The 104,544-nt window shown below is 62.7% G+C and carries 90 protein-coding genes and 2 tRNA genes (1 of these 92 cut by a window edge); 32 read left to right on the forward strand and 60 right to left on the reverse strand.

The window, feature by feature from the left end; translation table 11 throughout:
* Window positions 1-126 carry the 5' end (the start) of a sulfate ABC transporter substrate-binding protein gene (locus tag DOM56_RS13595; RefSeq protein ID WP_110709628.1) on the reverse strand. The gene continues 945 nt to the left of window position 1, outside the view, so 126 of the gene's 1,071 nt are visible here — the first part of the coding sequence; it begins with the start codon at window positions 124-126; its stop codon lies off the left edge, out of view.
* A gap of 118 nt (window positions 127-244) precedes the next feature.
* On the reverse strand, window positions 245-1,195 hold the full coding sequence (locus DOM56_RS13600; protein ID WP_232822296.1) for a CysB family HTH-type transcriptional regulator: 951 nt from the start codon (window positions 1,193-1,195) through the stop codon (window positions 245-247).
* A 179-nt stretch (window positions 1,196-1,374) separates the two neighbouring features.
* On the opposite strand from DOM56_RS13600, the gene DOM56_RS13605 reads away from it, so the two are divergent.
* On the forward strand, window positions 1,375-2,325 hold the full coding sequence (locus DOM56_RS13605; RefSeq protein ID WP_110709631.1) for an ABC transporter substrate-binding protein: 951 nt from the start codon (window positions 1,375-1,377) through the stop codon (window positions 2,323-2,325).
* 62 nt (window positions 2,326-2,387) lie between these two features.
* Here the strand turns inward: DOM56_RS13605 and DOM56_RS13610 are convergent, their stop codons facing one another.
* A complete protein-coding gene (locus tag DOM56_RS13610; protein ID WP_110709633.1) occupies window positions 2,388-3,209 on the reverse strand; it encodes an alpha/beta hydrolase fold domain-containing protein in 822 nt (273 codons plus the stop codon).
* Between the two features lie 154 nt (window positions 3,210-3,363).
* Here DOM56_RS13610 and mtgA point away from each other — a divergent pair, with 154 nt between their 5' ends.
* Window positions 3,364-4,071 carry a monofunctional biosynthetic peptidoglycan transglycosylase gene (mtgA, locus tag DOM56_RS13615; RefSeq protein WP_110709636.1) on the forward strand — a complete coding sequence of 236 codons (708 nt, stop codon included), beginning with the start codon at window positions 3,364-3,366 and terminating at the stop codon, window positions 4,069-4,071.
* A gap of 15 nt (window positions 4,072-4,086) precedes the next feature.
* On the opposite strand, the gene DOM56_RS13620 is transcribed toward mtgA, so the two are convergent.
* Window positions 4,087-4,782, reverse strand: a complete 696-nt coding sequence (locus DOM56_RS13620) for a GntR family transcriptional regulator (RefSeq protein WP_110709638.1) — start codon at window positions 4,780-4,782, stop codon at window positions 4,087-4,089.
* Window positions 4,783-5,064: 282 nt separating this feature from the next.
* On the opposite strand from DOM56_RS13620, the gene DOM56_RS13625 reads away from it, so the two are divergent.
* The 4 genes from DOM56_RS13625 to DOM56_RS13640 all read left to right on the forward strand — a co-directional run bounded on the left by DOM56_RS13625 (window position 5,065) and on the right by DOM56_RS13640 (window position 12,245).
* Window positions 5,065-6,336, forward strand: coding sequence for an aminotransferase class V-fold PLP-dependent enzyme (locus tag DOM56_RS13625; RefSeq protein ID WP_110709641.1), 1,272 nt, complete (start codon window positions 5,065-5,067; stop codon window positions 6,334-6,336).
* Between the two features lie 12 nt (window positions 6,337-6,348).
* Window positions 6,349-9,396 carry an FAD-binding and (Fe-S)-binding domain-containing protein gene (locus tag DOM56_RS13630; protein ID WP_110709644.1) on the forward strand — a complete coding sequence of 1,016 codons (3,048 nt, stop codon included), beginning with the start codon at window positions 6,349-6,351 and terminating at the stop codon, window positions 9,394-9,396.
* A gap of 264 nt (window positions 9,397-9,660) precedes the next feature.
* Entirely contained in the window at window positions 9,661-11,220 is a 1,560-nt protein-coding gene (locus DOM56_RS13635) for a sodium/solute symporter (RefSeq protein WP_110709646.1), read from the forward strand.
* A gap of 95 nt (window positions 11,221-11,315) precedes the next feature.
* The gene (locus tag DOM56_RS13640) at window positions 11,316-12,245 is read left to right on the forward strand and encodes a Gfo/Idh/MocA family oxidoreductase (protein WP_110709648.1); all 930 of its coding nucleotides are present in this window, start codon (window positions 11,316-11,318) and stop codon (window positions 12,243-12,245) included.
* Window positions 12,246-12,479: 234 nt separating this feature from the next.
* On the opposite strand, the gene DOM56_RS13645 is transcribed toward DOM56_RS13640, so the two are convergent.
* The 4 genes from DOM56_RS13645 to DOM56_RS13660 form a co-directional block, all read right to left on the reverse strand.
* Complete coding sequence (locus DOM56_RS13645) at window positions 12,480-13,781, reverse strand: TRAP transporter large permease subunit (RefSeq protein ID WP_110709651.1); 1,302 nt, start codon at window positions 13,779-13,781, stop codon at window positions 12,480-12,482.
* A gap of 55 nt (window positions 13,782-13,836) precedes the next feature.
* Entirely contained in the window at window positions 13,837-14,400 is a 564-nt protein-coding gene (locus tag DOM56_RS13650) for a TRAP transporter small permease (RefSeq protein WP_110603127.1), read from the reverse strand.
* Window positions 14,401-14,479: 79 nt separating this feature from the next.
* Window positions 14,480-15,478, reverse strand: a complete 999-nt coding sequence (locus tag DOM56_RS13655) for a TRAP transporter substrate-binding protein (protein WP_110709653.1) — start codon at window positions 15,476-15,478, stop codon at window positions 14,480-14,482.
* A gap of 119 nt (window positions 15,479-15,597) precedes the next feature.
* Window positions 15,598-16,566: a LysR family transcriptional regulator gene (locus DOM56_RS13660; protein ID WP_110603131.1), complete on the reverse strand. Its 969-nt coding sequence runs from the start codon at window positions 16,564-16,566 to the stop codon at window positions 15,598-15,600.
* A 304-nt stretch (window positions 16,567-16,870) separates the two neighbouring features.
* Here DOM56_RS13660 and DOM56_RS13665 point away from each other — a divergent pair, with 304 nt between their 5' ends.
* Genes DOM56_RS13665 through DOM56_RS13675 form a run of 3 tightly spaced genes read left to right on the forward strand, consistent with a single transcriptional unit; the run spans window position 16,871 to window position 19,295 of the window.
* Window positions 16,871-17,623, forward strand: coding sequence for a 5-oxoprolinase subunit PxpA (locus DOM56_RS13665; RefSeq protein WP_110709655.1), 753 nt, complete (start codon window positions 16,871-16,873; stop codon window positions 17,621-17,623).
* Between the two features lie 53 nt (window positions 17,624-17,676).
* Window positions 17,677-18,351: an allophanate hydrolase subunit 1 gene (locus DOM56_RS13670; RefSeq protein WP_232822297.1), complete on the forward strand. Its 675-nt coding sequence runs from the start codon at window positions 17,677-17,679 to the stop codon at window positions 18,349-18,351.
* Complete coding sequence (locus DOM56_RS13675) at window positions 18,351-19,295, forward strand: biotin-dependent carboxyltransferase family protein (RefSeq protein ID WP_232822298.1); 945 nt, start codon at window positions 18,351-18,353, stop codon at window positions 19,293-19,295. Before DOM56_RS13670 ends, DOM56_RS13675 begins: the two co-directional genes overlap by 1 nt.
* Before the next feature lie 70 nt (window positions 19,296-19,365).
* Here DOM56_RS13675 and DOM56_RS13680 read toward each other — a convergent pair whose 3' ends face one another.
* The gene (locus DOM56_RS13680) at window positions 19,366-19,818 is read right to left on the reverse strand and encodes a DUF4174 domain-containing protein (RefSeq protein WP_110709659.1); all 453 of its coding nucleotides are present in this window, start codon (window positions 19,816-19,818) and stop codon (window positions 19,366-19,368) included.
* A 183-nt stretch (window positions 19,819-20,001) separates the two neighbouring features.
* On the opposite strand from DOM56_RS13680, the gene DOM56_RS13685 reads away from it, so the two are divergent.
* The 3 genes from DOM56_RS13685 to DOM56_RS13695 all read left to right on the forward strand — a co-directional run bounded on the left by DOM56_RS13685 (window position 20,002) and on the right by DOM56_RS13695 (window position 22,804).
* Complete coding sequence (locus DOM56_RS13685) at window positions 20,002-20,919, forward strand: MurR/RpiR family transcriptional regulator (protein WP_110709661.1); 918 nt, start codon at window positions 20,002-20,004, stop codon at window positions 20,917-20,919.
* A gap of 46 nt (window positions 20,920-20,965) precedes the next feature.
* Entirely contained in the window at window positions 20,966-22,261 is a 1,296-nt protein-coding gene (locus tag DOM56_RS13690) for an aminotransferase class I/II-fold pyridoxal phosphate-dependent enzyme (RefSeq protein WP_110709663.1), read from the forward strand.
* A 159-nt stretch (window positions 22,262-22,420) separates the two neighbouring features.
* Window positions 22,421-22,804: a DUF4168 domain-containing protein gene (locus DOM56_RS13695; protein ID WP_110603142.1), complete on the forward strand. Its 384-nt coding sequence runs from the start codon at window positions 22,421-22,423 to the stop codon at window positions 22,802-22,804.
* A gap of 94 nt (window positions 22,805-22,898) precedes the next feature.
* Here the strand turns inward: DOM56_RS13695 and DOM56_RS13700 are convergent, their stop codons facing one another.
* The 3 genes from DOM56_RS13700 to DOM56_RS13710 form a co-directional block, all read right to left on the reverse strand.
* Window positions 22,899-23,432, reverse strand: a complete 534-nt coding sequence (locus DOM56_RS13700) for a PRC-barrel domain containing protein (protein ID WP_110603144.1) — start codon at window positions 23,430-23,432, stop codon at window positions 22,899-22,901.
* A gap of 121 nt (window positions 23,433-23,553) precedes the next feature.
* The gene (locus tag DOM56_RS13705) at window positions 23,554-24,429 is read right to left on the reverse strand and encodes an AEC family transporter (protein WP_110603146.1); all 876 of its coding nucleotides are present in this window, start codon (window positions 24,427-24,429) and stop codon (window positions 23,554-23,556) included.
* 109 nt (window positions 24,430-24,538) lie between these two features.
* Window positions 24,539-25,558 (reverse strand): zinc-dependent alcohol dehydrogenase family protein, encoded by a 1,020-nt coding sequence (locus DOM56_RS13710; protein ID WP_110603148.1) that lies wholly within the window; start codon window positions 25,556-25,558, stop codon window positions 24,539-24,541.
* 147 nt (window positions 25,559-25,705) lie between these two features.
* Between DOM56_RS13710 and DOM56_RS13715 the strand changes: the two genes are divergently transcribed.
* Together DOM56_RS13715 and DOM56_RS13720 are read left to right on the forward strand one after the other, a co-directional pair.
* Entirely contained in the window at window positions 25,706-26,617 is a 912-nt protein-coding gene (locus DOM56_RS13715; RefSeq protein ID WP_110709665.1) for a LysR family transcriptional regulator, read from the forward strand.
* 213 nt (window positions 26,618-26,830) lie between these two features.
* Complete coding sequence (locus tag DOM56_RS13720; protein ID WP_110709667.1) at window positions 26,831-28,507, forward strand: multidrug ABC transporter permease/ATP-binding protein; 1,677 nt, start codon at window positions 26,831-26,833, stop codon at window positions 28,505-28,507.
* A 25-nt stretch (window positions 28,508-28,532) separates the two neighbouring features.
* On the opposite strand, the gene DOM56_RS13725 is transcribed toward DOM56_RS13720, so the two are convergent.
* The 5 genes from DOM56_RS13725 to DOM56_RS13745 all read right to left on the reverse strand — a co-directional run bounded on the left by DOM56_RS13725 (window position 28,533) and on the right by DOM56_RS13745 (window position 35,533).
* Window positions 28,533-29,453 (reverse strand): TIGR03915 family putative DNA repair protein, encoded by a 921-nt coding sequence (locus DOM56_RS13725; RefSeq protein WP_110709669.1) that lies wholly within the window; start codon window positions 29,451-29,453, stop codon window positions 28,533-28,535.
* Window positions 29,454-29,479: 26 nt separating this feature from the next.
* Window positions 29,480-30,739 carry a putative DNA modification/repair radical SAM protein gene (locus tag DOM56_RS13730; RefSeq protein ID WP_110709672.1) on the reverse strand — a complete coding sequence of 420 codons (1,260 nt, stop codon included), beginning with the start codon at window positions 30,737-30,739 and terminating at the stop codon, window positions 29,480-29,482.
* A 119-nt stretch (window positions 30,740-30,858) separates the two neighbouring features.
* Window positions 30,859-32,871 carry a RecQ family ATP-dependent DNA helicase gene (locus DOM56_RS13735; RefSeq protein WP_110709674.1) on the reverse strand — a complete coding sequence of 671 codons (2,013 nt, stop codon included), beginning with the start codon at window positions 32,869-32,871 and terminating at the stop codon, window positions 30,859-30,861.
* On the reverse strand, window positions 32,868-34,619 hold the full coding sequence (locus DOM56_RS13740) for an MFS transporter (RefSeq protein ID WP_110709677.1): 1,752 nt from the start codon (window positions 34,617-34,619) through the stop codon (window positions 32,868-32,870). The genes DOM56_RS13735 and DOM56_RS13740 overlap by 4 nt, the downstream gene beginning before the upstream one ends.
* A gap of 146 nt (window positions 34,620-34,765) precedes the next feature.
* Window positions 34,766-35,533: an ATP-binding cassette domain-containing protein gene (locus DOM56_RS13745; protein ID WP_110709679.1), complete on the reverse strand. Its 768-nt coding sequence runs from the start codon at window positions 35,531-35,533 to the stop codon at window positions 34,766-34,768.
* A gap of 251 nt (window positions 35,534-35,784) precedes the next feature.
* Here DOM56_RS13745 and DOM56_RS13750 point away from each other — a divergent pair, with 251 nt between their 5' ends.
* Together DOM56_RS13750 and DOM56_RS13755 are read left to right on the forward strand one after the other, a co-directional pair.
* Window positions 35,785-37,023 (forward strand): hypothetical protein, encoded by a 1,239-nt coding sequence (locus DOM56_RS13750; RefSeq protein ID WP_232822299.1) that lies wholly within the window; start codon window positions 35,785-35,787, stop codon window positions 37,021-37,023.
* Window positions 37,020-37,487 (forward strand): GNAT family N-acetyltransferase, encoded by a 468-nt coding sequence (locus DOM56_RS13755; protein ID WP_110709682.1) that lies wholly within the window; start codon window positions 37,020-37,022, stop codon window positions 37,485-37,487. The genes DOM56_RS13750 and DOM56_RS13755 overlap by 4 nt, the downstream gene beginning before the upstream one ends.
* Window positions 37,488-37,505: 18 nt before the next feature.
* Here the strand turns inward: DOM56_RS13755 and DOM56_RS13760 are convergent, their stop codons facing one another.
* The 8 genes from DOM56_RS13760 to DOM56_RS13795 all read right to left on the reverse strand — a co-directional run bounded on the left by DOM56_RS13760 (window position 37,506) and on the right by DOM56_RS13795 (window position 48,808).
* Window positions 37,506-38,018: an RNA polymerase sigma factor gene (locus DOM56_RS13760; RefSeq protein ID WP_110709685.1), complete on the reverse strand. Its 513-nt coding sequence runs from the start codon at window positions 38,016-38,018 to the stop codon at window positions 37,506-37,508.
* 164 nt (window positions 38,019-38,182) lie between these two features.
* Window positions 38,183-40,720: a GNAT family N-acetyltransferase gene (locus DOM56_RS13765; RefSeq protein ID WP_110709687.1), complete on the reverse strand. Its 2,538-nt coding sequence runs from the start codon at window positions 40,718-40,720 to the stop codon at window positions 38,183-38,185.
* A gap of 52 nt (window positions 40,721-40,772) precedes the next feature.
* Window positions 40,773-42,095: a lysine N(6)-hydroxylase/L-ornithine N(5)-oxygenase family protein gene (locus DOM56_RS13770; RefSeq protein WP_110709690.1), complete on the reverse strand. Its 1,323-nt coding sequence runs from the start codon at window positions 42,093-42,095 to the stop codon at window positions 40,773-40,775.
* Window positions 42,089-43,657 (reverse strand): aspartate aminotransferase family protein, encoded by a 1,569-nt coding sequence (locus DOM56_RS13775; protein WP_198655782.1) that lies wholly within the window; start codon window positions 43,655-43,657, stop codon window positions 42,089-42,091. Before DOM56_RS13775 ends, DOM56_RS13770 begins: the two co-directional genes overlap by 7 nt.
* 427 nt (window positions 43,658-44,084) lie before the next feature.
* Window positions 44,085-46,235 carry a TonB-dependent siderophore receptor gene (locus DOM56_RS13780; RefSeq protein ID WP_110709693.1) on the reverse strand — a complete coding sequence of 717 codons (2,151 nt, stop codon included), beginning with the start codon at window positions 46,233-46,235 and terminating at the stop codon, window positions 44,085-44,087.
* A gap of 250 nt (window positions 46,236-46,485) precedes the next feature.
* The gene (gene lpxO, locus DOM56_RS13785; RefSeq protein ID WP_110603178.1) at window positions 46,486-47,382 is read right to left on the reverse strand and encodes a lipid A hydroxylase LpxO; all 897 of its coding nucleotides are present in this window, start codon (window positions 47,380-47,382) and stop codon (window positions 46,486-46,488) included.
* Between the two features lie 67 nt (window positions 47,383-47,449).
* Window positions 47,450-48,196, reverse strand: coding sequence for a 4'-phosphopantetheinyl transferase superfamily protein (locus tag DOM56_RS13790; protein WP_110709695.1), 747 nt, complete (start codon window positions 48,194-48,196; stop codon window positions 47,450-47,452).
* Between the two features lie 3 nt (window positions 48,197-48,199).
* Window positions 48,200-48,808 (reverse strand): hypothetical protein, encoded by a 609-nt coding sequence (locus DOM56_RS13795; protein WP_232822300.1) that lies wholly within the window; start codon window positions 48,806-48,808, stop codon window positions 48,200-48,202.
* Between the two features lie 84 nt (window positions 48,809-48,892).
* On the opposite strand from DOM56_RS13795, the gene DOM56_RS13800 reads away from it, so the two are divergent.
* Window positions 48,893-48,969, forward strand: a tRNA-Ile gene (locus DOM56_RS13800).
* 13 nt (window positions 48,970-48,982) lie between these two features.
* On the opposite strand, the gene DOM56_RS13805 is transcribed toward DOM56_RS13800, so the two are convergent.
* The 11 genes from DOM56_RS13805 to DOM56_RS19955 all read right to left on the reverse strand — a co-directional run bounded on the left by DOM56_RS13805 (window position 48,983) and on the right by DOM56_RS19955 (window position 59,218).
* On the reverse strand, window positions 48,983-50,032 hold the full coding sequence (locus DOM56_RS13805) for a tyrosine-type recombinase/integrase (protein WP_232822301.1): 1,050 nt from the start codon (window positions 50,030-50,032) through the stop codon (window positions 48,983-48,985).
* Window positions 50,032-51,327 (reverse strand): hypothetical protein, encoded by a 1,296-nt coding sequence (locus DOM56_RS13810; protein ID WP_110709698.1) that lies wholly within the window; start codon window positions 51,325-51,327, stop codon window positions 50,032-50,034. The genes DOM56_RS13805 and DOM56_RS13810 overlap by 1 nt, the downstream gene beginning before the upstream one ends.
* Window positions 51,328-51,687: 360 nt before the next feature.
* Window positions 51,688-52,431: a TraX family protein gene (locus tag DOM56_RS13815; RefSeq protein WP_110709700.1), complete on the reverse strand. Its 744-nt coding sequence runs from the start codon at window positions 52,429-52,431 to the stop codon at window positions 51,688-51,690.
* On the reverse strand, window positions 52,428-53,714 hold the full coding sequence (locus DOM56_RS13820; RefSeq protein ID WP_110709701.1) for a secretin N-terminal domain-containing protein: 1,287 nt from the start codon (window positions 53,712-53,714) through the stop codon (window positions 52,428-52,430). Before DOM56_RS13820 ends, DOM56_RS13815 begins: the two co-directional genes overlap by 4 nt.
* Complete coding sequence (locus tag DOM56_RS13825) at window positions 53,695-54,777, reverse strand: zonular occludens toxin domain-containing protein (protein ID WP_110709702.1); 1,083 nt, start codon at window positions 54,775-54,777, stop codon at window positions 53,695-53,697. Before DOM56_RS13825 ends, DOM56_RS13820 begins: the two co-directional genes overlap by 20 nt.
* Window positions 54,777-55,127, reverse strand: coding sequence for a DUF5455 family protein (locus DOM56_RS13830; RefSeq protein ID WP_110709703.1), 351 nt, complete (start codon window positions 55,125-55,127; stop codon window positions 54,777-54,779). Before DOM56_RS13830 ends, DOM56_RS13825 begins: the two co-directional genes overlap by 1 nt.
* A 2-nt stretch (window positions 55,128-55,129) precedes the next feature.
* Window positions 55,130-56,479: a hypothetical protein gene (locus tag DOM56_RS13835; RefSeq protein WP_157958239.1), complete on the reverse strand. Its 1,350-nt coding sequence runs from the start codon at window positions 56,477-56,479 to the stop codon at window positions 55,130-55,132.
* A 95-nt stretch (window positions 56,480-56,574) separates the two neighbouring features.
* On the reverse strand, window positions 56,575-56,844 hold the full coding sequence (locus tag DOM56_RS13840) for a major coat protein (protein ID WP_110598147.1): 270 nt from the start codon (window positions 56,842-56,844) through the stop codon (window positions 56,575-56,577).
* Between the two features lie 237 nt (window positions 56,845-57,081).
* Window positions 57,082-57,429 carry a hypothetical protein gene (locus tag DOM56_RS13845; protein WP_232822302.1) on the reverse strand — a complete coding sequence of 116 codons (348 nt, stop codon included), beginning with the start codon at window positions 57,427-57,429 and terminating at the stop codon, window positions 57,082-57,084.
* Between the two features lie 369 nt (window positions 57,430-57,798).
* Window positions 57,799-58,005, reverse strand: a complete 207-nt coding sequence (locus tag DOM56_RS13855; RefSeq protein WP_110709706.1) for a hypothetical protein — start codon at window positions 58,003-58,005, stop codon at window positions 57,799-57,801.
* Between the two features lie 937 nt (window positions 58,006-58,942).
* Window positions 58,943-59,218: a DNA-binding protein gene (locus DOM56_RS19955; RefSeq protein ID WP_232822303.1), complete on the reverse strand. Its 276-nt coding sequence runs from the start codon at window positions 59,216-59,218 to the stop codon at window positions 58,943-58,945.
* 505 nt (window positions 59,219-59,723) lie between these two features.
* On the opposite strand from DOM56_RS19955, the gene DOM56_RS19725 reads away from it, so the two are divergent.
* Both DOM56_RS19725 and DOM56_RS19730 read left to right on the forward strand, forming a co-directional pair.
* On the forward strand, window positions 59,724-60,605 hold the full coding sequence (locus DOM56_RS19725; protein WP_157958240.1) for a hypothetical protein: 882 nt from the start codon (window positions 59,724-59,726) through the stop codon (window positions 60,603-60,605).
* Entirely contained in the window at window positions 60,605-61,273 is a 669-nt protein-coding gene (locus DOM56_RS19730; RefSeq protein ID WP_157958241.1) for a hypothetical protein, read from the forward strand. Before DOM56_RS19725 ends, DOM56_RS19730 begins: the two co-directional genes overlap by 1 nt.
* 828 nt (window positions 61,274-62,101) lie before the next feature.
* On the opposite strand, the gene DOM56_RS13865 is transcribed toward DOM56_RS19730, so the two are convergent.
* From DOM56_RS13865 to DOM56_RS13875, 3 genes are all read right to left on the reverse strand, one after another.
* On the reverse strand, window positions 62,102-62,533 hold the full coding sequence (locus DOM56_RS13865; RefSeq protein WP_110603204.1) for a nuclear transport factor 2 family protein: 432 nt from the start codon (window positions 62,531-62,533) through the stop codon (window positions 62,102-62,104).
* A gap of 101 nt (window positions 62,534-62,634) precedes the next feature.
* On the reverse strand, window positions 62,635-63,219 hold the full coding sequence (locus DOM56_RS13870) for a class I SAM-dependent methyltransferase (protein ID WP_110709707.1): 585 nt from the start codon (window positions 63,217-63,219) through the stop codon (window positions 62,635-62,637).
* The gene (locus tag DOM56_RS13875) at window positions 63,216-64,145 is read right to left on the reverse strand and encodes an alpha/beta hydrolase (protein WP_110709708.1); all 930 of its coding nucleotides are present in this window, start codon (window positions 64,143-64,145) and stop codon (window positions 63,216-63,218) included. Before DOM56_RS13875 ends, DOM56_RS13870 begins: the two co-directional genes overlap by 4 nt.
* 103 nt (window positions 64,146-64,248) lie before the next feature.
* Between DOM56_RS13875 and DOM56_RS13880 the strand changes: the two genes are divergently transcribed.
* Window positions 64,249-65,184 (forward strand): LysR family transcriptional regulator, encoded by a 936-nt coding sequence (locus DOM56_RS13880; RefSeq protein ID WP_110709709.1) that lies wholly within the window; start codon window positions 64,249-64,251, stop codon window positions 65,182-65,184.
* Between the two features lie 87 nt (window positions 65,185-65,271).
* On the opposite strand, the gene DOM56_RS13885 is transcribed toward DOM56_RS13880, so the two are convergent.
* Window positions 65,272-65,817: a TetR/AcrR family transcriptional regulator gene (locus DOM56_RS13885; RefSeq protein ID WP_198655783.1), complete on the reverse strand. Its 546-nt coding sequence runs from the start codon at window positions 65,815-65,817 to the stop codon at window positions 65,272-65,274.
* Window positions 65,818-65,956: 139 nt separating this feature from the next.
* Here DOM56_RS13885 and bdcA point away from each other — a divergent pair, with 139 nt between their 5' ends.
* The 3 genes from bdcA to DOM56_RS13900 all read left to right on the forward strand — a co-directional run bounded on the left by bdcA (window position 65,957) and on the right by DOM56_RS13900 (window position 69,635).
* Window positions 65,957-66,667: an SDR family oxidoreductase gene (bdcA, locus tag DOM56_RS13890; protein ID WP_110709711.1), complete on the forward strand. Its 711-nt coding sequence runs from the start codon at window positions 65,957-65,959 to the stop codon at window positions 66,665-66,667.
* A gap of 319 nt (window positions 66,668-66,986) precedes the next feature.
* On the forward strand, window positions 66,987-67,838 hold the full coding sequence (locus tag DOM56_RS13895) for an NAD(P)-dependent oxidoreductase (RefSeq protein ID WP_110709712.1): 852 nt from the start codon (window positions 66,987-66,989) through the stop codon (window positions 67,836-67,838).
* 1,158 nt (window positions 67,839-68,996) lie between these two features.
* Window positions 68,997-69,635 carry a hypothetical protein gene (locus DOM56_RS13900; RefSeq protein ID WP_110709713.1) on the forward strand — a complete coding sequence of 213 codons (639 nt, stop codon included), beginning with the start codon at window positions 68,997-68,999 and terminating at the stop codon, window positions 69,633-69,635.
* 555 nt (window positions 69,636-70,190) lie between these two features.
* Here DOM56_RS13900 and DOM56_RS13905 read toward each other — a convergent pair.
* Window positions 70,191-71,255, reverse strand: a complete 1,065-nt coding sequence (locus DOM56_RS13905; RefSeq protein ID WP_110709714.1) for a nitronate monooxygenase — start codon at window positions 71,253-71,255, stop codon at window positions 70,191-70,193.
* A gap of 21 nt (window positions 71,256-71,276) precedes the next feature.
* Window positions 71,277-72,548 (reverse strand): NO-inducible flavohemoprotein, encoded by a 1,272-nt coding sequence (hmpA, locus tag DOM56_RS13910; protein ID WP_110709715.1) that lies wholly within the window; start codon window positions 72,546-72,548, stop codon window positions 71,277-71,279.
* Window positions 72,549-72,637: 89 nt separating this feature from the next.
* Between hmpA and DOM56_RS13915 the strand changes: the two genes are divergently transcribed.
* Window positions 72,638-73,072 (forward strand): Rrf2 family transcriptional regulator, encoded by a 435-nt coding sequence (locus DOM56_RS13915; protein WP_110709716.1) that lies wholly within the window; start codon window positions 72,638-72,640, stop codon window positions 73,070-73,072.
* Window positions 73,073-73,173: 101 nt separating this feature from the next.
* Here the strand turns inward: DOM56_RS13915 and DOM56_RS13920 are convergent, their stop codons facing one another.
* Window positions 73,174-74,310, reverse strand: coding sequence for an MFS transporter (locus DOM56_RS13920; protein WP_110709717.1), 1,137 nt, complete (start codon window positions 74,308-74,310; stop codon window positions 73,174-73,176).
* A complete protein-coding gene (locus DOM56_RS13925) occupies window positions 74,303-75,055 on the reverse strand; it encodes a DeoR/GlpR family DNA-binding transcription regulator (protein WP_198655785.1) in 753 nt (250 codons plus the stop codon). Before DOM56_RS13925 ends, DOM56_RS13920 begins: the two co-directional genes overlap by 8 nt.
* A gap of 14 nt (window positions 75,056-75,069) precedes the next feature.
* Here DOM56_RS13925 and DOM56_RS19850 point away from each other — a divergent pair, with 14 nt between their 5' ends.
* The 3 genes from DOM56_RS19850 (at window position 75,070) to DOM56_RS13935 (ending at window position 78,972) form a co-directional block, all read left to right on the forward strand.
* Complete coding sequence (locus DOM56_RS19850) at window positions 75,070-75,252, forward strand: hypothetical protein (RefSeq protein ID WP_198655786.1); 183 nt, start codon at window positions 75,070-75,072, stop codon at window positions 75,250-75,252.
* Between the two features lie 118 nt (window positions 75,253-75,370).
* Window positions 75,371-77,059 (forward strand): methyl-accepting chemotaxis protein, encoded by a 1,689-nt coding sequence (locus tag DOM56_RS13930; protein WP_110709719.1) that lies wholly within the window; start codon window positions 75,371-75,373, stop codon window positions 77,057-77,059.
* Between the two features lie 122 nt (window positions 77,060-77,181).
* Complete coding sequence (locus DOM56_RS13935; protein ID WP_110709720.1) at window positions 77,182-78,972, forward strand: EAL domain-containing protein; 1,791 nt, start codon at window positions 77,182-77,184, stop codon at window positions 78,970-78,972.
* A 218-nt stretch (window positions 78,973-79,190) separates the two neighbouring features.
* Here the strand turns inward: DOM56_RS13935 and DOM56_RS13940 are convergent, their stop codons facing one another.
* From DOM56_RS13940 to DOM56_RS13955, 5 genes are all read right to left on the reverse strand, one after another.
* Window positions 79,191-79,913, reverse strand: a complete 723-nt coding sequence (locus DOM56_RS13940; protein WP_110709721.1) for a PA1136 family autoinducer-binding transcriptional regulator — start codon at window positions 79,911-79,913, stop codon at window positions 79,191-79,193.
* Window positions 79,913-80,761: a glyoxalase III HchA gene (gene hchA, locus DOM56_RS13945; RefSeq protein ID WP_110709722.1), complete on the reverse strand. Its 849-nt coding sequence runs from the start codon at window positions 80,759-80,761 to the stop codon at window positions 79,913-79,915. Before hchA ends, DOM56_RS13940 begins: the two co-directional genes overlap by 1 nt.
* A 1,193-nt stretch (window positions 80,762-81,954) precedes the next feature.
* Window positions 81,955-82,920 carry a DUF2971 domain-containing protein gene (locus DOM56_RS13950; protein WP_110709723.1) on the reverse strand — a complete coding sequence of 322 codons (966 nt, stop codon included), beginning with the start codon at window positions 82,918-82,920 and terminating at the stop codon, window positions 81,955-81,957.
* On the reverse strand, window positions 82,907-83,440 hold the full coding sequence (locus DOM56_RS19735) for a hypothetical protein (RefSeq protein WP_157958242.1): 534 nt from the start codon (window positions 83,438-83,440) through the stop codon (window positions 82,907-82,909). Before DOM56_RS19735 ends, DOM56_RS13950 begins: the two co-directional genes overlap by 14 nt.
* 136 nt (window positions 83,441-83,576) lie before the next feature.
* A complete protein-coding gene (locus DOM56_RS13955) occupies window positions 83,577-85,352 on the reverse strand; it encodes an ATP-binding protein (protein ID WP_110709724.1) in 1,776 nt (591 codons plus the stop codon).
* A gap of 786 nt (window positions 85,353-86,138) precedes the next feature.
* Here DOM56_RS13955 and DOM56_RS13965 point away from each other — a divergent pair.
* Window positions 86,139-86,774, forward strand: a complete 636-nt coding sequence (locus DOM56_RS13965) for a LysE family transporter (RefSeq protein ID WP_110709726.1) — start codon at window positions 86,139-86,141, stop codon at window positions 86,772-86,774.
* A 24-nt stretch (window positions 86,775-86,798) separates the two neighbouring features.
* On the forward strand, window positions 86,799-87,602 hold the full coding sequence (locus DOM56_RS13970; protein WP_110709727.1) for an aspartate/glutamate racemase family protein: 804 nt from the start codon (window positions 86,799-86,801) through the stop codon (window positions 87,600-87,602).
* Window positions 87,603-87,694: 92 nt separating this feature from the next.
* On the opposite strand, the gene DOM56_RS13975 is transcribed toward DOM56_RS13970, so the two are convergent.
* Window positions 87,695-87,771: transfer RNA gene (locus DOM56_RS13975), tRNA-Arg, on the reverse strand.
* A 226-nt stretch (window positions 87,772-87,997) separates the two neighbouring features.
* Here DOM56_RS13975 and DOM56_RS13980 point away from each other — a divergent pair.
* Complete coding sequence (locus DOM56_RS13980) at window positions 87,998-88,780, forward strand: methyltransferase domain-containing protein (protein WP_232822305.1); 783 nt, start codon at window positions 87,998-88,000, stop codon at window positions 88,778-88,780.
* Entirely contained in the window at window positions 88,780-89,787 is a 1,008-nt protein-coding gene (locus DOM56_RS13985; RefSeq protein WP_110709729.1) for a methyltransferase, read from the forward strand. Before DOM56_RS13980 ends, DOM56_RS13985 begins: the two co-directional genes overlap by 1 nt.
* On the opposite strand, the gene DOM56_RS13990 is transcribed toward DOM56_RS13985, so the two are convergent.
* The 6 genes from DOM56_RS13990 to DOM56_RS14015 all read right to left on the reverse strand — a co-directional run bounded on the left by DOM56_RS13990 (window position 89,771) and on the right by DOM56_RS14015 (window position 94,957).
* A complete protein-coding gene (locus DOM56_RS13990) occupies window positions 89,771-91,036 on the reverse strand; it encodes an HDOD domain-containing protein (RefSeq protein ID WP_110709730.1) in 1,266 nt (421 codons plus the stop codon). The two genes, DOM56_RS13985 and DOM56_RS13990, sit on opposite strands and share 17 nt — an antisense overlap.
* 96 nt (window positions 91,037-91,132) lie before the next feature.
* Complete coding sequence (greB, locus tag DOM56_RS13995; RefSeq protein WP_110709760.1) at window positions 91,133-91,675, reverse strand: transcription elongation factor GreB; 543 nt, start codon at window positions 91,673-91,675, stop codon at window positions 91,133-91,135.
* Between the two features lie 73 nt (window positions 91,676-91,748).
* On the reverse strand, window positions 91,749-92,396 hold the full coding sequence (locus DOM56_RS14000; protein ID WP_110709731.1) for a glycosyltransferase: 648 nt from the start codon (window positions 92,394-92,396) through the stop codon (window positions 91,749-91,751).
* Window positions 92,397-92,442: 46 nt separating this feature from the next.
* Window positions 92,443-93,048, reverse strand: a complete 606-nt coding sequence (locus DOM56_RS14005) for an SAM-dependent methyltransferase (RefSeq protein WP_198655787.1) — start codon at window positions 93,046-93,048, stop codon at window positions 92,443-92,445.
* Window positions 93,045-93,836 (reverse strand): PIG-L family deacetylase, encoded by a 792-nt coding sequence (locus DOM56_RS14010; protein ID WP_110709732.1) that lies wholly within the window; start codon window positions 93,834-93,836, stop codon window positions 93,045-93,047. Before DOM56_RS14010 ends, DOM56_RS14005 begins: the two co-directional genes overlap by 4 nt.
* Entirely contained in the window at window positions 93,833-94,957 is a 1,125-nt protein-coding gene (locus tag DOM56_RS14015; RefSeq protein WP_198655788.1) for an acyl-CoA dehydrogenase family protein, read from the reverse strand. Before DOM56_RS14015 ends, DOM56_RS14010 begins: the two co-directional genes overlap by 4 nt.
* A gap of 174 nt (window positions 94,958-95,131) precedes the next feature.
* Here DOM56_RS14015 and DOM56_RS14020 point away from each other — a divergent pair, with 174 nt between their 5' ends.
* On the forward strand, window positions 95,132-95,833 hold the full coding sequence (locus DOM56_RS14020) for a hypothetical protein (RefSeq protein ID WP_232822306.1): 702 nt from the start codon (window positions 95,132-95,134) through the stop codon (window positions 95,831-95,833).
* 39 nt (window positions 95,834-95,872) lie between these two features.
* Here the strand turns inward: DOM56_RS14020 and DOM56_RS14025 are convergent, their stop codons facing one another.
* The 4 genes from DOM56_RS14025 to DOM56_RS14040 form a co-directional block, all read right to left on the reverse strand.
* Window positions 95,873-97,060 carry an HlyD family type I secretion periplasmic adaptor subunit gene (locus DOM56_RS14025; protein WP_110709734.1) on the reverse strand — a complete coding sequence of 396 codons (1,188 nt, stop codon included), beginning with the start codon at window positions 97,058-97,060 and terminating at the stop codon, window positions 95,873-95,875.
* Window positions 97,061-99,220 carry a type I secretion system permease/ATPase gene (locus tag DOM56_RS14030; RefSeq protein WP_110709735.1) on the reverse strand — a complete coding sequence of 720 codons (2,160 nt, stop codon included), beginning with the start codon at window positions 99,218-99,220 and terminating at the stop codon, window positions 97,061-97,063.
* Window positions 99,217-100,623 (reverse strand): TolC family protein, encoded by a 1,407-nt coding sequence (locus DOM56_RS14035; protein ID WP_110709736.1) that lies wholly within the window; start codon window positions 100,621-100,623, stop codon window positions 99,217-99,219. Before DOM56_RS14035 ends, DOM56_RS14030 begins: the two co-directional genes overlap by 4 nt.
* A gap of 158 nt (window positions 100,624-100,781) precedes the next feature.
* Window positions 100,782-104,544 (reverse strand): type I secretion C-terminal target domain-containing protein (locus tag DOM56_RS14040; protein WP_157958243.1); only part of this gene is annotated, 3,763 nt, incomplete at its 5' end.

A 104,544-nucleotide genomic window follows, 5' to 3' on the forward strand; every position in this document is an offset into this window, starting at 1 on the left:
CAGCTCTCGCGTCGGATCGTAGGAGGCGTTGAGCAGCTCGATCTCTTCCGCCTGGGCGAAGGTCGTCGCGGCCAGCGCGGAAAGTCCCAGCGCGCCGGCAAAGGTCCACGAAGTCAGTTGGTTCATTGGTCTCGTTCCCTGGAGTCGATCGGTAGGCGGTGTGGAGCGATGACTCTAGGTGAGGGACTGTTCGTTGAAAAAGTAATAAAAAACGAATTGGTTATCGCATTTTCAACTTAGTGGGTCAGCGCGCCGCGAGCGCCTGCTGCACGGTCTCCTCGTTCAACGCGGCGCTGCACAGCCGAAGAAATTCATAGGCGAAGGCGTGGAGAAAGTGGCCACGTCTGAGGGCGAGATAAGCGGTATTGCGAGGGAACAACGACTCACCCGACAGCAGCGTCAATCCCCGGTCGCGATCGGGGTGATAGGCCAGTGACGCGATGATTCCGATCCCCAGGCCGAGCTCCACGTAGGTCTTGATCACGTCGGCATCCAGCGCAGTCAAGACGACATCGGCCGCCAGCGCGGCCTTCTCGAACGCCTGATCGATGCTGGCGCGGCCGGTGAAACCTTCGTGGTAGGTCACGATGGGATAGTCGGCTACGGCCTCCAGGGTCAGGGGGGCGATCCTGGTGAGCGGATGGTCCTCGGGCACGACGATGCTGTGGTGCCAGTGATGGAACGGGAAACGTACGAACGATGCGCCATCTTCGTTGACGGCTTCGGTGGCGATGCCGATATCCACCGTCCCCGCTCTCAACAGGGAGACGATCTCCCCGGGGCTGCACTGGTGGAGCTCCAGATGGACCTTGGGAAAGCTCTCCTTGAATCGAGCGATGACCGGCGGCAGGGAGTAGCGCGCCTGGGTGTGCGTCGTGGCGATCGCCAGCCGGCCCTGGTCCCGGTTCGCCAACTGGTGCGCCGAGCGCTTGAGGTTTTCGGCGTCGAGCAGGATGCGCTCGATCGTCTCCAGCAGCGTGCCGCCGGCGGTCGTCAGTCCGAGTAGCCGCTTGCCGCGACGCTCGAACAGCTCGACGCCGAGCTCGTCCTCGAGGTCGCGAATATGTTTGCTGGCACCGGATTGGGAGGTGAAGAGCGCGTTCGACGCCTCGGTCAGGTTGAAGCGTTGGCGCACGGTCTCGCGGACGATGCGTAGCTGCTGGAAGTTCATGGCGGTACCGTTGAAGATCGTCATCGTGGAATATAAATCAGGTTTTTTATTCCCTTTAATACATATTGCTCATATCCATATCGACCATTCGCCGCCGCTATTGCCGCCCCACGTATAATTTGTGTCGCTTGATGTCAATCTCTGGCCCGCGGGAGGGGCACAGTAGAAGAGTTCATTCGATAACAACTCAAGGGAGAGGACTCATGACCAGAGCAACACGCTCGAGGGCGAAGCGTCGTCTGGTGGCCGCGGTGCTGCCGTTGGCACTGCTGACGGCAGGATCGGCGCAGGCCGATCTCGACCAGGTGCGTCTAGGTGTCTCGCCGTGGCCCGGAGTCACGGTCAAGACCGAGATTGCCGCTCAACTGCTCGACGCCATGGGCTACCGTACCGAACAGAAGGAGCTGGCGGTGGGGGTCATCCTCAACGGACTGGCCAACGGCCAGTTGGATGCCTATCTGGGCAACTGGTATCCGGTGCAGCAGGAGATGACCGAACCGCTGCTCGACTCGGGGCGTCTGGCCCACGCCGCGGCCAACATCAGCAACGCCAACTCGGGGCTGGTGGTGCCGTCCTACGTCCATGAGGCGGGGGTCGACAGCGTGGCCGATCTCGATCGCTTCAAGGATCGATTCGACGGCAAGATCCAGGGCATCGAAGCGGGTACCGGCATCAACGACGCCATCCTGGAGGCGATCGCCGAGGACAAGGCCGGGCTCGGCGACTGGCAGCTGCAGGAGAGCTCCACCGCGGCGATGCTGGCCTTTGCCGGGCAGAAGATCGCCGATCACGAGTGGGTGACGTTCGTCGGCTGGGAGCCGCACTGGATGAACGTCAACTACGACCTCTACTACCTGAAGGATGCCGACGACAGTGGCGTCGCCGATATCGTCAGCACGGTATGGACCCTGGTGCCGGGCGATCTCGAGCAGCAGGATGCCAATCTCTACCGCTTCTTCTCCCAGTACCAGGTCGATATCGCCGACCAGAACGATTGGGTCTACCAGTACAGTCACGAAGAGCGCCCCGCCGACGAGGTGGCCAGCGAGTGGATTCGTGCCCACTACGATACCGTGAGTCAGTGGCTGGACGGCGTGACGACCAAGGATGGGGACCCCGCCATCGACGCCGTCAAGGCGCAGCTGGATAGCTGACCGCGGGGGCATTCGAGAACCGGCCGTTCGCTGAAGGCATCGAAGACAGCCAGATGGAATGGCTACGCGTCCTCGAGCCGTCGCGCGATCGCCTGGCAGAAGTCCTGCCAGGCGATCTGCATTGGCGCCAACTCCGCGTGGCCATGCAGCGCCGAGTGGACCATGCCGGGCGCGCGGCGATAGCCCACCGAGGCGCCGGCGTGGCGCCACGCCTCGACCGCCGCCTCCAGCGGGCGAGTGAGCGGGTCGCGCTCGACTGCCAGTGCCTCGATCGCTGGCGTGGGCGGGTGCCCGCCGGGGATCGCCGGCACGTCCGGCGCCGCCATCCGCCACAGCGACAGCACGTCGGCTCGCGACAGCAGCGGGGCATCCTTGCCCAGCGTTTCCGCGGTGGGCGTTCCCACCACCGGATAGATCAGGCCGAGCAAGCCTTGCCATTCACCATCATGGGCGACATCGATCGCCAGCCGGCCACCCGCGCTGTCGCCAATGACGGCGACAGGGGCGGAGGTCTCGACGACGGCCCGGCAATCCGCCAGCGCCTCCGCGTAGCTCGCTTCCGGTAGCAACCGGTAGTCGACGCTGACGACCTCGCGCTGCAGGCGCTCGGCCAGATCGGCGGTGATGCCGTGATGACTGTCGACCGAGCCCAGGTACCAGCCGCCGCCGTGGAGGTAGACGACAACGCCGGAGTGGCAGCGAGCCGGCTGAAAGCGGCGGACCTTGACGGCGGCGAGACGCTCGTCGCTAACCCGCATCCCAGCCGGGTCGGCGGGGCGCCTGCGGGCGTGCAGGGCTTCATACTCCCGACGTTTCGTCGTCACCGGCGCCTCGGGATCGGCCTCGCCGAGGCTGAACTGGTGGATGAAATCCTCGATCCGCATCGGGTATCCTCTCTCGGTGGCTGCGGCCAACACGGTAGTCGGCCCACTGGCGTCACGCCAGCGCCTGCGTTGCGTCGAGACGATCGCGACCAACCCCTGCCAGCAAGCCCTTGTTATACTGGGTGTCCACTTCCTCGAACACGAGCTCCCGTTCATGCCGTCAGGTTGGCCGCGCACGCTTCTTCGCTATCTGGTGATCGCCATCGCGGCCTTCGTGGGTTTGTCGGTGCTGTTCGTGCTGGTGTTTCGCTTCGTGCCGGTATTCGGCTCGATGGTGATGGTGGAGCGCAAGGTGAGTTCATGGTTCCACGGTGACAACCTGGCCATCGAACAGCAGTGGGAGCCGTGGTCGCGACTCTCGGACAACGCCAAGCTGGCGGTGATGGCGGGGGAGGATCAGCGCTTCCCCGATCACTGGGGCTTCGATACCGACCAGATTCGCCGCGCGCTCACCTCGTGGTCGGATGGCGGCGATCTGCGCGGCGCCAGCACGCTGAGCCAGCAGACCGCCCGCAACCTGTTCCTGTGGACGGGCCGCAGTTGGGTCCGCAAGGGCTTGGAAGCCTGGTTCACGCTGCTGCTGGAGGCGCTGTGGCCCAAGCAGCGCATCCTCGAGGTCTACCTCAACATTGCCGAGTGGGATACCGGGGTGTTCGGGCTGGAAGCCGCGGCGCAGCACTATTTCGGCACCTCCGCCGCCAATCTCAGCGTGCCGCAGGCGAGTCGGCTCGCCGCGATTCTGCCCAACCCGCGCGGCTGGAGCGCGTCTCGGCCCTCCGCGTACGTCCAGCAGCGGGCGGCCTGGATCCAGCGCCAGATGCGCAATCTCGGCGGCACCGCCTTCCTGCAGCGGCTCGACTGACGCCCCCCGGCCGGCTCAGCCGTCGGCCCAGTCGGCCAGCACCGCGTCGCGCTTCTCCAGCAGGTGGCGCTCCATCAAGGCGCCCAAGGCGGGCCCGTCACGCGCTTCCAGCGCACGCATCATGTCGCGGTGCTCTTCCACCGCCTTGCGCCACTTGGCTTCGGAGCGATTGGAAGAGAGCCGCAGCGGATGGAGGCGCCGGTTGAGCGACAGGTAGGTCTGGCGCAGGGCGTCGTTGCGGGCGGCCCGGTTGATCAGGTCGTGAATGCGCTGGTTGGCATGGTAGTAGGCGGGCAGGTCATGGCGCTGCCAGTGGCCCAGCATCGCCTCATGGGCCTCGCGCACGTCCGCCAGCTCTTCCGCGGTGATCCTGAGCGATGCCAGTTCGCCGGAGAAACGCTCCAGCGCGCTCATCAGCTCGAAGGTGTCGTGAATCTCCTGGCGGGTCATGCGGGTCACGAAAGTGCCGTAGTTGGGCGAGATCGTCACCAGTTTCTCGGCGGCCAGCACGCGCAGCGCCTCGCGTAGCGGGGTGCGCGACACCGCCAGCCGCTCGGCCAGTTCGCGCTCGTTGATCCGCTCGCCGGGTTCCAGGCCGCCTTCGGTGATCAGGTCGTGTAGCCGCTCCACGATCTTGTCGTGCAGCGCGGCGCGCTCGATGCGCAGTGGTCGGGTGGCGAGGCCGAGCGCGGTATCGTCGGATGTCTGCATGCATTGAACCCTGTCGGTTTCCCTTCTTTCTATCGCAAGCGTTCGATCATGGCTACTGCGCAGGCGGTTGAACGAACCCTTCTGCGTCCCCGCGGACGGCCGCCACGCCCGCTTTTCACGCACCTGATCGTGGCCTGCGACTTATGTCGTGGTTTGTCGGCGCACGATTATTCGGCATATTGCGTAATGAATGCAAAAAACAATGTGAAGTGATCTTCTGCTTCACACCCCTAAGCTTCACCCCCAGGCCCCATCCCTGGCTTCACCTCTGGAGATGCCGTCATGCTCGAGCTGGACCAACACCCCTCCGGTCGCCATTTTCTGCAGATTCCGGGACCGTCGCCCGTGCCGGATCGCATCCTGCGGGCGATGAGCCTGCCGACCATCGATCATCGAGGTCCGGAGTTCGGCGAACTGGGCCTGAAGGTACTGGGAGGCATTCGCAAGATATTCCAGACCCAGCACCCGGTGATCATCTACCCGGCATCAGGAACGGGGGCGTGGGAAGCGGCACTCTCCAATACCCTCAGTCCCGGCGATTCGGTGCTGATGTTCGAGACCGGGCATTTCGCCACGCTGTGGAAGCAGATGGCTCTGCGACTCGGGCTCCAGCCGGAGTTCCTCTCCCTGACGGAATCGCAGAGCTGGCGTCATGGCGTACAGCCGAAGCTGATCGAGGCGCGCCTGCAGCAAGACCGCGAGCATCGGATCAAGGCGGTGTGCGTGGTGCACAACGAGACCTCCACCGGGGTGACCAGCGATATCGCCGCGGTGCGCCGGGCCATCGATGCCGCCGACCATCCGGCGCTGCTGCTGGTCGATACCATCTCGGGCCTGGCGAGCGCCGACTACCGTCACGACGAGTGGGGCGTCGACGTCAGCGTCTCCGGCTCCCAGAAGGGGTTGATGCTGCCACCCGGAGTCAGTTTCAACGCGCTGTCGCCCAAGGCGATCGAAGCCAGTCAGCGCTCGACCCTGCCCCGGGGATTCTGGGCCTGGGACGAGATTCTCACCGCCAACGCCAACGGCTACTGGCCTTACACGCCGAACACCAATCTGCTCTACGGCCTCGCCGAGGCGTTGGACATGCTGCTGGGGGAGGGGCTGGAGCAGGTCTTCGCCCGTCACGAGCGCTGGGGAGAGGGCGTCCGGCGCGCGGTCAACGCCTGGGGACTGGAGATCCAGTGCCAGGAGCCAGCGCTCTATTCGCCGGTGCTGACGGGCGTGGTGACGCCGGAGGGTATCGATGCCGACGAGGTTCGTCGGACCATCTACGACCGGTTCGATCTGTCGCTGGGGACGGGACTCGGCAAGGCCAAGGGGCGCATGTTCCGCATCGGCCATCTCGGCGACTGCAACGACCTGACCCTGATCGCCACCCTCGGTGGCTGCGAGGCCGGGCTCAAGCTCTGTGGGGTCGAACTGTTCGGCAGCGGCATGCAGGCCGCGCTCGACTTCTTCGCCGACAACCCGGCGCCCGGCACGCCGGCGGCCCGTAAGCTGGCGGCTGATGCGCCGACGGGGCAGCCACAGGCGGATGCCGTCCGCGCCTGACAGGAGATCGCCATGAGCGTGATGCCGAAGAGCCCGGTGGCGCGGCAGCCAAGACGTGCCGCCATGAGCGAATTCGAAGAGCGGCTGCGGCGCGAGCTGAAGGGCGAGGTGGCGTTCGACGCCGGATCGCGGGGTCGCTACGCCACCGACGCCTCGATCTATCAGATCATGCCGCTGGGCGTGGTGGTGCCGAGGGATCCGCAGGACCTGTCGCTGGCACTGGAGGTCGCGCGCGATTTCGGGGCGCCGGTGCTGCCGCGCGGCGGCGGCACCAGCCAGTGCGGGCAGACCGTCAACGAGGCGCTGGTGATCGACACCAGTCGCTGGTTGACCGGCATCGGCGAGCTGGATGTCGAGGCGCGCACCGTCTCGGTGGAGCCGGGCGTGGTGCTCGATCATCTCAACGCCTGGCTCAAGCCCCACGGACTCTGGTTTCCGGTGGACGTCTCCACCTCGGCGCAGTGCACGCTGGGCGGCATGGCCGGCAACAACTCCTGCGGCTCACGCTCGATCCGCTACGGCAACATGGTTCACAACGTGCTGGGGCTCGAAGCGACGCTGGCGGATGGCCGCGAGGCGGTTTTCGGCCGGTTCGACGAGATCGCACCCGGCTCGGCCCTGGCGGGGCTGGCCGACTCGGTGGCGGCGATCATGCAGCGAGAGGCGGCGGCGATCCGCGAACACTATCCACAGGTGTTGCGGCGGGTGGGGGGCTACAACCTGGACCTGCTCGACTGCCGCAATCCGATCCCCTACGACGCCGAAGGCCGGGCCAATTTCGCCCACCTGCTGATCGGTTCGGAGGGGACGCTGGCGTTCACGCGCCGGCTGACCCTGAAGCTGTCGCCGCTGCCGGTGCACAAGGTACTCGGCGTGGTCAATTTCCCGACCTTCTACCAGGCGATGGACATGACCCAGCACATCGTCGAGCTGGGTCCCGCGGCGGTGGAACTGGTCGATCGCACCATGATCGAACTGGCGCTGGAGAATCCGGCGTTTCGGCCGACGGTGGAGAAGTCGCTGATCGGGCGTCCGGACGCGCTGTTGCTGGTGGAGTTCGCTGGCGAGAGTCTCGACTCGCAGCTGCGCCAGCTGAAAGCGCTGGAGACGCTGATGGGCGACCTGGGGCTGCCGGGCAGCGTCGTCGGGCTGGAGTCGGGAGCCGAGCAGGCGGCGCTGTGGAACGTGCGCAAGGCCGGGCTCAATATCATGATGAGCATGAAGGGCGACGGCAAGCCGGTCTCGTTCATCGAGGACTGCGCCGTGCCGCTCGAGCACCTGGCCGAATATACCGAGCAGTTGACCGACGTCTTCCATCGCCACGGTACCGAGGGCACTTGGTACGCCCACGCCAGTGTCGGCACGCTTCACGTGCGGCCGATTCTCGACATGCGCCGCGGCGGCGCCGCCAAGATGCGTGCGATTGCGGAGGAGGCCTCCGAACTGGTTCGGCGCTACAAGGGGGCCTACTCGGGAGAACACGGCGACGGCATCTGCCGCGGCGAATGGGTGGCGTGGCAGTTCGGCGCGGAGCTCGATGCCGCCTTCGGCGAGATCAAGCGGCTGTTCGATCCGGACAACCGTTTCAACCCCAACAAGATCGTCGACACGCCGCGGATGGACGACGCCCGGCTGTTCCGCTTCCCCGCCGATCACCAGATCCTTGCGGTGGCCACCGAACTCGACTGGTCGGCCTGGAACGTGACCCGTGATCCGCTGAGCGGCGAGCTGGGCGAACCCGGCAGCGGCGGCGATCCGGCGCACGGCCTCGCCAAGGCGGTGGAGATGTGCAACAACAATGGCCACTGTCGCAAGTTCGATGCGGGTACCATGTGCCCCAGCTATCGGATCAGTCGCGATGAACGCCACCTGACCCGCGGCCGCGCCAATACGCTGCGGCTGGTACTGTCGGGCAAGATCGGCGATCGCGGCCTGGCCAGCGACGAAGTCGCCGAGACCCTGGACCTGTGTGTCTCCTGCAAGGGGTGCAAGCGCGACTGCCCGACCGGCGTCGACATGGCCAAGTTCAAGATCGAGGCCCGCGCGGCACGAGCCAAGGAGCGTGGCCTGGGGTGGCGCGACCGGCTGATCTCCGAGCTGCCGCGCTACGCGCCCTGGATGCGCCATGTCGGTCGTGTCGCCGCGCGTGTCGAGGACGTCTCCTGGCTGGGGGGACGTGCCAAGCGCTGGCTCGGGTTCGCCGAGGCGAGATCGCTGCCGATCTTTGCCGGTGACTATCTCCGAACGACACGGCGAGCGGCGAGGGATGATGCGCCCCGCCCTGGGTCGTCTCCGGTCGCAGAAGTGGTGCTGTTCGTCGATACCTTCAACAACTATTTCGAGGGTGACAACGCGGCGGCGGCACGCCGCGTGCTGGAAGCCGCGGGCTATCGGGTCCATTTCAACGTCCTCGAAAGTGAACGGCCGCTGTGCTGCGGCAGGACCTACCTGGCGGCGGGCCGAGTGGATCGCGCCAGGCAGGAAGCGCGGCGCACGCTGGAGGCGTTGATGCCCTACGTCGAGCGGGGCGTGAAGATCGTCGGGCTCGAGCCCTCGTGCCTGCTCACGCTACGCGACGAGTTTCTGCACTTTGGTTTTGGTGAGGAGGGTTTGGGTGATGAGGCCACACGGCTGGCGGATGCCGCCATGCTGTTCGAAGAGTTTCTGGTAGCGGAGAAGCAGGCGGGACGGCTGAAGCTGGAGCTCGCGCCGCTGGCGGTCGGCCGGGCCAAGGTCCACGGTCACTGTCATCAGAAGGCCTTCGACGCCTTCACCCCGGTGATGACGGTGCTGGGCTGGATCCCGGAACTCGAGGTCGAGGCGATCGTCTCTTCGTGCTGCGGCATGGCGGGCAGTTTCGGCTACGAGGCGGAACACCTCGATGCCTCACGTCAGATGGCGGAGCTCTCGTTGCTGCCGGCGGTGCGCGAAGCGGGAGACGACACCTGGATCGTGGCCGACGGCACCAGCTGCCGGCACCAGATTCTCGACGGCGCCGGGCGCGAGGCGCTGCACGTTGCCCGGGTGTTGGCGGCGGCATTGCCGATGCCTGCCGATTAGACATTGGTCGCGTTTCGCTGCCGGGCGCGCCTGGCCTGGCAGGCTCTGCCATGGGCGATATCAAGGCGCCCGTCGGGTTCCGGCGGGCGCCTCGTGCGTCTTTACAGGGTGCAACTCGCTGTCACGAAATGGAATTCTGCCGAGTCGCTGGCTACTCTGAAGCCTTGGCGGGCCGCTCGTGCCCGCCAACGGCGCGGAGCGCCCACGCTCGCCGCCGCCGTTATCGCTTATGACAATAGCCAATGACAAAAAGCGAACGCTCTCATGGAAGATCTTCAATTCTGGGATTTCGCGGTCATCGTCGCCTACTTCGTGATCGTCACCTTCATCGGCTACAAGACGGCTCGGGGCAAGACGACGCCGGAAGAGTTGTTTCTGGCCGGGAGAAGCCTCGGCCCCCTGGCAATCGGCTTTTCGCTGTTCGCCTCCAATATCTCCTCGGACACGCTGATCGGCCTGCCCGGGGCTGCCTACCAGCACGGCATCTCCGCCGCCAACTACGAATGGATGGCGGGCGTGGTGCTGATGTTCACTGCCATCTTCGTGCTGCCGGTACTGATGCGGGCCCGTGTCACCACCATGCCGGAACTGATGGAGCGGCGCTTCGATTCCAGGCTGCGCAAGTATCTCTCGGTCATCACGCTGTTTCTGTCGATCATTCTCGATACCGCCGGCACCCTCTATGCCGGCGGCCTGATCGTGACCACCTTCATCCCCGGCACCAACCTGTGGGAGGTGTGCGCGCTACTGGCGCTGTTTACCAGTATCTACACCGCCTTTGGCGGGCTGCGCGCGGTGGTCTATACCGACGTGATGCAGGCCTGCGTGCTGATCGGCGGGTCGGCGGCGATGACCTGGATCATCTTCGGCCACTTCGACTACAGCTGGTCGACGGTCAAGGAGGCGGTGAGTCCGGAGAAACTGTCGCTGATTCGGCCGCTGGACGACCCCAGCGTGCCATGGCTCGGCCTGATCACCGGGGTGCCGATCGTCGGCTTCTACTACTGGAGCATGAACCAGTATGTCGTGCAGCGCTTGCTGGGCGCGCGGGACATTCAGGCGGCGGGGCGGGCTTCGATCTTCGCCGCGGCGCTGAAACTGTTGCCGATCTTCATCATGACCATCCCCGGGGCCATGGTGATCCCGCTGTTGCCGGGGCTGGAACATCCCGACCAGGTCTATCCGAAGATGGTCCAGGAGTTCACGCCGACCGGCCTTACCGGGCTGATCCTGGCCGGCCTGATCGCGGCGCTGATGTCGACGCTTTCCTCGACGCTCAACTCCTCGGCGACCCTGTTGACACTGGATTTCATCAAGCCGGCCAGGCCCAACCTCAGCGATGCCCAACTGGCCAGATGGGGGCGCATCTGTACCTTTATCCTGGCCGCCATCGCTGCCCTCTGGGGGCCGATGATCCAGTACTTTTCGGGGCTGTGGGCGTATCTGCAGCAGGTGTTCGCTTTCGTCGCGTCGCCGCTGGTGGCGACCTTCCTGATGGGGTTGTGGATCAAGTCGCTGGGGTCGTCGGCGGCACTGCGGGGGCTGGCCAGTGGTCACGCGCTCAGTGCGGTGCTGTTCGTGCTGGTGGAGACCGGCGTGCTGCCGATTCACTTCACCATCATCGGTGGCATTCTGTTCGCGGCCACGGCGCTGTTCACCTGGTTCTGGATGAGACGACTCGGTGCCAGCGATCGGCCAGGCCGCGACGATGCGCATATCGCGGTCATCGCCAAAGAGGGATTGGAGCGGGTACCTCGCGATGTCATGATCGGCATCGCCATCGTCTCGGCGCTCACCGCCATCATCGTCTATCTGCTGCGCTGAGGGCGCCGCCGGGGCCGCTTCTCTTTCCAGGGTCGCTCGGCATGCCAATGCCGAGCGGCTTTTGATTTCCAGGCTGTTATTCACAAGGACCTGTCATGGACATCCTTCGCCTCGCGATCGTGGGCTACGGCAAGATCGCCCGCGACCAGCACCATCCGGCCATCGCCAATGACCCCCGCCATCGACTGGCGGCCGTTGCCAGTCGCAACGCCTCCGTGCCCGAGGTGGCGAATTTCGAAAGCCTCGAGGCGCTGCTGGATCAGGGCCCCGAGATCGACGCGGTCTCGCTGTGCACGCCGGCCGGGGTTCGTACCCAGCAGGCGCGGTTGGCGATGGCCCACGGCAAGCACGTGATGCTGGAGAAACCGCCCGGCGCCACGCTGGCAGAGATCGAGACGCTGCGTGAGGAGGCCGAGCGCTACGGCGTCACGCTGTTCGCTTCCTGGCACTCCCGGCATGCCCACGGGGTGGCGGGAGCGAAGCGCTGGCTGGTGGAGCGCCAGATTCGCGGTGTCGAGATCGAATGGAAGGAGGACGTGCGCGTCTGGCATCCGGGCCAGGCCTGGATCTGGCAGCCGGGCGGCATGGGCGTGTTCGATCCAGGCATCAACGCCCTGTCGATCGCCACCGAGATCCTGCCGCGTCCGTTCCACCTGGTCGACGCCCAGTTGCAGGTGCCCGGCAACTGCCAGACGCCGATCGCGGCGTCGCTGGATTTCATCGACGGCGACGACGTGCCGATCCACGCCGAGTTCGACTTCCGCCAGCAGGGCACCCCGCCGATCTGGGAGATTCATGTCGAGACCGACGCCGGGCGGCTGACGCTGGAAGCGGGCGGCAGGCGGCTGCTGATCGACGGCGAACTGCAGGAGGAAGGTCCCGATGCGGAGTACGCCGGACTCTATGCGCGTTTCGCCGAACTGATTGCCGAGGGCCGCTCCGACGTCGACGTCAGCCCGTTCCGGCATGTCGCCGACTCGCTGATGCTGGGATACCGCCACACGGTAGAGGATTTCGTCGAATAGGCTACGAGCGACGAGCTACGAGCGACGGGCGACGGGCGACGGGCGACGGGCGACGGGCTACGGGCGACGAGCGACGGGCTTCGGGCTACGAGCGACGAGCTTCGGGCTACGAGCGACGAGCTTCGGGCTAAGAAAAGGGCCAGCGACTGATGTCGCTGGCCCTTTTCTTCTCTATGAGCACATGCTGATTTTCGCGGCTCGCGGCTCGCGGCTCGCGGCTCGCGGCTCGCGGCGTCAGCGGTTCATCGCCTGCGGCAGGTAGAGCACGATCTCCGGGAAGGTCCGCATCAGCACGATGGCAAACAGCATCAGCAGGAAGAACGGCAGGGTCGCTTTGGCGATGGTGAAGATGTTCTTGCCGGTGAGCCCCTGAATCACGAACAGGTTGAAGCCGACCGGTGGGGTGATCTGCGAGATTTCCACCACGATCACCAGATAGATGCCGAACCAGATCGGGTCGATGCCGGCGGCGTTGATCAACGGCATGATGATCGAGGTCACCAGCAGGATCAGCGAGATGCCGTCGAGGAAGCAGCCCAGCACCAGCAGGAACAGTGTCAGCATCACCAGCAGCACGTTGGGCGACAGTCCCATCGCGGCGATGGCGCTGGCCAACTGCGTGGGCAACTGGGTGAAGCTCATGGCCGACGACAAGAACGAGGCACCGGCGATGATGAACGCGATCATGCAGGAGGTGCGCAGTCCGGCGAACATCGACTCCAGGAAGATCGACTTGTCGAAGTGGCCGTTGAAGCGCGCGATGATCATCGACAGTACCACGCCCACCGCGGCCGCCTCGGTGGGGGAGGCGACGCCACCGTAGATGCTGCCGAGGATGCCGCCGATCAATACCAGCAGCGGGATCAGCCGCCAGCTGTTCCTGACCTTGTCGAGAAACGGCATCGGCGCTTCGGCGTGCCCCGCGCCGCCGCGCCTGCCGACGGTCAGCGACCAGATGACCAGGTAGACCATGAACAGTGCCAGCAGCAGCAGACCGGGCCCGACTCCCGCCATGAACAGGCGTGAGATCGACTGCTCGGTGACCACGCCATAGACGATCATCATGATCGACGGCGGGATCAGCAGGCCCAGGGTGGAGGCGCTGGCCAGGGTGCCGATCGCCAGTGTCTCGCTGTAGCCGCGACGCTCGAGCTCGGGCAGCGTCATCTTGCCGACGGTGGCACAGGTCGCGGCGGAGGAGCCGCAGACTGCCGCGAACAGCCCGCTGCCGATGATATTGGAGTGCAGCAGCCGGCCCGGGAGGCGGTTGAGCCAGGGTGACAGCGCGCGGAACATGTTGTCGGCCAGCCCGGATCGGAACAGGATCTCGCCCATCCATACGAACATCGGCAGGGCGGTCAGGTCCCAGCCGTAGCTGGCGCCCCAGAAGTCGGAGGCGAGGATGGGGCCGACCTCGAAGCTCGAGAAGCCGGTCAGCGCGATCCAGCCGGTGCCGAGCAGGGCGAAGGCGATCCATACGCCGCCGCCGAGCAGGATCGCGAGGGTAAAGAGCGTTGCAAGACTGAGCGTGAGCACGAGTCGATACCTCGGTTCGGATTCTTGTTGGAGGCGTCATCAGCCGGCGACGGCGTCACTCGCCGCCGAAGTCGTCGTTGTCGCCTGGGGCCACGTAGCGCGAGGGCGCGGTCACGGCTTGCTGCAGCGTCGTCAGCAGCGCTTCCAGCAGGGCCAGGCAGAGCAGCGCCAGGCCGACGACGAGGACGGTCTGGGGGATCCACAGCGGAATCGCCATCAGCCCCGCGGAGACGTCGCCGTAGTCGAGGCTCTCCCGGATCAGGCCGATCACTTCCCAGCTGAGCAGGGCGCTGAGTGCCAGCGCGATCGCCAGGCACGCCACTTCGCACCAGACCCGGGTCGCTGCCGGCAGACGGGCAATGACCAGCGTGACGCGGATATGGGCGTGATGGGTGAAGGTGTAGGCGAGGCTCAGGAAGGTGGCGCCGACCAGCAGGTAGGAGGCGATCTCCGAGACGCCGCTGATCTCGTAGCCGAGGCGGCTGGCACCGACCAGCACCAGCACGGCGTCGAGACAGCGCAGCAGTACCTGTAGCGTGACCATGGCGCAGATCGCCAGCATGCAGGCCGCGGCGCCCCAGGCGCCAAGCCGGTATAGCGGATTCAGTCTGAAGGTCATGACGGAGACTCACCGGGTGTGAGTGGAAACAGCCCAAGCAATCGGGAGGCCCGCGCCAAGGCGGGCCTCGTGATGGACATTACTGGCTCTGCTTGGCCTGGCGTTCACGGTAGCGATCGACCAGTTGCTGGGCCTGATCGCCGGCGCGAGCCTGCCAGTCTTCGAACAGCTTCTGGCCGGCGGCCTTCAACTGCTGCTGGAGCGTCTCGTTGGGCTCGCTCACGGTGACGCCATGGGACTCGAGGGTCTTGGCGCTCTCGGCGCTGTCTTGCTTGCTCATCTGCCAGCCGCGCTGCTCGGCCTTGGCGGCGGCGTCGAGAACGGCCTTCTGGGCGGCGGCGTCGAGACGATCGAAGGCGCGCTTGTTGACGAAGACGATGTTCTTCGGCAGCCACAGGTTGGCATCGCTGTAGTTCGACACGTAATCCCACGCCGACATGGACTTGCCGGTGGAGACCGAGGTGATCATGGCGTCGACGCGGCCGGTGCTGAAGGCGGTGGGAATATCCGCTTCCTCGGTCTGGGTCGGGATGCCGCCCAGATTCTCGACGAAGCGCTGGGTGTTGATGTTCGGCGCGCGGACCCGCAGGCCCTCGAACTGGGAGGCATCGGTCAGCTCGAAATCGGTGTAGATGCCCTGGGCCGGCCACGGCACCGCGTACAGCGGCATCAGCCCCTCCTTGGCGAAGAGCTCGGTGATGATCGGCTTGGAGGCCTGCCACAGGTCGTAGGCATCGGCGTAGCTGCCGGCCAGGCCGGGCAACGTATCGACTTCGTAGATCGGCGATTCGTTGGAGAGCGTGGAGAGGAATATCTCGCCGGCCTGGACCGTGCCGCGGCGCACGGAAGGCTTGATCTCGGCGTGGCTGATCAGCGAGCCGCCGCTGTGCACGTTGATCGTCAGTTCGCCATCCGTCGCGTCGGCGACATCCTCGGCGAACTGCTTGGTGTTCTGGGTATGGAAGCTGGCGTCGCCGTAGGGGGTGGCAAGATTCCACTGGTCGGCAAGGGCCGGTGTCGCGACGGCGAGCGATCCCGCCACGGCGATCGTCAACAGTTGGACATGGGGTATGCGCATCGTTGGATTCCGTTTGTTATTGAAAGGTCTTCCTGCACGCCGCTTGTTATTGAAAGGGGTCGTGCCCGGGACATGGGACCTCTGCATTCTTCAAGTCGGCCGGCGATGGCGTCAAATCGTTAATTCTTATCCAAACTATCGGGCCAGACTTTCACCTCCTCCCACTGCCCGTCGCCGACGTGATCCGGGGAATGCTCCGCGGCGTAGCGGGCGGCGCACTCCTGGGCGAGACGGGTGACACCCCGGCAGAAGCTGGGATAGCTGCTGGTGCGCCAGATCGCGTCGTAGAACATCGCCGGCAGCGGCGTGGGCAGCGCCAGACGCAACAGCTCGCCGCGCTCGCAAGCGTCCGACACCGTGGAGACCGGGAGCGATCCGATGCCGACGCCGTCGATGCTCATGCGGACGATGGTCATCAGCGTGGTGGCGCAGTGGATCTTGGGCTCGTCGATGCCGAGTTCGGCCAGATAGGCCACGAGCTCGCCATAGGGGCGTGCCAGCTTGCTGAACGAGACGAACGGCAGGCGGGACAGCGCCGACACGCCGCCCTGGCGCAGGCGCTCGGCATGCTGTGGTGCCACGAACAGGCCCATCTCGTAGGTGGCCAGTGGCAGTTGGGTCACCGATAGCCCGGGGGCGACACCGTCCATGGCGAAGATCATGTCGAGATCGTTGTCTGCCAGGCGCTGCTGCAGCACCGGCGAGATATCCACGGTGAGTTCGATGGTGAGCTGCGGATGGCGTTCGGCCAGTTGGGTCAGGAAGGTGCTGAACCAGCTGTGGGCGATGGTCTCGATGACCCCGAGCCGCAGCGTGCCGGAAAAGTCCTCCTGATTCTGGAACAGTTGCAGCGCCTCCTCGCGGCTGTCCAGCAGGCGTTCTGCGTGGGCGTAGAACTCCCGACCGCGCAGCGTCGGCTGCACCGGTCGGGCGCTGCGATCGAGCAGCGACTCTCCGACTGCCGCCTCCAGCCGGGTGATGCGGTCGGAGATCGACGGCTGGGTCAGGTGCAGGCGCGCTGCCACCTTGCGAAACGAGCCCAGCCTGACGATCCAGACGAAGGCTTCGAGCTCCTTGAAGTCGAACATGAGGGGTCTCGTACTCGAAAGCGGGATGGTCGATTCTTCGGCGCGGCGCCGTGAACGTCAACTCTCCCCCCGCGTATGGGCCGGCATCGCGTGATGGGGATGAAAGATTGCGCCGATACTGCGCATCGCGAAAAACGATTGGACCCTGCGGCTGGCGTTTTCCTAAAGTGCAGAGATGCCACTTCGGGGTGCCCATCGCCCACGGCTCTCTTTTGAAAGTCCTGCCCGGCAGGCTTTTCTGAAGCGGGTCGTGGCGATGGATCCCGAGGCTGGACTTCCTACAACAACGATACGAGGTAATGCGATGCGCGCGCCCCTGCTCAACTGCGACATGGGTGAAAGTTTCGGCAACTGGGCGTTAGGGCTCGATGAACAGGCGATGCCGTTCGTCGATTGTGCCAATATCGCCTGCGGTTTTCATGCCTCCGACCCCGACGTCATGCGCAAGACCGTGGCGCTGGCCGTGGCCCACGGGGCGAAAATCGGTGCGCATCCAGGCTATCCCGATCTGATGGGGTTCGGTCGCCGCTCGATGGCCTGTTCGCCACAGGAGGTCGAGAACCTGATGCTCTACCAGATCGGTGCCCTGGAGGCGTTCTGTCGCGCCGAGGGTACCCGTATCCAGTACGTCAAGCCGCACGGCGCGCTCTACAATGACATGGCCGGCGACTTCGATCTGCTGCGGGCGGCAATGCAGGCGGTGGTTCGTTACGATCGGGACCTGCCGCTGCTGGTGATGTCCACCGCCAACCCCGGACCGGTGCGCGAACTGGCCGCGGAGATGGGCGTGACGCTGTGGTTCGAAACCTTCGCCGACCGCGCCTACGACGCCAGGGGGCACCTGGTCTCGCGGCGTCTCCCGGGGGCGGTGCACCACGATCGCGACGCCATCGTCGAGCAGGCCGTGGCCCTGGCCAAGGGCGAGCCGCTGATCGCTGATGACGGCAGCGAGCTGCGACTGCCCGCCGATACGCTGTGTGTCCACGGCGACAATGCCGAGTCCGTGGCGGCGGTGAAAGCCATTCGAGAAGCCTTCCAGCGGTTGGCGGACGCATGAGTCGGTCACCTTCCCCCGTCCTCTCGCTCTCTTTCGGTATGGAAACGGTCGGCATGGACGCTCTGATCGTCAGGCTGTTCGATGCCATCGACGAGGCGCACATGCCCTGGATCCTGGCCGCCGACAATGCCCTGCGGGAACGCTTCGGCGAGGTGCTGATCGACCTGGTTCCGTCCTATACCACGCTACTAGTGCACTACGATGTGACCCGACTCTCCCTGGGCGAGGCCAGGCAGTGGGTCGGAGAGGCCCTGCAAGGGCTGGAGCCGGCCTCCACCGCAGCCGGGCGAGAGCATCGCATTCCGGTGTGGTACGACGACAGTGTCGGTCCCGAACTCACCCGGATCGCCGAGCGCCTCGGCGTCGATGTCGATGAGGTCGTGCGTCGTCACACCGGTCGTGATTATTGCGCCTTCGCCCTCGGATTCTCCCCCGGCTACGCCTTCATGGGCATGATCGAGGAGAGCCTGGCCACCCCGCGACTGAAGACGCCGAGGCAGAAGGTGGCGGCGGGCAGCGTGGGGATCGCCGAACGCCAGACCGCCATCTATTCGATGCGTTCGCCGGGTGGCTGGAACATCCTGGGCCGCACCGCCGTCGAGCTGTTCGATCGCGACCGGGATGAGATCAGCCTGTTCCGCCCGGGCGATCGGGTGCGATTCGAATCGATCAGCCGCGAGGCTTTCATCGAACAGGGCGGCGACACCACGCCGCTGGAGGAGCGCTGATGGCAATGCCGGAAATTTCCCGGGCGACGAGTGCCGCTCTCGTCGTCGAGGCCACCGGGCCGCTGGCGCTGGTAGAGGACGCCGGCCGCTTCGGCGCCCGCCATCTCGGGGTGACCCAGGGCGGGGCGCTGGACTGGATCTCGCTGGGCTGGGCCAACTGGTTGCTCGGCAACGCGCCGGATGCCGCCGGCATCGAGATCGCCATGGGCGGGTTGAAGCTGCAGGCCGCGAGCCGGATGTCGGTGGCCATCGCGGGTGCCGATCTCGGCGCCACGCGGGATGGCGAGGCGCTGCCCGCCAACGGCAGCTTCGTTCTCGAACCGGGGCAGGTGCTGGCGTTCGACCAGCCCAGGGCGGGGCTGCGCGCCTACCTGGCGTTGCCGGGTGGAATCGATGCCGAACCTTTCATGGGGAGCCTCTCGACCGTCGCCCGCGAGCAACTGGGCGGCCTCGACGGCCGGGGGAGTGCACTTCGGGTCGGCGATCGGTTGATCGCGGCCTCGGACTCTGCCGAAACCCGCGAGATGCCGTTCGCGCCGGTCATGCCGCAGGGGGAGGCCACGCTCGAGCTGGTCACCGGCGCACAGATCGCGCACTTCGATGGTGCCAGCCTGTTCGCGGCTTTCAATCAGGCCTGGCAGGTGGACAGCCGAGCCGACCGCATGGGCGTTCGCCTGACAGGGCCGGCGTTACGCTGTCAGTTGGGGGGCATGATTTCGGAGGGCATCCCGCTGGGCGCGGTCCAGGTCCCGCCGGATGGCCAGCCGATCATCCTGCTCAACGATCGCCAGACCATTGGCGGCTACCCGCGTCTAGGGGCGCTGTCCCCCATTGCCTGTGCGCGTCTCGGGCAGTGCGCGCCAGGCACCTCGATACGGCTCTCTCCGGTCTCTCCCCAGCAGGCGCGGCGAGCCTACCTGCATCAACTCGCGCTATGGCGCTGATCGCGGGCGGGGTCGCTGGCGGACGCTGGCTGGTACGCAAGCGCGTCAGTCGGCGCGCCGTGTTGGCCCCTCAGTCGTCGCCCGACTGGCGCATCGGCATCCTGTCGATGGTGGCGTAGATCTCCTGGAGGTCGACCTCTCCCTGGAGCTGCACTTTCTTGCCGCCATCCTTGCCAACCAGGATCGTCGTCACGCCCTGTGTGGGGCTGACGCCCACGGCATCCAGCAGCGCCCGGGTCTCGTAAGCGCTCATCGGGCGACCATGGCGGGTGCCGCTATCTCCCTCGACCGTATAGAGCACCATGTCCCGATCGTCGAACTGCTCCTGGGTGCGGTCGAGCTGCTGGCGCAGATGCCGGTAAGCGGGTTGTCCCGCATCCGGCGTCACCAGGATGAGCGGGCGGAAGTTCCACTTGTCGGTAATCAGCGGGTTGGCCGGATCGTTGCCGTTCGCCTGAGCCGAAGCCCCCGTCGCGAACGAGACTCCGGCCATCAGTACTCCGGTCATCAACCAGTTTTTCATGGGGGCTCCTCCGAGTGTCGTTTACGAGTTCAGTGGCATTGTGACTTCACAGGATGCTGGGGGTTCAAGCGGGCCGGACTTTCAATAAGCCTATCTTAAGAAAAAATATTTCTAATAAAGCAAAAATATTTGCGGGCAGTGGGATGTCAGGATAATCTCTCAAAACGAAAAAGAGGATGAGCCATGGCCGATTGCGATGGTTTCGCTACGCCGCCAACATCGATAGCCGCCTTGCAGGCACTCTCGATCGCCGCGCGTCGAGGAGAGCCCCAGGCGCCGAAGCTGACGCCGGGAGCGCTCAAGTTGCTCGAGCAGCTGCTTGCCGCCCCGGAGCTGGCGGCCACGCTCAGCATCTCGGCACTGGCGCAGCAGCATGGCGTCAATGCTTCCAGTCTGACCCGGCTTTCGCACGCGTTGGATCTACCGGGGTTCAAGGCCTTTCAGGCCCTGTTTCGCGCCGATGCGACCACCGGCGCCTTCTACTCCACCCGTGCGGAACGCCTGCTCGATCTCGGCCAGATTCCGAAGGACGGCGACCATCCCGTCCAGCGCCAGACACTGTGGCAGGAGGAGATGGGCAACCTCTCCCGAACGGCCAAGGAGCTCGATGAGGCGATGCTGGGGCGCGCCGTCAGGGCGCTGATCGATGCCCGCCGGGTCCACGTCGTCGGCCAGCGCGCCTGCTTCGCGGGGGCACACTACCTGGCCTACTACCTGGCCTACCTGCGCAGCGACGTCCGGCTGGTCGACTCTCTCGGTGGTGTCAACCTCGAGATGGGGCGCGAGTTGGGGGAGGGCGATCTGGTGGTGGGTATCAGCTATCGCCCGGAGACCCGGGTCAGTGTCGATTACTGCCGCCAGGCGCTGGACCAGGGGGCGCGATTGCTCGCGCTGACCAATCAGGCGACCGCGCGTTTGGCCACGATGACCGACATGACGCTACTGGCAGCCGCCGAAGGTCCGTTCTTCTTCAATCCCATGAGCAGCCTGTTCGTGACCATCGAGATGCTGCTCTCGCACATGGCCCATGAGATGGGGGGCGACGCCGTGGCGTCGATCCGCCGACGTGAAGCCTTGATCGCCCGTTGGCAGATCGAGTGACCCTCCCATTCCCGATGGCCCCACCCAACCCAGGAGATCCGTTGTCATGACCGCCCGCCCGGGGCTTGCCTCCGCCCTGTTGAATCAGGCCTATGCCGATGACGCCGGCGCCACGCCGGCATCCGATACTCTGTTGATCAACGAGCAGTCGCGATGGCTGGAGTCTCGCGGCGAGCGCGTCATCAAGTTCGGCTTTGGCCAGTCGCCGTTTCCGGTCTACGGGCCAGCGGTGGAGGCGCTGGCTCGACACGCGGATCAGAAGGCGTATCTTCCCGTTCAGGGACTGCCGACGCTGCGGGATAGCGTCGCCAGTTTTCACAGCGAGCTCGATGGCACGCCCTGGCAGTCATCGCGAGTTCTCGTGGGGCCGGGCAGTAAACTGTTACTGTTCGCCTTGATCAAGGCGTTACCCGAGGCGGAAATCCTGATCCCGGCGCCAGCCTGGGTCTCCTATGCGCCGCAGGCGCGTCTGGCCGGACAGACGGCGACCAAGCTGGCGGCCAGCTTCGACACGCGCTGGCAGATCACGCCGGAGCAGCTCGAGGCGCATTGCCGAGAGGGCGGGAGCCGCACGCGACTGCTGATTCTCAATGCCCCCGGCAACCCGACCGGGTTGTCGCCCGATAGCGAGACGCAGCGCGCGCTGGCCGAGGTGGCCCGACGCCATGGCGTCATCGTGCTGGCGGACGAGATCTACGGCCCGCTCGACCATCACGGATCGCACCGCGCCTTCGCCCGCGACTACCCCGAGGGCACGGTGACCACCAGCGGGCTCTCGAAGTGGTGCGGTGCTGGCGGCTGGCGACTGGGTGTCATGCACGTACCCGACGCGCTGGGCGGCGAGCTGTTCGCGCGCCTGCTCGGCATCGCCTCGGAGACGTGGTCGAGCGTCGCCAGCCCCATTCAGGAGGCAGCCTGCGTCGCGTATCGGATGAGTCCCGAACTGACGAACTACCTCGAGCGTCAGCGGGCCTGGCTGGGCCTGATAGGCCACTGGTGCGCTGGCCGACTGCAGGCGGCCGGCGTACGCACGCTGCTCCCGGATGGCGGCTTCTACCTGTTTCCCGATTTCGACGCTCACCGGGCGGCGCTGGCCGGAATCGGCATCACCACCAGCGCCGAGCTGACCGCCCGACTGCTGAAGGAGACCGGCGTGGCCCTGCTACCGGGGAGCGCATTCGGCTGCGACCCCTCTCAGCTCACGGTGCGCCTGGCCTATGTCGACTTCGATGGCGAGGCGCTGCTGGAGCACTGCCCGCAACGCTACGACGATCCCATGGGACTGCCCGCCCTGGACAAGGTCCGGGGCGGTATCCAGGCCATCGAGGAATGGTTACCATGATCGGCGGTGAGTGGCGGTGGGATGCTCGTCGGCAGTGAAGCGTGCCGATGTTTCCTGGCGATACATTAAATTGCCGGCAGAAACATTTCCGGGGGAACTCTCCCCCCGAAGCGGCATCCCACTATGGCACACGCTTAAAATCGATATCTGGAGGTATTCATGCAAAGGATCACTGCATTTCTCGCGGCGGCAATGATGACGACCGGTCTCGCCAGCGCGCCTGTGATGGCTCAGGAGTCCGCCGACAGCGGTGCCCAGGCGCAGGCTCCTGCGCAAAACTTCTCCGATGACCAGCTCCAGCAGTTCGCTGATGCATCGCAGGACATCGCGATGATCTCTCAGGATTACACCGAGCAGCTGCAGAACGCCTCAGACGAGGGAGAGCAGCAGAAGATTCGTCAGCAAGCCAACGACGAGATGGTTCAGGCGGTCCAGGATAGCGGCATGAGCGTCGAGCAGTTCAACTCGATCGGCCAGGCCATCCAGCAGGACCCGCAACTGATGCAGCGTGTGAAGGGGATGGTGCAGCAGCCCCAGCAGTAAGCACCGAGTGGTCGATCCCAGGGATCGCCGCCCCAACGAAAAACCGCCGACCCAGGGTCGGCGGTTTTTTTGCGACTGTGGATCCGAGTCGGGATCAGTTGTTGTCGATCGCGTTGCTGGCGTCGTTCAGCAGGTTCGACGTGGCGGCCTTGGTGTCTTTCCAGGCGCTGGAGGCGCCTTGCTTGGTGTTTTCCCATGCCTCAGCCGCCTGGGACTTGGCATTCTGCCACCAATCGTTGGTGTACTCGGGCTGCTGTTTCAGCGCATTCTCGTCCATGTCGAGAACGACACGATATTCGATGTTGTCGAGATTCTCGTCGTGATCGGTTTCGACGGTGAAGTTACCTTTCTCGACCACGAAATTCTTGTCGCCCATATCCAGCACGCCGCCGGCTTCGACGACCAGCGCCTGAACACTCATGTCGTCGCCCAGCAGGATGTCCTCGACATCGCCGATGTCGTCGTTCGGCTTGCTGGACAGAAAGACATCGGCGTCCATCAGCTCGTCGGCAGAGTAGAGACCCTGCGCGCCCTGCGTTTCCTGGGCCGTCGCGGCCTGGGTCATCATCATGCTGCCGGCTGCCAGTGTGGCCACGCCGAGTGTCTGCTTCCATGACAGAGTTTGCATCTACGTCTCCTTGCCTTGCGGCTTCGTTGGCATGCAACTACCTGTAATCCATTAACTTTTGAAGATTACACTTTGTAATGTAGCTGTTCGTTGCGCATTTGCAAGCGAGTGGCCGACGCCGCTACAGCATGAAGGCCAGTTCCAGCGGCAGGTAGACGAAGGCCAGTAGCGTCGAGCAGAACACCAGGCTGGCGACATACTCGGGTTCACGGCGTGAACGTTGGGCAAACAGGTAGTTGTAGACAGCGACCGGCATGCTCATCTGCAGCGCCACGGCGCTGGCGGCGATCGGTGGCAGGCCGAGCCAGGCGGCGATGGCGAAGGAGAGCGCCAGCGCAATGGGCACACGGCAGAGCGTGAACAGGAAGCCGGAGGAGAGGCTGCGGGCCTGGATGCTGGCCAACGAGACGCCGAGCGTGATCAGCATCAACGGGATCGTCAATCCGGAGAGCAGGTGCACGGTGTTGCCGAGCCATGCCGGCAGAGACATGCCGGTCAGCATCAGCGTCAGAGAGATCGCGATGCTGTAGAGCGTGGGGTTGCGCAGCAGCGTCTTCCAGGGGTTGCCACGGGTCGCCATCATCATGCCGACGGTGAACTGGATCAGCGCATTGGCGACCCAGGCCGTCATGGCGAACGTGAAGCCCTCCTTGCCGAAGGCGTAGAGCGCGACGGGCAGGCCCATGTTGCCGGCGTTCGGGTACATCATCGGCGAGATGATGACCTGCCAGGGTTTGCGCAACAGCCTGGCGACCCCCAGACTCGCCAGCGCCATGCCGGCGAGCACCAGGAAGGTGGTCGCGAGCGTACGCCAGAAGGTATCCGGATCGACCTCGGCATTGGCCAGGGAGGCCAGGACCAGCGCTGGCGTGCCGATGTTGAAGACCAGCTTGGTGACGAACTCGGTGGGATAGCCGTAGCCCAACCGGATCCAGCCGAACCCGATGCTCGCGCCAACCAGGACGGGGGCCATGACGGCGAACAGTTGAGCGAGCATCGAAGGTCCTTGAGCGTGATTGCGACGAAAGTGGAAGCGGTATTGTCGTCAATCCGTCACGGGGCTGGCAATGCACGATTGCCAGCCGGTCGCGTGCCTGGCCGGGCGATCACTCCATCTCGACCACGATCCGGCCATGGTGATTGGCACAGGTTTCCAGGTAGCGATGCGCTTCGGCGATCTCCGCGAGCGGGAAACGGTGGTCGATCTGCGGCTTGAGCTCACCCGTGCGGGTCATGCGGTCGACATCGGCGATGGCTCGCTCCAGCGCTTCGCGATTCTGGGGAATCCCCAATTCGGGCTTGCCGCTGAAATTGGAGAGGCAGTGCACGTGGAACTGGATGTTCTTGCGGAACGCCGCCTGGGCCGGGAATGTGGTCTGGTTGCCGCCCAGCATGCCGTAGAGGAGCAGCCGGCCGCGAGGTGCCAGGACATCGCCCAGCAGGTTCATCTGGGGGCCGCCCAGCGCATCCAGCACGATGTCGACGCCGTGGTGATCGGTCAGCTTGTCGATCCGGGTGGCGAGATCCTGCGTCTCCGTATGCACCACCGCCGAGGCGCCGAGGGATTTCAGGTAATCGACAGCCGCCTCGTGGGGGGTGGCGGCGATCACCCGGGCGCCCAGCGCCCGCGCGACCTGCACCGCGTAAGGCCCGCCGATATGGCAGGCGCCAGTGATCAGTACCGTCTCGCCGGGCTCGAGATTGGCGACCTCGCGAAATCCCAGCCAGGCGACCAGCGACGGCACGTAATGGACGCTGGCCTCGCTCGGCGACAAGCAGTCGGGGTAGGCGATGAGCGCCTCCGCCGGTAGCAGCGCGCGCTCGGCGTGTGCCGTATACTGGTTGGGGTCGAATGCGGGGATCGAGGCGACACGATCGCCTGGCGAGAAAGCGCTGACGCCTGGGCCGACGGCGATGACCTTGCCGGCCATCTCGGTGCCCGAGCCGGCCGGCAGATGGGCCAGTGTCGGTGCCATGTTGCGCCGCCACATGACATCCTGCCAATTGATGCCGAGCGCTTCCGTCTCGATCAGGACCTCCCCGTTGGCGGGGTGCGGATCGTCGCGTTCAATGATTTCCAGAACGTCGGCGTCGCCGAAGCGTTGAAACTGTATTGCACGTGACATTGTGCACCTCAATGTATCCAGGGCTTGTCCTCGACTCTATCGACGATGGAGGACAAACACTATGCTCAAGGATCGATAGTGGCTATAACGCCTATCGATACGGCATCCGCGACGAGGGTCGATGCCGCCCGCCGAGGGGAGACATGAATGAATCGTAGTGACCTGCGTGGGGTGGACTTCAAGCTGCTGGTGGTATTCGAGACCCTGATGCAGGAGCGCAGTGTTTCACGCGCTGCCGAGCGGCTGTTTCTGGGCCAGCCTGCCACCAGCGCCGCGCTCTCCCGGCTGCGGGACGTTTTCGGTGATCCGCTGCTGGTGCGCACCGGGCGCCAGATGGTGCCGACCGCCCGCGCGGAGCAGATCTACGAACAGCTGCAGCCGGCTCTCGACGCAATCTCCAACGTCCTCAGCAGCACCAGCGAATTCGATCCGGCGACCAGCGAAGCGGTGTTTCGGGTCGGGTTCAGCGATGACATCGAGTTCGCCCTGCTTCCGGCGCTGCTCAAACGGCTGCGGACCGAGGCGCCGGGGATCGTGCTGGTGGTGAGGCGTGCCGACTTCCACCTGATGCCGCAACTGCTCAATACCGGCGAGGTGACGGTGGCTGCCGGCTATGCGCGAGATCTGCCGGCCAACGCCAAGCAGAAGATCCTGCGCCACAGCCGCGCCAGGGTACTGCGGGCGGACAGTCGCCCCGGTGCGTTGACCCTCGACGCCTATTGCGAGCGGCCCCACGCCCTGGTTTCGTTCGATGGCGATCTCAACGGCTATGTCGATGACCTGCTCGCCGAGCAAGGGCGCAAGCGTCGCATCGTGCTGGCGGTGCCGCAGTTCAACAGTCTGGCCTCGCTACTGCGGGATACCGACATGGTTGCCACCGTGCCCGACTACGCCGCCGAGGTACTGGCGGCACAGGGCGGGCTGCGTGTGGACGAGCTGCCGCTGGAGCGCCCGCCATCGCCGTTGAGCATGGTGTGGCAGAGCGTCTACGACAACGATCCCGCGGAACGCTGGTTGCGCTCACGCATTCAGATGATGTTCTCCGACGAAGAGGCGTGAGCACCGCCCGCGCCCGGGGCGGGGCCGACATGGCTTGACTTCGTTAGTGAAGATCAGAATCATTCGCGCCTGCGGTCAGCCGATCATCTCGGCGCCGAATGCCACGCTCGATGCCCTGGCCGGCGCACCGACCACGCCTCTCGCCGACCCACGGCGATCGGGACGTCGTGCCAGGCAGTCCACTCGAGCCCCATTGCCGGCCAGGGAGCCCGAATGGAACTACTGCGCGTCGTCTTTCGTCACTATCGCTGGCCGTTCATCGGCGTCATGCTGCTCAGTCTGCTGAGCGCGGCGCTGGGGATCGGCGTCATCGCCTTCATCAACCACTACCTGATCGTCACCGAACCGGGGGGCGGTGACATCAGCGCGGTCACGGCCCTGCTGCCGTTCATCGGGCTGGTGGCACTGCTACTGGCGGTGACGCTGGGGTCGCAGCTGGCGTTGACGACGCTGGGGCACCACTTCGTCTATCGCCTGCGCGGTCGCCTGATCAAGCGCATTCTCGATACCGATATCGAACGGCTCGAGCAGCTCGGCAGCGCCCATCTGCTGTCGTGCCTCTCCAGCGACATCCGCAACGTGACCATCGCCTTCGTTCGCCTGCCGGAGCTCGTCCAGGGGATCGTCATCACGCTGGCCTCCGTCGGCTATCTGTTCTGGCTCTCGCCGCCGCTGCTGCTGGTCACCGCCATCTGGATCGCCGTGACCATGCTGGTGGGATGGTGGCTGGTATCGAAGGTCTATCACCATATTCGGATCACCCGCGCCACCGACAGCCGGCTCTATCAGGACTACGAGACGATCATCCATGGCCGCAAGGAGCTGGCGCTCAATCGCGATCGCGCGCGTCATCTGCTGGAGGAGGTCTACGGCGCCGACGCCCGGACCTATCGCGATCACATCATCCGCGCCGATACCTATCACCTGAGCGCCGGCAACTGGACCAACATCATGATGCTGGGTGCCATCGGCGTGGTGTTCTTCCTCGCCAATGGCCTGGGCTGGTCCAACACGGCCGTCGCCGCGACGTTCTCGCTGACGCTGCTGTTCCTGCGCTCGCCGCTGATCCAGGCCGTCGGTGCCACGCCGACGCTGATCACCGCGCAGGTATCGTTCGACAAGCTGCGCGAACTGGCGCTGGCGGAGTACCGCGAGGCGTTCGACCTGGTGGAGACGCACAGCGAGTGGCAGGTGCTCGAGATGCGCGACATCCGCTATCGCTACCCGGCCAGGGCGGGGCGGGACGGCTTTGCCGTCGGGCCGATCAACCTGCGCCTGGAACGGGGCGAACAGGTCTATCTGATCGGTGGCAACGGCAGCGGCAAGTCGACGCTGGCCAAGCTGCTGACCGGACTCTATCGACCTCACTCCGGAGAGATCCGTATCGACGACGAGATCATCGGCGAATCGGACTGGCACCGTTACCGCCAGCGTTTCTCGGCGGTCTACACCGACTTCCACCAGTTCGACCGGCTGATGGGGCCGCGTGGCGGCAGTGCCGATCCCGCGCTACTGGAGAACTGGCTGCAGACCCTGCAACTGGCGAAGAAGCTGCAGCTCGACGACGGCAAGGTGCTCGACACCGAACTCTCCCAGGGGCAGCGCAAGCGCCTGGCGCTGCTGATGGCGCTGGTCGAACAGCGACAGATCCTGCTGCTCGACGAGTGGGCCGCGGATCAGGATCCGCAGTTCCGGCGCGCCTTCTATCGTGAACTGATGCCGCGCTTCCGTGAACTGGGCATCACCGTCTTCGCCATCAGCCACGATGATTACTATTTCGCCCACGCCGACCGGCTGCTGGAGATGCGCGAGGGTCATCTGCGCGAATTGACGGGCGACGAGCGCGAACTGGCCAGCCGGGATGCGGTGGCGCGGATCGGTACATCCTGACAGCCCGGACGGCGTCACTCGTCGTCTAGTCGTCGTCGCCCGAGGGTGAGCGGGGAAGGGTGGGCCTGCCGCCCGGGAGCGCCTTGCCCTTGCGCCGGCCCACGCTGCTCTCCTGGGCCAGGCGCTGCCCGCCATGGCGGGCCTTGGCCTCCATCACCGGAATCAGATCGCCCTCGCTGAGGTGACGCCAGAACCGCTGCGGCATGTGCTGGGTCATGACCCTGTGGTTGAGGCGCGCGGGGTTGAAGGTGCTGACGAAGTAGGTCCGCCACAGGGCGTGCTCCTCGTCGGCGTTGGCGCGTTCGGCGGCCGTTCTGGCTTCGTCGGTCCACTCCCTCGGGCAGGGCGTGCGATAGTCCAGCGCCGAGCCGTCCCAGCCTACGCCGCCACGGGGAGTGGCGATGATCCAGCGTGAACCGCCCATGCGGTCGGCGAAGTGCTCCGCGCCCAGGTCGAGCACGTCATGGGCGGGCTCGAACCAGGCGAGATAGCGCTCACCTCGTCCATCGTCGCAGCGGTGGAAGCGCAGGAAGGCATGCATGTGATGCGCTTCCCGCTTGACCGCGTGCCAGCGCTGATGCAGCACGCGGCCATCGACGTCGGCGGGATGCATGGCCGCGGCGTCGCCCCGGGCCCATCGCCACAACACCCGGTAGAGCAGTGGCCAGCGCGGTTGGTCGTGGCCCTCCGCACGATAGCGCGCAGCGTTGCGCAGCAGCGTCAACTGATCGCGACCGATCCGGATCGGCGCCGGCGGCGGGCCTGGCGGCATGGACGGCGGCTCCTGCCAGGAGAACAGGTCGTCATGACTGGCGTTGCCATCGTGCCAGGTCACGCTGGCCGGTGGCACGCCGAGGTGAAGCAGCCGACGCGCCTGGGTGCGCCACTCGTCGAAGTCGTTGGCCCAGGCAGCGGACGAGGTCGGGCTCATCGAGGCGTTGGCCATGGCGGGATCTCCTGCGGAACGCGGCCCTACCACAACGCCATCTGCGCCGGCTGGGGCTGGGTCAGGCTCTGGCGCAGGCGAGCGCTGTCACCCTGGGCATCGGTGGGGCGGTAGTCCTGGGTCACCACGAAGGGCCGCAGGGTCTCCAGGCGACACCGCAGCGCCACCAGGTCCTGATAGCGGATGCGCCGCAGTCGCCGCAGATCAACCAGTCGTTGCACGCTGCGCAGTCCGATGCCCGGAATGCGGGCGATCATCGCCGGCTCGGCGCGGTTGAGGTCGACCGGGAAGTCGTCGCGGTGGGCCAGCGCCCAGGCCAGCTTGGGATCGATCTCCAGGTCCAGGTTGCCCGGTGCATTCAGCAACTCCTCGGCCTGGAAGCCGTAGCCGCGAATCAGGAAGTCGGCCTGGTAGAGCCGATGCTCGCGCAGTAGCGGCGGTGCGGCCTGGGGTAGCCCGGCGGGGCGCTCCGGGATCGGGCTGAACGCCGAGTAGTAGACCCGCTTGAGGCGGAAGTCGCGATAGAGATGCTGGGCGGACTGGAGGATGGTGCGGTCATCGGTGGCATCGGCACCGACGATCATCTGCGTGCTCTGGCCGCCGGGTGCGTAGATTGGCGCCATGCGCTTGGGGTTGGCGCTGCGCGGCAGGCGTTTCGCGTCCCGCTGAGCGTCGTCGTTGGCGGCATCGATACGCTGGCGCATGTGCCCCATGGCCGAGTGGATGGTGCCGAGCTCCTTTTCCGGGGCCAGGGTCTTGAGGCTGGTCAGGGTCGGCAGTTCGATGTTCGCGCTCAACCGGTCGGCGTAGCGGCCGGCTTCCTCCAGCAGCCTGGGGTCCGCTTCGGGGATCGCCTTGAGATGGATATAGCCGCGAAACTGATGGGTCTCGCGTAGCAGCTTCGCCACCTGGATCAGCTGCTCCATGGTGTAGTCGCTGGAGCGGATGATCCCGGAGCTCAGGAATAGCCCGCTGATGGTGTTGCGACGGTAGAACGACAGCGTCAGGCGGACGACCTCCTCCGGCGTGAATCGCGCTCGCGGCACATTGCTCGAGCGTCGGTTGACGCAGTACTGACAGTCGAACAGGCAGAAGTTGGTCAGCAACACCTTGAGCAGCGAGACACAGCGCCCATCCGGGGTGAAGCTGTGGCAGATCCCCATGCCGTTCGACGAACCGAGCCCCGCCTTGCCGCGCGATGAGCGCTTGGGCGCGCCGCTGCTGGCGCAGGAGGCATCGTACTTGGCGGCATCGGCGAGGATGGAGAGCTTGTCGATCAGTTCCATGCGGCAATCCTGTGACCCATCTCGAATACTGTCTGGATATACAGTATTCGAGATTGTCGAGATCGACAAGGTGGATTGCCGAATCAGAGGCGGGCGTCGACGCTGGAGAGGCTAAGCGCTCAGCCTGGTTGGGCGATCCGTTTCTCGATCCACGCCCTGACATCGGGGTAGGGGCGCTGCTCGTGGACGCCGAAGCCGTTCAACTGCCGCGCCTTGAGTGGCGTGAACACCGGCATCGACAGCCCGCACAGGAAGTGGGCGATGCGCTGCGCGCCGGGCGATGTCCCGAGCTGCTCGCGGTGGCGTTCGATGAATGGCCCGGCCTGGCGGGTGAAGTCGGCATCGGTCAGCTCGGGCAGTGCCGGTGCCTCCGGCAGACGCGCGACATGGCCGTGGCAGACCGAGCAGTGGCCGCAGCCTTGGTCGGCCTGGGGCTGCTCGAACCGGGTGTCGCCGAAGTAAGCGGCGAGTCGCCGGGTCAGGCAGGTCTCCGATTCGAACAGCTCCAGCATGGCCTGGAGGCGGTCGATCTCCGCCTGCTCCCGGGCTTGGCTCTCCGCCAGCAGTCGATCGGCGAGCGCGTCGATATCGAATTCGGGTTGGCGGACCTCGTAGACATCGGTCATGCGTTTGCCTTCCAGCACCACCCAGCCCTTGTCCTGGAAGTACTCCAGGGCGGCGATGACCCTCGAGCGCGAGGCATCGATTCCCGCGGCGGCACCGGCCTGATGGAGTCGCTCGAAATCCACCGTGCCCCAGGTCCTGGCGACGGCGATGTTGTCGACGAGCAGGCGAACGAAGTCGGCGCGCTCGCCTTCGAAGCGCGCGATCAGGGCGGCGGTGTCGTCGAGATAGCGCAGTCGATACTCGGCCAGGTAGGCGAAGCGGGGCGCGATGACGCCATGCATCTCGAGCCGGACCAGCAGCGTCTTCAACGGCAGCAGCCGGACGTTGCTGTCGCGGGAGAGCGTGTTGAGCAGCACCGGCCATTGGCGCGCCGGCTGCCGGCCGGCGTCGGCGATCTCGCCGAGCACGTGGCGGATACCCTCGCGCTCCGGGGTGTCGCCGTAGACGAAGTTCTCGAGCACCCGAAGGCCGTCCCGACCGGCCAGCATCAGGCAGCGCGACGGTTTGCCGTCGCGTCCGGCGCGGCCGATCTCCTGGCTGTAGTTCTCGATCGACTTGGGCAGGTCGTAGTGGATGACGTTGCGGATATCGCCCTTGTCGATTCCCATGCCGAAGGCGATGGTAGCGACGATGCAGGGAATCTCGCCCTCCATGAAGCCCTGCTGGATCCGGTCCCGGGTCTCGCTGTCGAGGCCGGCGTGATAGGCGCGCGCCGCAAAGCCCTGGTTCGCCAGCGCCTTCGCCACCGACTCGGCGGTCTGCTGCAGCGTGACGTAGATGATGGTGGGCGATTGCTGTTGTGATGCGCGTTGCGGCGCCAGCCATTCGACCAGCGCGGGGAGGCGGCTGTCGGTCTCGACCGGCTGGACCAGCAGCTCCAGGTTGTCGCGATAGAAGCCGGTGGTGACCACATCGTCTTCGGCGATGGCGAACTTGGCGCGCATGTCGTCGATCACCGCGGGGGTGGCGGTGGCGGTCAGCAGCAGCGCCTGGGGGATGCCGAACTCGCGCTGGTAATCCGGCAGCTTCAGATAGTCGGGCCGGAAATTATGGCCCCACTCGGAGATGCAGTGTGCTTCGTCGATGACCAGCAGCGAAATCGCCACCTGACGCAGGAAGTGACGAAAGCGCTCGTTCTTGAGCCGCTCCACCGACACCATCAGGATCTTGAGCTCGCCGCGCCGGGCGCGCTCCATGATCTCGCGGGCGGTGTCGCGATCCTGGGTCGAATCGAGGCTTGCGGCCGCCACGCCATGGCGCTGGAGAAAGGCCAACTGGTCCTGCATCAACGCCAGCAGCGGCGAGACCACCAGCGTGAGATGCGGCAGATGCAGCGCCGGCAACTGATAGCAGAGCGACTTGCCGGCGCCGGTGGCGAAGATCGCCGCGGTGGAGCGACCGGCGATGACGCGCTCGACGACGGCCTCCTGGCCGCCGCGAAACTCCGCGAAGCCGAACACGTCGAGCAGGGTTTCGCGGGCGCTCTGGATGTTCGCCTGGGTCATGTTCTCTCCTGGGGCCACGGCGCGGTCACCGCCAGCGATTGGGCGTCGGCCGACTCCTCGGCGGGCGGTTCGGTCTGGTGGGGCGTCAACGACGGTTGGGCGTGTCGCGACGAGCGATAGCTGACGCCGTGGCGCAGGCGCGGCGCCTCCGGACCGCTGTGCAGCGCGGTGACCCGGTCGATGATGGCGCGGTCGGCCAGGGTCAGTCGATCCAGCATGCGCAGGTGCTGCAGCCAGTTGGGCACCAGGAAGACCTCCTGCCACAGGTCGCGATCGACGACATCCCGATAGAGCGACCAGCGCTTGGCGCCGTTGCGCAGCCGTAGCCGGCGCAGCGGACGGACGGCGCGGGCGAATTCCCGCAGATGGTCACCATCGATGCGGTACTCGACGGTCACCATCACCGAGCCCCGCGCCGGGTTGAACTCGAAATCGGGCTGATCGGTGTGGGCCTCCGGCGCCTCGACCAGATCGCCGGCGTCCAGGTTCGGCAGCTTGGAGGGAAGCAGCAGCAGCGCCGAGACGATCAGCAATCCGCCGGCCAGCATCAGCGCCATCTGCACGCCCAGCCCCTCGGCCAGTTGTCCCCACAGTAGCGAACCCAGGGTCAGCCCGGCGTAGAGCGCGGTCTGGTACAGCGCCAGCGCCCGCGCCTTGACCCAGTCCGGGACCAGGATCTGTACCGAGGAGTTGTAGGAAGCCACTGCCGCGATCCAGCAGCTGCCGCCGACGATGAGTGCCGGGAACAGCACCCACAGCGTATCGAGCCCGCCCAGCGCCAGCATTACCAGCCCCAGCAGCATGGCGGAAAAACTGATCAGCCGGCTGCTGCCAAGACGCTGGCGGGCCCGGTTGACCAGGGTGCTGCCGGCGATGGCGCCGACCCCGAGGCCGCCGAGCATGTAGCCGTAGAGCGAGGCGCTGCCGCTGGGATGCTGATGGGCCAGTAGCGGCAGCAGCGCCCATAGTGCGCTGGCGGAGATGCCGAAGATGAACGAGCGCATCATCACCAGCCGGGTGACACTGGAGTACTGCACGAAATGCAGCGCCGCCTTGACCCCTTCCCACAGCCGCTCCGGCGGCAGCGACTTGGGCAGTACGGCACGCTTCCAGCGCCACAGCGCCGCGATCAACCCGCAGAAGCAGAGCACGTTGAGCAGGAAGATCCACGACGGTCCCACTGCCGCCAGCAGCAGGCCGCCGATGGCCGGGCCGATGGCACGGGCGGCGTTGTAGTTGACGCTGTTGAGCAGCACGGCGCTCGAGACCAGGTTGCGCGGCACCTGCTCGTTGACCGCGGCCTGCCAGGCCGGCGTGGTAATCGCGCCACCGATCGAGACGCACAGAATCGAGACGATCAGTAAGGTCGGTGAAAGCAGATTCAGAAACGCGATCAGGGTAACGAACACGCCGCCCAGGACCTCGATGCCCAGCCCGAACAGCATCACCTTGCGGCGATCGTAGTTGTCGGCGATCACGCCGGTGACGATCGACATCAGTACCAGCGGCAGCGCCGCCGCGACCTGGATCATCGCCACCGCCACCGCACCGCCGTCGTTCGAGGTCACTACCCAAGCCGCCGCCACCGACTGCGCCCACAAGCCGAGGTTGGCGAACAGGTTGGCGATCCAGATCATCCGGAAGGCGGGGACGCCCAGCGGGGCGAAGGTGCTGACATCCGCCGGGCGTGGCGGCGTCTGCTCGGGTTCGAGGGTCAGGTCGCTCTGGCGGGAAACGGGTTGCAGCATGACAAGCTCGCAGACAGGAGGCGAATCGGAAGGCAAAGCCTGGAGATTAGCATCCTTGGTCCGCCTGCGAGGGTCCAGTGCTATCGCTAACCGGCAAGCCCCATGTCAGGAACGATGGGTATCATGGTGACAGCGACGATGGCCGTCTACTGCAGTACCGCGATGGGACAGGCGTCGGCGGGGTGGTTCATGACCCGCATGGGGATGCCGTAGATGGCTTCCAGGTTGGTATCGTTCATCATGCTGGCGGGCGCGCCTTCGGCAAGCAGCTTGCCGCTGTGCAGCGCGACCAGGTGATCGCAGTAGCGCGCGGCCATGTTGACGTCGTGGAGCACGATGATCACGCCGAGACCCAACTCGCGACAGAGCTTGCGCACCAGCGCCAGCACTTCGACCTGATGGGCGATGTCGAGCGCGGCAAGCGGCTCGTCGAGCAATAGGTAGCGGCTACCCTGGGCCAGCAGCATCGCCAGCCAGACCCGTTGCCGCTCGCCGCCGGAAAGGGTATCGACCAGGCGGTCGGCGAAGGCTTCGGTGTGGGTCAGGGCGATGGCACGCTCGATCTGCTGATGGTCGTGGCCGTTGAGGCGGCCCAGCAGGCCGTGCCAGGGGTAGCGGCCGAAACCGATCAGTTCGCGGCAGGTGAGGTTCTCCGCGCTGGGCAGATGTTGCGGCAGGTAGGCGACGTGGCGGGCGAACTCGCGAGGCTTCCAGTGCGACAGCGGCCGGCCATCGAGCCGGATGTTGCCCTGGCTCACCGACTGTTGTTGCGCGAGCAGCTTCAGCAGTGTCGACTTGCCGGAACCGTTGTGCCCGATCAGGCCATAGACCTGGCCTTCACCGAAGGTGAAATCGATGGGAGAGAGCAGCGCCTTGCCCGCAATCTCGAAGCTCGCCGACTGGACTTCGAACATGGCCGGGGCAACCTCGCGGTGAGTGGTGGGTCACGTGACGGAATGCAATCCTAATTCAAATACGAACGGTTATCAAAGACAGTTGTCGCCGTTTATCGTCTGGCGGCTTCCCCTGGCTGCCGACTAGCCGTCCCCGAGGAGTGTGAATCCACGAAGAGAAGCGTGAATTCATGAAGAGAAGCGTGAATTTATGAAGAGGGGCGTGGACCCATGAAAAGATGCGTGAATCCGCGAATAAGGAGCGTGAGCCCGTGAAATTGTGGTTGTCGATCTTGCTGTTCGCGCTCGTCGGCGCGGGCGTGCTGTCCGCCGTTGCCTCCCACGAACCGTTCGAACCGCGGATGGTGAAACTGGAGACGCAGCGGGCCCTGCCGTCGCTGGCCGACGGGCTGGTCGGGGAGTCGCCGGAGATCAATGCGCTCTTCCTGAGCTACGCCGACGAGCCGGCACTGTGGACCAGCGCCTGGCTCGCGATCCAGAACCACGGCGATCTGGCGCGATCGGCGCTGCTCGAGTACGGCCTCGATCCGGCATTCCAGCGGGTGCTGGTGCGCTACGGTGCGGATGCGGTCCTGCCGGTGATCTATTACCGCGATCACGATATCGCCACGCTGCGGGCGCAGCACTGGGTGGGCACCAACTACCGTGCGGCGAGCGAGCGGTTGGCACGTTGGTGGAGCGATGACGCGCGTGATACCGGCGCGGGCGTCTCTTCCGACCAGGGCCATAACGAGAGCCAGGCCGAGGCCGCGATCCCAGGGGAGAGCGACAAGGCCGACACATCGCTGACGCCGGCCCGCCGCGGGCAGGTCGCCATCGCCATTCTCGATGCCAAGGGCCACGATTTTTTGCAGCAGTTTGTGGTCGATCCTGACGGCGAGGTGCAGTGGCTGCAGAGTGAGCGCCTGGTGAGCGACCTCGGTGATCTCTTCACCAGCGGGCTGCGCGACCTGGAGAGCCAGTGGCGACGCGGCGACGCGATCGGGGTGGCCGATATCGGCTGGGCGGGTGTCGACCTGCTGGTGATGGCTAGCGCGGTCAAGGTGCTGCGGGCCGGACGTGCGGTTCGGGTGGGTGCGGCCGCCGAAGGGCAGGGCGCGCGGGCCGCCGGACGTGGCGTGCTGGCCGGCGGCGGACGCTTCGTCAATCTTTCGCGGGCCGCCAAGGTCGCGGCGATCACCGGCACGGCCTATGTGGTCGTGCGGCATCCCAGTCTGGTCAGCGCGCTGGGTGCCAACGTCTCGCGGTGGCTGGGCTGGCCGGTATGGCTGGGGCAGTTCCTGCTCTGGTTGGTGGCGCTGTTGCCGCTGCTGATCGTCGTCCGGTTCGTCTATCGCTGGTTGCTGGCGCCGCTGCTGTGGCTACTGGTGCCGTTGCTGAGAGCGACCTCGAGAACGCCGCGATGGCTGCTGAAAAGGCAGCGCTCGCCTGGCGATGGCACACTGCAGACTCGACCGGAAAACGATGCGAGAACGGATCCCACGTTATGAAACACGAAGCCTGCGATGACAACGAAGCGTATCGCCTGGTCCTCGAACCGCCCGATATCGAGACCTATATGCGGCTTCGCCGCGAGGCCGGCATGAACCCGCGCAGTGCCGCCGGTGCCGAACGCGGCCTGCCCGGCAGCCTGTTTGCCGTGCAGGTCGTCCATCAGGGGGAAGAGGGGAACGAGACGGTGGGCATGGGCCGCGTCGTCGGCGACGGCGGTTGCTTCTACCAGGTGGTGGATATCGCCGTGCAGCCGGCACACCAGGGGCGTGGCCTGGGCAAGCGGATCATGGCCGAGATCCGCGCCTATATTCTGCGCGAGGCGCCGGAAAACGCCTTCGTCAGCCTGCTGGCAGACGGCGAGGCCCACCGGCTCTACGCCCAGTTCGGTTTCGAGCCGACGCATGCCATCGGCATGGCGTGGTATCCCGACCGAGCCGGCCATCGGTCGGCCGAAGGCTGACTGGCCGATCACCGGGCCTCAGTGGCGTGGCTCGCCGTCCAGCATCTCCAGCTCGTCCTGGCAGCGGGTCACCGCCTGGGCGATATAGCGTCCCGCCATACGCTCCGAGACGCCGAGGCGCTGGCCGATCTCGCGCTGGGTCAACCCTTCCAGGCGATGCCAGATCAGTGCCTGGCGCAGCTGATCGGGGAGCGCGCCCAACGTTCGCGTGAGCTGATGGACACACTGCCGCTGGCATACGTCCGTCTCCGGGCAGACGCGCGGACAGACCAGTACCGGCTCCAGCGCATCGATGGCGATCAGTTCGGGGTGCTGGCGGCGCCGATGATCGATCAGCAGGTTGCGAGCGATACGGAAGAGGTAGGCGCGCGGATTGTCGAGCACCCGGCGCACCGGAGCGTCGAGCAGACGCAGGTAGGCGTCATGACAAAGATCGGCGGCCTGGTCCCGTGAACCCAGTTGACGATCGAGAAAACCGAGCAGCTCGTGGTGATGCCGACGGTAGAGGGATTCGAACATTGCTTCGCGCATGATGGCGGCCCCGAGGGCAGAACGACAAAAGTGCCGCGATCATGGCAAAAATGAGAATCATTAGCAATAAGTAGTGGTAGCCATAAGCCTTAGCCGGGCCCCATGGGGTGCCCGGCCGCGATTTGGTTTTTCGGTGGGTTCATGGCCTATGACGTGAATTGGTCCTAGGTCGATGCCAGCCGCCTCTTGCGCTCGTCAGGGTTCTCTTGCGGGCCGTCGGTTGTGGGCCGATAGGCGGCGATGGGATTGACCAGCGTGCCGGCGAACTGCAGGTTCTTCGACGGATCGGCCAGATCGATCATCTGGCGGTTGTTGCGCAGCTGTAGACGATTGAGGCACGACAGCGTGAACTCGGGCGCGAACAGGTCGAAGCGCGCGAACTTGTCGGCGAATTGCGGATGACGGCGCTGGTAATCGATCACGCACGCCGCCACCAACTGCCAGAAATCGTCCTCATGAAGCTGGTTCGAGGCCACCAAGATCTCGGCGAGGAAACGGAAGAAGCAGTCGAACAGGTCGGTGAAGATCGACAGGATCTTCAGGTGCTCCGGCACCTCCACCGCAATGCGGCGGGCCGCCTCCGGCAGCGACTGGCCGTTGTCGAAGATGCCGGTCTCCTCGCCGATGTCCTTGAGGATCGCGCCGACCGGCAGGTGATCCTCGAGCTGCAGGATCAGGTTTTCGCCGTGGGGCATGAACACCAGGTCATGGGCATAGAAACAGTGCAGCAGCGGTGTCATGTAGGCCGCCAGATAGCGCCCGATCCAGGCTTGGGCGCCGACGCCGGAGGCGTCGATCAGAGCCGGCAGCAGCGCATCGCCATCGGCGTCCCGGTGCAGCAGCGCAGCCATGGTCGTCAGCCGCCGATGGGGCGCGATGCGGGTATAGGGGCTCTCCCGCCACAGGCACGCTAGCATCTTCTGATACGGACTTTGCTTGTCGGTAGCGGCCTCGAAACCGGCGTGGTGATAGCCCAGCGTGGCGACTTCACGCAGTACGCCGAACCCCTGCGCCTGCAGTTCCGGGTCGCTTGCGACCAGGTTCTCGACCCAGGCATTGATGGCCGGCGTGCCGCGCATGTAGTGGGGCGACAGCCCGCGCATGAAGCCCATGTTGAGGATCGACAGCGCGAGCTTGACGTAGCGTCGCCGGGGCCGCGAGACGTTGAACCAGGTCCGGATCGACTGCTGGGCGCGGTAATCGTCGTCCGCCTCGCCGAGCAGCACCAGGCGCTGCTCGGCCACTTCGCCGGCGAAGGTGATCGCCAGCTTGTGGCGCCATTGCCATGGGTGGACCGGCATCAGCAAGTAGTCATCGGGATCGAGCCCGAGCGCCCGCAGCCGGTTGGCGAAACGCTCGCGAACGGCGGCATCCAGCTCCTCGGCGAACAGGGTCTCGGCATCGAGGCCTTCGATGGCGCTGTACTCCGTGCAGTGGCGCGCGGCGGCCAGCCACAGCGGGCGAATCGCGGCGCCGGCTTCCGGTGCGTAGCGGTGATAGTCCTCGATATCGAAGCCGATCCGGCCGCTGTTGGCGACGAAACAGGGGTGACCTTCGCTCATCGCTGTCTCGAGGGTCTGGAAGTCGGCCAGTGCGAGTTCGGCGGCCGGCGGCACGTCACGGCCGAACTTGTAGGCCATGCCGGCCAGGGTACTGGCGATCTCCTCCAGATAGGTGGGCAGATTGTCGGAATCGATGCCCAGGCGCGCGCGGCACTCGAGCAGGAACTGCGCCACGTCCAGCGGTTGGGAGGCGTCGTCGCGCGTCTTGGCCAGCGTTCCCTTGTCGATCCACCAGTGATCCAGTGCCATCCGCCGGGCACGGAATCGATAGCAGATATCGTCGCTATCGGTGGCGAGGGCGTAATCGGCCCAGCCGTTGGCGTCGATCTCGGTTTCCGCGACCGGCTGCAGCAGTCGCTCGTGGGCGAACTCGCTGATCGCCTTGCACAGCAGGTCGCGGTTGGCGCGCCGCCAGCGATCGGGCCGCAGGTGGGCGCTGGCTTCGCCCGTGGCAGTGTCGCGGCGCCGCGAGGCGTGCAGCGACTCGAACCGCTCGCGGGTGCAGAAGCCCAGGCGGGCGGTCTTCTCCGCCAGCCGGATCTCGCCCGCGTAGACGAATCCCGCCCGGCGGTTGAGCGGGTGGATCCTGTCATTGGTGACGTCCGGTTCGACGACGATGCGGCGCGTCCCCGGATCGCTGAACAGGAAGGCCACGATGGTATCGATCACGGCCTGACTGAAGCCGTGGATCGGCACGGCCGCCGGCGCTTTCGGCGCGACCAGGAAGTGCATGCCGCGGTCGCCGGGCTGGACGGCGTACTGTTCGCTGACCGGATCCTGGCGGGGATCGTAGCACTCGACCAGAAACGCCGGCTGGCCGTCACGCAGGCCGATGAACGCCTGGGCGCCGTCGCTCTGCTGCATCTCCCGGTAGAAGGCGGCGACCTGATCCTGGCTGTCGCCATTCATGCCCCAGAAGCGGGCGCGGTCGCTGCTGACCCAGCCGTATACGAGCTCAAGATCCTGATCCAGCGCGAGGGGGCGAAGGGCGAGGGTGCCGATGCCCGGCCAGTCGCGACGAAAGCGAACGTGGGGCGAATAGAGGCTGCTGGACGAGGCGGCACTCGTCTCGAAATCGATGGTGCTGCCCGTGGCGTCGTTCACTCCGGCGGCGGGCAGCCGGCTCTGTGGTAGATTCATGCGTCTCTCTCCTGACGGCAAACGGAAATGGCAAATCGGCGCGCGACAGCGGTCATGCCGTGGCTCGCTGGGGCTGGAATACGCGGTCGTCGGGTGCGCCGAAGTCCTGGAAGGTAAAGCCGCGCTCCACGGGATAGACCTCGCGGCCGGCCAGTTCGCGGATGATGCAGGCGTTGCGGTAGCACGCCATGCCGAGATCGGGGGCGACCAGGCCGTGGGTATGCAGCTCGGCGTTCTGGACGAAAATGTCGTCGTCGGTGCCGATGCCGTAGTAACGGCCCACCGCATAGCGACCGGCGCTGTCCCGGCGGATCCGGTCCTCGATCGGGGCGAGGAAGGCCGGGGTCTGCGCCGCGTAGCCGGTGGCCAGGATCACGCCCTCCGTCTGGTGTTCGAAGCGGCGATCCTGCTCGGTCTGGGTGAAGGTCAGGTCGAAGCGGCGATGGGCGGCATCGAAGCGGCAGCTCTCGAGCTGGGCGCAGGTCAGCAGGTGGGTGTCCACCTGGCCCTGCAGGCTCTTGGTGTAGAGACGGTCGTAGATGGTGTTGATGAGATCGAGATTGATGCCCTTGTAGAGCCCCTTCTGCTGGCTCATCAGCGCGTTCCGGGTTGCCTCGGGCAGGGCATGGAAATAGTCGATGTAATCCGGCGAGGTCATCTCGAGCGTCAGCTTGCCGTACTCCAGCGGGAAGAAGCGTGGCGAGCGGGTGACCCAGCTCAGGGTATAGCCGTGGGTGTCGATCCCCTCGAGCAGGTCGAGATAGATCTCGGCGGCGCTCTGGCCGCTGCCGACGATGGTGATCGCCGACTTCGCCTGCAGCGCGGCCTTGTGGTCGAGATAGCGGGAGGAGTGCACCACACGCTCCGCCACCGGCTGGCAGCACGCCGGAATCAGCGGCTCGTTGCCGGTGCCCAGTACCAGCCGGCGGGCGCGGTAGATGCGATTCTCGTTCTTCCGGGTATCGCGGCAGCGGATGCGATAGCACTGCTCGGCGTCGTCGTAAGTGATGCTCTGGACATCGCGATGGAAGCGCAGCGACTCGAGCTGCGTGGTGACCCACTGGCAGTACCGGTTGTATTCGCTGCGCAGCAGGAAGAAGTTCTCGCGAATGTAGAAGTTGTAGAGTCGCCCTTGGGATTTCAGATAGTTGAGGAAACTGAAACGGCTGGTCGGGTCGGCCAGCGTGACCAGGTCGGCCATGAAGGGGGTCTGCAGGGTGGCATCCTCGAGCAGCAGCCCGGGGTGCCAGTCGAAGCTCGAACGGCGCTCGAGGAACAGGCCGTCGAGATCGTCGATTGGATCGGTCAGGCAGGCGAGGCCGAGGTTGAACGGCCCCAGGCCGACGGCGATGAAGTCGTAGATGCGGCTCAGCATGATGACTGGCTCCAGACGAGGGATGGACGAGAGGTCGACGCCAGCGATTCGCCGACCCGGGCGATCTCCGCCACCAGCGCCACCAGCTCCTCGAGGCGGGTCATGGGGTTGAGCAGCGTGAACTTGAGATGGAAGCGGCCGTCGACCCGCGTACCGGCGACGACCGCCTCGCCGCGTCGCGACAGCGTCTGGCGGATCTGCTGGTTGAGCGTGTCGAGATCGCTGTCGTCGTCCACGCCGCCGGGACGGTAACGGAAGACCAGCGTGCTCAACGCCGGCGGCAGCAATACCTCGATGTCGTCTCGCTGGCGCATCGCCCGGTAGGTCTGCCGCGCCAGCTCGATCACTTCGTCGAGATAGTCGCCCAGGCGCTCGGCACCCAGCGTGCGCAGGGTCATCCAGAGCTTCAGGGCATCGAAGCGTCGTGTGGTCTGCAGGCTCTTGTTGACTAGGTCCGGGGTGCCTTCCTCGGCCTGGTCGCGGGGGTTGAGGTAGTCGGCGTGATAGGTGATATGGCGCAGCTGGCGGCGGTCGCGAACCAGGCAGGCGCTGCAGCTTACCGGCTGGAAGAAGGTCTTGTGGTAATCGATGCTGACCGAGTCCGCCTGCTCGATCCCGGCGAGCCAGTGACGGTGTCGGCGGGAGAGCAGCAGCCCTCCGCCATAGGCCGCGTCCACATGCAGCCAGATGCCGCGCTGGCGGCAGCGTTCGGCGATGGCGGGGATCGGGTCGATGCTGCCGAAGTCGGTGGTGCCTGCGGTGGCGACGATCGCAAACGGAATCAGCCCCGCCTCGTCGCACTCGTTCAGCGCCGTCTCGAGCGCCCCGATATCCATGCGCTTGTCGGTGTCGCTCGGTACGGTAATCACGGCGTCGTAGCCGAGGCCCAGCAGCGCGGCCGCCTTCTGGACGCTGAAGTGGCTGACCTCGGAAGTGAGGATGCGTAGCTGGCGGTAGTTCGGGGGGAGCCCGTGATGGCGATTGCCGGGGTGTCCGGGCATCGCCTCGCAGGCGCTGTCGCGGGCGATGCTCAAGGCCATCAGGTTGGACTGGGTACCGCCGCTGGTGAACACGCCGTCGGCGTCCTCGCCGAGGCCGACACGCGCCGCCGTCCAGTCGACCAGTTTCTGCTCGATCAGGGTCGCGCCGGCGCTCTGGTCCCAGGTTTCCACCGCCGTGTTGAGCGGCGTGGCGATCGCCTCGGCCAGGATCGATGGCAGCGTGATCGGGCAGTTGAGATGCGCGACGTAGCGCGGGTGGTGGAAGTAGACGGCGTGATCGAGATAGAGCTGCTGCAGCTCGTCGAGGCTGGCCTCGAGATCGTCGAGCGGCCGGTCGAGATCGATCGCCTCGAAGGCTGGCTGCAGTTCGCGGGGCTCGATGCCGCTACAGGGATTGCGGGCGCGGGTCAGGGTGTCCCGGACCCGCTCCACGCAGCGCTGCATGCCACTGCAGTAGGCCTCCAGCGCCTGCTCGTTGAACAGCGCCGGCGGTTCGTCCCGGCCGTCGGGTCGGGAGTGTCGTAGCACAATGGCGGGAGCAAGCTCCGTGTCGTATCGCATGGCAGATCCTCCTGATTGCCTCACTTCGGCGCCTGGGTCGATGGCCGGAAGCGCCGGGATGACGTTCCTGCGGACAAAGGCGCGGCCTACGCGACGCCGTGGGCGCGCGTTGATGAACCTCGAATACGGTGATGCATGCTTGGTGGCCCGATGGTGCTGCCGGGCCGGACTGTCGCGTGGCGAGTCGAGACGGGGAGGCGTCCTTGCCTCCCGGTTCGCCTAACGGGCGCTACGCTTTGTCTGAAAAATGTCTGCGCTTAACCATAAGGCGTTAAAAATCGGCTCAAAATACTCATTTACACCCCGTAAACTCCGCTTTTTCGCCGATTTTTGCCTTGTCTGGCTATCGCTCGCCGATTTTTCAGACAGAGCTTAGCCAGGCGCCCGCGTAGTCGAGTGGTCTAGCTGTGGTCTCCTCCCGGTGGGATCAGAACTGATAGGAAACGGTGGCGGTGACGTTACGCTCCGCGCCGAAGTAGCAGTACTCGAGCGAGTTGCACGACGACACGTACTCCTTGTCGAGCAGGTTGCCGACGTTGACCCGGGCGCTGACCCCTTGCAGACCGACATGGCTCAGGTCATAACCCACCGCGGCATCCACCAGGGTGTAGTCGGGAACCGTTTCGGTGTTGGCGCGATCGGCATAGACATCCGCGTAGTAACGCACGCCGACACCGACATCGAGCCCGTCGAGCGCGCCGTTGTCGAAGGCCCCGTTTTTGAAGACATAGTGCCCCCACAGGCTGGCCTGGTGGCGCGGCGCATAGATGGCGTAGTTGCCGTCCTCGTCCGGATCGTCGCTCTTGGTGTAGCGAATGTCGGTATAGCTGTAGCCCGCCTGCAGGCGGAAGTTGTCGGTCAGCCAGGTCCTGGCCTGCAGCTCGACGCCCTGGGAGCGGATCTCGCCCACGGAGCGGTAGGGGTCGCTGGGCTGCTCCTTGGTGGCCACGTTCTTCTGATTGATCCGGAACAGCGACAAGGTGTAGTGATCGCGGCTTCCCGGAGGCTGGTACTTGAGCCCGGTCTCCCACTGTTCACCTTCCATGGGTTCCAGCAGATCGCCTTCCGCATCGACGAAACTGGTCGGTGTGAAGGCGGTGTTGTAGCTCAGGTAGGGCGCGAGGCCGTTGTCGAACAGGTAGAGCGCGCCGGCACGACCGCTGAACTGGGTGTCGTCGAGTGTGCTCTCGCTATCGGTGAGATGGTTCTTGTTCTTGATATCGACCCAGTCGTAGCGGCCGCCCAGGGTGATACGCCACTGGTCGATCGCCATCTGATCCTGCAGGTAGATCCCGGTCTGGCTGAGTTCATGGCGCTCTTCCGCGCTCGTGTAGATACCCGGCGCTTCAGGGTCCGCACCATAGCTGGGGTCGAAGGCATCGAGGCTGGGGAAGGAACCATAGGTCCAGGTGACGTCATTCTTGCGCTTCTGATAATCCACGCCGACCAGCACGGTGTGGTCGATGAAACCGCTCTTGAGCTTCGCCTCCACCTGGTTGTCGACGGTCCAGGCCTGCAGCGACTCGCGTCCGCCGGAGTAGTAGCGGTTCAACTCATTGGAGTCCGGCGACACCCAGCCGAAGCCGTAGACCTGGTTCAGCTCGACGTCCGAGTTCAGGTAGCGCAGTGTCTGACGCCCGGTGACGTTGTCGCTGAAGCGGTGCTCGAGGTTGTAGCCGAACATGCGCTGGGTGCGCTCGAACTTGTCGTAATCGGCCTCGCCGTCGAAGAAGTTGTTACTGATATGGCGGCCATTGTGGCGACTGACGGCGCCCTCGTAGGGTACGCCGGAGTGATAGCCGCCTTCCGGATCGTGCTGCAGGTAGGCCATCAGGGTGATGCTGGTATCGTCGGTGGCGTCCCAGGTGATCGAGGGCGCGATGGCGTAGCGCTCCTCCTCGACATGGTCGAACTGGGTGTCCGACTTGCTGCCGATGCCGACCAGGCGATAGGCGACGCGCCGCTCGTCGTCCAGCGGACCGGAGAAGTCGAACGCGGCGCTGCGCTGGCTGTTGGTGCCGGTACTGAAGCGGAGCTCGTTGCGACTCTCGAACAGCGGCTTCTTGCTGGTCAGGGCCACGAGACCACCGGGGGATGAGCGCCCGTAGAGCACCGAGGCCGGCCCCTTGACGATCTCGACGTTATCCAGGAACCACGGATCGATCACCATCGAGCTGTAGCTGTTGGCATCGCCCATCACCTTGAGCCCATCGAGATAGGTGTTGCTCAGGCTGCCGTCGGAGAATCCCCGCATGACCAGGTAGTCGTAACGATTGGAGGCGCCGACCTGGTTGGTGTAGACCCCGGGCGTGTACTGCGCCGCTTCGCGCACCGTGCGCACGCCGCGTTCGTCCATCTCGGCGCGGTCGACGTTGGAGACCGTCTGCGGCGTTTCGATGATTGGCGTCTCGGTCTTGGTCGCGGCCGACTGCCCGGTCACCGTGACGGTATCGAGGTTGGCGGTTTCAGCTGACGCCGTGGCGGCGACGGTGTCGTTGCCCGTCTGCTGGGCCCAGACGGGAAACGACAGGCAGGCGCAGGCCAGTGCACTTGCCGGATAGCGCAGAACGTAATGCATGAACGACAGGCTCCCCTTGAATGAAAATCGTTCTTATCCATGAATGTTGCCAGTAAGAAGACGTAGGGAGGCCCGGTTTCTGAACCGCAATGACAATTATTTTCAAAAAAAAAGAAAGGGGCGGTACGGCGAGAACGGCGAATAACAGACGATCTGGGGAAGCGGGAAGCGGGAAGCGGGAAGCGGGAAGCGGGAAGCGGGAAGCGAGAAGCGAGAAGCGGGAAGGGCCGGCGTGTGCCGGCCCGGCCGCTCACCAGGCGATGATGGCGATGATCACCAGGGCGAACAGTGCCCACTTGATGGCGTAGTAGAGCGTCTTGTTGCGCTTCTTGAGCGCCTTGCCCTGGCGCCGCACCGCGTAGATGTACTTGAAGGCCCGATTCAGCCCACCGGTGCGATCGCTGTCGTCGTTGGGCGAACTGGCAGCGGCCATCACGGTACGGCCGAAGAAGTGGTTGAGACTGCGGGCCCAGCCATACTTCATCGGACGTTCGATATCGCAGAACAGGATGATGCGATTCTGCTCGGTGCCGTTTTCGGCGCGGTGCAGATAGGTCTCGTCGAACATCACGGCCTCGCCGTCGCGCCAGCTGTACTTCTCGCCATCGACATCGATATAGCAGCGGTCGTCGTTGGGCGTGATCAGGCCCAGGTGATAGCGCAGGGAGCCGGCATACGGGTCCCGGTGCAGGGTCAGATGACTGCCCGCCGGCAGCTCGGCGAACATCGCGGCCTTGACGTTGGGGATGCCCGCCAACAGCTGCGTGGTCTGCGGGCAGAGCTGCTCGGCAGAGGCGTGGCTCTCGCCGTACCACTTCAGGTAGAAGCGCTTCCAGCCCCGGCGGAAGAAGGAGTTGAAACCGGCATCGTCGTAGCGGGAAGAGGCCTTGATGTGGTCCTGCAGCGCCATCGCCTCGTCGCGGATCGTCTCCCAGTTACCGGTCAGGCGCTCGAGCTCCGGGTAGTTCCCCAGATCATGGTAGGGGCGATCCTTGTCGCGCCCGAACAGTGTCATCAGCGCGTTGATCGGCGCCATGAAGGTCGAGTGATCGGAGAGCTGGCGCAAGGGCCTGTGGCGCACGCGCCCGCGGTAGTGCGTGTAGAGCACGCTGGCGACGAAAAGCAGTATCAGTATCCACTTGATCATTGGATCGGTTCCGCTGGCGAGCCGATCGCCACGGGCGATCGTGCTTCAGTGAAATTAGTTTGGTCGCTCACGATTCTCGCGAGATCGCGATCAGCGTCAAGAGATAGTCGCCGATTTTCGCCACCTGCCCTGTCAGCCGAGCACCGGCCCGCCACTCCGGCGACAGTGTCTCGAGCAGCTCGATCTCGACGGTTCCGCCTTCGGCGTCCCAGGCGGTCACCCGGGCATGGGGAAAGTAGAAGCGTCGACGCACCAGCGGGTAGAGCGCCTTGAACAGGCTCTCCTTGAGTGAGAACGCCACGGTGAGGAACTCCCCCTGTTGCGCCCCGGGCAGACCATCGAACCAGGCGCGCTCCGACGCCACCAGGATCTGTGGCGCGAGACGGCGCGCGCGTTCAGCGGTCATCTCGACCTCGGCATCCAGGCCGATCCCCGGACACGCTGCCCGCTCGGCGACGACCGTTGCCGCCAGCCCCCGGCTGTGAGTGATCGAACCGACGGTGCCCGCTGGCCAGCGGGGGAGTCGCTCCGCGTCCTGCGTCGGCGTCGTCGGCGAGCCCGTCAGCTCGGCGAGCGCGTGGCGGGCGCTCAAGCGGCCGGCCAGGAACTCGGCCCGACGCTTGGCCGCTGCCGTTGCCAGGCGATCCGGCAGCGAAAGGTGCCAGTTATCGAGATCGGCTTCGCACAGCATCCCGGCATCGAAACGCAGGGCACGGAACCTCGCCCAGGGCAATGCTTCGCGCCAGGGCCACTCGCTCAGTGGCGAGTGGCACCCCGGCGGCAGTGCAGTGACAGCGGATTCGGATCCGGACATCGCTCAGCGATCGACCAGCACGGCATTCAGCTCGACCGGCACCTCGTCACCAATCTGCTGGTATCCCATCAGCGAGAGGATCGAACGTACGGTCTGGTTCTTCATCAATTCCCTGCCATCGAGCGATACCGGCTCGGCATTGCGGACGCGTACCATATCGGTCGCCTCGCGGGTGAAGCGCACCGGCAGCTTCTCCTGGCGCTGCTCGCCGTTGGAATCGGTACGGAGCGTCAGTATCTCGACCGTCGACTGGCCGACGGCCAGCGAGTTGATCCGTTCCGGGGGCAGATGAGTGACGACCGTCACCAGGGTGGTATTGGTGAGCGAGGACATCCACGGCGGCAGATTGCCGAGGCGGTCCAGCACGTCGGTCTGGTTGAGCCGAATGGGCAGCTTCAGCGTACCATCCGCGCTGATCTGGCCCTCCATGCGGCGCAGGGCGTGCTCGTGGGTGATCGACTCGCCCCCGCTGGTGATCTCGGTCACCGTGGCCGTGACGCGGGACTGATTGGGGTCGAGCTGCCACGCTGCCTGGGCCAGGCCGCAGGACAGGGCCAGACCGGCGGCCAGGCCGATACCCATGACGCGACGAATGATCGGTTTCGGTGACATCGTGTCCTCCCTGGACATTCATGGCCTGCAATAGCGGCTGGCCTGTGCCGACCGCTTTGGTTATCATACGGCTCCCGCGTTTCAGGGCCTATAGCTCAGTTGGTTAGAGCAGGGGACTCATAATCCCTTGGTCGTAGGTTCAAGTCCTACTGGGCCCACCATAAAATCAATAGCTTACGTCACTTTTCTGCCCGTTTCAGGGTTCCATTTCCGTACCGTGTCCACACTTTGACCACACTCGAATTTCGGGCCGTATTTGATACTGTCCGCGAGGTGATCAGGTGAGAGGTGGGCATAGCGCATGGTCATTTGGATCGTCCGGTGTCCAAGGATCTTCTGCAACGTCAGCAGGTCGCCCCCGTTCATGATGAAGTGGCTGGCGAAGGTATGCCGTAGAACATGGGTGCGTTGGCCCTTAGGCAGCTCAATTCCACTTCGGTTCAAGGCTAGGCTGAACGCTTGATAGGCGTCCTGGGGAAACAGGCGGCCAATACGCGGGCCGTGCGCTTTGAGCTCGTCGAAGAGATCGGCGGGTAAAGGCACGGTACGGTTGCGTCCGTTCTTGGTACCTACGTAAGTCACACGGCCATGCTGGACGTTCTCACTGCGCAGTGTCTGTGCCTCGCTCCATCTGCAGCCAGTGTTGAGACATAGGCGAGCGACCAGCATCACGTGGGCGTTCCGGGATTGACGCAACTGGCTGAATAGAACGTCGATGCCTTCCTGGTCGAGGTAGGAGAGTTCCGTCTCAGGTAACCGGATCGCCTTGACCGCTGCAAAAGGGTTTTCTCCCCGGTATTCGCCCATGCGGATCGCGACGTTGACCATGGCACGAAGGTGGGCGAGATCGTGATTGGTCGTGTTGGGCGAGATGCCGGCATCGAGACGTTGCTGGCGAAAGCGCACCATATCCATCGGGGTCAACGTGGATAGGACAGGATTGCCCATGAGTCCGGCTAGCTGCTGCATCTTGCGGTATCGGCCACGGCCATCCTTGAGCCCTACACCCTGGACGTCATACCAAAGCGTGGCGAACTCCATTAGTCGACGGCGGTCGCGTTTGAGTGGTGCGTATTGCTGGCCATCGGCGACCTGGGCGAGGATCTTGTTTTCGAAGCGCCTGGCTTCGGCCTGGGTCTTGAAGGTGCGGCGTACGCGCTTTCCGTCCCGACCATTCGGACGAACGTCCACTTTCCAACCTGACTCGGTTTTCTTGATCGCCACTAGGCTGCTTTCCCTAGTAATCGCCGCTCGACGAGCCGTTGCGAGATGAGTAGCCGTAGCTGGTCGGCATCGATCCCCCGTCGCCGATAGTAGTTGGCGATGTCGTCCCAGGCCCCGCAGCGGGTGAGACCGTTCATGGCTTGTTGGGTAGTGAAGCCCTGGCGTGCGTAGAGGGAGATGAGGTTACCCACGACCAGGGCGACGTTCTTTTCGTTGCCGAGCCCAGGGGCCTTGCGGGCCCGTTTGTAGAGGAAGTGGGGTTCGTGATCGTAGAACCGAGCGTCTTCCTGCAGGAGCTGCCACGCGCTGTCGATGAGGTTGCGGGAGTGGTCGAGCCGGTATTTGCCCATGGCGGTGCGCCAGAGGCCGGTGAGGTGGGGCACGGTGTCGATGAAGCGCTTGAATCCGTGTTCCATGTCCAGGCATTCGCCGGTGTCGACGTTGCAGGGAACGCCCTGGGCGAACTCCCGCAGCACGGATTGATGGAAGCGCATTTCGATACGCCACACGTCGCGGTCGGGGTCGTAGTCGGAGACGGTGGGGTCGTCGCTGGAGGCGGTGTTCCAGATGCTTTCCCAGAAGTGGATCTTGTCGCGGGCGTGGGCTTCCTTAGTCTTGTTGTAGATGCAGCATTGGAGCGCACTGGCGGTACCGAACATGAAGGTTTCGGCATTGCCGTAGGTGGTGGCGATGGTGCCGTGGTTGAAGCTGAAATCGTCGATGCCGTCGATCTTGGTGACCTTTTTGGAACGGGTGACGAAGCGGTCCATGAAGTCTTTTGGGGGCTTCCAGCCCTGGATGTCCAGGGCGAGGTGAACGGCACAGCCCATGGGCTCGACGTAGGCCATCAGTGCCTTGGCGATGCTGTCCAGGTAGGTCTGGATATCGGCGGTGCTGCGCTCGTGGATGAAGTGGGGGCTTAGCTCGATCTTGAGGTGGGTACCGACGTCTTCGGCCTTGGTGTGCCGGGCATAGAACAGGACGATGACGCCAAGCTCGTTGTTCTGGAGCCGGTAGCGGAAGCCGCTGTTGGTGTTGCCGGCGCCGACGATCCAGGTGGTACCGAACAGGTCGATGGTGGCGCCACGTCCTTCTCGGTACGTCTCGATGATCTGATCGAACAGGGCGAGGCAGGGCTTGCCGGCGTAAAGCTGACGCACGGTGTCGACGCCAGTGTGGAGAAGCTTGATGTTCGAGAGGTTGCGCTGGCCCTTGGGACTGATGAAAAGCGAGCCCCGTTCGTCTTGCTCATCGCGTGCCAGTGATTCGAGCGAATAGCGTTCCCAGGTCTTCATTTTATAAAACTCCAAAACTGTACGTTGTGAGCCGAAATGGTCGATTCGTTCGTTGATCTGCGAGACGTGTTACAGGGAGGGTCTCGCCCGGCTGATGACTAGATCCTGCGTTGAGGATTTGTGACTTGGAATAGGTCGGAAACAGGTTCAGAGAGCTTCCGATGCAATGAGCCACAGTGGACCGCAGTGACACTTTCGAACCTTCAACTTCATAGGAATAGGCATGTGAGAGATGCCGCAACGGACCACCACCAGCACTCGGCCGATGGGGGTGGTCCGGTTGACTCCCGTTGACCCACGACAGACTCGTATCCCCCCACTCGCTAGTCGTTGGTCCCCGGCAGTCCGTGATGAAGATCGTCATGCGGTGACAACCAGCAGGAGGGCAGCAATGACGGCCAGATGAAGCGGATACCAGGAGAGCCGGAGCGGGCGCGGGATGGCCGGTACCGGGAGATCGAGGCGCAGGGACCCGTTGGCCAGGAGAACGAGCGTCATGGCCGTGGCGGTGCTGATGAGCATGTGAAGCGGTGTTCCGTTGATCATGGCGGCCAAGAGCAATGCCGGGATCGCGGCAACGGTGCGATGTGGGTATCGATAGACCAGCACGAACGCCGGCACCAGGAGCAGCCCGAACAGGCCGTATTCGACGTAAGGGCTGATCGAGAGGGTCAGAAGGGCCAGGACGATACCGATGGCGGCCTGTAGATAGCGTTCCTGGATCTGTCGCAGCGCGACCACGGCAAGCAGGCCCAGGGCGAGGGTGAAGCAGACGTTCAACTTGTCCGGGGTGACGACCAGGGCATAGGGCAATTGCGCCAGGGAGCCTACCCAGAGCAGGCGGAGGCCGTAGCGAGCCGGTCGGCGGGTGTTGTGGAGGAGATGCCACGCGACCATGCCGGCGAACAGCGGAAAGGCGATACGGCCCACGGTGATCGCCCAGGGCGTGATCGCGGCATCCGGACAGAGGTATTTGGAGACGTGCTCGACGGTCATGGTCAGGATCGCGAGCCACTGGGCGAGTGGTACCCAGGCGTTGGATAGTGGTTGCCTATTAGGACTTAACGCCGGCGCACTGCTTTGACTATCGATAGCCGGATTCATGACGTGACCTCCTGGGTGGGCAGCACGGTGGCCTGGAGCAGCACGTAGAGATTGCTGGTCTGGCTGCTGGTCGAGGTGGAGCGGAACAGGCCGCCGATGACGGGGATGTCGGAGAGCATCGGGACGGAGTTCTCCTGGCGGCGGTTTTCTTCGGAGACGAGGCCGCCCAGGAGCACCGACTGGCCGGACTGGATCTGGACCGTGGTGGCGATGCTGCGCTGGTTGGTGATGATGTCCGAGGCGAGTAGCGAGTCCGTCAGGCTGTCGGCGGCGGTGTTGACGTCCATGACCACCAGCCCGGAAGGGGTGACCACCGGGAACACGTTGAGGGTGATGCCGATGTCCTTGCGCTCGATGGTCTGGAACGGGTTTTCGATGTTGGCCGCTTCGCCGGTGATCCGACCGGTGATGAACGGCACGTTCTGGCCGACGCTGATGGTGCCGCGCTGACCGGATAGGGTGAGGATCTGCGGCGTGGAGAGTACGCGGGCGTTGGAGTCGCGGCGGATGGCGTTGACCGCGAGCGCGAGGGTGTCGCCGTCGAAGATCCCGAACGAGGCCCCGGGCACAGCGAGCGCATTACCCAGGCTGGAGGTGTTGAAGCCGCCGGCGGGGTTGCTGCCGCTTCGGGCCCTTCCGAACGCCACCCCGAGATCGAAGGTATCGCCGTCGCTGGTTTCGAAGATGATGGCGCGGATGAGGACCTGGGCGCGGGTGACATCGATCTGCGGCAGGAGCTGCTCCAGGGCGTCGATTCGATCCTGGGGGCCGTTGACCAGGAGCGCGTTGGCGGCGTGGAGGATTTGGGCATTGGCGGCGGTAAGGCTGCCGGTGGTGGTCTGGGCCAGGAAGGCATCGACCAGGGGCGCGAGATCATCGGCCCGAAGGTGGGTGATCGGCAGCACGCGGGAGACGGTGGGTTCGAGCGGTTCCGGGGTGCCGATCTGGGCCATGAACGTCTGTTGGGCGCGGGCGGGTATCAGCGTCGGCGGATTGCCGGGGACGAGCTGGTAGCCGTGGGACTGCATCACGCCCTGGAAGAACTCCGGGAGCTGATCGTTAGGAACATCCGGGGCATAGACGGTCAGGGTGCCGTCGACGCGGGGATCGATGGCGATGGGGGTGGCGGTTTCCTGGCTGTACCAGTGAACAAACTCCCGCACGTCAGCGCCCTGCATATCGATGGGCATGGCGAACAATGGCCGCGCCAGCAATAACAGCCATGCAGCCAGCAGCGAGACAAACAGGGCATTGCAAAGGGATCTAACAACCGATGTCAGCATGTTGAGCTCCAGATTCGAGGCGGAGGTGACAGGCGCCCATCGGCACGACGGTGAGCCCTTGGCGCTCGAGGTCGTGGCTGGTGGTGGGCCGGTTGTCGCCGTCCAGGAGTCGATAGGTGGTGAGGTCGCCCAACTGGGCATACCCGATGATCCGCGCCCGTTGGTAGGCCGTGAGGTCGACCGCGGGGGCGGGGGTGTCGGGCGTGGCCTCCGGGTCCGGTCGGCTGTTGCGCGCATCGACTTGATCGATGACCAGCACGGACGTGGTGAGGACGATTCCCAGAACGAAAGCGGCGACCGCCATCAACGGTCGGTTGAAGCGTTTCCAGTAGATGCGGGTCAGGCGCATGAAGAACCTCGCGTCGCGGGGCACGCGGAACACGCCATGGGTGAGCCACGGCGGCAGCATGGAATAGGTCTGGTGGGGATAGGCGTCGGAGAACGCCTGCTTGGTGTCATAGGCCGGGTAGAGCGAGCGGCCGGTATAAGTCCAACGCTCGACGACGAGGCTTTGCGGAGAATCCCCGTACTTGACGATGCCGAGGTGGACCTTGGGCATCGGCAGCTTGCCGCCGGCGAACATCGACCACAGCGAGCCGATGAACGGGATCGAGAGGCGATCCAGGCGGCGGCAGTAGACGACGTGTTCCGCCAGGGCAACGCGAGCCTGCTTATCCATGATCGAGAGATCCTGGATCAGGAAAATGATGTCCCAGCCGAGCTTCCGAGCGTGGAGAAACCAGTCGATGACCGCCTGGCGCGACTTGTCGGCCCAGGATCGGGAGTTGAACCAGGTACCGCACTCGTCGAGCACCAGGAGACCGTTTTTGGCTTCGTCGTAGCTCTCGTTGCCCCTGCCGATCGCTTCCAGGTCGGCCAACTGGGGCTTGTCCGGAATGCGGTAAACACGGGTGTTCCTGGCCTTCTCCCCGATCAGCTTGTTCAGCCGGAGATCCAGGTTGGTAGCCACCGGGCAGCCGCGGTTGAGCTTGTCCTTGATCTTGCCCACCGCGACCAGGGTTTTACCCGCGCCGAGCTTGCCGGTGACGACGTAGACGGCCATCAGAGACCCCCGAGCCCCAGAATGCGGTCCTTCACCTGGAGCGCGAAGACCGCGAACTTCGCCATGACCAGGGCGGCGACACAGTTGGAGAAGTTGTCCGGCAAGACCCGGTTGAACCCGTCGGCCAACAGCGGCGGGAGGGACACCGTCAGCCCGTCGACCACACCGGAAATCACGGCGGCCATGCCGGTGACGAGGCCGAGGAAGATCCCGACCTTGATCATGAACAGGCCGAATCTGGCGACCTTGAGCCAGAAGAAGAACCGCAGCAGCACACCACCGAAGTGCTTGAAGAACTCGCGCAGTAGCGGGACCAGGGCGGTGAAGAGTAGGCGGACGAGGGCTCCCATGATCAGGCCTCCCCGCCGTTGCGATACGACAGCGCCATCATGGTGATCTGGTACGCGGTGAAGAAGAACAAAATCCAGGAGAGGGCGGCCTTGATGAGATCGAAGACGCGACACTCAATCGTCAGCGTGTGACCCTGGAAAGAGAACGACAGCGGGTTGCAGCCGCCACCGGAAGGGATCGAGGGAAGCCAGGAGGTGGCGGTGTCCCTGACGCTGTTCAGGGCCGAACCGAGGATGCTGGAATCGGACTCGAATAGATCCTGGTAACGCTGTGTCAGTTCGCCCTGGATGCCGTCGTTCTGGGACTCGACCTCGGCCATCAGGTCATCGCTGAGGCCCTGGCCATCGAAATCGGCCACGACATCATCGCCCGAGGGCGCGCCATCTTGATTGGTGAAGGTATCGACTAGGTGGGAAAAACCATCGTTGATGGCCTTGCGAACGCTACCGATGGCATCGATTACGCCATCAAGCCCCTCGCCGTCATCGTTACCGCTGTCACCGTCCCCGCCAGAACTGCCACCGCCACCGGAACCACCGCCACCGGAGCCACCGCCGCTACCGGAATCACCACCGGATGAACCGTCATCAGAGCCGCCATCCCCGCCAGAACCACCGCCGTCACTGCCGCCAGAGTTGCCGCCGTCATTGGAGTCATCGATAACATCCCCGTTTTCGTCGACGTTATATTCTGTGGGTTCGCTCGTGCCGGTGTAGCAATAGGATTTACCACCACTGCTGTAATAACCGTTAGAACAACTGGCTGGATCATCGGTTTGTTGGAATAACGGCTCCTCGACGATGCCAGGTGAAGACTCGAAGTCGTTTTCTTCACCTGTCGATTCAGCGACCCAATTAGAGAGGCAGGTTTGCGTGCCGTCATCGTTGTTATAACAGGGCATAACGCCGCCAGTAGAAGTGACCCGGCAAGCGCCCAAGTTAACTGTTGTTCGGGATTGGCCACCTAGATCTTGAGGTAAACCGGAAATCTCATGGGAGCCACCGTAACCGGCTTGGCATTCCTCATCCGTATATGTGACGCCATAAACAGGAGAGTCTGAAGTCAGAACATCAGAACGTTTCGAGGAGTATTGGATCCAGTATTTTGCAGAATTGTACTTATAGCCGCCTGAGTAAACCTTTTTGCAAGTAGCAAACACGGTTACCTTAACGAACTTGACTCCTGGGATAACAAACTCAGAAATTCTATCAGATACTCGCCCTCGAGCAACGGAGTTGGCTGCAGAACAGCTTTCAGAAGATTGATAGCTTATCGTTGCAACATCTTTCCATTCAGCTCTTGCTGGAAATGAGAACAATAAAAAAGATATGAAAATAATAAAGTATCGCATAAGTTACCAACAAAAAAGGAGCCCCGGAAGGCCCCTTGAGTCACCGGCCCCGGTGTACGCCCAGGGCGGAGATCGGGGCCGGTTGAACCACCCAATCAGGTGGCTTTGTTGGCGAACTTCTTGAACAGGCCGATGGCGAGCAGCGAGCCGACGATGGCGGTCACGACGGGCCACGCTTCGCTGGCCATACTGGCGGCCTGGCTGGAGAGTTCAGAGAAAGCGGCAGACGCAGCGGAGCCACCGTCGGATGCCATGGCAGCGGTGGTGCCGCCAATCATGGTGACGGAGACAGCCGTTGCCTTGCCGGCGACTTTGCGGAGGGCGAAACGGGTACGGACGGCAGCGTTTTTCAGTTGAGTTTTCATAGTGTCTTTTCCATGAATTGTTTGAACGCGAGTGTGGACTTACCCCACGCCCAACCTAGGGCGTAGGCTCCTAACAGGTAGCCGATGAGGGTTGCGGAACTCATCGTTGGCCACCCTTGATTGCACCGAGCCCGAATGAGACGACGAGCGCGGTACAAAACGTGAGGAGCCACAGTTGATCGAACTGCTCAGCGGTCATTAGTGGCTCCTCGTTATCCGGGTTATGCGATGGCGATATCAGTTGGTCTTGCTGGTGCTATCCGGCTTGGCGTCGGACTTGGTATCGCTCGGGCGGCGACCGGTCACGCTGGCTTCTCGCACGGCGATGGCGTGCATCGTCACCTTGCCCTGGGAGGCGCGGATCTCGACATCGAGCTCCAGGTTGCCGGGCAAGCGCGGGTTCAGTTCGCGGATCTTGTCGACCATCTCGAACGGGGCGGACATGGTGGAAGTCTGGAAGCCGAACAGATTGTCGTTGTCCGGTGCGGCCTCGTTCATGATGATCAGCTTGGCCCCTTTGATGCCTTCGACTTCGTAGCGGGAGGCACCGATAACGTGGGCTTGAATGGTGTTGATCATGGACATGGTTTCGTTCCTTTTAGCGTTGGTACTGGGTTGCCAGGGTGTGGCAGTGGCGAGCGAGTACGACTAGCTCTGATAGGTCGGATGACTCGGGGTCGAGCATCCGGGTTAAGTGTTCGGCCTGGGCGTAGAGAAGCGCGGCGTGACCGTAATCGCGCCCCTGGAGACACCGCTTGGCCCGCTCCCTCAGAACTCGGGGCTCCGGGCAGGCGTCTGCCCACCCGACACCGCCTGCCATCGGTCGTGAAGCACGGCGGCCGATCCCGCACCTCCCGTCAACCCGTGCTGCGCAGGGTATGACGGGGGGCACGGTTCCGGCCTGGGAGGCCGTGCGACCGATGGGCGACGGGTGACGGGCAGGCAGAAACATGATTAGAGCCCCGGTTCCGGGCGGGCCGGAGAAGAGTCACCTTCCAGGACAGAGCGGTCGCCGCGCTCCAGTTGGGCAAGGCCGTACTGAAAGAGCCGTTCGCCCAGGGCGGAAGGAGTCAGGCGGTTGGTGCCGGCCTGGACGAGAAACCGGGAGTGGTCGCTCTGATCCAGGAACACGCGAACGGGTTGTTTCTTCGCGGTGGTCATTGGGTGTTCCTCGTGTGGGTGGGTGCTGCGGGAGTACTGCGATGCGCATTCAGGAGTGAACGCGTAATCGCTTGGGGAAGAAAAAAGGCCCGTGACGCCGAGGAAGCCTGTCGGGCTGGGAAAGACGAGCAGGCGGAAGCGCCACGGACCAAGGGGAACGCGGTTGGAGCGGAAATGGGGGACAAAAAAACGGCCCGATAAGCGCCACCAGGGGAGATAGCTGACTTACGGGCCGGAAAAGATCGCTTCCAATGGAAGGCGACCATGAACACGGTGAGGGCAGTGTTTATTAGAAACAACACATATTGCCAGATGGCGTGATTGTCGCCGTTTTGAGTCGCCCTGGCAAATGAAAAAGCTCGATAATTTAAAGGTGATACAAAACCAGTTAAGACTTTAGTCTTGAGAATTAGAGAAACTAATTTAGCAATGAATACTTGGAGGGGTGACTGTAAGGAAGTGATGCAAGATTCACAAAAAACCCGCGCTCGATATAGGGCCTGATTCAGCCTTACACCGGCGCGGGTGGTGAGCGCGTCTACTGATCGAGTCAGGACGTCGTTTGTATGGAAACGCTGTTCATGGTCGACGTATCGGTGTGCAGGCCGGCGAGCAAGCTGATCCGCGGTACGGCTAGCGGGTGTGAGCAGGCACGGTTGGGCGATTGCACAACCTGATGTTACTACTCCAATGGAGCGTGTACCAACTCTATAGACGAAGGTTCTACAGCCATCAAAAGGAACCCGGCCATGGGAAACAGTCAGAGAGGACCGTTTGTCATGTCGGGTTGAAGCGGCCGCAGGGAAGCAACCAGAACCGGAAATCGTGGCGCGTCTGTCAGCGCCTGATGTTGTTACCAACTGTATCTTACAAGTTACGACTTGATTAGCAGCCGATGACGACGCTTTCGCTGAAAATCGTGTAGGAGATCGACGATTCATGACCATTCCTCCGACTGGAGGCATTCAGCGGTCAGGAGGGCGATGTTGACCATGCGGCGACGGCCGATCTTGAACAGCGGAAGGTTGCCGAGCTGGAGCTGACCCTTGATGGCGCTATAGGACATGCCGGTAAGCTCGGAGAATCGCTCGATGGTCATGACTGGCACGGTGGCCGGGACCTGGGGCGCGCTATTCTTTTCCATTGTCGTATCGGCTCGTTTTGGCTCGCTGTGGTAAGTTCTGTCTGTTGTCATGTATTGACGAAACGACAACAGTCGCTGTTCCTCATTATGGGTAGACTCATAAATGAGCACAGCCCTAAACGAAGTGTACCCAGAGATAGGCACATGTCAAGCGACCTTGCACAGAAAATTCGTCTCATTCGGGAAGCTGAGACGTCAGGCCGTGCTGAGTTTTCAGAACTCATTGGTGTGCCGAAGAAAACGCTGATTGGGATAGAGCAGACAGGGCGAGTTCCTAAAGGAGATCTGCTGGCCGCAATCTGTAGTCAATGGCCGAAGTACACGCTTTGGCTGATGACGGACCAGGTAAACGAGGCAGCGGGACAGGTGAGCCCGGAGATAGAGCGGAGCAGAGATCGGCTTAAGCCGACAGGAACGGATACCGGGTCGCGAGGCGAGTAGCCGAACGCTGGTACCAGGGAACAGGGAACGAGTGATGGGCGGGACAAGGGAAAGGGCGCGTTAGACGCTCAAGAATCCCAAGGATCTTAACATAATAACTTGGTGGACATTCAAGGTACGCAAGGGGCTAAGGATGAGTACGGTTTTAAGCATTAGGTATTATGGTGGGTTGATCAGAAATGAAGAGGTAAACAAGATCAGCGCGCGAGTAGTTGGTTACTCCTTCCCGCATTTTCAACGTGCAATAGATAAAATGGTGATGTATGAACTTGGTTACAGTATGGCTAAGTACAGTACATTGCCACCTGCAGAGCACGATAGAGCAGACTTGGTTTTCGACCATCTAGAAGATGGCTCAATAGTATTCCCCTTTTCAAGTCGCTTTAAGGAAGCTGGCGCTTTTCTTAATGAAGCGTTAGCTCGACCGTTTGCGATTGGTGGGGAAATAGGCGACCAACAAGTAATATCGGCAGCGACAAGACTGGATGTTGTCAAGGCAAACATTGCAGTTGGTGCATACGATGAAACTGAATTCATAGTAACGCAAGAACAAATAGACAAAAACCGCTGGGAATTGGCTAAGGTAGGTATAGCAAGAGATGTAAATACAGGGCTGACTGTCGTAAGGCAGGAAGGCGGGGATAGTGGTATAGAATTTATACCAAGTGATGACGATCTTGAACGTTATGACTTCAATGTGCCTAATGCTACGAATTTTAATAGAGTGGTTTCAAGAAGTGAAATACTAGACCCATGGATTTATAGAGGACAAATTACGGCTATTAAGTCCACCGGAAATGGTAGGAGTAATCGTTACCAAGCCACTTTTAGAGATGCTAGGTATAATAGTGAACATGTTCTTTACATAGCTTCAGAAGACGACAAGGAAGACCTTAGACCCTATTTTCTCAACGGAGTAGACGTGGATATTTGGGCATGCCCATTTGCAAGATATGGTATTCACGATTATATGCGGGGTAATTTGTTGTTCGCGGGTCTCTATGAGGAATTGTAATGTTCCCAGACGGTCTTTTTGAAAATATAATCAAGGATGCGTCAAGATATATTACAGTTAGGAAGTTTGTAATATTTTTGTGTGCCTTAGTTCTTTTTTCACCTGAAAAGGGTGCTATTTTTAGTGTAAAAACATTGGAGATAGATTTTAATAATGTGGCTGTCGCGTTCCAGGTTTTTTTTGGTAAGATTAAGCTTTACCAATATGTTTGCTTTAGTGTTGTTGTTTTCCTTGTTTCACCTTGGTTGAGTGCCAGAGCATTTGGTTTATTGGTTATGACAGTCTGCAATATTTCAAAGGGGGAGTTCTTAAGAAGGGAGAGCGTTATTGTAAACAAAATGGAAGGAGAACCTCTCTCGCATGGCGAAGAAATAGAGTTTGAAAGATCAAGGCGAAACGCCATGAATAAAATTGGCAGAAAGGGGTCTTTATATTCTGATGTTAACTCGATGCTTAGCATAGTAGCAATTTTTTTATTTGTAAGTGGGCGGCTTGGGGTTTTAGATGCTTTCTTCTTAGTGGCGGCCTTCTTCTTAGTGGTTTGGCTAGTAGGCCTGGGCATGGCGAGAAGTGCAACACGAATATATTTAGACGAGGTGTGGCCTCTTGTTGTTATTAAAAAAGAACGAGAACATTCGAAAGCTATAGCAAATATCAAAAAAACCTGATGTGTTAAAAGAGAGGTTTGAATAAGTATCAACCGCTTGTTAACCGAGTTGACGCTTGGAGAAGTGTGCTGACAGTTTAGGTTTTCATAACTATCTGTCTCTAAAGTTAAATGCGGGCAATGACGAGTTTTACAACTCTATAATCCCTTGACCACATTGTGTCCACCGCTACTAGCCATAATGGTACGCAGCCAGACAAAGGTCTTCCGCAACCGGTTGAATTTAAAGGTAACCGGCCAGAACGAACCGCTACGGATACCTCTCATAATCTCTTGGTCGTAGGTTCAAGTCCTACTGGGTTCACCATTAAATCAACAACTTGCATCACTTTCTTACCCGTTTCAGGGTTCCATTTCTCGTCGGTGTCCATGCTTTGACCACACTCGATTGCCGGGCCGTATTCGATATAGCCCACCAAGTGGTTCGAGGGCTGGGCACCGCGTATGTCATCTGAATCTTCCGGTGTAACAGGCTCTTTCGAAGGGTCAAAAAAGCTCCGAAATTCGCCACCGTCGATGATGACGTAGTTCGCGCAGGTGTGGCGATGAAAGTCTCGCGACGAAGATGTGGCGGAATCGAATTCAGTGAGTGTTGACTCTTAGGCTGTTGAGTACCGCTTCGGTTCAATTTGGGCTTGCTCGGCCGCTCAAGGGGGAAGGGCAAAACACTGATTGGGTGGATTCTGGCGCGATCGAAAAAAGGCCCAGAGGTCGCATGACGCTCTGGGCCACGTCTTTGGTAGATATGCCCACCAACTGGTCGCACGCTTGTCGTGGCAGCTGTTCCGCGCCTTGACTATCTATAGCACGACGACCTCGATGGGATCGCTCAGGGGCGGTAGTCGGTCACACCGGCGCCGGTTTTCAGATCGATGGGCACCGACACATGGTCGTGAATCATCAGCCATTGGCCATCGAGCTTGCGCAAACCGATGGTCTCGCGAGTCCACAGGTCGATCTTGTTGCCGGCCACAGAGCCCATGAAACGAGTGAAGCCGGTGGTGAAGGCGACATCGCCGGAACAATGGACCTTCATGTCCTTGAACTCGAATACAGGGTCTTCGTCGAACATCTCGAAGAAGGTGATCCAATTTTGGCGGAAGGACTCCCAGCCCTCGAAGCTGAAGGGCGGCATCACATCGAAGCCGAGGTACTCCTCTCCCGGGTAATAGGTAGCCATCGTCCGGTCGAGATCGCGTGACTGGACGGCATTCTGCCACTCTGCGCGCAAGGCGCGAATCTGTCTTTCATCCTGGGTCATGGGTCGGTTCCTGGGTGGGTTGAGCAAGTGACCATGTTGACGTGTGTCAGTGTCAGGGCATCGTCAGCAGAGGATTGAGACGAATCCCGATGAGATTCGCGTCAAGTCGAGCCGCCGGTCTTGCGTATCAGCGACGTGGCTCCATTTTCGATATGACCATCGATATGCCAGCGTTCGGCGGTCGCGAACTCGGCGTCGAGCAGGCGCTGATTGGCACCGCGTGCAAGACACAGGTTGCCGCAGATGAGCAGTCCATTCGGCTTGAGCCGTTCGTACAGCAGCTCGATGAGTGGCAGCGATGGGGCAAGACCATCGAAGAATGCGAGATCGTAGGGGCCAGGCAGATCAGCGAGAACGTCGAAAAAATCGCCGTGGTGCACGCGGACGCGTTCTGCGAATCCTGCGGCCTCAAGGTTCTCACGAGCTAAAGCCACGTGATCGGGATCGCGCTCGATGGTATCCATCTGCGTACGATCTTCTGCACTTGCCAGCAGGCAAGCGGTGTAGCCGATCGCTGTACCCAGCTCGAGAATACGCTCGGGGCGCTCTGCTCGTGCCGTGGCCAGCAGTCCAGCGCCATCCTCGAACACATAGGCATGGCAACCGTGACGCTGACGATGCTCATCGGTTTCAGCGCGCAAGGCTTCGAAGCGAGCAGCATCGGATTCGATATTCGCAGTCTTCATGTCATGTACCGGTTGAGCCAGTCGAGCATCGGCTCCGGGCGGCGCTGGAATTCCAGATAGCCATCCCAGCGAGCCTGGGTGCCGTGTATCCAGTGCAGCGATTTGTCGTCGATCGGAAGTGCGTCGAAGGTGGCCTGGACATCGGCGGGAGTGGTCATCAGGTCGTCGTGCACCTGATAGATGAACGTCGGAGTGTGAACGCTGCGCGCCCAGTCGTTGGGCGACATCTGGTCGAAGGTGCAACTGGCGGCGAGTTGCACCTCGCGTTCGAGCGCGTCGAGGTGATCGACCAGGTTCATCATTTCCAATTCGCGACGCATGACCGAGCCGATCGACAGTGGCTGACAGAGCACCAGGCAGCGCACGTCGTCGAATTCCCGCGGTTCGGTGTGGATCGCGAAGAGCGTCGCGTTGGCGCCGTTGCAGCGCGAAAAAAGCCCTACTGCCACGCCTTCGAGATCTGCCCGCGAGCGCACGTAGCGCAGCGAGCCGATGACGTCGCGTGCCTCGAATCGACCGCCGCTGTTGAGGCCGCCATTGGCTGATCCGCTCAACCCGAAGTTGCGCTCGTCGTAGGTGAGCACGTGATAACCTGCCTCGTGCAGGATGCGGTAGTCGGCCAGATAATCGACCTCGAAGGTGTTACCGCCAGCGGCGCCGAAGGATCGCCAAGGCTCCAGGTGGCTGGCCAGGCCGTAGCGGTTGAACGTCAGTGGATGATTGACGATGACGAGTCGCCGAGAGTCTGGGCAGGGGATGTACCATGCTTCGAGCGGCACCCCATCCTGTGACGGAAAGGTCACGTTCTCGAAGGCAAGCCCCTCATCGGCCGGTGTCCTGAGCACGGGTGAGCGCCCGGGCTGACTCCAACCCTTGGCCATGGCCTTCAGGGTCTGAGTGATGTCGTCTTCTGGCTGTGGCTGCATGATCTCGATCCTCTGGTGCGTATCGGGGCGATGCCATGTCGTCTGTGAAGCTATCTAGCCAGGTGTCTTGCATCCGGAGAATGACGAATTACGATAGACAGGCATGCAAAAAGTGAATGACCACGCCACAGGCCACCTCAATTTACGCTCGCTGCGTTTTCTGGCGCAGGTGCTGAGTCTGCGCAGTGTGACCCGCGCGGGAGAGGCGATGGGGTTGAGCCAACCCGCCGCGAGCCGACTGCTGGCGCAGCTGCGGCGTGCGTTGGGCGATGACCCGCTGCTGGTGCGCACTCAGGGTGGTGGCTACGTGCGCACCGCGCGCGCGGAGGCCTTGATGCCGCAACTGGCCGAGGCGATCGCCGCTGAGGACCGCTTGTTTCAGCCGCCGAGCTTCGACCCCTCGTACTCCGAGCGTGTCCTGCGAGTGGCAACGACCGACTATGGCGCCGCAGTCGTGATCAGGGAGTTTGCGCATGTAATCGCCTGCGAAGCGCCGGGCGTATCGCTGGATTTGCGCGCCTGGGAGAGTGAAACGCTGGTCGAATTGGAGGAGGGCAGGCTCGACTTCGCGCTCTATACCGACGAGGCAGTGCCGCCAGGATTCCATCACGAGAGTCTGTTCACCGAACGCTTCGCCTGCGTTGTACGGCACGACCATCCGGTTTTGGCGCATCGAGACGCCGACGGCCGCATCGCGCCATCACGACTCGCCGAGTTACCCCGCGTGGTCCTGCTCTACCCCGAAGGCAGTGCCTCGGCAATCGACGACCCGTTGGCGTGCCATGGTCGAGCAAGAGGACCGGGAGATACCGTAACGCCGTATTTTCTCTCCAGCCCGCTGCTCATCGGTCAGTCCGAACGCGTACTTTGTCTGCCGCGGCGGGCGGCAGAGCTCGTCGCGCCGTTGGCGGATCTCGCCGTGATCGATTTCCCGCAGGCGGGGGAGATCCACTACTGCGTGATCTGGCACGAACGGGCAGCACGGGACCCGGCAATTGCTTGGGCGAGAGCGTGTCTTCGACGAGCGGTGGGGCGTTGACCGAGATTGATGTTAACCGTTCGATATCATGCCAAACCTATCGAGCAGTTGGGGATGACCCCGGCATGAGATAAGGCATACCCACCATCAATCCGTACCCAATTGCGCCTCCAGGCCCGCAACGGCGGTGCGTGCCACATCGAGTAGCCGTGACTCGTCCATCCCTTCCCGCGCACTGGCTGAAAGCCCGGACATCGTACTGGCCATGAAGTCGGTCACCGCGGATGCGCGCTCCGGATGGGTGCGGGCGACGAACTCGCGAATTCGGTCGCGGCGCTGATTGGCCACCCGGCGTGCATGGATGGCGCTGTCATCCCCGTCAGGGCCTCGCGCGGCCTCGAGCACGAGGCAACCCCTCCGCTGCGGATCTCGCGCATAGGTTCGTGCGGCGCTCTCCAGTAATTCCGCCAGTGCATCCACGGGCGCCCGGCCGGGCAGCAGTATCTCGTCCAGCGCGAGGGCCGCTTGCGCGTAGCGCTCGATGACCTGTTCGAAAAACTCGGACTTGCTACCAAACGCCTTGTAGAAACTGGGCGGTTTCACACCCAGTGCGTCGGTCAGTGCTGCCAATCCCACCGCCTCGTAGCTACTGGCATGAAACAGGCGCTGGCCCGTATCCAGTGCGGTTTCCATGTCGAAGGCACGGGGTCGACCTCGGGGCCTCGGCGCTGATTTGGCATTTTCTTTAGTGGTCACTATAAAAATCCTTGCGCAGGCGTCTGGCCTAATTCTATAGTGACCGCTATCCAATTTGCTACCCGAGGTGATCTACATGGATTTCATGGACAAGCGTGTGCTGGTCGTTGGGGGAAGCCGTGGTATTGGCGCCGCCATCGTGGCTCTCTTCGCCGATAGCGGGGCGCAGGTGAGTTTTACCTACTCGGGCTCACGCGAAGCGGCGCAAAACCTGGCGACGAAGACCGGGGCGACAGCGGTCCAGACCGATGCGGCCGACCGCGACGCGATGATGGCGACCGTGCGTGAGGCGGGGCCTCTGGACATCATGGTATTCAACGCCGGCGTACTGGTAGCGGGTGACCCGCTGACGCTGGATCCGGATGCGGTCGATCATCTGATCGACGTCAATGTGCGCGCGCCGTACCACGCATCAGTGGAGGCTGCCCGGAGCATGAAGGAAGGTGGGCGCATCATCGTGATCGGGTCGGTCAACGGCGACCGAATGCCGTTTCCGGGCCTTGCCGCCTATGCGCTGAGCAAGTCGGCGCTGCAGGGTATGGCACGCGGATTGGCCCGGGATCTTGGGCCGCGCGGCATCACGATCAATATCGTGCAGCCGGGGCCAACGGATACCGACATGAATCCCGCCGACGGCGAACTTGCCGAGCAGATGCACAGCGTCATGGCGATCAAGCGTCACGGCACCGCCCAGGACGTGGCCCATCTGACCGCCTATCTGGCCGGACCACACGCGAGCGGCATTACAGGCGCCATGCACACGATCGATGGCGGCTTCGGCGCCTGAGCCGGGAAAGATCGGCGAGAATCTGCATGACGGCTACGTAAAGAAAGACAGCGGTCACGGTCCATGTCACGTCCGCCGCGGACATTCTTGGCTGCCTGGCGAACGCATGAGCTTGGCCGGCCACACCTATCAGTCCGGCCCCATCTCGGGGGCCGGGCGACCGTAACGCCAGCCGCTATGAACGGACTGCACAGATTTTTGAAGACATCGAGGAGAGCGTCATGGACAAGACTTGGCTCATTACCGGCTGCTCAAGCGGTCCCGGTAAACATCAATAGAAGGCTGGTGGCGAAAACCTTCAGACAACAGGAGTAGGGCAATGGATATCGGCGTTATTGGATTAGGGGCGATGGGACGCGCCATGGCGAGCAATCTCGTTGCGGCCGGGCACACGGTCAAGGCCTGGAACCGTTCCGGTGGCGAGCTCGACGGCGTGACCATGGTGGCTTCGCCGCGGGAGGCGTTCCAGGGGGACGCGGTGCTGACCATGCTCCCCGACGATGCGGCGATTCGAGAAGCGCTGCTGGAAGCGGGTGTACTGGACCATGCCGCAGCAGGCACGGTACATATCGTGGCCTCGACCATCTCGCTGGCGTTCTCGCACGAACTGGTGGCCCTGCATGCCAACGCCGGGGTGGATTACGTCGCCGCGCCGGTGCTGGGCAGGCCGGATGTCGCTGCCAAGGGTGAACTCAACATTCTGGCCGGGGGAAGCGCCGCGGTGGTTGATCGGGTGCAACCGGTGTTCGAGGCCATTGGCAAGAAGGTATGGCTCATGGGCGACCGGCCGCCCGCCGCCAACGCGGCCAAGATCGCTTGCAACATGATGATTGCCATGGCGATCGAGGCGATGGCGGAAGCGGTTTCGCTGACCGAAGGCAACGGCGTGGAGCGTGAACGCTTCTTCGAATTGATCCTGGGCACGTTGTTCGGCAGTCGCTCCTATCAGGTCTATTCGGCCAATATCGCCAATGACGACTACGAGCCGGGATTCAAGGCGACGTTGGGCCTCAAGGATCTGCGCCTGGCGACTGAGGCCGCCGAGGAGACCGAAGGTTCGCTACCGATGCTGGCGGCGGTCTATCAAAGGATGGCCGAAACGGTCGATTCGGGTCTCGGTGAGCGCGACTGGTCGGTGATGGCGGACTATACGATTCGGTCGAAGGGCTAGAGTTTCCAAGTAACCATACCGTTGATGAAGCAATCTTCTGAAACGACGTTTGATTCGTGGTTGCTGCCCTTACAGCAGAGTTTGTAGTTCATGGAGTGGCTATTGGGCATTATGGACAGGTAAGTATGCTACTGGTGTGGCTGCTTACCTTGCCAGTCCCGAAGTGAAATGCATCACTGGTGCCGAATAATTAAAGGTTGAGGGGCATGAGCGAATTTCGCCGTTAAGGTATCTTGGCTTGATGATAATGCGAAACGCAGGATGCTCGTCGTTTTACGTGTCGTGTATTTCGGAAGTCACGCATCCCGGAAACGGGCTGCTCACCAGAGTTTGGCTAGAGTGGCAGCCTGGCGCGAGACTGGGTTCGGACGACAAAAATAACCCGGCTATGGGAAAGAGTCAGCGGGGACCGTTTGCCATACCGGGTCGAAGCGGCCGCAGGGATGCTAGCCAGAACAGTAAATTTTGGCGAAAGACGCCCTCGCAATGCTTTTGTTTAAAAGCACCGTGTTTATAGATATAAATAACTACTTTGATTAACTGCTTTGATTGATTTCTTCTCAATTCGTTATTGCCGATTGTAATGTATTTTATCGCTTTGAGAAGTCCTAATTTGACTTAGAGAAAAGGGCGTCGAAAGAGTGCCAAGCGCTGCCCTGAAGGGGGTGCAGAGCTGGTATCCCTAAGGCAAGTGTTATCTGCGTCAAGGAATGCTGCCGAGATGAAAACTGGCTTCGCATTCGTGATCCAGCGCGTTCACCTCATCGGCTTGAAACATTTTGAAACAAAAAGGCTGGGCATTCTTGATGGGGATCAATTTGTCTAATGGCTGAAGGGTTCACAGTGTGTAAGGGCAAGGAAGCCTGGCTGCATGCCCAGGGATGATGTCGCAGGATGCGTGAGCAGGGACCGCCGTCGGTAGTGGACCATGGATGGCTTCAGGGACGAACAGCGCTAGGGGGAGCCGGTTTGCCGGCTCCCCATTTTGTTTTACGGAAGACTCTCCCCGTTTCATTGTCCGGGCATTGCGGACGCTGGCGCCTTGGGGCAACGTGATCGCTCCGGCGTGATTTCGACCGCGTATCACTCGAGCGCAAGGTTGTTCCTCTGCCGCGGTCGGCAGCGATGCCTTGAGAGGAAGAGGTTGCGAGCATCGATATGATGGATTGGATTTCCCAGAACAGCTCGGCCATCACGGCATTGACCAGCGTATGCACGCTCTTCGTCTGGCTGTTCTACGCGCAACTGCTGTACCTGAACTTCAGACGCCAACGTCAACCCAAGATCATCATCAATCGCGGGTTCGGCCGCACGCTGCAGGCCCGTTGCGTCATCAGCAACATGAGCCCCGAGCCGATCTTCATCGAGCACATTGTCGCGATCCTCCATTCGGACCGGGAGGCGATCTCCAAGGACCTGATCGATTTCGAGGAATCGCCTGACAAGCAGGGGGAGTCCGGTCGCTTGATCGAAACGACTCGGCAGGGGCCGATGCTCTCGGGTAGCTACAATCACATCGGCACCTTTCATGACATCGTCGGCCGGGTGCTTCGTGCCAACGGGCTCCCCTCCGATAACTTCCAGTCAACCGATGGGCGCACGCTCCAGTCGATAGAGCTGCGGGTCATCGCCGTTTACGGCAGCGAGGATTCGCCCGTCGGGGCTGCCAGAACGTTCTCGCTGACCATGGGAGACTCTGGTGAGGCGCTGGTGCCGACGCGTCTCGTCACTCGCCGATTTGCTTCGCGCCTGAGGCGTCACCGGGTACGTCGGTGGATCCGCGAACTGGACGACTAGAGACTTCTCGCCTCGAGACATCTCTTTTTTCCAGTCGCGCGCGGGTATCGCGACCCCGGCCAAGCGCATGATTGATGGACTATTGTGAGTGGCCCGGAGCGCGGCAAGAGCGCTCGCTCCAGATATTCGCGGTGGCGTGATTGGGCTTTCTGCACCACAGTGAGCCTTGTGTCAGGGATGATACGGGGTCCACATACCCAAACATGCCGCCAGGGACGCTAGGCAAGGAAGCCTCGGGAGGCTTGGTGTGGATGCGGCCGGCTGGCGACAGCCGGATTCCTGTGTATCGCATTTTATTTCGCGTTAGATGATCTGGATCAACTTATTCGCTGAATAACGAGTCTACTGTGGGGGCCGGTACCAGGGAGGTGCCGACTCAACGGAAGGAAACCGCAGGAAGCGGTTCTCACAGGGATGCACGGCAGGATGCCGTGGAGCTAATTGGCAAGGAACAGCAGCGTATCTGAGGCCTGTCACGACAGGGTCTCTTATCCGCTGTGCTGACTGCCTTGACTGGATTACCCATCCGTCTCACCCGCCTATCCGAATCGATGATCAGCCGGCTGAAATCGCCGTTCGTCGCTCTTCTTCCAGCTTCAGAATCAGTTCTCCCGCCGGGAGGCTGTCGCCCCGCGCTTTGCCGATACCAGCCCATTGTGCTCCGAAGCCCGTTTCGCCTCGTTCCTTGGCCGCATCATTCAGCGCCTTTCCGAGGTCGTAGGTATTCGGGTAGGCCGGAATATCCTTGCAGTCCGCATCTTCGGCCCAGGCGGTAAACCGGTTGATCAGGCAGCGGGCCGGGCGACCGGAAATCCCACGAGTCATCACGGTGCCCGCGCCGGAGACCAGGTGAGCCCGGTAAGCGTTGTCGGCCGCACTTTCCGGGCAGCGGATGAACGCCGTCCCCAATTGCGCCGCTACCGCTCCCCAGGACAGGGCGCGCTCGATATCGACGCCGTTCATCAAGCCCCCGGCCGCGATGATCGGCAAGGGGATCTCCTGGGCGAGCTGGCGGGTCAGCGCTTGGGTCGATCGTCGCTCGTCCGTGGCATCGGTGTCGAACACGCCGCGATGACCGCCTGCGCCCCAACCCTGGGCGATGATCGCATCGAGTCCGCGTCCGGCGATCTGCCGGGCCTCGGCAAGGCACGTCGCGGTCGCCATCAGCCGGCAGCCCGCCAGGCGCAGCGCCTCGATCTGGTCGGGTCGGGGAAGGCCGAAATGGAAGCTGACCACGGCAGGGCGGGTCTCGAGCAAGACTTCGAGCATCGCGTCGCTCGCCTGGAAGGGCGCATAGATCTCCCTCAACCGTGCCGGTGGGGTCGCGCCGAACGACTCGAACAGCGGGCGGGCGCGCTCGATCCAGCGCCGCTCGCGGTCGCTGTCAGCGAGCGCCGGCGCGTGGCAGAAGACGTTGACGTTGAACGGCCGAGCGGTCAGCGCTTGGGTTTCCTGAATGACCCTGCGCGCGCTCTCCGGCGTCGACGCGCCCACGCCCAGCGCACCCAGTCCGCCGGCGTTTGAGACCGCCGCCGCCATGGCCGGTGTCGAGACGCCCGCCATGGGCGCCTGAAAAATCGGGGCATCCAACCCCAGGTCATTGATGAATTCGCAGGTCATGGCGCTATCTCCCGGTGGGTGTCAGGCCAGGGTCGGTTCATGGTGCGTTTCCAGCGTTCCCTCGTCATCCGCTCGGGCGGCCAGCGGCTGTGCGGGACCGAAGCACTCGTAGCGGCGATCATCAATCGCCACGCCGTGGGTTTCCAGCATTCGGTCGATCCGGCTCATCATCGGTAGCGGCCCGCAGAAATAGTAGGTCGCCTCCCAACCGCCGATCCAGCGTTCGAGGTCTGCCGGCTCCAGCTCGCCGCGCTTGACGCTTGAGTCGCCGGCGCCGTCCGTTGCTCTGGGCTGGCTGAAGCAGACGTGCAGGCTGAATCTCGGGTAACGGCCGGCCAGTGTCTCCAGTTCGCAGGTGAAGGGTCGCAGCCCGCCGTGGCGCACGGCCTGGATGAAGATCACCCGCCGCGACGGGGAAGCTTGCAGTGCCGCGTGGGCCATGGAGATCAGCGGTGTGATACCGATTCCTCCGGTGATGAACACCAGTGGCCGGTCGTCGGGCTCCGGCAGCTCGAGCGTGAACGCACCGCACGGCGGGGAGAGCTCGAGTCGGTCCCCCTGAGCCAGGCCGTCGTGGATGCGGTTCGAGACATCGCCGCCCGGCATCTCGCCATCCCCGATCTCACGTTTGACGCTGATCCGATAAGCCGCAGCGCCCGGCGCATTGGAAAGGCTGTAGTTGCGCATGGCAGTGTGGCCATCGGCATCCTGCATGCGAATCGAGACATACTGCCCCGGTAAATGCGCGGGCGGCTCGCTGCCGTCCGCCGGCACCAGATAGAGGGAGACGATGTTGTCGCTCTCGCGCTCGCGCTGCACGATCGTGAACGGCTTGAATCCCGCCCAGCCTTGATGGGCGCGCTGTTCGGCGTAGATCGTTCGTTCCCGCTCGATGAAAACCCCCGCCAGTTCGTCGTAGGCGGCGGCCCAGGCGTCGAGCACGTCGGCGGTGGCGGCATCGCCCAGCACCTCCCGGATCGACGCCAGCAAGTGCTCGCCGACGATCGGGTAGTGTTCCGGCTGAATTGTCAGCGAGGCGTGCTTCTGGGCGATCACCTCGATGGCGTCACTAAGCGCCGCCGGATCGTCGATATGCTGGGCGTAGGCGAGAATGGCGCCGGCCAGGGCACGCTGTTGACCGCCGGAGCGCTGATGGGCGGGATTGAAGTAGCGCTGGACGTCGGGTGCGTGCTCGAACAGGCGGGCGTAGAAGTGGCGGGTCAGCGTCTCGCCATGTTGTCTCAGCACCGGGATGGTCCGTTTGACAATCTCGATCTGGGCGGTGGTTGGCATGTCGACTCCTTTGGCAGGATTTTAATCGGTATTTTAAATGCCTATTTAAATGCGAGTATCATTTACCAAATTATGACTGTCAAGCGCTGATGAAACTGACGACACATACCGATTACGCCTTGAGACTGCTGATCTACCTGGCGGTGAGAAGCGATGAGATGCCGGCCACGGTGCAGGCGGCTGCGACGCACTACGGCATCTCTGCCCATCATCTGGCCAAGGTGGCCCAGACCCTGGTGCAACTGGGATACGTGGCCAGCCTGCGCGGTCGGGGAGGCGGCCTGCGGCTTCAGCAGCCCGCCGAGGAGATCGGCATCGGCGCGCTGGTGAGGCAAACCGAAAACCTGGAATTGCTGGAGTGCTTCGGGCCGGAATCGACCTGTCCGATCGAACCGGGCTGCCGCTTGAAGGGCGTGCTAGCCAAGGCCCAGCAGGCTTTTCTGGCCGTGCTCGACGGCTATGTGCTGGCCGATCTGGTCGAGAATCGCCAGGAACTGCGCGTGCTGCTGGGCCATTCGGCTTGAACGGCTCGCGCCCGACCAGGGCGAGCCGTATCGTTCGTCGATTGACATCCTCCTCGGTCGGAGGCGGACATCGCGTTACCCGCTAGCGGGGCGCGGCCGGATCACCGCCGGTCGAGCGTCGGCGCGAGAATGACGATAAAACACGCCAAGATGCCCAGCAGGCAGAAGGCATAGTGCAGGGTGATGAAGTGGGCGGTAAAACCGATCGCCGGTGGACCGACCAGCATCGCGCCGTAGCCCAGCGTCGAGACGCTGGCGATGGCCACGCCCGGCGGCGTCTCCGGATCGTTGGCAGCCCGGGTGATCGCCAACGGCATGATCAGGGCATAGCCCACGCCGAGCAGCACGAAGCCCGCCAGGGCGGTGTAGAGATTGGCAAACAGCACCGCCAGCAGCACGCCGGCCAACGCCGAGGTTCCGGCAAAGCGCGCCGCCTTCGTCGGGCCAAAGGCCGATATCAAGCGATCTCCCATGAGCCGCATGACCACCATGGCCACCGAAAACACGGTGTAGCCAAGCGCCGCCTGCGCTTCGCTGGCCGACGTCACGGCGACCAGGAACAGCGCGCTCCAGTCCGCCATGGCGCCTTCGCCGATCGACGCGCACATGGCAATGATACCCACCCATAGCAGGCCGCCCCTGGGCAGCGGAAACAGGCTGCCGCCGGGGGCGCGTGGGCGGGTTTCGGAGTGCCAGCGAAGGTAGGCGACCCCGCTCGTGATGGCGTAGAGCGACAGGGCAAAGAGGGTGAAATGGATCACCAGCCCCAGTTCCAGCTTGACCGCCAGGTAGCCGGCGGCGGCACCGAGGCCGGCGCCCAGGCTCCACATCGCATGGAGTGACGACATCACTCGCCTGCCGATGTATCGCTCCGCCTCGCCGGCCCAACTGTTCATGGCCACGTCCATGGCGCCGTGGGCGCCGCCGAACAGGAACAGCGCGGGTGCCAGTACCCACAAGCCCGGGGCCAGCGCGATCAGGATCAGCGTCAGCGTGTAGAAGATCGCGATGGCGCGTGTCGTTCTTGCCGCGCCAAAAGCATCCGACGCACGGCCGGCGAGCGGGAAGGAGACGATGGCGCCCAACGCAAGCAGCAGCAACAGCAGCCCCAACTGGCCGCCATCGATCCCGTTGCGCTGCACGACGGTGGGGATCCGCGATGCCCAGGCGCCGAACAGGCCCCCGTTGAGGACAAAAGCGGCGGCAACGGCGAGCCAGATCCGGCGTGCACTAGGCATGAATGATTTCCATCCCATCCTGATTGAAGTCCGTGACGGCGCTGGCGTCGGCGTCGGTGATGAGGCAGTCCAGATACTCAGGCGCGACCGCGCGATAGCGTGCGCGGCGACCGATCTTCTCACGGGAGGCCAGGGCGATCGTTCTGGCCGAGGCCCGTGTCATCGCGAGCTTGAGTTGCGCCTCGTGCAGGTCATCGGCGCTGAGGCCGAAGGCAGGGTCGATTCCACAGACGCCGAGCACGGCGATGTCGACATGGACATCGGTCGTGGCCAGCAGCGCGGTATCGCCGACGTTGATGCCGCCGCTGGGGCTCAATTTTCCCCCCAGCATGAACACCTCGACGCCGTTTTTCTGACAGGCCACGGCAATCCACGGCGATGGGGTCATGACCAGCAAGCCCGGCTTCGGCTGCAACCGCTCGGCCACCGCCAGCAGGGTAGTGCCGCCATCCAGCAGCAGCGTCGACGCGCCCTCGATTTCGCGCAGCGTGCGGGAGGCAATCGCCGCGACCGCAGGATTCTGGTTCGAGGTTCGATACTGCATCGGCGGTGACGGAGGCGCGGCGGAGACCGCGCCGCCGCGAACCCGTTGCACTTCGCCCCGTTGCTCCAGGGCGATGATGTCGCGGCGGATCGTATCCAGCGATACCTCGAACTCCACGGCGAGCTCCTGGGCGATCAGCTCATCGCCGTTGGCGAGCCGGGCCAGGAGTTTCTGTTGCCGGGTCTGGGGGACATTGAGCATGACGACTTCCCTGCATGATTTTGCGTAAATCTGCATCAATATGCATTTTTATGCAACCAGGCCAAGGCCTGCCTGGCATCGACCTGACCCTGGGCATGGAGCGTGGCCAGGTGAATGAGGCTGGCCAGACGCTCGAGCGCCCCGTGATCAATTTTGCCTATGCCTTCCAATCGCTAATTATTATTAAGTTCTCGTGAGTGGGTGCCGATATCGCAAGCGTGGTGGCTGGCCTACGGGACGCACTCCCGGGTCTCCAGCTGCATTGATGGGTATCGCCCACCGCAGGAAGCGAAGGGCCTCACGGAGAGAAGATGGATGTTGTTACTCAATCGAAGTGTCAAATTGCGTCTCGGTGCGAGCCTAGGGCTGTGCATCGCGATGGTGATCGTGATCGGTCTGTTCGCGCTATGGGGTCTGAGCACCGGCAATCAGAAAATGCGGGGAACCTACGATAGAAACGTCGTGACCATGGAGGATCTGGGGCGGGTCAGCAATCTTCTTCTACGCAACCGGGTACTGACGCTTCAAGCGCAGAGGGATAAGAACGTCGAAACCTTCGGCCAGCTCCACCAGGTCCTGGCCGAGAACGATGCCGAGGCTGACGAGGCCTGGGCCGACTACTACCCCGAGCGAGTCGATAGCGATGCCGAGAAACAGTTGGCGACGCAATTCCAGACCGCGCTGAGTTCACTGCGCGCCGATCTGGACGAGCAGTACGAGGCGATGATGCGGGGGGACTTCCAGCGTGCCCAGGAGATTTCCAGCGCTCGCCTCAATAGTGGATACACCCGGGTTCTGGACACGATCAATCAAGTGGTCGAACTCAATCGCCAGCAGGCCGGCACCGCGTACGTGAGTTCCACGGCGGACTACGAGCGGGCGCGTGCCTTGACGCTTGGCGCTATCGCTCTGGCTATCGTCATCGGGGTGGGGCTTTCCATCTGGCTGACACGCGGCATCATGACGCCACTGGGCAAGGCGCGTGCGCTCGCCGACGCTTTGGCTGAAGGCAAGCTCGGCAACGACATCAACATTACCTGCAAGGATGAGTTCGGCGACATGCTTCGCTCCCTCCAAACGATGGAGGAGCGCTTCTCCAATGTGGTCCTGACCGTTCGAAAAAATGCAGAGTCCGTGGATCTCGCGGCGAATGAAATCGCCCAAGGCACCGACGATCTGAGTCGCCGCACCCAGGAACAGGCCGCGAGCCTGGAGCAGACGGCCGCGTCCATGGATGAAATCACCTCAACGGTTCGGCAGAACGCCGAGAATGCCCTGGCGGCCGACCGTCTGGTCAATGACCTCAGCCAACAGGCCAGCTCGGGGGGAGAAGTCGCCCAGAAGGCGGTCGAGGCCATGAGTGGCATCAACGCTTCAAGCCGGGAAATCGCCGGCATTGTGGGGCTGATCGACGAAATCGCTTTCCAGACCAATCTGCTGGCACTCAATGCCTCGGTGGAAGCCGCCCGCGCGGGCGAACAGGGGCGTGGCTTTGCCGTCGTGGCGAGCGAAGTCCGCAACCTCGCCAGCCGGAGCGCCGAGGCCGCCAAGGATATCAAGAGACTCGTCGAAGAGAGCATCGTACAAGTTAACGCCGGCTCCGCGCTGGTCGACCAGGCCGGGAATGCCCTCGCGGAGATCGTCGAGGGTATCCATCGAGTCACCACCCTGGCTGGAGAGATTGCCGTGGCCAGCCGTGAGCAGTCCCAGGGCATCGATCAGGTGAATACCGCCGTTTCGCAGATGGACGGTGTCACCCAGCAGAATGCCAGCCTGGTCGAGGAGTCCAGCGCGGCGAGCCGGTCGTTGCAGAAGCAAGCGGCCGAGCTGTTGAGAGAGGTCTCTTTTTTCAAGGGGGCCGAAGACACCGACGGTTCCCCGTCACGGGCGACCAGCAACCACGCCAATGCCAATCCGCCAAGGGGTCGACAGCTGGCATCGAGGCAGCTCAAGCCCAGGGCTCTCGAGCCGGCGAGGGAAAGCGCCGATTGGGAGGCCTTCTGATCGAATCGCTCAGCGCCCCGTCAACGGGGCGCTCTGATTTCGTATCGATTGAATTTGTGCTCGTTAAAGCCGATAAGGAAGACAGATCTGTTCCGATGTTGCTCATCATTCGGGAGTAAGGCTTGGGCGTCGATAGAAATCTTACCCAGAGCGAACGCCAGAAGCTCGCGACGCTGGAGGCCCAGCGACTCGCGCAGCTTGGGCCGGACCGTTCGCTGGACAATATCACCAGGCTCGTCACGCAACTCCTCGGTGTTCCGACAAGCCTGGTGACGTTGATCGGTGAGGAGCGCCAGTGGATCAAGGCGAAGCAGAACTTCCCGGTGAGCGAAACGCCAGCCAACCTTGCCATCTGCCAGCGAACCATCGAGCGCAATGCGCTGACGGTGATCGAAGACACGACGCTCGATGAAGAGTATCGGAACAATCCTCTCGTCGTGGCCGAACCCCGGATTCGCTTCTATGCCGGGGCGCCGGTGTTCTCCAGCGAGGGGCAGGCCATGGGTTGTGTCTGTGCCATCGACTACCAGCCACGCTCGCTCAGCGAGCGGGACCGAGAAATCCTCGTCACCCTCGCCGAGCTGGCCAAGAGCATCTTCGAGACCAGCAATACCGTCGGGTTCATCGACTCCGTGACGATGTTGCCCAATCGGCAGAAATTGATCAGGGATCTGAACACGCTCCATCAGCGGCCGCCCGAACAGGCGGCTCTGCCGGCGACATTGATATTCGTCGAAACCATCAGGCCGGGTTACTACAACGAGCTGATCCATGGGTTCGGCATCGATGCGGTCGAGAGCCAGTCGCGGGACGTCGCCAATCTATTGAGGATTTCATTACCCTCGAATCAGATTCTCTATGCGGTAACGCTTTCAAGATTCGCCATTCTAGTCACTCAGGCAGATAAACCGGTCGCCTTCACGGCGTTGGAGGCGGTGGCCACGAGGGTGTCAGATGGTGAATATGAGACGAATCTGCCGACCCGACTGAGTCTCAGCATCGGCTATTACGACTTCGAACCCCGGGTCACCAGGCCCGTCGATGCCTTTGGACGGGCGCTGAGCGCGCTGCATGAGGCGTTGAGCAAAAGAAAGGCCGTGATGCCTTACTGCGTGGAGTTCGACCAGGCGCAGCGCCGCCAGCTCGAACTCACGACGGGGCTGCTGGAGGCGCTGCAGGCATCCGATCAGCTGTATCTGGTCTATCAGCCGAGAGTGAGCCTGCAATCGGGCGAGGTGGTGGGGGTCGAGGCACTGCTTCGGTGGCATCACCCGCGGTATGGCAATGTGCCGCCGCTGGATTTCATTCCACTGATCAGTCAAACCACGTTGATCAGTCCCCTGACCCAATGGGTCGTCTGTGAGGCCATTCACGCGATCAAGCGATTCGAACTAGAAGGCGTGCCTCTGGTCGTGTCCGTCAATGTCACGACCACGAACTTGCTCGAGGAGTCCTTCGCGCCGGATATCCTCGACATGCTGGACGAGCAGGACGTCAGCCCCAGGTACTTGGAGGTGGAGTGCCTGGAGATGGAGGAGCTGCTCCAGGACCCCCGTGCGGTCGAAACCATCCAGGCCTTTCGAGATGCCGGAGTCAGGGTGGCGCTGGATGACTTCGGGAGTGGTTACAGCAATCTCAACTACCTCCGGCGCATCCCCGCGGATGTCATCAAGCTGGACAGGAGCCTGGTCAGTGACGTCGCCAAGAACGCCGGCAGCAGAGCCATCGTTTTCCGTCTGATCCAGATGCTGCAGCATTTTGGCTTCGAGATCGTGGCGGAGGGCGTCGAGGATCAGGCGACCGCAGATCGGCTGCGGGAATTTCGATGCGATGCCGGCCAGGGCTACTTTTTCCATCGTCCTCTGAGTCTGGAGGCCGCGCTGGAAGCCACTCGGCAACGGTTGATCGCTTGACGCCCCGGATGCGATGACGCTGGCACCCGACCGGAACGCTGTTGGTTAACGCAGGATCGACCCTCGACCCTCGACCCTCGACCCTCGACGCCGCCCCGGCGCTGGCGGAAGAATCGCATCGATATGTTCACGCCATGTGTCGAGTTCGGGCAGGTAGTGTCGTTCGAGCATTGGAGGCGATGACAGCGAGGCAGGGGCGATAAGCCGATATTGTCGGTCTAGGAGACGATCTCGCCGCGGCGTATCGCGATGCTGATCGCTTGGGCGGTGGTCGTGACGCCGAGGCGTTGGCGAATTCGCCGCATGTGATTTTCGACCGTGCGTTCTGACAGGCCGAGTATCGCGGCGATCTCGGTCTGGCGTCGGCCGGCGGCTATCCAGGTCAGGACTTCACGCTCGCGAATGGACAAGCTGCCGATGGCGCCATCCGTTGGCGATTCCAGCAGCTCCCGAGCCCTGAAGAAAGCGGCGTTGGCGACGAGTCCGACGGCCAGCCTTGCCTGAGGTGAAGCGTCGATCCGCTCGCCGCCCAGGCTCATCGCGCCTTCAAGCCCCTGTGGGCCGAACACTGGCACCTGGATGCCATGGAGCCCTGGCCCACGGGGTAGGCGAACCACGCGATAGCGCTCGCCACTGTCATCGGCTGTCTTGGTCCAGAAGAACGGCTCACGTGCTTCGAAGATATGGCGAGTCACCGGGCAACGGCGCACGTAGGTTTCGGCATCGACGGTTTGGCCATCGCCGAACCAGTCACCTTCGACCCAGTAGGTACGCTCGACCAGGCCCTCCTCCGAGGTCGAAGCCGAGAACAGCACGAAGCGGTCATAGCCGAACTGCCGGGCGAAGGTGCGGACTTCTGCCTGGATTCTCGCCAGGGTTTCAGCGCCCTCGATCGCGAGGGCGCTGTTGATGCCCGAAGCCGCCGACGGGGACGAGACCATCAGCCAGCCAGTTCCTCGAGCATGGCCTGGGCTGCCAGCTTGCCCAAGGCGTTGCCTGCCAGCGGGCTGTCACCGGTGATCAGCTTGCGATCCTGGTGGACGGCACCGGAGATGTCGTCATTGATGATCTCGAAGCCCTGAGCTTTCAACTTCTCGCCAAACTTCCAGGTCAGGTGGCCTGGCATATAGCCGATGTCCGGCGTGGTGGCATCGAGGGCATCAGGGAACGCGCAGATCTTGTAGCCGCGATAGATACCGCTGTCACCGGCTGCCAGGAAGGCGGCCGGACCGTGGCAGAGCGAGATGACGAAGCGGTCCTGCTTGGCGGCCCATTCAAGGGAGGCCCGGACATCCTGGCTTTCGGGCAGGCCGATCAACGCACCATGTCCGCCGGGAATGAAGATCGCCGCATAGTCATCCAATCCATCCGCGACGACATCGGCCAGCTTCAGCGGCTGCTTGAACTGCTCATGGTAGCTGCCGAAGAAGCGCTTCACCTCCTCGTCCTCGGACGGCATCGCCCAGTACTCGAACTTCACTGGATTGCCCGAGACCGTGGCCACGTCGAAGGAGAATCCGGCCTTGTCGAGGTGGTACATCGGCAGCAGCGTTTCCACCGGGTGGTTACCGGTCGAGAAGAAACTGCCGTTGTCGGTCAGCAGATAGCGCTCGTCTGCCCCGATCATCAGGACCTTCTTGTCGCCCTGATAGGGGGCAGGGTAGTCGGCACCGCCAAGGTCGGACTTCGGCGTGGTGAACTGGCTCAGCGAATAGGGCGAGGGAAAGAACGCGTTCTCTTCGGCCGGGTCGCGCTGTGGCTGCTTGTCGGTGGTGTTCTGATCGCTCATCGAAGACTCCTTACGTGTACGGGGTATCCCACACAACCTATCTCTCCCAGGACCGCGCAAAAATGCGGGATATCCCCTAACGCGGCGGCACCTGCTCGTGAGTTCGTGGCTCGCGCCGCATGATCAGCGGGGCTGGCTGTCCCCGAAGCTTAGCTTGGTTGCTGCGGTCTTTGGTGAGGACAAGAGCATGCCGGTTTACACGCGACAATCGAGCAAGGGGAGCAGGAGATCGGGCATTGATTCCGCCGTCCGTGTACCGCTCTTGATATGAAGGGGGCACCGATGGCGATAGTAAGCCGTGATCAACGGGTTTTTTGTGGGACTATTGGAAACCATCAGGATTAGATGACGAAGCACAAGCCATTGATTCATATATGAAAAGTGAAGTTTTGAAAATATGAATATACCTGCTGATATACCATGGGGATTCATCGGCACAAGGAGCACGCCCGTATAATCGCACCGGTCAAGGTGGGGTAGGCGACGGCCTCGAGCCGCATTATGAATGCTCGTACTTGGACCTAGGTTAGCCAGAATAGCCGATTGCCGGCTGTTCATCAGTGGTGACTCAGGAGCGTGCCGGTTGGCTTTTCGTTGAGAAGCATAATCGTAGCTTCACGAAGTTCATTAAAACCCAATCCATGGCGAGTGTTATATGACAAACGGTATTCGGCCAGAAGTGGTCGTTGCCTACTGTATAACGCTTAGCTCAGCGGGCAAATAGAGCGCAGCGGAATTTGCTCCGCTGCCGCTTATTGTTAGCGGTGGGCCACTTATGCTGCTGGCCTACCATCATCCGCGCTCATACCTTCGGGCACTACAGACAGCCCAAAATCAACCACTGTGTCATCAAGAAGAAGCCCGAGGCGATTGTTAGTTTTGTTCTTGTCCAAATCGCGTTTCGCCATGATGATCTCTACTTGCTCCCGAATTTTTGGCTCGCGACAATACATACTCGATGAAGCCCGCTACCACTGAAATGTCGTGTGGCACTTTGTGAACGCCGGAGTGTTCAATTGATACACCCACAGACTGCGCCCACGTTGGATGGTAACCCTCGAAACAGATATCTTGCCGTTGAAGAAGGCTTCATTAAGCCTCAACGATCGCTATTTAACGACAGCCTAACCGGCGCAATTGTGGTGACCGGAGCAAACTGATATTGCGTCCGTGTTTACGGCCTTGTTATGCATTCATAGCCACCTCAATGGGATTTCGGATTTCTCAATACGCGGCTCAATGTCTTTGCTCAGGCTGTACATCAAAGCCCTCAACGACTGCTCATTCAAATCGCTGCTTATTGTGGGCCCTATGGTAAGCTTCCGAATCGGAAAACCGATCCCTGACAGGTCGTTGTTAGACGCGTCTATTGCAGCTTCGAAGCTCACAGAATGGTACGGAATAATGTTCCCTTGAAACTCCCTAAAATGCGGAGAAGATGTATTTCTTTCCACTGGAGATGTGTGCCTAGAAAAATGGACAAGACGCCATTCTCGTTCCTCATGAAAATCAGGATGCTTCAAGCAAAACATTAGCTCACCTGCCAACCCTGAAAATGTTTGGCAAGCGGTCGGCAAAAATGTGTTTGACACATTTTCCAATTGGTCCCCTGTCGTGGCGTCTCCAACAGCTTTAACTAAGCTAGCTACTACTTCACGAACAAGATTTATTTGCTCTTTTTCATCATAAATCACCTTCCTGAGTACGCATTGCTTATTTAAAAGTCGCATTGCATGGAAAAAATCAAATCCGATAGCATATCCTCCGCCATATCCCCGGTAGCTTCGCCATTGGCTTAGAAGATTCCCGATCTCACAAAAAGATGCTGAGTAAACGGAAGCCCCAGATTCAAATGGGCTATAGCTTTTCGATATTCGAGATAAAAACTCTTTCTGGATGGAACTTAGGTTTGAATCATACAGTTTCTCGGAGATGCATCGCTCTATTACTTGTTGTGCATATTGAAGCTCCGACATGTCGTTCATATAGCGTAAGTCAGTCAACCAAAATGATTTTGACGAGAGTATCCCGATTAAACCAGATGCGGAGGTGTAGTGATGAAGGCAATTTGGAAACGGATTGTGTATGCAATTCCATCTCTCGCTAAATTCTGCCTTTGCTTTTCCCAGTGATTCCATCTGATGTTTAGTTGGTTCCATTGCTGCCGCCCACCCTCACGCTCAATCCGGTTAATAGGTTTTCGACACCCATGCCTAGGAGGTATATTTTCGAGTTATTGATGCCAACCGCCGCACCTTGTGACCACTTTTCGGAAGTTATCGTGAGCCGAGATATATTCGGGGCCTCGTTTTCATTAGATGTTCCTAGTTTAGTTCGTTCTGGGTGGAGGATGAATGGATAACCATCTAGTATATTTAGAAACGAAAGCTCAAGCTCATATGCTTGATCGGAAATACCCCGTGAGAGGTCAAGGAAAACTTGGCCTGTTTTCTTGTTTATTACCGAGGCTCTGTTTGACCCTTGGAGTACGAAGAATTCCTCATTTAAATCGCAAATATCATTGTGGATTACGCGACAAACTAGTTGGCCGTTGTCGCTGTACAAGTCAACTGATACCCCAAGGATTCCTGTTTCTTCGTTTCTGGCTAACGAAATCAGAGGTTCTCCATTGACGACAAGAGGATTCGCGATGTTCTTGTAGAAAACTCCTCCAATCATCGCTGTGTATTCTTGAGTTTTTTTCCACACCTGTGTATCACCTCCTTAGGGTCCATAACGCCAGCCGTCACCGGCACATTTGCAGTGAGCCCAGCGAACGAAAAATGAGTCCGGGGTGACGGCATTGTTAGACAAATTATGGATCACTATTGCGAAACAGCTCAAGCTGGTCGATAAGGCTAGCCAATTCGCCGGGAATGTCCGAAGCGTTCATAGAGGCCAGTATTGCTGAATGAGACAGTGTTACATCGTATTTATCTTGCAAGTATTCATTCAACTTAGCCAGCAGCTTCTTTCCTGGAACAATCTTTAAGCGGTTCTGCAACTCACTCCAAGTTTCTTCAAACTCGTCTAGTAGCCTCTGGTTTATAGTGGCTGTGTCAAGGCTTGGTTCTGCAGCTTTTAACGACGCCGATCTTTTAGTGAGGAACTGTCCCATAACATGGCTTTTGTGCTGCTGCGTAAGCTCGGCTAACAACTGCTCGACATCTTCGTTGAATGTGATTTTTTTATTCGTTCTTGTTGACCTGTCTTTTACTCGTTTTTGTATTGTTTTCTCAAGTACTGAAGGGACAAGAAGATAGTTCTCGATTTCTTTCCTTTCGTGGATATGGAAGAATTCACAAAACTTGTCAAAATCTTTCTTTTCCTTCTTTACTTCATCATCTGCGCGATAATCCCTATCGAATATAACGCACTTCAAAATCTTGGTCCCTAAAGTTGCCTCAATTCCCTCTGAAAAACTCCGAACCTTTGCGGGATTAAATCCTTCTACTGGTATTACTGCGAAATCTGATCGGTTTGCAATTGCTTGTCGGTCTAGCTTTCGTGATATGGAGGATAAAATCTGGAAATCCTTTCCTTCGACAAAGACTGCACGCCGAGATTTGGCAAGCTGTGTCAATGTGGGGTTTAGGTTCGATCCTAGCGCGCCGAATATACTCTGTAGCTGAGTGGGATCCTTGATGCGACGAGCTGATCGATTTCTTTTGTTTATTACAAGCAAATCACCCGGATCGGTCTCTGATATAATTTCAGTGGAGTGAGTTGCTATTAATACATCGGTTTCAGATTGCCTTAATATTTCTACTAGCTGTCTTTGCAAGTCTGAATGCAGATAGATATCTGGCTCATCGATAATGAGAAGAGAGTCTTCTCTTGATCTGACTATGTAGGTTAGCATTTGACACCAAACCTGAAAGCCAAATCCTGCCCAGAAAATTTCTCTTGGGTATCTTTCTTCTGGACAAAACATATGTAGCACAGGACTTTTATGAGTTGTGTCTACTTCTGGCCGCTCTATGTCCATGCTTGGCCATGTTGTGCCAATGAGTTCCCTGAAGTTATCAAATTCATCAGGGTAGTGATACCAAATATTACGAAAATTTCTTGACGCCCGGTGGGACAGCAACGCTAGACGTGCGGCCTCCTTTTGATATAGTTGCTCATTATGTTCCACAGGGCCCAAAACTGGTACAAAACCAACTGACGCGTTGTAAACGCGACGAAAATCAGACGGCGACTGAACCGGCTTCCCCTTTGGTATAGTTAATAGCCAACATACGTTGTTTTCGGGGAAAACTAGCTTTAACTTGTTTCCAGTGGACAATCTGAACTCGACAGTGGCGGGTTTAGATTCATCATAGTTGGTGAAGATATTCTCCGTGGCGACCGGGAGTCCTTCAAGTGGAATGAAATAACCAAAGGTGTCAATGCCTTCAATATCAATATATTGAGGCTTTCTCGCTGCGGCTTTTCGCATCCCCTCCGAAAGAATTCGAAAAGCTCCCACGATAGTGGATTTTCCAGCATTATTTGGCCCGACAAGAACGTTGAACTCGTTCAAAGAAACAGAGTAACTCTTTAGGGCCTTATAGTTTTTAAAGACAACTGACGTAAAGCGATCTTTCACGAATTATTCCTTTTCTTGTCTAGCAGATATTAGACAGAATGCTCTGGTATCGAATTAACGCGCTGACACGTCCAGAAATGTTATGCCGTGAGCCATATGGTTACATGATCTAGTTGTAAATATAATAATTAAGTGTGACTAGGCGGAATGGCACCAATAACCGTGCTTTCTGGGTAACACTCATTAACGTTTATGCGGCCGTCCTAAGGCGATCCGCCATGGGATGGAATTCGTCGACTTTCTCAAGCTCTGTCAGGACTTTCTTTTGTATCAATCTGCCACATTCCGTTGCACTTCTCTATCCAAGGCACCCCACCTTTCGTCGGGTAGGCTGCAAAATGCATCATTCCGCACTATTTTTCCGCCTGCCAAATCGCACTGCCGCCCCAGTGCTGGCGCGGCCTAGCGCCCTTTGCAACGCTGCATCAAAACCAACCCATTTAGCGCGCAGGCGGGGAGGGGAGTCGACAGCGCGCCGGCGGTGGCGGCGTAAATCCCGCCGAGCCAAGCTTCTGTAGTGGCCACAGCCACTCCACTCGTTACCATGTGATAACACATTGGCTTACGCTGGCTCTCTCAGGAATGCGCCTTTTGTCTATCTGTTGCCTGAGCCAATATCGCTGGTTTGTGGCTATCGCGCCCGAACTCGAGCCGGGGAAGGGGAGAGCCAGGTAGCTCGATAAGGTCGAGACGAATCAAGGCTCGCAAGATAAGCTCGAACGGGTCATCAGGTATGACGCCCGTCCCTCTTAGATGCCATCACGCTCCACACGAGGACTCGAAACGATGGATTTTGCCGTATGGCTGACGTACCTCGGTGTTATCACCGCTCTTATCCTGTTTCCGGGCCCTGTCGCTTTGCTTTGCATGCACCACGGGTTGCGTCACGGCCGGCGACGCGCCTTGGCGACGGTGGTGGGGGGCGCCCTGGCATCGCTTGCCTTGATGGCGCTGTCGTCTCTGGGCCTGGGGGCAATTCTCGCGACATCGGAAACCGCCTTCGTCGTGTTGAAAGCGGTAGGTGCGGCCTACCTTGTCTATCTCGGCATCCAGGCGTGGCGTGCGCCCGCCGAGCCAATGGCATCGCCCGAAGCCAATATGGACGTTACGAGCGGCTTTCGCTCCAGGCGGCGGCTATTCAGCAAGGGCTTCACCGTAGGGATCAGCAATCCCAAGGATCTGTTGTTCTTCGGCGCGCTCTTTCCCAACTTCATCGACCTAGGTCAGCCGCAGTGGTCACAGTTCGTGATCCTCGCGCTGACGTGGCTCGCGGTCGATCTGGCGACAATGACTGCCTACGCCTCGGTAGGCTCGACGGTGAGCCGCTGGTTTGGCACGCCGCGCCGCGTGCGCCTGTTCAACCGCACCACCGGCGGGCTTTTCATGGCAGCGGGTGGCGCCCTGGCCACTTCACACCGCTAAGCCTTCACGGAGATCAGGAATTTCATGGAATCGAGAGCCCTGCACCGGCCCATCGCGGTCTTCGATGCCGGAATCGGCAGCTACGCCATCGTGGCGGAGATACAGCGGCGATTACCTAGACAGGATGTGATCTACTTCGCGGATCGTGCCAGTTTTCCCTACGGGAACAAGGCGCCCGACGAGTTGGCTCGGGTCATGGAGCGGACGTTGCGCTTTCTGGAGAGTTTCGACCCCTCGGCCATCGTCATCGCTTCCAACGCGCCATCGATCACCGTACTCGAATCGGTGCGCCCCCTGACGCGCTTGCCGGTCTTCGGTGTCTTTCCACCCCTGGAGGCGGCGCTGGCAACCTCGACCAATCAGGCGGTGGGCATCATGGGCGTCGAGTCGCTGGTCGAAAGCGAGATGCTGGAGAGCTTCGTCGCGTCTCATGACCTCGCCGGTGCCAGTGTCGAGCTGATCAACGCCTCGAGCATGGTGGAGCTGGTCGAAAGCGGGGCGTTTCTGTTCGACCCGCAAGGCACACAGGCGAGCGTCGACGACTTCGTGGAGACCCTCTTTCGGCGGAAGCCCGATATCGATGTGTTGACGCTATCGAGCACGCACCTGCCATGGCTGAAGGCGTTTTTCGAGCGTGCGCGCCCTCAATGCCGGTTTCTGGACCCCGCCGAGAGTGTGGTGGCGAATCTTGGCTCCGGGACTGTGGGTGCGGGGAGAATCAGGACACTGGTCACGGAAGACGCGCGTTATTCGGTCAGCGATTTCCGGCGCATGCTGGATCGACTGGGCGTCGATCTCACGCTCGAGGTCGTCGAGGCGCCGCGGTGATGGACTCTCTCATCGGTGGCGTCAGGTTGCGCGATTCGCTCGCCAGTAAGCGTGCTAGGCTGCAGGGTCATGCCTGGTGGGAGAGATCGACTTGGTGCCCCCATCAGGATTCGAACCTGAGACCTTCCCCTTAGGAGGGGGACGCTCTATCCAGCTGAGCTATGGGGGCGAGATCGGTGGGCAGTGACGGCCGCCATGGAATGGACGGTGCATGCGTCTCTGGCGGCGCATAGTATAAGCGCCGGATTCGCCAAGATAAACCCGCTGGCGCTATTGCGCCGGGACGCTCTGCGTTGGCATTGGTACAATGCCGCCTTCCCGATTCGAGCCATCGCTATCTCATGCCTTGTTCTGATGACACCGCCTCGCGCACGCGGCACGGTAACGATATTCCCGTGAAAGAGGACCGGATCTTCGACGGCCTGGCCGACAAGTTCGCCAACAGCCTTTATGCCACGGCGCGCGGCCAGATCCGTCTGGCGGTGCTCGACGACTTGCTGTCCCACGCCCTGCCGCCGGAGGGTGGGCCGGCGCTGGATGTCGGCGGTGGCCTTGGCCAGATGAGCGGCTGGCTGGCCGAGCGGGGCCATCGCGTCACCCTGGCGGAACCCTCGGCGGACATGCTGGCGGGGGCGCGGGCCAGCTTCGGCGGGCTGCCTGTCCAGACGTTGCAGGCGCCAATCCAGGCGTTGCCCGAACTGGCTCCGGGGCCGTGGCCGTTGGTCGTCTGTCATGCGGTGCTGGAGTGGCTGGCGCAGCCGCGCGAGGCGTTCTCCATCCTGAACGCGTTGCTGGCGCCGGGCGGCCGGCTCTCCTTGATGGTGTTCAACCGCGATGCGCTGCGTTTCTCCAACGTGGTCAAGGGCAATCTCGACAAGGCGCTGGAGGATCGGCTGTCGGGCACCGGCCGGCGCCAACGCCTGACGCCGATCTCGCCGTTGACGCATGCCGATATCGAGCGCTGGTGTCGGGAGGAGGGGCTGGTGATCGAAAGTGTCGCCGGCATCCGGATTTTCCACGACTACCTGCGTGAGCGCTCACCGAGCGAGGCGCAACTCGAGACGATCATCGAGCTCGAGAAGCGTTACTGCCGGGTCGAGCCGCATTGGCGGCTGGGGCGCTACCTTCACTATCTGATTCGACGTGCCGACGGCACCGACCCCAAGGAGATGTCTTGATGGCGATGCAGTCCCCCGCCTGTCAGTTGCTGGCGCGCCAGGATGCCGATTATCGCGGCTGGCTGTGGGTCGCGCCGCCACGCGACGGCTGGTTGGAGTCGGGCGGAGGGCTGGTCTGGAGCGCGGACCTGGATGTTTGCTCGGCGTGGCAGCGGGCGGGGCGACCGGCCTACGACGCCTTGACGCCGCCACCCACCAAGGTGCCGGGGGCGGTGCTGTTCTGGCCCAAGAGTCATGCGTTGGGGGCATGGTGGTTGACGGCGCTGAATGCGGCGCTGCCAGCTGGCACGCCGCTGCAGATCGTGGGGGAGAACCAGGGAGGCATCAAGCGGGTTCCCAAGGTGCTGGCGGGCCTGGACCAGGCGTGTCGGAAACTGGATACGGCGCGCCGCTGCACCTTGTTCGCCACCCGCACTGCGGAAAACGCCGGTGATACCGAGTCCGTCTGGCGCACCTTGACGGTGGATGGCCTGACCCTGGCGACGCACCCGGGCGTCTTCGGCCATGGCAAGGTGGACGACGGCACCCGGCTGCTGATGGAGGCCGTGACCCGGTCGCCACTGCCGGCCTCCGGCAAGTCAGCGATCAGGGCCCTGGACGTGGGGTGTGGCGACGGCATTCTGACGGCCTGGCTGGCCCGAGAGGGGTGCGAGGTCACGGCGGGAGACATCAACGCGTTCGCGGTCGAGGCGACCCGTCGCACCCTGGCGGCCAACCGGCTGAGCGGCCGCGTCGTCCAGAGTGATGTCTACGGGCAGATCGACGCCACCTTCGACGCCATCGTCAGCAATCCGCCGTTCCACCAGGAGCGAGCCATCGATTACGGGCCCGCCGAGAGATTGATCAAAGAGGCGCCGGCGCATCTCGTCGGCGGCGGCAGTCTGACCCTGGTCGCCAACGCCTTCCTGCCGTATCCCGAGTGGCTGCGAGCCGCCTTCGGTGATTTCGAGGTGTTGGCCGATGATCGACGTTTCCGGGTTTATCGGGCGATCAAAGCCTGGCGTTAGTCTGCAGCTCCCTCATGGATTGCAGGGCACGCTGATTGGCCTCGCCAACGTTCGCGGGCTTGATGCCCAGTGAATTCAGGCATGCCCAGGGAATCTCGTTCCACTCGCCGCTCTCCAGCCGAGTCGCGGCCTCCAGCAGCGTGCCGACCGGACCCTCCTGACGCAGCAGCGCAGCCGTGATCGAGGCGTGCAGGGGAAGGGATTCGACGAGTTCCTCGAGGGGCCGATTGAAAAAGGCTTCCAGGTAGGAGAACAGACCGGCGATAAAGGCCTTTTCGGCCAGATCCGGGTCCCCGAATGCCAGTTCACGGCACAGACAGGCGCGTGACAGCGCAAGCTGCTGCAGGGATTCCGGCTTGTCCTCCATCTCCGAGAGCGCCAGCAACGTGGCTAGGCTGCGGATACGGTGAGTGCCGATCAGGGCCACGGCCTGGTGCAGTGAGGTGATGTGGACCCGGCGCTGATACTGTGCCGTATTCACCAGCCGCAGCAGGCGTACACCCAGCGTCGGGTCGCGCTCGATGGCCGAAGAGATTTCGCCCACGCTGACTTTGGGTTTGTTGAGCGTCGCGATGAGCTTGAGGATGGCGAGGCGGTCGGTGGTGACCGCCGCGCCGTGAACGAGCTGGGGGCGAGCGAGGAAGTAGCCCTGGAACAGATCGCAGCCGGCTTGCTGGCAGCACCGGATATCCTCCTCCGTCTCCAGTTTTTCCGCCAGGATCCTGAGCTTCGGGTAATGGCGGCGTAACTGTCGGACGATATGATCGAACCCTTCCGCGCTGTAGTGCGGGTACTCGAGCTTGACGATATCCACGAATGGCAGGCAGGGGTGGGTGGCGTCGGCTTCCGCGTAGTCGTCCAGCGCGAGGGTGAATCCCCGCTGCCGCAAGGCTTGCAACTGGTCGCGGAGGGCGTCGTCGAACGGGATGTCTTCGAGCAGCTCGACGACGAGTCGCGAGGCGTCGAACGGCAGGTCGTCGCTCAGCGTCTCGGCGGTGAAATTCACGAACAGCGGCTTGCCCTGGCTGACCGTGTTCAGGTCGCCCTGGGTAAAGGCATTCAGCAGGACGGTACTGGTCGCCCGGTTGCCATCGAATGGTATCGGCATCGGGCCGCCATCGGTGGGACGGAACAGCAGCTCGAATGCGACGATGTCCAGGGAGGCGTCGAAAATCGGCTGCCGCGCGAACAGAACCGCTGGGGGTTCGCTGGCCTCCTGCATGGGCTGTCCTCGGTGGATATCGTTCATCTCGATTCGTCGACGCCACTACTGTCGAGTTTGTCTATCGGCCGTTATGCCACTTTCTGAATCCATGGTGATTCATTTAAAGGTCTAATAGACTTTTTACTGACGATCGAGGTCCGTGTAGCGAATGTCGGTGACGATATAGTGGGTCTCGCCGCCGGGCGCCGCGACCACGACGTCGTCGTCCAGCGCTTTCCCCAGCAGTGCCCGGGCCAGGGGGGCATCGACGCTGATCCAGTGCTTGCCGGTATCGGTTTCGTCATGGCCGACCAGGCGTACCCCAAGCTCCTCCCCGTTGTCGTCTTCCAGCGTGACATAGGCGCCGAAGTAGACCCTTCCCGTATCCGCCGGCAAGCGATCGACGACCTGCAGCTCGTCCAGGCGCTTGCGCAGATAGCGGATTCGCGCGATGACCCGGTTGAGCTCCTTCTTATTGTAGGTGTAGTCCGCATTTTCGCTGCGGTCACCTAGTGCGGCGGCTTCACCGACCTTGGTCGATAATTGCGGACGTTTGACGCGGGAGAGATGATCGTGAATGCCCTGAAGCCGATCGAAACCCTGTGGCGTGATCAGATTGCTTTTCTTCTCCTGGCGCGGATCCTTCTTGGGATCGCGCCAGCGAGTCATGTTCCGTCCTTGCATCGAGGTGGCGTCTCCAACGACCTGAGAATGGCGGTAGCCTAACGCGAATGCCACGGCGCCCGCCATTGACGTCCTACTCGAGCGACTGCAGCAACGCCCCCAGCCCCCCCGGCGCCCGGGCGGCCCGGCGGGAACTCGTTCTGACCCGCATCTCCTGCAACCAGTCGACGGTAAATCCCCGCTGGCGGAGTGCTTCGACCAACGCGACATCCTCGTCAGCGGTCAATGGCGAAAAGCCCCCCACCGCGAGATAGGCAGCGACACTCACACCGAGATTGGCGCCGTGGATGTGATGGCCGTCCGGTGTTGCCCGGCGACTGTCGAGGTAGCGACGCCGGAGCGCGCGAGGCAGCGTTTGCCAATCGAGCAGATGGACACTGCCGCACACCACGTCGGCGGTGCTGGCTATCTGGCGCGCCAGCCAGTCGTCTTCGACGACCGTGTCGGCGTCGGTGAAGGCCAGCCACCGCGCGCCCTGGTCGATCGCCCAGCACGCCCCGTGATGCCTGGCTCGGCCGACGTTGGTAAAGGCGACCTCGAGCCGCGCGACGCCGGCCTGGCAGGCGATCGCTGCAGAGCCGTCCCGACAGGCGTCCAGCACGATCACGATCCGAACGGGTTCGGCCTGCAAGGCCGGATGCGTGGCAGCGACCTGCAGCGAAGCGATACAGGCGCCGAGTGTCTCCTCCTCGTCATGCGCGGGCACCACGATACCGATCAAGGCGCGGGACTCCGCAGCACCGGGTGTCGCCTGGTTGTCGCCAGCGTCATCTCGATTCTCCCGCCGGTACGGTCTCGGATGCCTCTCCGGACCACAGCTCGATTCGAAAGTCCGGCTCGACCAGGCTCGATACCGCGGTCAGCCCCAGTTGCTCGTGCAGACACTCATGCACGGCATCGCCGGAGCGGTAGCCGTCGGCTAGGGAGTGGCGCCAGTGGCAGGCAATGAAATCGCCGGCGGGTGCCATAGCTCGCTGTAGCGACTGTAGCGTGGCCCCCAATGCTGTCTCGTCCAGGTAGTAACCTATCTCGCTGAACACGATCAGGTCGAAGGCGGCCAAGGGCAGGGCAGTGGGGAGCTCGCGTCGTTCGAAGCGCACATGGTCGAGATGCCCAAGCCGCTTTCTGGCGTGAGCCACGGCGCTGGCGCTGGCATCCCAACCGGTGAAGCTGTCGCAGCGCCGGGCCAGCTCAGCGCTCAGCGCGCCCACCGAACAGCCGGGCTCGAGGCCGTGGCGGTAGCGCTCCCGGCGCAGCATGGCGAGGGTCAAGGCGCGCTTGCGGGCTTCGTACCAGCGTGTGTCGCATCCCCAGGGGTCGGGAGAACTGGCATGGAGCCGCTCGAAATGGTCCATCAGCGAGGCTTCGCTCATGTCAGCACCACCTCGTGGTCCTGCAGGAGACGGGCAAGCGTGAGCGACGACAGAACGGCGGGCCGGCCCGTCGACGGGTCGGGCTCGCACTGGCTGGCATGTTCGGTCATCGCCGCTCGCTTGCGCGCGAGTTGATCGTGATCGACGGTAACGCGCCGGGCCCGGTGCCAGGGGATGCGCTTGTCCTCGGGCTTGGCCCAGTGCCACATCCAGATCGGCAGTTCGACCAGCGCCAGCCGGTGGTCGTCGGCGAGCTGGGCGCAGACGCGCCCCGCAGCCTCATGGTCCGGGTGGCCGTCACCGCGCCAGGTGGTGACGAGCACGTCGCCGGGCCGGAGGAGCCAATGCAGGCGATGGGCCAATTCATGGGCCTCCTTGTTGACCCGGGTGTCGGTGAGGTGCAGCCGGATGACGTCCACCTCCTCGAGACCGAGCCGCGACAATGCCCGCCGGCTCTCCTCGGGTCGCACCTGGCCCAACCGCTCCGGCGGCCAGGCGGAAGAGCCGGGGTGGCTGCCGGTTCCCTCCGTGACCGCCACGATCAACAACTCGCGACCCAGTGCCGACCACTGCTGCAGCAGCGCGCCGCAACCGAGAATCTCGTCGTCGGGATGGGGGGCAACGACCACGGCGCGGGAGCCTGCGGGCACCAGCGTCCCGGCATCGACCGCGGGAAGCGCCGAGAGACCTTGCCATTGCCGCCACTCGGCGAGCGGCGTGCCGTCGCCGACGGTTCGGCGGTCATCGGCGGCCGTGGCCGCTTCGGACCCCGTGGCTTCGTGATTCATGACATCAATCTCCATCCATGGTGAGGGGATGCGTCACTGGGGAGCGGCGCCTTGTCGTCCTGGCGCCGTTGCAGCAAGTCGCGGCCTATCGACTCGAGATCCCGCTCCGCGTGGGTCTGGCGCACGAAGACCGGCAGGTCCGCCATCATCCGGGCGAAGGCCGCGTCGCGACAGTAGGGCGCGGCGCCCAGCGCCCGCCCGGCGTGCTCGATGATCGTCGCGACCATGTCGTCGATCGCGGCCCTGACCGATAGCGCGATAAACTGGGCATTCTCTGCCGGATGAGCATCGATCCAGGCGGCCGCCTCGCGCAGTCTCGCGGCGCCGTTGTACAGGGCGAGATCCACCATGCCGAGATGGGCCAGGCGATGGGGATCGCCCGGGGTGGCCCCGGCCAGCAGGGTCTCACCGATCCGTCGTGCGCCACCCCACCAGCAAGCCGCAACGCCGATACCGCCCTGCCAGAAGCCGGGTCGTCGAAGGTAGGCTTCGGGGTCGCCGACCAGGGTGGCCTCGACGTTCTCGAACTCGACCTCGACGCTGGCAGTCGCGGCCATGCCGACCGCCGCCCAGCCACGCGTCGTCACCTGAACACCGGGCTGGGACAGGTCTACGGCGGCGAGACAGGGGATTTCCTCGAACCAGCCGGTGACCAGCGCATGGGTCAAGGCATGCGCCCCGGAACACCACGCCTTGGTGCCGTCGAGAACGACGTCGTCGCCATCGACCAGCGCTCCCGTCCGTCCGGAAGCCTGCCGCAGTGTCAGGCGGGCGAAGGGAGGCTCTGCTGCCCAGACGCCCCAGCGCGCCGTGGCGGGATAGCGGCCGAGCCTGGATATCTCGGCCAGAATCGCCAGGGCGTCGGTATGCCCCTCGAACAGCTTGGCCAGGCCGAGATCGAGCGCGGCGATATCCGATAGACGTTGCCATCGGGCAAGTGTTCTTCCCTGCGCGGGGAGATCGATCCGGTCGAGTCGCGATGCCACGAGATGCCGCAGACGTCGCGCCAGTGATTCGGGATCGGCAGCGGGGTGGGGCCAATCGGCGGTAAGCCGGCGCAGCGACGCGGCAAACTCGGAAGCGGATAGGCAGGGGGGAACCGACTCCATGACATCTGTCACGACGATCTACCTCGACAGGCGGCACGTCGGTGCCTCTCACCCCTGAGCGTAGACGTTATTCAGTTTTCGGCAGCCATTTCGAGGTCCAGGCCCAGAGCCTGCGACTAAAACCCTATAGTGGTGAATTCAAACGCTCGTTAGATTGCAACGATGGCTCGTTCAGGAGTGGCACCGATGGCTCTTTCAGGTATTGCGGCAGTGCAACGACAATGGCGGCAGCGTTTTCCCTCTTACCGCTCCTGGCGCCGGCCGGTGCTGCGGATCGGCGTGGCGGTGGGGCTCCTGTTCGCGGCAGCGACCGCCGTGGCGCAGACGCCGGATGCGACCCTGTTCTCCCTCATGCAGCGGTGGGGCAACGTCGAATACCAGATGCAGGGCGACGCCCGCATGAAAGCGTTCGCAGACCTGGCCAACGAAGCCGATGCGCTGGCCAGGAATCAGCCGGACAACGCCCATGTGCTGACGGCCCAGGGGGTCGTCCTGGCGTCCTACGCCAAGGCGAAGGGCGGCCTGGGGGCGCTGGACCTGGCCAAGCGGGCGCGTACGGCGCTGGAAAAGGCGATCGCCATCGACCCCCAGGGCGAGAACGGCTCGGCCTACGTGACATTGGGTGCGCTCTACCAGCACGCGCCGGGCTGGCCGATCGCGTTCGGCGATTCGGACAAGGCGGGGGAGCTACTGCGGAAGGCGGTGGATATCCGACCCGACGGCATCGATACCAACTTCTACTATGCCCAATATCTGGAGGATGAAGGCGAGCATGCCCAGGCCCTCGACTACGCACGGCGGGCGGTGGCGGGGCAGGCGCGGGCGGATCGCAGCTCCGACGAAGCACTGCGCCAGCAGGCAGAGCGCTGGCTCGCCGAACATGGGTAAGCCATTACCGCCAGCGCCGTTGCACGACGCTGGCAAGCCTCAATAGAGTTTTGCTTTCAGCAGCGGCTTGAGCAGGTAGTCCAGCACGCTGCGCTCGCCGGTCTGGATATCGACCTGGGCAATCATGCCGGGGATGATCGGTAGCTCCTTGCCATGGTGCGTCAATGAGCCACTGTCGGTGCGGATATAGACCTTGTAGTAGGATTCCGTGCCCCGCGGCGTCTCCTCTTCTATGGTATCGGCACTGATCTGCTCGACCGTGCCTTCGAGGTCGCCGTAGATCGTGTAGTCGTAGGCGGTGATCTTGACGCTGGCCGGCATGCCGGGCGCCAGGAACGCAACGTCCTGCGGCTTGATCTTGGCCTCGAGCAGCAGCTGGTCTTCCAGCGGAATCACCTCCATGATGGTCTCGCCCGGGGGCACCACGCCACCCCGGGTGGTGTAGTTGATCGCGTTGACCCGGCCATGCACCGGCGAGTGAAGCTCGGTACGCTGGTACTGATCCTGGCGCTGCACCAAGACCTGCTCCAGCGACGACAGCTCGCCCTTCTTGTCCGTCAGTTCGGTGTAGGCGTCCTGCACGTAACTGTTCTGGATCTCGGCGCGCTTGCCACGCAGCGAGGCGATATCCTGCTGCAGCTGCAGCGCCTCCATCTGGCTGACGGCCTTGCGCTCGACCAGCGGCTGGATCAGGTTCAGCCGCCGGCTGGCCATCTGGATCTCGTGGTCCAGGGAGTCGGTGGCCTCGCGCAGCTTTTCCCGGCGGGCGTGGAACAGCTCGCGCTCGGAGCGGGCCAGCGAGCTCTGGGCGTCGACGTCCGCCGGGAAGTCGATGCTATCCGCCTCGAGCACCTCGGTCTGCAGCCTGGCGATGGCGGCTTTCAGCGCCTGGACCTGGTTTTCCGTCTCCTGGTAGGCACTGCGGAAGCGCGTACCGCTGAGCTTGACCAGCAACTGGTCCTTGTCGACGATATCGCCTTCGCGCACCTTGATCTCATCGATGATCCCGCCTTCCAGACTCTGGATCGACTGGATGCGGCTGACCGGAATCACGCGGCCCTGGCCGTGGGTCACCACGGCGATGTGCGCCCAGGCGGACCAGCCGATGAAACTGAGCAGGCAGACGAGGACGGCCCACACCACGGGGCGGGCGAGCGGATGGCGCAGGTTGGCCCGCGGGTCGCCAAGCTGGCGCTGCAGCTCCTGGTCGCTGAGTGTGGTAGCCATCTAGCGTCCCTCCCTCGGGCTCGGGTTGCCGGAAGCGATCCGATTGCCCTGCACGACCTGGTCGAGGTTGCCCTGCATTGCCAGCTTGCCCTCGCGCAGGACGATGGCGCGCTCGGTGAGGTCCAGCAGCGGCTTCTTGTGAGTCGAGACGATCAGCGTGCGACCTTCCATCCACCGTTTGAGGAATGCCACGGCGCGTTTTTCGTTATTCTGGTCGAAAGCGGCCGTGGGCTCGTCCATCAGTACGATGCGGGGATCCTGCAGCACCAGCCGGGCGAGGCCGATGGCCTGACGCTGTCCGCCGGAGACGCTGCCGCTGGAGGCGATCGGCAACTCCAGCCCTTGGGGATGACTACGCACGAATCGGCCCAGGCCGACGCCGTCCAGCGCCTGGAAGATCTCCTCGTCCTCGTAGGCCGCGCCATCCAGGGTCAGATTGTCCCGCAGGGTGCCGTAGAACAGCGCGATATCCTGAGGGAGATAGCCGATCGCCTGGCGCCGGTCGGCGGATTCGATCTGGGTGATATTGATGTCGTCGAGCATCACGCGGCCGGCGGTGGGCTCGACGAAACCGGAAAGCAATCGCAGCAGGGTCGATTTTCCGGCACCGTTGCCGCCCAGCAGCGCGATCCGCGAGCCCGCCTCGATCGTCAGTTCGTCGAGTTGCAGCGCGGCTGGCCCTTCTTCCTGATGGCGGACCACGACCTCTTCCAAGCGATAGTCGCCTCGAAGCCGGGGTTTACGGACTTTCTGGCCGGTGCCGCTTTCGTTGGGGGCCTGCATCAGTTCGTCCAACCCCTCGACCGCCGCCTTGACGTGCTGCCAACGGGCGAGCAGGGCGCTGGTCTGGCCCATCGGGGCGATGGCCCGCGAGCCGAGGATGGAGCAGGCGATCAGCGCGCCGATGGTCATATCACCGGCGCTGATGCGATAGACGCCGACGATGACGATGCCGACGTACCCCAGTTGCTGCAACAGGGAGGCCGAATGCGTCAGCATGCTGGTGACGGCTCTCAGCCGAATCGAGGCGTTGGAGAGCTGCGCCGAGAGCGACTCCCACAGCGCCAGGTTTCTGCCCTCGGCCCGCGTTGCCTTGACGGTCTCGAGCTGGTCCAGCGACTCCAGCAGCACGCCGTTCTTGACCGCGCCCTCGCGCAGGTTCTCACGAGCCAGCCTGGCCAGATAGCGCTGCAGCAGGAGCCCGGGGAGGATCATGCCGGCGATGGCGGCCACCGGTACCCATGCCACCGGGCCGCCGATCCAGGCGATGATCAGCACGAATAGCGCCACGAAGGGCAGGTCGCTGATGGCGCCGGCGGTGGCGGAAGTAAAGAACTCGCGGACCGATTCGAACTCACGTACCTGGCTGGTGAATGCACCGGTGGAGGAGGGCTTGGCGTTGAGGCGCAGGCGAACCGCCTGCTCGAAGAGTTTCGACGAGAGTTCGAGATCCAGGCGCTTGCCGATCACCTCCAGCAGGTGTGCCCTTAGCCCCTTGAGCAGGAACTCCAGCAGCACCGCCAGCGCTACGCCGCTGGCCAGCACCCACAGCGTATCGAAGGCGGCGTTGGGAACGACACGGTCGTAGACCTGCATCGCGAACAGGGCGGTGGATATCGCTAGGACATTGGCGGCCAGGGCGGCGACGCCAACTTCGGCATAGGCGGGCCAGCAGGCTCTCAACGGCTCCTTCAGCCAGTGTTTGGGAGCCGCCTGGGCGAAGTTGCCGGCACGGTCGTCGCTGCGGGCGGCCGGCCGAGCGAAGATCGCCGTGCCGCTGTAGAGAGAGTCCAGGGCTTCCGGTGTCATCGTCTCCTCGCCGCCGTCGGCTTCGGGAAGAGCGATGCGGGCTTCCTCGCCGTCCAGCGATTCCAGCAGTGCCGTATCGCCGCTCTCGAGAATCAGCAGCGCCGGCAGCAATCGCGGCGAGATATCCTTCAGCGAGCGTCGGCTCACGCGGGCTCTGACCCCGGCCCGGCGCAGGGCGCGGGAGACTTCCCTCAGCGGCAGCCTTCCCTGCTCCAACGGCAGCCCGTCGCCGAGCTCCGACAGGGAGGTGGGGCGGCCGAGGCGACGGCACAGCAGTACCATGCCCTCTCGCAGCGGGTCACTGCTCTCGTCGATCGGATCCGTGAAATGTTGGGAGGAGGAGAGGCTCATGGGATGTCATCTCCCAGGCGGCCCGTGATCAACGGGTTGATCAGTCCCAGTTGAGAAGCGGCGCGATATTGGATGCGCTTCTGCTGACTCTCCAGGTCGATCAGCTGGCGGCGAGCCGAGAACGCTTCCTGCCGGATCGTCAGCAGATCGTTGACGTCGCGCAACCCCACGGAGAACTGGTCGTCGTAGAGATCGCCCACGGATCGGGCCTCCTCGACCTGGTCGGTCAGCGCCTGCTGGCGCTGGCGGTAGACTTCGGCATTCTCGATCAAGGTCAGCACGCTGCGGCGGATTTCTCGGCGCTGGCTGTCGACGCGGTAACGGGCGGCCTCGAGCCGTTGCCGGGCGGCGTCTGGACGCTGGAAGTTGGCCAGCCCCTGTAGCGTGTCCATTCGCAGGCGCAGCCCGATCACCGAGTCGTTCTGCAGTTCGCCCCCGATCTGGCGCCGCTCCAGCGAACCTTCGAGATTGAGCTGCGGTTTGAGTGACGCCTGGGTCTCGTCCAGGTCGGCCTGTGCCTGTTCGGCGGTCGCCACTGCCTGCCGGTAGGCCGGCGCCGCCACGATCCACTCTTCCAGTCTCGCGTCATCCAGACGGTCGGTGAGGGTCTCCGGATCGGGCGTATCCAGCGCATCCGGGGAGGCCCCGACCAGTACTCGGAACTGCTGACGTGCATCGTTCAGCGAACCGCGTTCCGTGGCCAGATCGCCGCGGGCCTGGGCCAGGTCCAGTGCCACGCGCCCCTGCTCGCTGCTGTCGGTATAGCCGGTGCTGCCGCGATCCCGGGTCAGGCTGCGCAGTTCCTCGAGCTGATCGACGTAACGCTGGGTCACTTCCAGCCGACGCCTGGCGGCCAGGATGTCCAGGTAGGCTTCGGCGATATCGAGCGCGGCCTCCTCCTCGGCTACACCGAGCGCTCGACGAGCCTCACGTTCCGCAGCGCTGGCGCTGGCAACCTGGCTATCGACGCGGCCCCAGTCGTAGAGCATCTGGCGGGCCGAGGCCTCGTAGCCGAACTCGCTGAAGGGAAACTCCTCCGGACCCGCCGAGAGGTCGACGGTGGGGAAGTAGCCCCACTCGGCGATATCCACCTCGGTACCGGCGGCGCTGGCATCGGCGATCGCCGCGCGGACCGTCGGGTTGATTGCCAGCCCCCGACGCACGGCATCCTCGAGCGACAGCGGCCCGGAGCGCGAGGTGGGGCGAGACCGACTTTCGGTATCGGTGGGCCTGATCGTCGATGTCGTCGAGGGCGACCAGGGTTCGGTCGGCAGCGTCGCGTTGATCCTCGGGACGACCTTGGGCGCCCCGCGGCCGGTGGCCTCGTGGTCGACGGCATTCCACCAGTCGGCTTCCTGACCCTTTGCCAGGGTAGGCGCTAGACAGACGACGATTGCCAGCATGCGTATAGACCACCTTTCTGCGTGTTGGGATAAGTCGTCGATGACCGTTTTTCCTTCTGCCTGCGATATTCCTCTGCTGGCGACATCACGTCGCCAGCGTTGTTGTCGATGGTGGCCGACGCCGCGGCCCACGGGGAGCGGCGGCGTCCGGCCATCGCTCAGGTCTCGACCTGGACGGTATCCTGCTCGACCTGGATGGTGGTATCTCCGAAGGTGTACTGGTCATAGGCGGTACCGCCCAGCGTGATGGCGCCGTCGGCCGTCGCCCCCTGGATATTGAGCGTGTCCTGCTCGTCGCCGGTGACCTGCAGCACGTTGTCGTCATCGGTCATGGCATCGACGACTTCGGCACTCAACGTTGCGGTGCTGGCCTCGTCGCCACTGCCCAGGTCCAGCCGCTCGATATTGGTGATGGGGCCGAGGCCGCCGTTGACCATGTCGAGGTCGATGCCACCGTCGAGCAGCAGGGTGTCGAACCCGTCGCCACCGTCGATCGAGGCGAAGCCGTTACCACTGGTCACGATCAGGTCGTCTCCGGCGCCCGCGTTGAAGGTGTCGGCACCGTTGCCGTCGATCAGCAGGTCGTTACCGGCGCCACCGTTGAGGGTGTCGTCTCCCGCGCCGCCGCGCAGCAGATCGTTGCCATCACCGCCGTTGAGGGTGTCATTGCCCTCGTAGCCGTAGAGGCGCTGGCTGCCGGCGCCACCATCGAGCGTCTCGTTGGCGCTGGTGCCCTCGACGATGTTGTCGTTGTTGCCCAGCAGCGTGCTCAGGGCGTCCAGGTTGGCCAGCTCACCGAGCGAGTCCGTGGCGGTGCGGCCGTCGCTGTCAGTGGCGGTAATGCTGGTCGCGTTGAGCAGCGAGAGCTGGAGGTCGACACCGAGCCCCAGCAAGCCGTCGGTATCGGCGAACGCCACGGTGGCCAGCAATTCGTTGATCGCCAGATTGTCGATCGTGCCGCCATCTGCGGCGGTGATGGTGACGCTGGCGGAGGGCGCGACCAGACCGAGCAGCCCGGGGTCGCTATCGAAGGCCAGGTTGAGTCCCAGTTCGTCGGCCATCTGCTGGGAGGCGGTGAACTCGAGAGCGTTCAGGTTGAGGCTGAGCAGCGGCTGATAAGCCACCGTCACCGATTGCAGGTTGCCATCCGCGTCCGCGGCGAAGAAGTCCTGGTCACCGAAATCGATCAGGCCCAGCAAGTCCACCCCGGCAATGCCGAGCAGCGAGGAGGAGTTGGCCTGGACGATGGGAGCGACGTTGTCGGGATCGGGTGTCGGCGGTGTCTGGCCGGTGCTGTCGAACTCGACACTGGTGCCGGCAGTATCGCCATCGCCGTCGGAGATCACTGCGTCGACACCGGTCGAGACGCTGCCCGAGAGGTCGGTATCGGCCGAGGCGTCATCGACGATCAGATTGCCGTTGGCCAGCAGCGTCTCGATGATCGCGAGGTCGCTCGCACCGCTGGCGGTCAAATCGACGCCCTGCAGCGTGATGATCTGATCCGCTGCCGCTTCTTTGGCGGCGGCATCAGTCAATCCCTGGAACGCGCCGGCGCTGCTGACGTAGACCAGCGTGGCAGTACCGACCAGCGCAAAGTGCAGGTAGTTGGTGAGGTTGCCGGCATTCCTGCCGACTTTTCCCTCACCTTGGAGCAGGCTGCCAAGATCGAGAATGTCTCCTCCAGAAGAGACGCGGCTGGCGTTGAAATCGGTCACGGTGTCGTTGGCGGGTGCGCCGACGCTGCCCTGATGGCCCGCTTCCCAGCGGAAGACATCATTGCCGGTACCGCCGGTCAGCGTGTCGTTGCCAGTGCCACCGATCAAAATGTCATTACCGCTCCCGCCGAGGAGCGTGTCGTTGCCGGCACCGCCGCGCAGCAGGTCGTTACCCTCGCCGCCGTTGAGCGTATCGTTGCCGCCGTAGCCGTAAAGACGGTCGTTACCGGTGGTGCCGTTCAGGGTATTGGCGTTGGCATTACCCTGGACCAGGTAGGTGGGGACATTGCTCTGCAGCAACCCGAGGCTGAGAAGGTCGCTGTTGGAGGTGCTGGTGGTATTGCCTTGTGCATCCGTTGCGGAGATCGATACCGTCGATCCCAGGCCGATATTAGCCAGGCCGGAACTGAAGTAGACCGATCCGAGAAACTCGTTCAGTGCCTGGTTGTCGATGGTGCCGCCGTCGCTGGCGCTCACCGTGATCGAGGCATCGAAATCCAGTAGCGCGAGATTGTCGACGCTGTAGGTCAGGCCCAACTCGTTGGCCAGTGCCTGGGAGGCCCTGAACCCGGCGCCAACGCTAATGCTGAGGGCCGTCAACGAGACAGTGACCGAGGTGATGTCGTTATTGGCATCGGTGGCGGCGAACGCTTGCTGGTCGCTGAAGTCGGCGAGTCCCAGCGCCTCGACCCCTACCAGCCCCAGCAGGCTATCGTCTGCGCCTAGGGCGACCACCGGCGCCGCTTCCGGCTCCGGATCCAGCAGGTTGGCGCCGGACGCATCGTAGTCATAGCTGCCGTCCTGCAGATTGACGGTCAAGGTCTCGCCCTTGACGGTCTGGATCGTCAACTCCCCGGAGCCGCTGTCGTAGTCTCCATCCTCGAACGGGACGACCAGCTCGGAACTGCCGGTCGCGGAAACGCTGTCGGTCTCCGGGTCGTAGCTGAAGGTGTAGCCGTCGATGGTGAGTTCGGAGACGTAGCCGCCATCGGCACCGTAGCTCTCGACGAAGCTGCCCGTCGCCGTTGTGGAGTCGGTATCGATCTCGAAGAATGCCGGCTGCGCGGCGACGGGGACATCGTCGGTCAGGTTGACGGTCAGTTCGCCGCTGCTCTCGTTACCCAGTTGATCGCTGGCGGTGACATCGAATCCCAGCGCCAGGATGTCGGCGCCAGCCAGCGGATGGTCGAGCGCCTGCGACTGGGTGTAGGTGTAGGCTCCGGTCGTGCTGACTGTCAGCGTGGCCACGGTCGTGCCATTCGCCGTCCCGTTCAGGGTGTAGACCCCCTCGCTGAAGCTGCCGCTCCAGTCGACGGTTTCACCTCCGGCGGTGATGCCCGCCGGGCCGCCGACAGTAATGGATTCGACCCCACTGCCGCTGTCGTCGATCGTCATGGTACCGGAGACCGTGACAGTGGCCGCTCCATCCAGGCCTGCTTCGCTGATATTGGCCGCAGCGTCGTCAACGGCTGGCGCGGTCTGATCCAGCGTGACGCTGTCACCGTCGACCATAGCGGTATTGCCGGCCGTGTCGGTGATCTCCAGCGAGCTGGTGATCTCGCCATCGGCGAGCCCGGAGAGATCGACCGTGAACGTGCCATCGGCAGCGACATCGGCCGTGGCGGTATCGCCATTGACGTCGGTGAAGGTGGCGACCGCCGTGGCGTCGTCATCCAGGCCGCTGACGGTGTAGCTGGCCGTACCGGCTTCGTCGGTGCTGACCAGACCATCGTCATCATTGCTGGTCAGTGTTGCCAGCGGCGCGGCATCGGCGGTGGTATCCAGCGTTGCAGTGTCGGAGACCGTACCATCGTTGCCGGCGGCATCGGTGACCGTGAGAGTCGCGGTCAGTTCACCATCTGCCAGACCGGAGAGATCGGCGATGTAGGAGAACGATCCATCGGTGACGTCAATGTCGATGCCTTCGACCACCACGGGCTCGCCGCCATTGGCGCTGGTGATGGTCAGCGTGCTGATCGATGCACCGTCCTCGACCTGACCGATGATGGTGACGCCATCGGCATCGGCCGCATTGTAGATGCCGTCATCGTCGACGAAGGTCACGGTGTTGATGCCATCGCCGTCGCCTGGCGCGGTGACATCCAGCGTCACGCTATCGCCGGTTACCGTTGCGCTGTTGCCGGCGGTATCGGTGATCGCCAGCGAGCTGGTGATTTCCCCATCGGCCAGGCCGGAGAGATCGACG

It is taken from the genome of Salinicola sp. CR57 (genome assembly GCF_003206585.1).
Classification (GTDB): domain Bacteria; phylum Pseudomonadota; class Gammaproteobacteria; order Pseudomonadales; family Halomonadaceae; genus Salinicola; species Salinicola lusitanus.

Bases quoted from the DNA above. Each gene is read 5' to 3' on its own strand.
- DOM56_RS13865 (WP_110603204.1), bottom strand. From the start codon at position 62,533: ATGACCCAGGATGAAAGACAGATTCGCGCCTTGCGCGCAGAGTGGCAG.
- DOM56_RS13695 (WP_110603142.1), top strand. From the start codon at position 22,421: ATGCAAAGGATCACTGCATTTCTCGCGGCGGCAATGATGACGACCGGT.
- DOM56_RS13895 (WP_110709712.1), top strand. From the start codon at position 66,987: ATGGATATCGGCGTTATTGGATTAGGGGCGATGGGACGCGCCATGGCG.
- DOM56_RS13720 (WP_110709667.1), top strand. From the start codon at position 26,831: ATGGAACTACTGCGCGTCGTCTTTCGTCACTATCGCTGGCCGTTCATC.
- DOM56_RS14005 (WP_198655787.1), bottom strand. From the start codon at position 93,048: ATGAGCGAAGCCTCGCTGATGGACCATTTCGAGCGGCTCCATGCCAGT.
- greB (WP_110709760.1), bottom strand. From the start codon at position 91,675: ATGCAAGGACGGAACATGACTCGCTGGCGCGATCCCAAGAAGGATCCG.
- DOM56_RS14030 (WP_110709735.1), bottom strand. From the start codon at position 99,220: ATGAGCCTCTCCTCCTCCCAACATTTCACGGATCCGATCGACGAGAGC.
- DOM56_RS13730 (WP_110709672.1), bottom strand. From the start codon at position 30,739: ATGGAACTGATCGACAAGCTCTCCATCCTCGCCGATGCCGCCAAGTAC.
- DOM56_RS13915 (WP_110709716.1), top strand. From the start codon at position 72,638: ATGAAACTGACGACACATACCGATTACGCCTTGAGACTGCTGATCTAC.
- DOM56_RS13630 (WP_110709644.1), top strand. From the start codon at position 6,349: ATGAGCGTGATGCCGAAGAGCCCGGTGGCGCGGCAGCCAAGACGTGCC.
- DOM56_RS13605 (WP_110709631.1), top strand. From the start codon at position 1,375: ATGACCAGAGCAACACGCTCGAGGGCGAAGCGTCGTCTGGTGGCCGCG.
- DOM56_RS14035 (WP_110709736.1), bottom strand. From the start codon at position 100,623: ATGCTGGCAATCGTCGTCTGTCTAGCGCCTACCCTGGCAAAGGGTCAG.
- DOM56_RS13765 (WP_110709687.1), bottom strand. From the start codon at position 40,720: ATGAATCTACCACAGAGCCGGCTGCCCGCCGCCGGAGTGAACGACGCC.
- DOM56_RS13835 (WP_157958239.1), bottom strand. From the start codon at position 56,479: ATGCGATACTTTATTATTTTCATATCTTTTTTATTGTTCTCATTTCCA.
- DOM56_RS13740 (WP_110709677.1), bottom strand. From the start codon at position 34,619: ATGCTGCAACCCGTTTCCCGCCAGAGCGACCTGACCCTCGAACCCGAG.
- DOM56_RS13725 (WP_110709669.1), bottom strand. From the start codon at position 29,453: ATGGCCAACGCCTCGATGAGCCCGACCTCGTCCGCTGCCTGGGCCAAC.
- DOM56_RS13655 (WP_110709653.1), bottom strand. From the start codon at position 15,478: ATGCGCATACCCCATGTCCAACTGTTGACGATCGCCGTGGCGGGATCG.
- DOM56_RS13670 (WP_232822297.1), top strand. From the start codon at position 17,677: ATGGACGCTCTGATCGTCAGGCTGTTCGATGCCATCGACGAGGCGCAC.
- DOM56_RS14010 (WP_110709732.1), bottom strand. From the start codon at position 93,836: ATGAATCACGAAGCCACGGGGTCCGAAGCGGCCACGGCCGCCGATGAC.
- DOM56_RS13790 (WP_110709695.1), bottom strand. From the start codon at position 48,196: ATGTCCGGATCCGAATCCGCTGTCACTGCACTGCCGCCGGGGTGCCAC.
- lpxO (WP_110603178.1), bottom strand. From the start codon at position 47,382: ATGATCAAGTGGATACTGATACTGCTTTTCGTCGCCAGCGTGCTCTAC.
- DOM56_RS13870 (WP_110709707.1), bottom strand. From the start codon at position 63,219: ATGAAGACTGCGAATATCGAATCCGATGCTGCTCGCTTCGAAGCCTTG.
- DOM56_RS13635 (WP_110709646.1), top strand. From the start codon at position 9,661: ATGGAAGATCTTCAATTCTGGGATTTCGCGGTCATCGTCGCCTACTTC.
- DOM56_RS19735 (WP_157958242.1), bottom strand. From the start codon at position 83,440: ATGATTGGAGGAGTTTTCTACAAGAACATCGCGAATCCTCTTGTCGTC.
- DOM56_RS13950 (WP_110709723.1), bottom strand. From the start codon at position 82,920: ATGGAACCAACTAAACATCAGATGGAATCACTGGGAAAAGCAAAGGCA.
- DOM56_RS13735 (WP_110709674.1), bottom strand. From the start codon at position 32,871: ATGACCCAGGCGAACATCCAGAGCGCCCGCGAAACCCTGCTCGACGTG.
- DOM56_RS13830 (WP_110709703.1), bottom strand. From the start codon at position 55,127: ATGGGAGCCCTCGTCCGCCTACTCTTCACCGCCCTGGTCCCGCTACTG.
- DOM56_RS14025 (WP_110709734.1), bottom strand. From the start codon at position 97,060: ATGGCTACCACACTCAGCGACCAGGAGCTGCAGCGCCAGCTTGGCGAC.
- DOM56_RS13825 (WP_110709702.1), bottom strand. From the start codon at position 54,777: ATGGCCGTCTACGTCGTCACCGGCAAGCTCGGCGCGGGTAAAACCCTG.
- DOM56_RS13755 (WP_110709682.1), top strand. From the start codon at position 37,020: ATGAAACACGAAGCCTGCGATGACAACGAAGCGTATCGCCTGGTCCTC.
- DOM56_RS13770 (WP_110709690.1), bottom strand. From the start codon at position 42,095: ATGCTGAGCCGCATCTACGACTTCATCGCCGTCGGCCTGGGGCCGTTC.
- DOM56_RS13710 (WP_110603148.1), bottom strand. From the start codon at position 25,558: ATGTCACGTGCAATACAGTTTCAACGCTTCGGCGACGCCGACGTTCTG.
- DOM56_RS13840 (WP_110598147.1), bottom strand. From the start codon at position 56,844: ATGAAAACTCAACTGAAAAACGCTGCCGTCCGTACCCGTTTCGCCCTC.
- DOM56_RS13760 (WP_110709685.1), bottom strand. From the start codon at position 38,018: ATGCGCGAAGCAATGTTCGAATCCCTCTACCGTCGGCATCACCACGAG.
- DOM56_RS13700 (WP_110603144.1), bottom strand. From the start codon at position 23,432: ATGCAAACTCTGTCATGGAAGCAGACACTCGGCGTGGCCACACTGGCA.
- DOM56_RS13780 (WP_110709693.1), bottom strand. From the start codon at position 46,235: ATGCATTACGTTCTGCGCTATCCGGCAAGTGCACTGGCCTGCGCCTGC.
- DOM56_RS13625 (WP_110709641.1), top strand. From the start codon at position 5,065: ATGCTCGAGCTGGACCAACACCCCTCCGGTCGCCATTTTCTGCAGATT.
- DOM56_RS19725 (WP_157958240.1), top strand. From the start codon at position 59,724: ATGAGTACGGTTTTAAGCATTAGGTATTATGGTGGGTTGATCAGAAAT.
- DOM56_RS13880 (WP_110709709.1), top strand. From the start codon at position 64,249: ATGCAAAAAGTGAATGACCACGCCACAGGCCACCTCAATTTACGCTCG.
- bdcA (WP_110709711.1), top strand. From the start codon at position 65,957: ATGGATTTCATGGACAAGCGTGTGCTGGTCGTTGGGGGAAGCCGTGGT.
- DOM56_RS13845 (WP_232822302.1), bottom strand. From the start codon at position 57,429: ATGTCCATGATCAACACCATTCAAGCCCACGTTATCGGTGCCTCCCGC.
- DOM56_RS13900 (WP_110709713.1), top strand. From the start codon at position 68,997: ATGATGGATTGGATTTCCCAGAACAGCTCGGCCATCACGGCATTGACC.
- DOM56_RS13970 (WP_110709727.1), top strand. From the start codon at position 86,799: ATGGAATCGAGAGCCCTGCACCGGCCCATCGCGGTCTTCGATGCCGGA.
- DOM56_RS13930 (WP_110709719.1), top strand. From the start codon at position 75,371: ATGTTGTTACTCAATCGAAGTGTCAAATTGCGTCTCGGTGCGAGCCTA.
- DOM56_RS13965 (WP_110709726.1), top strand. From the start codon at position 86,139: ATGGATTTTGCCGTATGGCTGACGTACCTCGGTGTTATCACCGCTCTT.
- DOM56_RS13660 (WP_110603131.1), bottom strand. From the start codon at position 16,566: ATGTTCGACTTCAAGGAGCTCGAAGCCTTCGTCTGGATCGTCAGGCTG.
- DOM56_RS13990 (WP_110709730.1), bottom strand. From the start codon at position 91,036: ATGAACGATATCCACCGAGGACAGCCCATGCAGGAGGCCAGCGAACCC.
- DOM56_RS13675 (WP_232822298.1), top strand. From the start codon at position 18,351: ATGGCAATGCCGGAAATTTCCCGGGCGACGAGTGCCGCTCTCGTCGTC.
- DOM56_RS13685 (WP_110709661.1), top strand. From the start codon at position 20,002: ATGGCCGATTGCGATGGTTTCGCTACGCCGCCAACATCGATAGCCGCC.
- DOM56_RS13820 (WP_110709701.1), bottom strand. From the start codon at position 53,714: ATGCTGACATCGGTTGTTAGATCCCTTTGCAATGCCCTGTTTGTCTCG.
- mtgA (WP_110709636.1), top strand. From the start codon at position 3,364: ATGCCGTCAGGTTGGCCGCGCACGCTTCTTCGCTATCTGGTGATCGCC.
- DOM56_RS13775 (WP_198655782.1), bottom strand. From the start codon at position 43,657: ATGCGATACGACACGGAGCTTGCTCCCGCCATTGTGCTACGACACTCC.
- DOM56_RS13855 (WP_110709706.1), bottom strand. From the start codon at position 58,005: ATGACCACCGCGAAGAAACAACCCGTTCGCGTGTTCCTGGATCAGAGC.
- DOM56_RS13680 (WP_110709659.1), bottom strand. From the start codon at position 19,818: ATGAAAAACTGGTTGATGACCGGAGTACTGATGGCCGGAGTCTCGTTC.
- DOM56_RS13795 (WP_232822300.1), bottom strand. From the start codon at position 48,808: ATGTCACCGAAACCGATCATTCGTCGCGTCATGGGTATCGGCCTGGCC.
- DOM56_RS13940 (WP_110709721.1), bottom strand. From the start codon at position 79,913: ATGGTCTCGTCCCCGTCGGCGGCTTCGGGCATCAACAGCGCCCTCGCG.
- DOM56_RS13640 (WP_110709648.1), top strand. From the start codon at position 11,316: ATGGACATCCTTCGCCTCGCGATCGTGGGCTACGGCAAGATCGCCCGC.
- DOM56_RS13885 (WP_198655783.1), bottom strand. From the start codon at position 65,817: ATGGAAACCGCACTGGATACGGGCCAGCGCCTGTTTCATGCCAGTAGC.
- DOM56_RS13650 (WP_110603127.1), bottom strand. From the start codon at position 14,400: ATGACCTTCAGACTGAATCCGCTATACCGGCTTGGCGCCTGGGGCGCC.
- DOM56_RS19730 (WP_157958241.1), top strand. From the start codon at position 60,605: ATGTTCCCAGACGGTCTTTTTGAAAATATAATCAAGGATGCGTCAAGA.
- hmpA (WP_110709715.1), bottom strand. From the start codon at position 72,548: ATGCCAACCACCGCCCAGATCGAGATTGTCAAACGGACCATCCCGGTG.
- DOM56_RS13690 (WP_110709663.1), top strand. From the start codon at position 20,966: ATGACCGCCCGCCCGGGGCTTGCCTCCGCCCTGTTGAATCAGGCCTAT.
- DOM56_RS13985 (WP_110709729.1), top strand. From the start codon at position 88,780: ATGGCGATGCAGTCCCCCGCCTGTCAGTTGCTGGCGCGCCAGGATGCC.
- DOM56_RS13620 (WP_110709638.1), bottom strand. From the start codon at position 4,782: ATGCAGACATCCGACGATACCGCGCTCGGCCTCGCCACCCGACCACTG.
- DOM56_RS13665 (WP_110709655.1), top strand. From the start codon at position 16,871: ATGCGCGCGCCCCTGCTCAACTGCGACATGGGTGAAAGTTTCGGCAAC.
- DOM56_RS13925 (WP_198655785.1), bottom strand. From the start codon at position 75,055: ATGCTCAATGTCCCCCAGACCCGGCAACAGAAACTCCTGGCCCGGCTC.
- DOM56_RS13810 (WP_110709698.1), bottom strand. From the start codon at position 51,327: ATGAAGACCTGGGAACGCTATTCGCTCGAATCACTGGCACGCGATGAG.
- DOM56_RS13745 (WP_110709679.1), bottom strand. From the start codon at position 35,533: ATGTTCGAAGTCCAGTCGGCGAGCTTCGAGATTGCGGGCAAGGCGCTG.
- hchA (WP_110709722.1), bottom strand. From the start codon at position 80,761: ATGAGCGATCAGAACACCACCGACAAGCAGCCACAGCGCGACCCGGCC.
- DOM56_RS13600 (WP_232822296.1), bottom strand. From the start codon at position 1,195: ATGACGATCTTCAACGGTACCGCCATGAACTTCCAGCAGCTACGCATC.
- DOM56_RS13715 (WP_110709665.1), top strand. From the start codon at position 25,706: ATGAATCGTAGTGACCTGCGTGGGGTGGACTTCAAGCTGCTGGTGGTA.
- DOM56_RS13875 (WP_110709708.1), bottom strand. From the start codon at position 64,145: ATGCAGCCACAGCCAGAAGACGACATCACTCAGACCCTGAAGGCCATG.
- DOM56_RS13905 (WP_110709714.1), bottom strand. From the start codon at position 71,255: ATGACCTGCGAATTCATCAATGACCTGGGGTTGGATGCCCCGATTTTT.
- DOM56_RS19850 (WP_198655786.1), top strand. From the start codon at position 75,070: ATGATTTTGCGTAAATCTGCATCAATATGCATTTTTATGCAACCAGGC.
- DOM56_RS14020 (WP_232822306.1), top strand. From the start codon at position 95,132: ATGGCTCTTTCAGGTATTGCGGCAGTGCAACGACAATGGCGGCAGCGT.
- DOM56_RS13815 (WP_110709700.1), bottom strand. From the start codon at position 52,431: ATGAATCCGGCTATCGATAGTCAAAGCAGTGCGCCGGCGTTAAGTCCT.
- DOM56_RS13610 (WP_110709633.1), bottom strand. From the start codon at position 3,209: ATGCGGATCGAGGATTTCATCCACCAGTTCAGCCTCGGCGAGGCCGAT.
- DOM56_RS13920 (WP_110709717.1), bottom strand. From the start codon at position 74,310: ATGCCTAGTGCACGCCGGATCTGGCTCGCCGTTGCCGCCGCTTTTGTC.
- DOM56_RS13705 (WP_110603146.1), bottom strand. From the start codon at position 24,429: ATGCTCGCTCAACTGTTCGCCGTCATGGCCCCCGTCCTGGTTGGCGCG.